This window comes from Bradyrhizobium sp. USDA 223, from assembly GCF_044909005.1.
Classification (GTDB): Bacteria; Pseudomonadota; Alphaproteobacteria; order Rhizobiales; family Xanthobacteraceae; genus Bradyrhizobium; species Bradyrhizobium yuanmingense.
In genome coordinates, this window is record NZ_JBIYDR010000001.1 from 3,628,388 (window position 1) to 3,743,730 (window position 115,343).

The 115,343-nt window shown below is 64.5% G+C and carries 100 protein-coding genes and 1 pseudogene (2 of these 101 running past the window's edge); 51 read left to right on the top strand and 50 right to left on the bottom strand.

Annotation, left to right across the window (positions count from 1 at the left end; genetic code table 11):
• Window positions 1–193, bottom strand: partial view of an alanine dehydrogenase gene (gene ald, locus ABIA40_RS16805; RefSeq protein ID WP_157282532.1) — the start only. The gene continues 923 nt to the left of window position 1, outside the view; 193 of the gene's 1,116 nt are visible here — the first part of the coding sequence; it begins with the start codon at window positions 191–193; its stop codon lies beyond the left edge, outside the window.
• Window positions 194–336: 143 nt separating this feature from the next.
• Here ald and ABIA40_RS16810 point away from each other — a divergent pair, with 143 nt between their 5' ends.
• The 6 genes from ABIA40_RS16810 (at window position 337) to ABIA40_RS16835 (ending at window position 7,703) form a co-directional block, all read left to right on the top strand.
• Entirely contained in the window at window positions 337–816 is a 480-nt protein-coding gene (locus tag ABIA40_RS16810; RefSeq protein ID WP_198399674.1) for an Lrp/AsnC family transcriptional regulator, read from the top strand.
• A 140-nt stretch (window positions 817–956) separates the two neighbouring features.
• Entirely contained in the window at window positions 957–1,442 is a 486-nt protein-coding gene (locus tag ABIA40_RS16815; RefSeq protein ID WP_404542253.1) for a (2Fe-2S)-binding protein, read from the top strand.
• Window positions 1,439–2,455, top strand: coding sequence for an FAD binding domain-containing protein (locus ABIA40_RS16820; protein ID WP_404542255.1), 1,017 nt, complete (start codon window positions 1,439–1,441; stop codon window positions 2,453–2,455). The genes ABIA40_RS16815 and ABIA40_RS16820 overlap by 4 nt, the downstream gene beginning before the upstream one ends.
• A gap of 7 nt (window positions 2,456–2,462) precedes the next feature.
• Window positions 2,463–4,667: a xanthine dehydrogenase family protein molybdopterin-binding subunit gene (locus tag ABIA40_RS16825; protein ID WP_404542257.1), complete on the top strand. Its 2,205-nt coding sequence runs from the start codon at window positions 2,463–2,465 to the stop codon at window positions 4,665–4,667.
• Window positions 4,668–4,763: 96 nt separating this feature from the next.
• Window positions 4,764–7,121: an Orn/Lys/Arg decarboxylase N-terminal domain-containing protein gene (locus ABIA40_RS16830; RefSeq protein WP_404542260.1), complete on the top strand. Its 2,358-nt coding sequence runs from the start codon at window positions 4,764–4,766 to the stop codon at window positions 7,119–7,121.
• Between the two features lie 6 nt (window positions 7,122–7,127).
• Window positions 7,128–7,703, top strand: a complete 576-nt coding sequence (locus ABIA40_RS16835; protein WP_271545147.1) for a GNAT family N-acetyltransferase — start codon at window positions 7,128–7,130, stop codon at window positions 7,701–7,703.
• Between the two features lie 3 nt (window positions 7,704–7,706).
• On the opposite strand, the gene ABIA40_RS16840 is transcribed toward ABIA40_RS16835, so the two are convergent.
• Entirely contained in the window at window positions 7,707–7,919 is a 213-nt protein-coding gene (locus tag ABIA40_RS16840) for a hypothetical protein (RefSeq protein ID WP_198399673.1), read from the bottom strand.
• 325 nt (window positions 7,920–8,244) lie between these two features.
• On the opposite strand from ABIA40_RS16840, the gene ABIA40_RS16845 reads away from it, so the two are divergent.
• Window positions 8,245–9,018 carry an ornithine cyclodeaminase family protein gene (locus tag ABIA40_RS16845; protein ID WP_404542264.1) on the top strand — a complete coding sequence of 258 codons (774 nt, stop codon included), beginning with the start codon at window positions 8,245–8,247 and terminating at the stop codon, window positions 9,016–9,018.
• Between the two features lie 37 nt (window positions 9,019–9,055).
• Here the strand turns inward: ABIA40_RS16845 and ABIA40_RS16850 are convergent, their stop codons facing one another.
• Together ABIA40_RS16850 and ABIA40_RS16855 are read right to left on the bottom strand one after the other, a co-directional pair.
• Window positions 9,056–9,496: a flagellar basal body rod protein FlgC gene (locus tag ABIA40_RS16850; protein WP_404542266.1), complete on the bottom strand. Its 441-nt coding sequence runs from the start codon at window positions 9,494–9,496 to the stop codon at window positions 9,056–9,058.
• 116 nt (window positions 9,497–9,612) lie between these two features.
• Window positions 9,613–10,662, bottom strand: a complete 1,050-nt coding sequence (locus ABIA40_RS16855) for a hydroxyacid dehydrogenase (RefSeq protein WP_404542268.1) — start codon at window positions 10,660–10,662, stop codon at window positions 9,613–9,615.
• A gap of 243 nt (window positions 10,663–10,905) precedes the next feature.
• Between ABIA40_RS16855 and ABIA40_RS16860 the strand changes: the two genes are divergently transcribed.
• The 3 genes from ABIA40_RS16860 (at window position 10,906) to ABIA40_RS16870 (ending at window position 12,524) form a co-directional block, all read left to right on the top strand.
• A complete protein-coding gene (locus ABIA40_RS16860; RefSeq protein WP_271545151.1) occupies window positions 10,906–11,457 on the top strand; it encodes a thiamine pyrophosphate-binding protein in 552 nt (183 codons plus the stop codon).
• Window positions 11,458–11,467: 10 nt separating this feature from the next.
• Window positions 11,468–12,076 carry a thiamine pyrophosphate-dependent enzyme gene (locus tag ABIA40_RS16865; protein ID WP_404542271.1) on the top strand — a complete coding sequence of 203 codons (609 nt, stop codon included), beginning with the start codon at window positions 11,468–11,470 and terminating at the stop codon, window positions 12,074–12,076.
• A gap of 76 nt (window positions 12,077–12,152) precedes the next feature.
• Window positions 12,153–12,524: a VanZ family protein gene (locus tag ABIA40_RS16870; protein ID WP_404542273.1), complete on the top strand. Its 372-nt coding sequence runs from the start codon at window positions 12,153–12,155 to the stop codon at window positions 12,522–12,524.
• A 40-nt stretch (window positions 12,525–12,564) separates the two neighbouring features.
• Here the strand turns inward: ABIA40_RS16870 and ABIA40_RS16875 are convergent, their stop codons facing one another.
• From ABIA40_RS16875 to ABIA40_RS16925, 11 genes are all read right to left on the bottom strand, one after another.
• A complete protein-coding gene (locus ABIA40_RS16875; protein WP_198399671.1) occupies window positions 12,565–12,948 on the bottom strand; it encodes a DUF1236 domain-containing protein in 384 nt (127 codons plus the stop codon).
• A gap of 112 nt (window positions 12,949–13,060) precedes the next feature.
• The gene (locus ABIA40_RS16880; RefSeq protein ID WP_157282519.1) at window positions 13,061–13,948 is read right to left on the bottom strand and encodes a 2-hydroxy-3-oxopropionate reductase; all 888 of its coding nucleotides are present in this window, start codon (window positions 13,946–13,948) and stop codon (window positions 13,061–13,063) included.
• A 247-nt stretch (window positions 13,949–14,195) separates the two neighbouring features.
• Window positions 14,196–14,981 (bottom strand): hydroxypyruvate isomerase, encoded by a 786-nt coding sequence (gene hyi / locus ABIA40_RS16885; RefSeq protein ID WP_271545154.1) that lies wholly within the window; start codon window positions 14,979–14,981, stop codon window positions 14,196–14,198.
• A gap of 13 nt (window positions 14,982–14,994) precedes the next feature.
• The gene (gene gcl, locus ABIA40_RS16890) at window positions 14,995–16,779 is read right to left on the bottom strand and encodes a glyoxylate carboligase (RefSeq protein WP_157282517.1); all 1,785 of its coding nucleotides are present in this window, start codon (window positions 16,777–16,779) and stop codon (window positions 14,995–14,997) included.
• Window positions 16,780–16,931: 152 nt separating this feature from the next.
• Complete coding sequence (locus tag ABIA40_RS16895) at window positions 16,932–18,734, bottom strand: adenine deaminase C-terminal domain-containing protein (protein ID WP_271545155.1); 1,803 nt, start codon at window positions 18,732–18,734, stop codon at window positions 16,932–16,934.
• An 84-nt stretch (window positions 18,735–18,818) separates the two neighbouring features.
• Window positions 18,819–19,613, bottom strand: coding sequence for an NYN domain-containing protein (locus ABIA40_RS16900; protein WP_271545156.1), 795 nt, complete (start codon window positions 19,611–19,613; stop codon window positions 18,819–18,821).
• 51 nt (window positions 19,614–19,664) lie between these two features.
• Complete coding sequence (locus tag ABIA40_RS16905) at window positions 19,665–21,164, bottom strand: tripartite tricarboxylate transporter permease (protein WP_271545157.1); 1,500 nt, start codon at window positions 21,162–21,164, stop codon at window positions 19,665–19,667.
• Window positions 21,164–21,649, bottom strand: a complete 486-nt coding sequence (locus ABIA40_RS16910; RefSeq protein ID WP_157282511.1) for a tripartite tricarboxylate transporter TctB family protein — start codon at window positions 21,647–21,649, stop codon at window positions 21,164–21,166. Before ABIA40_RS16910 ends, ABIA40_RS16905 begins: the two co-directional genes overlap by 1 nt.
• The gene (locus tag ABIA40_RS16915) at window positions 21,646–22,614 is read right to left on the bottom strand and encodes a Bug family tripartite tricarboxylate transporter substrate binding protein (protein WP_404542278.1); all 969 of its coding nucleotides are present in this window, start codon (window positions 22,612–22,614) and stop codon (window positions 21,646–21,648) included. The genes ABIA40_RS16910 and ABIA40_RS16915 overlap by 4 nt, the downstream gene beginning before the upstream one ends.
• A 103-nt stretch (window positions 22,615–22,717) precedes the next feature.
• On the bottom strand, window positions 22,718–23,560 hold the full coding sequence (locus ABIA40_RS16920) for an IclR family transcriptional regulator (protein ID WP_157282509.1): 843 nt from the start codon (window positions 23,558–23,560) through the stop codon (window positions 22,718–22,720).
• Between the two features lie 160 nt (window positions 23,561–23,720).
• Window positions 23,721–25,850: an acetate--CoA ligase family protein gene (locus ABIA40_RS16925; RefSeq protein WP_128262560.1), complete on the bottom strand. Its 2,130-nt coding sequence runs from the start codon at window positions 25,848–25,850 to the stop codon at window positions 23,721–23,723.
• A 351-nt stretch (window positions 25,851–26,201) separates the two neighbouring features.
• On the opposite strand from ABIA40_RS16925, the gene ABIA40_RS16930 reads away from it, so the two are divergent.
• The 3 genes from ABIA40_RS16930 to frc all read left to right on the top strand — a co-directional run bounded on the left by ABIA40_RS16930 (window position 26,202) and on the right by frc (window position 30,050).
• Entirely contained in the window at window positions 26,202–26,897 is a 696-nt protein-coding gene (locus ABIA40_RS16930; RefSeq protein WP_157282741.1) for a GntR family transcriptional regulator, read from the top strand.
• A 76-nt stretch (window positions 26,898–26,973) separates the two neighbouring features.
• On the top strand, window positions 26,974–28,707 hold the full coding sequence (gene oxc / locus ABIA40_RS16935; protein WP_404542281.1) for an oxalyl-CoA decarboxylase: 1,734 nt from the start codon (window positions 26,974–26,976) through the stop codon (window positions 28,705–28,707).
• Between the two features lie 65 nt (window positions 28,708–28,772).
• Window positions 28,773–30,050, top strand: a complete 1,278-nt coding sequence (gene frc / locus ABIA40_RS16940) for a formyl-CoA transferase (RefSeq protein ID WP_157282506.1) — start codon at window positions 28,773–28,775, stop codon at window positions 30,048–30,050.
• Window positions 30,051–30,459: 409 nt separating this feature from the next.
• On the opposite strand, the gene ABIA40_RS16945 is transcribed toward frc, so the two are convergent.
• The 8 genes from ABIA40_RS16945 to ABIA40_RS16980 form a co-directional block, all read right to left on the bottom strand.
• Window positions 30,460–31,023, bottom strand: a complete 564-nt coding sequence (locus tag ABIA40_RS16945) for a group 1 truncated hemoglobin (RefSeq protein WP_271545163.1) — start codon at window positions 31,021–31,023, stop codon at window positions 30,460–30,462.
• A gap of 265 nt (window positions 31,024–31,288) precedes the next feature.
• The gene (gene trpS, locus ABIA40_RS16950) at window positions 31,289–32,308 is read right to left on the bottom strand and encodes a tryptophan--tRNA ligase (protein ID WP_404542284.1); all 1,020 of its coding nucleotides are present in this window, start codon (window positions 32,306–32,308) and stop codon (window positions 31,289–31,291) included.
• Between the two features lie 462 nt (window positions 32,309–32,770).
• Window positions 32,771–33,127, bottom strand: coding sequence for a hypothetical protein (locus ABIA40_RS16955; RefSeq protein WP_404542286.1), 357 nt, complete (start codon window positions 33,125–33,127; stop codon window positions 32,771–32,773).
• A 183-nt stretch (window positions 33,128–33,310) separates the two neighbouring features.
• Window positions 33,311–33,475, bottom strand: coding sequence for a hypothetical protein (locus tag ABIA40_RS16960; RefSeq protein ID WP_271545166.1), 165 nt, complete (start codon window positions 33,473–33,475; stop codon window positions 33,311–33,313).
• A 50-nt stretch (window positions 33,476–33,525) separates the two neighbouring features.
• Window positions 33,526–33,741 (bottom strand): hypothetical protein, encoded by a 216-nt coding sequence (locus tag ABIA40_RS16965; RefSeq protein ID WP_404542288.1) that lies wholly within the window; start codon window positions 33,739–33,741, stop codon window positions 33,526–33,528.
• Between the two features lie 116 nt (window positions 33,742–33,857).
• Window positions 33,858–34,580, bottom strand: coding sequence for a GrlR family regulatory protein (locus tag ABIA40_RS16970; protein ID WP_404542289.1), 723 nt, complete (start codon window positions 34,578–34,580; stop codon window positions 33,858–33,860).
• Between the two features lie 223 nt (window positions 34,581–34,803).
• A complete protein-coding gene (locus ABIA40_RS16975) occupies window positions 34,804–35,634 on the bottom strand; it encodes an outer membrane protein (RefSeq protein WP_404542291.1) in 831 nt (276 codons plus the stop codon).
• Window positions 35,635–35,759: 125 nt separating this feature from the next.
• Window positions 35,760–39,059, bottom strand: coding sequence for an outer membrane protein (locus tag ABIA40_RS16980; protein ID WP_404542293.1), 3,300 nt, complete (start codon window positions 39,057–39,059; stop codon window positions 35,760–35,762).
• A gap of 383 nt (window positions 39,060–39,442) precedes the next feature.
• On the opposite strand from ABIA40_RS16980, the gene ABIA40_RS16985 reads away from it, so the two are divergent.
• Complete coding sequence (locus ABIA40_RS16985) at window positions 39,443–40,420, top strand: AraC family transcriptional regulator (RefSeq protein ID WP_404542295.1); 978 nt, start codon at window positions 39,443–39,445, stop codon at window positions 40,418–40,420.
• A 281-nt stretch (window positions 40,421–40,701) separates the two neighbouring features.
• Window positions 40,702–41,388, top strand: coding sequence for a hypothetical protein (locus ABIA40_RS16990; protein WP_404542298.1), 687 nt, complete (start codon window positions 40,702–40,704; stop codon window positions 41,386–41,388).
• Window positions 41,389–41,597: 209 nt separating this feature from the next.
• Here the strand turns inward: ABIA40_RS16990 and ABIA40_RS16995 are convergent, their stop codons facing one another.
• Complete coding sequence (locus tag ABIA40_RS16995) at window positions 41,598–41,843, bottom strand: hypothetical protein (RefSeq protein WP_404542300.1); 246 nt, start codon at window positions 41,841–41,843, stop codon at window positions 41,598–41,600.
• A gap of 456 nt (window positions 41,844–42,299) precedes the next feature.
• On the opposite strand from ABIA40_RS16995, the gene ABIA40_RS17000 reads away from it, so the two are divergent.
• Entirely contained in the window at window positions 42,300–42,743 is a 444-nt protein-coding gene (locus ABIA40_RS17000) for an SRPBCC family protein (protein ID WP_157282497.1), read from the top strand.
• 110 nt (window positions 42,744–42,853) lie between these two features.
• On the opposite strand, the gene ABIA40_RS17005 is transcribed toward ABIA40_RS17000, so the two are convergent.
• Window positions 42,854–44,212 carry an Hsp70 family protein gene (locus tag ABIA40_RS17005; protein ID WP_404542302.1) on the bottom strand — a complete coding sequence of 453 codons (1,359 nt, stop codon included), beginning with the start codon at window positions 44,210–44,212 and terminating at the stop codon, window positions 42,854–42,856.
• Between the two features lie 123 nt (window positions 44,213–44,335).
• Window positions 44,336–45,541, bottom strand: a complete 1,206-nt coding sequence (gene zigA, locus ABIA40_RS17010) for a zinc metallochaperone GTPase ZigA (RefSeq protein WP_404542305.1) — start codon at window positions 45,539–45,541, stop codon at window positions 44,336–44,338.
• A gap of 263 nt (window positions 45,542–45,804) precedes the next feature.
• Here zigA and ABIA40_RS17015 point away from each other — a divergent pair, with 263 nt between their 5' ends.
• The 15 genes from ABIA40_RS17015 (at window position 45,805) to ABIA40_RS17085 (ending at window position 63,328) form a co-directional block, all read left to right on the top strand.
• Window positions 45,805–45,942, top strand: a complete 138-nt coding sequence (locus ABIA40_RS17015) for a hypothetical protein (RefSeq protein ID WP_167361641.1) — start codon at window positions 45,805–45,807, stop codon at window positions 45,940–45,942.
• A 471-nt stretch (window positions 45,943–46,413) separates the two neighbouring features.
• The gene (locus ABIA40_RS17020) at window positions 46,414–47,418 is read left to right on the top strand and encodes a tripartite tricarboxylate transporter substrate binding protein (RefSeq protein WP_271545176.1); all 1,005 of its coding nucleotides are present in this window, start codon (window positions 46,414–46,416) and stop codon (window positions 47,416–47,418) included.
• A gap of 85 nt (window positions 47,419–47,503) precedes the next feature.
• Window positions 47,504–48,001 (top strand): tripartite tricarboxylate transporter TctB family protein, encoded by a 498-nt coding sequence (locus tag ABIA40_RS17025; protein WP_157282493.1) that lies wholly within the window; start codon window positions 47,504–47,506, stop codon window positions 47,999–48,001.
• Between the two features lie 43 nt (window positions 48,002–48,044).
• Window positions 48,045–49,544 (top strand): tripartite tricarboxylate transporter permease, encoded by a 1,500-nt coding sequence (locus ABIA40_RS17030; RefSeq protein ID WP_157282492.1) that lies wholly within the window; start codon window positions 48,045–48,047, stop codon window positions 49,542–49,544.
• A 410-nt stretch (window positions 49,545–49,954) separates the two neighbouring features.
• Window positions 49,955–51,247 carry an oxalate/formate MFS antiporter gene (gene oxlT / locus ABIA40_RS17035; protein ID WP_271545177.1) on the top strand — a complete coding sequence of 431 codons (1,293 nt, stop codon included), beginning with the start codon at window positions 49,955–49,957 and terminating at the stop codon, window positions 51,245–51,247.
• Window positions 51,248–51,495: 248 nt separating this feature from the next.
• Complete coding sequence (gene oxlT, locus ABIA40_RS17040) at window positions 51,496–52,815, top strand: oxalate/formate MFS antiporter (RefSeq protein WP_404546264.1); 1,320 nt, start codon at window positions 51,496–51,498, stop codon at window positions 52,813–52,815.
• A 172-nt stretch (window positions 52,816–52,987) separates the two neighbouring features.
• On the top strand, window positions 52,988–53,416 hold the full coding sequence (locus tag ABIA40_RS17045) for a CBS domain-containing protein (RefSeq protein WP_036005729.1): 429 nt from the start codon (window positions 52,988–52,990) through the stop codon (window positions 53,414–53,416).
• Window positions 53,417–53,598: 182 nt separating this feature from the next.
• Window positions 53,599–54,618 carry a 2-dehydropantoate 2-reductase gene (locus ABIA40_RS17050; protein WP_275509121.1) on the top strand — a complete coding sequence of 340 codons (1,020 nt, stop codon included), beginning with the start codon at window positions 53,599–53,601 and terminating at the stop codon, window positions 54,616–54,618.
• Window positions 54,618–55,400, top strand: coding sequence for a fumarylacetoacetate hydrolase family protein (locus tag ABIA40_RS17055; RefSeq protein ID WP_404542309.1), 783 nt, complete (start codon window positions 54,618–54,620; stop codon window positions 55,398–55,400). The genes ABIA40_RS17050 and ABIA40_RS17055 overlap by 1 nt, the downstream gene beginning before the upstream one ends.
• A gap of 566 nt (window positions 55,401–55,966) precedes the next feature.
• Window positions 55,967–56,164 carry a hypothetical protein gene (locus ABIA40_RS17060; RefSeq protein ID WP_404542311.1) on the top strand — a complete coding sequence of 66 codons (198 nt, stop codon included), beginning with the start codon at window positions 55,967–55,969 and terminating at the stop codon, window positions 56,162–56,164.
• Between the two features lie 52 nt (window positions 56,165–56,216).
• Window positions 56,217–56,879 (top strand): hypothetical protein, encoded by a 663-nt coding sequence (locus ABIA40_RS17065; protein ID WP_271545180.1) that lies wholly within the window; start codon window positions 56,217–56,219, stop codon window positions 56,877–56,879.
• A 311-nt stretch (window positions 56,880–57,190) separates the two neighbouring features.
• Window positions 57,191–58,186 (top strand): nitronate monooxygenase family protein, encoded by a 996-nt coding sequence (locus ABIA40_RS17070; RefSeq protein ID WP_157282488.1) that lies wholly within the window; start codon window positions 57,191–57,193, stop codon window positions 58,184–58,186.
• A 25-nt stretch (window positions 58,187–58,211) separates the two neighbouring features.
• Window positions 58,212–59,180 carry a zinc-binding dehydrogenase gene (locus tag ABIA40_RS17075; protein WP_157282487.1) on the top strand — a complete coding sequence of 323 codons (969 nt, stop codon included), beginning with the start codon at window positions 58,212–58,214 and terminating at the stop codon, window positions 59,178–59,180.
• A gap of 217 nt (window positions 59,181–59,397) precedes the next feature.
• Window positions 59,398–60,771 (top strand): cation-efflux pump, encoded by a 1,374-nt coding sequence (locus ABIA40_RS17080; protein ID WP_404542315.1) that lies wholly within the window; start codon window positions 59,398–59,400, stop codon window positions 60,769–60,771.
• A gap of 226 nt (window positions 60,772–60,997) precedes the next feature.
• Entirely contained in the window at window positions 60,998–63,328 is a 2,331-nt protein-coding gene (locus ABIA40_RS17085; RefSeq protein ID WP_404542317.1) for a PAS domain-containing sensor histidine kinase, read from the top strand.
• Between the two features lie 175 nt (window positions 63,329–63,503).
• Here ABIA40_RS17085 and ABIA40_RS17090 read toward each other — a convergent pair whose 3' ends face one another.
• Complete coding sequence (locus ABIA40_RS17090; RefSeq protein WP_275513359.1) at window positions 63,504–64,397, bottom strand: LysR family transcriptional regulator; 894 nt, start codon at window positions 64,395–64,397, stop codon at window positions 63,504–63,506.
• A 225-nt stretch (window positions 64,398–64,622) separates the two neighbouring features.
• Between ABIA40_RS17090 and ABIA40_RS17095 the strand changes: the two genes are divergently transcribed.
• Genes ABIA40_RS17095 through ABIA40_RS17115 form a run of 5 tightly spaced genes read left to right on the top strand, consistent with a single transcriptional unit; the run spans window position 64,623 to window position 70,591 of the window.
• Window positions 64,623–65,099, top strand: coding sequence for a formate dehydrogenase subunit gamma (locus ABIA40_RS17095; RefSeq protein ID WP_271545185.1), 477 nt, complete (start codon window positions 64,623–64,625; stop codon window positions 65,097–65,099).
• Complete coding sequence (locus tag ABIA40_RS17100) at window positions 65,096–66,652, top strand: formate dehydrogenase beta subunit (RefSeq protein WP_404542321.1); 1,557 nt, start codon at window positions 65,096–65,098, stop codon at window positions 66,650–66,652. The genes ABIA40_RS17095 and ABIA40_RS17100 overlap by 4 nt, the downstream gene beginning before the upstream one ends.
• Window positions 66,653–66,662: 10 nt before the next feature.
• Window positions 66,663–69,536, top strand: coding sequence for a formate dehydrogenase subunit alpha (gene fdhF, locus ABIA40_RS17105; RefSeq protein WP_404542323.1), 2,874 nt, complete (start codon window positions 66,663–66,665; stop codon window positions 69,534–69,536).
• Between the two features lie 4 nt (window positions 69,537–69,540).
• Window positions 69,541–70,368, top strand: coding sequence for a formate dehydrogenase accessory sulfurtransferase FdhD (gene fdhD, locus ABIA40_RS17110; RefSeq protein ID WP_404542325.1), 828 nt, complete (start codon window positions 69,541–69,543; stop codon window positions 70,366–70,368).
• The gene (locus ABIA40_RS17115) at window positions 70,358–70,591 is read left to right on the top strand and encodes a formate dehydrogenase subunit delta (RefSeq protein ID WP_271545188.1); all 234 of its coding nucleotides are present in this window, start codon (window positions 70,358–70,360) and stop codon (window positions 70,589–70,591) included. The genes fdhD and ABIA40_RS17115 overlap by 11 nt, the downstream gene beginning before the upstream one ends.
• On the opposite strand, the pseudogene ABIA40_RS17120 reads toward ABIA40_RS17115, so the two are convergent.
• The 14 genes and pseudogenes from ABIA40_RS17120 to ABIA40_RS17185 form a co-directional block, all read right to left on the bottom strand.
• Window positions 70,566–73,536: pseudogene (locus tag ABIA40_RS17120) on the bottom strand (bifunctional [glutamine synthetase] adenylyltransferase/[glutamine synthetase]-adenylyl-L-tyrosine phosphorylase). The gene ABIA40_RS17115 and the pseudogene ABIA40_RS17120 sit on opposite strands and share 26 nt — an antisense overlap.
• Window positions 73,533–74,993, bottom strand: a complete 1,461-nt coding sequence (locus ABIA40_RS17125) for an ATP-binding protein (protein WP_275509110.1) — start codon at window positions 74,991–74,993, stop codon at window positions 73,533–73,535. Before ABIA40_RS17125 ends, ABIA40_RS17120 begins: the two are co-directional and overlap by 4 nt.
• Window positions 74,977–75,657 carry a response regulator transcription factor gene (locus ABIA40_RS17130; RefSeq protein ID WP_036035209.1) on the bottom strand — a complete coding sequence of 227 codons (681 nt, stop codon included), beginning with the start codon at window positions 75,655–75,657 and terminating at the stop codon, window positions 74,977–74,979. The genes ABIA40_RS17125 and ABIA40_RS17130 overlap by 17 nt, the downstream gene beginning before the upstream one ends.
• Before the next feature lie 276 nt (window positions 75,658–75,933).
• The gene (locus ABIA40_RS17135) at window positions 75,934–77,514 is read right to left on the bottom strand and encodes a Do family serine endopeptidase (RefSeq protein WP_157282477.1); all 1,581 of its coding nucleotides are present in this window, start codon (window positions 77,512–77,514) and stop codon (window positions 75,934–75,936) included.
• 221 nt (window positions 77,515–77,735) lie between these two features.
• Window positions 77,736–79,079, bottom strand: coding sequence for a methyl-accepting chemotaxis protein (locus ABIA40_RS17140; RefSeq protein ID WP_404542330.1), 1,344 nt, complete (start codon window positions 79,077–79,079; stop codon window positions 77,736–77,738).
• A 112-nt stretch (window positions 79,080–79,191) separates the two neighbouring features.
• The gene (locus ABIA40_RS17145; protein ID WP_271545196.1) at window positions 79,192–79,674 is read right to left on the bottom strand and encodes a cytochrome c-type biogenesis protein; all 483 of its coding nucleotides are present in this window, start codon (window positions 79,672–79,674) and stop codon (window positions 79,192–79,194) included.
• 4 nt (window positions 79,675–79,678) lie between these two features.
• The gene (locus tag ABIA40_RS17150; protein WP_404542332.1) at window positions 79,679–81,661 is read right to left on the bottom strand and encodes a heme lyase CcmF/NrfE family subunit; all 1,983 of its coding nucleotides are present in this window, start codon (window positions 81,659–81,661) and stop codon (window positions 79,679–79,681) included.
• Window positions 81,658–82,182, bottom strand: a complete 525-nt coding sequence (gene ccmE / locus ABIA40_RS17155) for a cytochrome c maturation protein CcmE (protein WP_404542334.1) — start codon at window positions 82,180–82,182, stop codon at window positions 81,658–81,660. Before ccmE ends, ABIA40_RS17150 begins: the two co-directional genes overlap by 4 nt.
• 37 nt (window positions 82,183–82,219) lie before the next feature.
• Window positions 82,220–83,326 (bottom strand): c-type cytochrome biogenesis protein CcmI, encoded by a 1,107-nt coding sequence (ccmI, locus tag ABIA40_RS17160; RefSeq protein ID WP_404542337.1) that lies wholly within the window; start codon window positions 83,324–83,326, stop codon window positions 82,220–82,222.
• 132 nt (window positions 83,327–83,458) lie between these two features.
• Window positions 83,459–83,728, bottom strand: a complete 270-nt coding sequence (locus ABIA40_RS17165; RefSeq protein ID WP_157282472.1) for a hypothetical protein — start codon at window positions 83,726–83,728, stop codon at window positions 83,459–83,461.
• A gap of 98 nt (window positions 83,729–83,826) precedes the next feature.
• The gene (locus ABIA40_RS17170) at window positions 83,827–85,227 is read right to left on the bottom strand and encodes a hypothetical protein (RefSeq protein ID WP_275496473.1); all 1,401 of its coding nucleotides are present in this window, start codon (window positions 85,225–85,227) and stop codon (window positions 83,827–83,829) included.
• 161 nt (window positions 85,228–85,388) lie between these two features.
• Window positions 85,389–86,765 (bottom strand): sensor histidine kinase, encoded by a 1,377-nt coding sequence (locus ABIA40_RS17175; RefSeq protein WP_275509104.1) that lies wholly within the window; start codon window positions 86,763–86,765, stop codon window positions 85,389–85,391.
• Window positions 86,766–86,874: 109 nt separating this feature from the next.
• Window positions 86,875–87,549 carry a response regulator transcription factor gene (locus ABIA40_RS17180; RefSeq protein WP_036005801.1) on the bottom strand — a complete coding sequence of 225 codons (675 nt, stop codon included), beginning with the start codon at window positions 87,547–87,549 and terminating at the stop codon, window positions 86,875–86,877.
• Between the two features lie 256 nt (window positions 87,550–87,805).
• Window positions 87,806–87,961 (bottom strand): hypothetical protein, encoded by a 156-nt coding sequence (locus tag ABIA40_RS17185; RefSeq protein ID WP_167361642.1) that lies wholly within the window; start codon window positions 87,959–87,961, stop codon window positions 87,806–87,808.
• A gap of 229 nt (window positions 87,962–88,190) precedes the next feature.
• Between ABIA40_RS17185 and ABIA40_RS17190 the strand changes: the two genes are divergently transcribed.
• The 3 genes from ABIA40_RS17190 to ABIA40_RS17200 all read left to right on the top strand — a co-directional run bounded on the left by ABIA40_RS17190 (window position 88,191) and on the right by ABIA40_RS17200 (window position 89,911).
• On the top strand, window positions 88,191–89,192 hold the full coding sequence (locus ABIA40_RS17190) for a Ku protein (RefSeq protein WP_271545201.1): 1,002 nt from the start codon (window positions 88,191–88,193) through the stop codon (window positions 89,190–89,192).
• A gap of 59 nt (window positions 89,193–89,251) precedes the next feature.
• Window positions 89,252–89,488 (top strand): hypothetical protein, encoded by a 237-nt coding sequence (locus tag ABIA40_RS17195; protein WP_128262589.1) that lies wholly within the window; start codon window positions 89,252–89,254, stop codon window positions 89,486–89,488.
• 258 nt (window positions 89,489–89,746) lie between these two features.
• Window positions 89,747–89,911, top strand: coding sequence for a Flp family type IVb pilin (locus ABIA40_RS17200; RefSeq protein WP_036005811.1), 165 nt, complete (start codon window positions 89,747–89,749; stop codon window positions 89,909–89,911).
• An 803-nt stretch (window positions 89,912–90,714) separates the two neighbouring features.
• Here ABIA40_RS17200 and ABIA40_RS17205 read toward each other — a convergent pair.
• From ABIA40_RS17205 to ABIA40_RS17215, 3 genes are all read right to left on the bottom strand, one after another.
• Window positions 90,715–91,020: a putative quinol monooxygenase gene (locus ABIA40_RS17205; RefSeq protein WP_404542342.1), complete on the bottom strand. Its 306-nt coding sequence runs from the start codon at window positions 91,018–91,020 to the stop codon at window positions 90,715–90,717.
• 79 nt (window positions 91,021–91,099) lie between these two features.
• Window positions 91,100–91,789 carry a type 1 glutamine amidotransferase domain-containing protein gene (locus ABIA40_RS17210; protein WP_275496479.1) on the bottom strand — a complete coding sequence of 230 codons (690 nt, stop codon included), beginning with the start codon at window positions 91,787–91,789 and terminating at the stop codon, window positions 91,100–91,102.
• A gap of 266 nt (window positions 91,790–92,055) precedes the next feature.
• Window positions 92,056–92,991 carry a helix-turn-helix domain-containing protein gene (locus ABIA40_RS17215; protein ID WP_404542344.1) on the bottom strand — a complete coding sequence of 312 codons (936 nt, stop codon included), beginning with the start codon at window positions 92,989–92,991 and terminating at the stop codon, window positions 92,056–92,058.
• A 336-nt stretch (window positions 92,992–93,327) separates the two neighbouring features.
• Between ABIA40_RS17215 and ABIA40_RS17220 the strand changes: the two genes are divergently transcribed.
• The 8 genes from ABIA40_RS17220 to ABIA40_RS17255 all read left to right on the top strand — a co-directional run bounded on the left by ABIA40_RS17220 (window position 93,328) and on the right by ABIA40_RS17255 (window position 105,717).
• A complete protein-coding gene (locus ABIA40_RS17220) occupies window positions 93,328–94,083 on the top strand; it encodes an alpha/beta fold hydrolase (RefSeq protein ID WP_275496481.1) in 756 nt (251 codons plus the stop codon).
• 55 nt (window positions 94,084–94,138) lie between these two features.
• Window positions 94,139–95,152 carry an aldo/keto reductase gene (locus ABIA40_RS17225; RefSeq protein ID WP_404542346.1) on the top strand — a complete coding sequence of 338 codons (1,014 nt, stop codon included), beginning with the start codon at window positions 94,139–94,141 and terminating at the stop codon, window positions 95,150–95,152.
• 97 nt (window positions 95,153–95,249) lie between these two features.
• Complete coding sequence (locus ABIA40_RS17230; protein WP_404542347.1) at window positions 95,250–96,083, top strand: VOC family protein; 834 nt, start codon at window positions 95,250–95,252, stop codon at window positions 96,081–96,083.
• 77 nt (window positions 96,084–96,160) lie between these two features.
• Window positions 96,161–96,580, top strand: a complete 420-nt coding sequence (locus ABIA40_RS17235) for a putative quinol monooxygenase (protein WP_404542349.1) — start codon at window positions 96,161–96,163, stop codon at window positions 96,578–96,580.
• 133 nt (window positions 96,581–96,713) lie between these two features.
• Window positions 96,714–99,644: an ATP-binding protein gene (locus ABIA40_RS17240; protein WP_404542351.1), complete on the top strand. Its 2,931-nt coding sequence runs from the start codon at window positions 96,714–96,716 to the stop codon at window positions 99,642–99,644.
• Window positions 99,645–99,752: 108 nt separating this feature from the next.
• Window positions 99,753–101,387 (top strand): thiamine pyrophosphate-requiring protein, encoded by a 1,635-nt coding sequence (locus ABIA40_RS17245; protein ID WP_404542354.1) that lies wholly within the window; start codon window positions 99,753–99,755, stop codon window positions 101,385–101,387.
• Window positions 101,388–101,491: 104 nt separating this feature from the next.
• A complete protein-coding gene (locus tag ABIA40_RS17250; RefSeq protein ID WP_404542356.1) occupies window positions 101,492–103,984 on the top strand; it encodes a GAF domain-containing protein in 2,493 nt (830 codons plus the stop codon).
• A gap of 83 nt (window positions 103,985–104,067) precedes the next feature.
• Window positions 104,068–105,717, top strand: a complete 1,650-nt coding sequence (locus ABIA40_RS17255) for an alpha/beta hydrolase (RefSeq protein WP_404546266.1) — start codon at window positions 104,068–104,070, stop codon at window positions 105,715–105,717.
• A gap of 1 nt (window position 105,718) precedes the next feature.
• Here ABIA40_RS17255 and ABIA40_RS17260 read toward each other — a convergent pair whose 3' ends face one another.
• Together ABIA40_RS17260 and ABIA40_RS17265 are read right to left on the bottom strand one after the other, a co-directional pair.
• Entirely contained in the window at window positions 105,719–107,302 is a 1,584-nt protein-coding gene (locus ABIA40_RS17260) for an MDR family MFS transporter (protein WP_157282463.1), read from the bottom strand.
• Window positions 107,303–107,458: 156 nt separating this feature from the next.
• On the bottom strand, window positions 107,459–107,974 hold the full coding sequence (locus ABIA40_RS17265) for a YcgN family cysteine cluster protein (RefSeq protein WP_157282462.1): 516 nt from the start codon (window positions 107,972–107,974) through the stop codon (window positions 107,459–107,461).
• Between the two features lie 292 nt (window positions 107,975–108,266).
• Here ABIA40_RS17265 and ABIA40_RS17270 point away from each other — a divergent pair, with 292 nt between their 5' ends.
• The 4 genes from ABIA40_RS17270 (at window position 108,267) to ABIA40_RS17285 (ending at window position 112,732) form a co-directional block, all read left to right on the top strand.
• Window positions 108,267–110,555: a transglycosylase domain-containing protein gene (locus ABIA40_RS17270; protein WP_404542358.1), complete on the top strand. Its 2,289-nt coding sequence runs from the start codon at window positions 108,267–108,269 to the stop codon at window positions 110,553–110,555.
• 10 nt (window positions 110,556–110,565) lie between these two features.
• A complete protein-coding gene (locus ABIA40_RS17275; RefSeq protein ID WP_275509099.1) occupies window positions 110,566–111,144 on the top strand; it encodes a DUF1214 domain-containing protein in 579 nt (192 codons plus the stop codon).
• On the top strand, window positions 111,141–111,725 hold the full coding sequence (locus tag ABIA40_RS17280) for a DUF1254 domain-containing protein (RefSeq protein ID WP_275496491.1): 585 nt from the start codon (window positions 111,141–111,143) through the stop codon (window positions 111,723–111,725). The genes ABIA40_RS17275 and ABIA40_RS17280 overlap by 4 nt, the downstream gene beginning before the upstream one ends.
• 224 nt (window positions 111,726–111,949) lie before the next feature.
• Complete coding sequence (locus ABIA40_RS17285; RefSeq protein WP_404546268.1) at window positions 111,950–112,732, top strand: sulfite exporter TauE/SafE family protein; 783 nt, start codon at window positions 111,950–111,952, stop codon at window positions 112,730–112,732.
• Window positions 112,733–112,782: 50 nt separating this feature from the next.
• Here ABIA40_RS17285 and ABIA40_RS17290 read toward each other — a convergent pair whose 3' ends face one another.
• The 4 genes in view from ABIA40_RS17290 to ABIA40_RS17305 are tightly spaced (at most 49 nt apart) and all read right to left on the bottom strand, a layout consistent with a single transcriptional unit that may run on beyond the window.
• Window positions 112,783–113,541, bottom strand: a complete 759-nt coding sequence (locus ABIA40_RS17290) for an amino acid ABC transporter ATP-binding protein (protein WP_404542361.1) — start codon at window positions 113,539–113,541, stop codon at window positions 112,783–112,785.
• 36 nt (window positions 113,542–113,577) lie between these two features.
• The gene (locus ABIA40_RS17295; RefSeq protein ID WP_404542364.1) at window positions 113,578–114,273 is read right to left on the bottom strand and encodes an amino acid ABC transporter permease; all 696 of its coding nucleotides are present in this window, start codon (window positions 114,271–114,273) and stop codon (window positions 113,578–113,580) included.
• On the bottom strand, window positions 114,270–115,064 hold the full coding sequence (locus tag ABIA40_RS17300) for an amino acid ABC transporter permease (RefSeq protein ID WP_404542366.1): 795 nt from the start codon (window positions 115,062–115,064) through the stop codon (window positions 114,270–114,272). Before ABIA40_RS17300 ends, ABIA40_RS17295 begins: the two co-directional genes overlap by 4 nt.
• A 49-nt stretch (window positions 115,065–115,113) precedes the next feature.
• Window positions 115,114–115,343: the 3' portion of an amino acid ABC transporter substrate-binding protein gene (locus tag ABIA40_RS17305; RefSeq protein WP_404542368.1), read on the bottom strand. The gene runs 673 nt beyond the window's last position; 230 of the gene's 903 nt are visible here — the last part of the coding sequence; the start codon falls outside the window, past its right edge; its stop codon occupies window positions 115,114–115,116.

Here is a 115,343-nt window from a genome sequence, read left to right on the forward strand (position 1 = left end):
AGATCTCGCGAGCGGTCTCGGCGATGGACGCCCCTGCCCGCCGGTACACCTCGTCGGACGCACCGATGCCGCTGCCGGCGCCGCTCTCGACCGTCACCTGGTGCCCGGCGGCAACGTATTCGCGGACCGCACCTGGGGTGAGCCCGACGCGATATTCCTGCAGCTTGATCTCCTTGGGCACTCCGACGCGCATCTTGATCTCCCTCGCCAATGCTTTGATTCCATTGTTGATCGTAGCGAGAGGGTCGGTTTGGTTTCGTGCAAATATCCGCTACCTTGGCGGCGCCCGCGCCGGTTTCCGGCGCGAAATCGTCCTTTGACGCTGGAAACGAAACCTTGGCCCTCGACCGGAAAGACCTCGCCATCCTCGCGGAACTCACCACCAATGCGCGAGCCAGCCACACCGAGCTTGCCAACAAGATCGGCTTGTCGAGCACGGCGCTGGCGCGGCGGCAGAAGGCGCTGGAGGATGACGGCTACATCCAGGCCTACCAGGCCGCGCTCGACCTCGGCCAGTTCGGCCTCACCACCACGGTGCTGGTTCGCATCGCGCTGGAGAGCCAGAGCGACGAGGCACTGAAGGCGTTCGAGGCAGAGGTGACGAAATGTCCCTCCGTCGTGCGCTGCTTCCTGATGTCGGGGACGGACGACTACATCCTGATCGTGCTCGCCCGCGACATCCAGGATTTCGAGCGCATCCACCGCACCGAGCTGTCCCGCCTGCCGCGCGTCGCGCGGGTGCAATCGAGCTTCGCGCTGCGCGAGATCGTCAACCGCGCGGTACCGACTGTGGTGTTCAGCGAGACGAAGCGCTGATCTCGTAAATTCAATCGGGAGAACCGGTCGGGAACCAAGCAACCCGTCATCCGTTGGGCGCTATCGGCCAGCGGCGGCAACGCAGTCTCGCGTTATTTGCACAATTTGCCCGGCTCGGCCTTTCCGCAGGGAAATACACCATGGTCGACCTTACGATCCCCGAACGCATTCCGATCAACCTCGTCGTCAATGGCGAAAGGCGCGCGCTCGAGGTCGTGCCATGGACCACGCTACTGGATGCGCTGCGCGACCGTCTGGAGCTGACCGGCACCAAGAAAGGCTGCGATCACGGCCAATGCGGTGCCTGTACCGTGCTGATAGACGGAAGACGGGTCAATTCCTGTCTGACCCTGGCCGTCATGAGGGATGGCGCCGAGATCACGACTATCGAAGGCTTGGCCAGGGACGGCGCGCTGCATCCCCTGCAACAGGCCTTCATCGACCACGATGCCTTTCAGTGCGGTTATTGCACGCCGGGACAGATTTGCTCTGCCGCAGGCCTGTTGGCCGAAGGCCGTGCGCGCGATGCGGATGAGATCCGGGAGCTGATGAGCGGAAACCTCTGTCGCTGCGGTGCCTACCCCAACATCGTGGCTGCGATCGAGCAGGCAATGAGCCGGTCATGAACAACTTCCAATATTCCCGCGCAAGCGATGTTGCCGACGCCATCCGCCTGCTCGCCGCCGATCCCGGTGCGAAGTTGATCGCCGGCGGCACCAACCTCATCGATCTGATGAAGGAGAACGTCGAACGTCCCTCCCGGCTGATCGACATCTCTCGCCTGCCGCTCCGCGACGTCGAGGAGACAGCGGACGGCGGTCTGCGCATAGGCGCCTTGGTGCCGAACTCAGACCTCGCCTACCACCCGTTGATCGAGCAGCGCTATCCCCTCCTTGCCAGCGCCATCCTGGCCGGCGCCTCAGCGCAACTGCGCAACATGGCCTCGGTCGGCGGCAATCTGATGCAACGAACGCGCTGCCCCTATTTCTATGACACCACGACACCCTGCAACAAGCGAAGCCCCGGCGCGGGCTGCTCGGCCCTCGATGGCCTCAACCGCAACCATGCCATCCTCGGCACCAGCAACTCCTGCATTGCGACCAATCCGTCCGACATGAGCGTGGCGCTGGCCGCGCTCGGCGCGCTCGTGCATATCGCACGCCCCTCGGGGCAGCGCACCATCGCGCTGACGGATTTCCATCGGCTTCCCGAGGACAAGCCTCATCTCGATACCAATCTCGGCAGCGGCGAGATCATTATCGCCATCGAGCTGCCGCCGCACGGCTTTGCCCGGAACTACAGCTATCTGAAGATCCGCGACCGGCTGTCCTACGCCTTTGCTCTGGTCTCGGTCGCGGCCGCGCTCGAATTGGAGGGCAACGCGATCGGCGAAGCGCGCCTTGCGCTTGGTGGCGTGGCCCACAAGCCCTGGCGAAGCCTCGAGGCCGAAGCTGCATTGCGCGGTCAGGCGGCGACACCGGATCATTTCGGGCGCGCCGCCGACCTGCTGCTGCAGGGAGCGACGGCACGCCCCCACAACGGGTTCAAGATCGACCTGGCGCGCCGAGCCGTCGTGCGTGCGCTGATGCAGGCCGCAAGCGCCACGCCGCAATCACAAGCTCACAAAAAGATCGCATGAGGGCCCGATGAACGCCTATGTCGGAACACCAACGTCGCGCGTCGACGGCCGCGCCAAGGTCACCGGGGCCGCCAAATATGCGGGCGAGTTCGCAGCAGACGGTCTCCTTCACGGCTTCGTGGTCGAGGCCACCATCGCGCGCGGGCGCATCGCTCGTCTCGACACCAGCGAGGCGCTGAGGGTGAAGGGCGTGGTCGACGTGCTCACGCATGAACATCGCCCGCCCCTCGCCGACAAGGACGAAGCCTGGAAGGATGAGGTGGCACCGGAGAAGGGCTCGCCGTTCCGGCCACTTTATGATGGCCTGGTCAAGTTCAACGGCCAGCCGATCGCACTGGTCGTCGCGGAGGATTGGGAGACCGCCAAGTTCGCCGCAACCCGCGTTCGCATCGAATATGAGCAGGAGGCGTTTGCGACCGATCTCGAATCCGAACGCGGCAAGGCCGAAAAAGTGGATCAACCGCACAAGCCGCGTGGTGATGCCGCAGCAGCCCTGGCGCGCGCGGCCGTGCGCCACGAGGCGGATTACGTCATCCCGACCGAGCACCACAACCCGATGGAGCTCTTCGCGACGACGGCCGTCTGGAACGGCAGTGGCGGGCTCACGGTCTACGACAAGACGCAGGGCGTCCAGAACGTCCAGAAGTTTCTCTGCAGCATTTTCGGCAAGAAGCCGGACGACATCCGCGTGATCTCGCCCTATGTCGGCGGCGCGTTCGGCTCGGGCCTGCGACCGCAGCACCAGGTGGTGCTGGCAACCCTTGCCGCGCTCGCACTGAAGCGCTCCGTCCGCGTCGTGCTGACGCGGCAGCAGATGTATGGCCTGGGCTATCGTCCCATGACCATCGAGCGCGTTGCGCTCGGTGCAAAGCTGGACGGCACGCTCGATGCGATCACCCACGAAGCCGTTGCCGTGACCTCACGTTATGAGGATTTTTCGCGCAACGATACGGGCTGGGCCGAGCAGCTTTACAAGACCCCCAACAGCAACTTTTCACACAAATTGATCGAACTCGATGTTTCGACGCCCTGCGACATGCGCGCCCCCGGAGCCGCAACGGGCGTCTGCGCGCTCGAATGCGCCATGGACGAACTGGCCGTCGCGCTCAAGCTCGACCCGGTCGAGCTGCGCCTGAGGTGCTACTCGGATCGCGACCAGAGCCAAGGCCTGCCTTACACCAGCAAGCAGCTGCGCGAGTGCTACGCCCGCGGCGCAGAAGCTTTCGGCTGGAGCCGCCGCAATCCCGCACCTCGCTCGATGCGCGACGGCAGGGAACTCGTCGGCTGGGGCATGGCGACTGGGGTGTGGGAAGCGCTGCAGATGCCGGTCGCCGTCCGCATCGTGCTGACGGCCAACGGCCATGCCGAGGTCTCCTGCGCCGCGTCCGATATCGGCACCGGCACGTACACCATCGTGGCGCAGGTCGCGGCCGATGCCCTCGGGCTGCCGATCGAGAACGTCAGCGTCAAGCTTGCGGATTCGAGCCTGCCGCAGGCACCTGTGGAAGGTGGCTCATGGATGGCCGCCTCGAGCGCGCACGCCGTGCTTGGAGCAGCCGAGGAGATTCGCCGCGAGCTCGCGCGATATGCCAAGGCGATGCCTGCCTCGCCACTCGCCGCCGTCGATGCGCCGGACATCGTTCTCCTCGACGGCACGGTTGCCAAGGCCGCCGACCGCAATCGCGCCGTCTCGATTGCGGATGTCATGCGCCACAGCAAGCTCGAACGGATCGAGAAGGAGAAGCTGAACGAGTTCGCCGAGGATAAGTCCCACGCGCGCAACACGCATTCTGCGGTCTTTGCCGAGGTCAAGGTGGATGACGAGCTCGGCGTCATTCGCGTCACGCGGGTCGTGAGCGCGATCGCGGCCGGGCGCATCCTGAACACGAAGACGGGCCGCAGCCAGATCATGGGCGGCGTGGTCTGGGGGATCGGGATGGCGCTGCACGAGGAGACGGTGATGGATCACCGCTTCGGCCGCATCATGAACGCGAACATCGCCGAATACCACATTCCCGTGAACGCCGATGTCCACGACATCAACGTGATTTTCGTCGACGAGCCCGACGACCGCATCAACCTGTTGGGCATCAAGGGTCTCGGCGAAATCGGCATCGTCGGCGTCCCGGCCGCAATTGCGAACGCCGTCTATCACGCCACCGGCAAGCGCATCCGGCGCTTCCCGATCACGCTGGATAAGCTACTGGAGTGAAGCGGCAGGCCAACCTTGCCACAGCACTCGGGCATGTCATCCAGATGTCATCGAATGTGCAGAGAGCTGTATCTTCCTGCACATTCGGGACCCGCCATGGATTATTTCAAGCGCTTCAACTTCCTGTTCGCCGCACCTGTGTTCGACGCCGACGACCTCGAGGGCGTCCGCTTCAACCAGATCATCGAGGAGATCCAGCGCTCCGGCTTCGAGGTGGTCCGGGCCCGCAAGCTGGAGGATGCCGGGATGGCGGTGCAGACCGACGCCGCGATCGGCTGCATGGTGGTGGACTGGGGCAAGAAGGGCCTGGAGGGCAAGACCTCGGCGCTGATCAATCTGATGCGCCGCCGTGGCCTCGACTTCCCGATCATTCTCCTGATCCGCCGCAAGCGGTTCGAGGATTTGCCGGTCGAGGTGCTCGATTTCATCGACGGCTATGTCTTCCTGTCCGAGGAGACGCCAACCTTCATCGCCAAGAACCTGATCAGCCGTCTGAAGCAATATGCGGAGACGCTGAAAACGCCATTCTTCGGCGCGCTGGTCGACTATGCCGAGGAAGGCAACCAGCTCTGGACCTGCCCGGGCCACAATGGCGGCGTGTTCTACAATCGCAGCCCGATCGGGCGCGTGTTCGTCGAGCATCTCGGCGAATCCGTGTTCCGCGACGACCTCGACAATTCCGTGCTCGACCTCGGCGACCTCCTCACCCATGAGGGCCCCGCGCTGAGGGCGCAGAAGGAGGCCGCGCAAATCTTCGGCGCGGAAAAGACCTATTTCGTGCTCAACGGCACCTCGACCTCGAACAAGGTCGCGCTGGGCGCCCTCGTCACCGACGGCGATCTCGTGCTGTTCGACCGCAACAACCACAAGGCCGCCCATCACGGCGCGCTGATGATCAATGGCGGCATCCCGGTCTATGTGCCGACCGTTCGCAACGCCTGGGGGCTGATCGGCCCGATGCGCTGGGACAGGCTCGACGAGAAGGCCCTGCGCGAGGGGATCCGCAATCATCCGCTTGTCACGGACAGGGACGCCTGTCGCAAGGAACGGCCATTCCGCGTCGCCGTCGTCGAACAATGCACCTATGACGGCACGATTCACAGCGCCGAGATGATCCTGAAGCGCGTTGGCCATCTCTGCGACTACATCCTGTTCGACGAAGCTTGGGCCGGCTTCATGAAATTCCACCCCCTTTATGCCGGCCGCTTCGCCATGGGGCTGGCAAATCTTCCGCCCGACGCCCCCGGCATCATCGCGACGCAGTCGACCCACAAGCAGCTGGCAAGCTTCTCGCAGGCCTCGCAGATCCACATCAAGGACCGCCACATCCGCGGCCAGAAGCGCCGCGTCGAGCACCGCCGCTTCAACGAGAGCTTCATGCAGCACGCCTCGACCTCGCCGTTCTACCCGCTGTTCGCCTCGCTCGACGTCGGCGCGCAGATGATGAAGGGCCGCTCCGGCGAAGTGCTGTGGGACGACACGATCCGGCTCGGCATCGAGCTGCGCAAGAAGATCCGCGCGATGCGCCGGGAGTTCGAGGAGAAGGAGCAAAATCCGGATCGCCGCTGGTTCTTCGAGCCGTTCGTTCCCGATCGCATCGCCATTGCCGATGTCAGCCGCCCCGGCGCGGCGCACAATGTCGCCTGGGAGACCCTCTCGACCGACGAGCTCGCCACCAACCCCGCGCTGTGGCAGCTCTCCCCGGCTACCAACTGGCACGGCTTTCCCGATCTCGCGGAAGGCTTTGCCATGACCGATCCGAACAAGCTGACGCTGCTCACGCCCGGGTTCGATCGCGCGACCGGGGCCTATGCCGAGCACGGCATTCCCGCGCCGGTCGTCGCGCAATATCTCCGCGAGAACCGCATCGTCCCCGAGAAGAACGACCTCAACTCCCTGCTCTTCCTGCTCACGCCCGGCGTCGAGGCGAGCAAGGCGGGCACGCTGATCTCCGGCCTCGTCGCATTCAAGAGGCTGCACGACGACAATGCGCTGCTGGCCGATGTCATCCCCGAATTCTATCAAAGGCGGCAGGCGCGCTACGCAGGTGCGCGGCTGCGCGACCTCTGCGGCGAGATGCACCGTTTCTTCCGCACCGCCGACGTCAGCGCGCTCCAGGCCAGGCAGTTCATGCCCGAGCACATGCCCGAGATCGCGATGTCGCCGCGCGATGCCGCGCGCTATCTGTTCAAGAACGACGTCGACTACCTCCCGATCGAGGCGATCGCCGGCCGAATCGCGACCACGCCCTTCGTGGTCTACCCGCCCGGCATCGCCACCATCGTGCCCGGCGAGCGGCTGACGGAACGGGCCAAGCCCATGATCGATTATCTCAAGATGTTCGAGACCTGCTTCAACACATTTCCGGGCTTCGACGTCGAGATCCAGGGCGTCTACAAGGAGGTCGATGCGAATGGGCGCATCGGGCTCTACACTTATGTCGTGACCGAGTAGGTGCCGATGAACGAAGCAGCTGCGCGCGCGAGCGATGAACCCGTCCTGGTTCGGCCATCACGCGAAAGCGACGTCGAGGCGATGCTGTCGATCTACCGCCATCACGTCCGCAACGGCGTGCCGCGCGATGTCGAAGGAACCGGTGCGCCGGACCCGGACGATCTGCGCGACCGGCGCAAGAACCTGAAGCAGACCCGCCTGCCGCATCTGGTGGCGACCTGGCGCGGCGAGGTCGTCGGCTATGCCTATGCCGTGCTGTTCCGCAAAAGGCCCGCCTATCGATACACCGCCAAGCACTCGATCTACGTCCATCACGCCCATCTCGGCCGCGGGGTCGGACGGCTGTTGCTGCAGGAATTGATCGATGCCTGCGCGGCGGCCGGCTTTCGCCAGATGATCGGCTATATCGATGCCGATAACGCGCCCTCGCTGAAGCTGCACGAGCGGTTCGGCTTCGCGCGCGCCGGCCTGCTCAGCGGCGTTGCCTTCCGCCACGGCCGCTGGTCCGACACCGTCATGGTGCAACGCTCGCTCGGCGCGGGGACGACGACGCCCCCGCCCGTCACGGCACCCGGGCGTTAAGCCCTAGGATGGGTAGTCGGCCGGTCTGACGTGGATGCGGTCGGCATGCAGTGACCAGTGATGCAACGCCTGGTCCTTGCAGAACCTCGCTTTCGCCCGTTCCCTGGCCTCGTCCTCGTCGGCGGCGTCGATCTCGAGCGTGCCCTGGCAGACCTCGCGTTGCCGGCCGTATTCGCCGAGCACGTCCTTCATGAACCTGACGACATAAGTTGACATGGGACCTCCCTGCCTGCCCGCCGGCACTCTAGTCCCATTTAGGCCGGACGGGGAAAGGAGATTTTGACGCGGATCAAGGCTTGTCCAGTCCCGGCGGAAGATTCGTTGCGGAACCTGCCGCGCGGGTTTATGGGCAAATGCCGGTCGCCAATAAGGAACTTGCCTTGCACTTTGTCTCCGATACCGAAGTCACGAAAGCTCTGACCTTTCCGATCCTGATTACGGCCCTCGAAGAAGCGCATCGCCGGCCGAAGATGGAGGTGCTGGACGCCTTCCTTGGAGACGAGAGGGGGCAATCCGCAGCGCCGTCGATCCCGGCCGATACATGGCCAGCAAGATGTTCACCAGCTTTCCGGCCAATCTGGCCGAAGGCAGGATACCGGCGGTGCAGGCCGTGTGCGTGCTGTTCGACGGCACCAATGGGCGGCCGCTGGCGGCGATGGACGGGACCGAGATCACGCATTGGCGCACCGCAGCCGACTCCGCGTTGGCCACGAAGCTGCTCGCCCCGCCCAATCCCGAGACACTGCTCTGCGTCGGGGCCGGCGAGATGTCTGAATGGCTGATCCGGGGTCATCGAGCCGTGCGGCCGTCACTGGAGCCCGTGCTGATTTGGAATCGCAGTCCGGACCGGGGCGTGGATCTCGCTCAGCGCTTGGCGAAGGCCGGCATCAAGGCGGAAGCAATCACGGATCTCGACGCCGCGACGCGCGAGGCCGACGTCATTACCACCTGCACCCGCGCGCATCAGCCGCTGATCAAGGGCCGCAATCTGCGGCCGGGCACGCATCTGGACCTCGTCGGCGGCTACACACCGCAAACCCGGGAGGCTGATGACGAGGCGGCCAAGCGCTCCCGCGTCTTCGTGGACCGGCGGGAATCCGCCTTCCACGGCGTCGGCGACATCCTGCAGCCGATCGCGAGCGGCGCGATCAGCGAGGCGGACGTCCTCGGCGACCTCTACGACCTCGTCGGCGGCCTTGTGCAGGGGCGAACGTCACCGTCCGACATCACGTTCTTCAAGAACGCGGGCGGCGGCCATCTCGACCTCATGACCTGCGAGGCCGTGTTCCAGCAGCTCGGCGCCAAGCTGGGGTAGTGGCCCAGGCTGGCGAGACACGGCCGACCGTCAGCCCTCACGCCTTGATGTCGAGGAGCGTGTCTTGCGTTTCGGCGTAGGCCTGAATGACCTTCGCATTGGCAACGAAGCTGTACCTTGCGGTCACCAGCTGAGCGAATTCGCTAGCAAGATCGACATTCGGCGCTGCGACCAGACCGTCCTGGTTTGCGAAGGGAGCGCTTGGGTCGAAACGCGCGGTATAGCTCGGCGACACCGTCGATACGGTCGCGACCGTACCGCCTGGTGTCGAACCGCTCGACTGGGAGACCTGATCGACCCGCAAGGGCACGTAAGCTGCAGGAAACGTTGGAGCAATGCCCGCACCGGCCGATGCGCTCGACCCGCCTGACGCGGGTAGTGGGCCGGTCGTGCTGATGTTGGCGATATTACTCGCGGCCACGTTCACGCGCAAACTCGCCGCAGAAAGTCCGGATGTCGCAATCGAAGGTATGCTCATGCTCCCTGATCTACAGGAGAGGTCATACGCGTTCATTCACGCCATCAGTAAAATCCACCGCTCTCTGTTTTCATCCTGATAACCAAGGATCGGCGCGCGACTGGGCTTCGCGCGCCCTACCCCGGCGTCACGCCAAAAGCCTGCTTGAAGCGCTCGGCATAGCGCGGCCAGGCTTCGGGATTGATGATGCGCGGCGGGCGCTTGCCGTCGAGCACATCCAGCACCTGCTCGGCGGCGATCCGGCCCATGTTCTGACGCGCCTCGATGGTGACGCCTGCCGTGTGCGGGCTCGCCAGCACGTTGTCGAACTGGAGCAGCGGATGCTCCGGCGGCGGCGGCTCCTTGGACCAGACGTCGAGGCCGGCACCGGCGATTCGCTTGTCGCGCAGGGCCTGCAGCAGCGCGTCCTCGTCGTGGATGAATCCGCGTGCGGTGGTGATAAAATAGGCATGCGGCTGCATCAGCGCGAATTCGCGTGTGCTGATCAAGTTGCGGCTGCCCTTGTTGAGCGGGCATGAGATCGAGACGAAATCGGCGCGGCGCAACAGCTCGTCCAGCTCGACCTTCTCCCCGCCCCGCTCGGCCATCACCTCGGCCGACAAATACGGATCGTAGGCAAGCACTGTCATGCCGAGCAGGCCCTTGCACAAGGCGGCGATGCGCCGGCCGACATTGCCGAGGCCGATGATGCCGACGGTCTTGCCCTCGACCTCGTTGCCGACGAGATCGTTGCGGTTCACGTCGCGCGCGCGGCGCAGCCGGCGATCCGACTGGATGATGCGCTTGGACAGCGTCAGCATCATCGCCAGCGCATGCTCGGCGACCGAATGGGCGTTGCCGCCGGACTGGTTGACGACTACGACGCCTGCCTCCGTGCAGGCCTCGACGTCGACGGGATCGAAGCCGGCACCGTTGCTGGAGACCAGCAGCAAATTCGGCGTCCGCTTCAGGAAGGCGGCATCGACATGGAAATGCGGGGCGAGCTCATCGCGGGCGGCGCCGACCTGGTAGACGTGGGCAGCGCCGAGGAGCGGGCCATAGACATCCTCGGGGCTTCGGTTTTCGATGCGATCGACCCGCACGTCGGGCCGCGCCTTCAGGATGTCGATATAGATCGGATTGGCCAAATAATTGGAGTAGACGACGCGCTTGTTGTTGACAGACATCAGGACCCTTCCGGCTCGTTCGCGGGAGATCCGCACGGTCAGCGCGATGCGCGCCCTCCTATGCCCCCTCCTGTGTTCTGGTTGTCGCCGCTTATGCCATGGCGGTGCCGGCCACGGCAGGCCTGCTGGCGCAGATCAAGGTGACGGCACGGACATGTTGACAATCCCGCTGCCCGCGTCAAGTTCGGCAGACTGCCGCGACGGCCAGAACCAAGAAGCATGCGAGGCCCCAGGGAGAGCGCGATGGCGATTGCGGAACAGCAGACGCAGGGGAGCCGCGACGGAAGCTGGCACGGCATCGTCCTGCAAACCTTGAAGCGGAACGAGATCAGCCTGATCCCTTACGTGCCGGACCGCGTGCTGACGCCGCTGATCAAGAACCTGCACGCCGATCCTTTCTTCACCACTTTCGCGACCGCCCGCGAGGAAGAGGCCCTCGGCATCGTCGCCGGTGCCTGGATGGGCGGCCGGCGCGGCGCGGTGCTGATGCAGACCTCCGGCTTTGCGACGCTCGCAAACGTGCTGGCCTCGCTCGCAGTGCCCTACCAGATTCCGCTGATCATGTTCGTGTCCGAGCGCGGCACGCTCGGCGAATTCAACTACGGCCAGTCCCTGGTCTGCCGCACCATGCGACCGGTGCTGGATTCGCTGGCGCTGGAGCATCACACCATCACCCGGCTCGACGAGCTCGAATTCATCACCGACCGCTCGATCAAGCAGGCCGTCACCACGCAGGCGCCGGTGGCGTTGATCCTCAACCCGCTGCTGACGGGCGGCAAGGTCTTCGACAAGTGAGGCCGGCCAAATGAATCAAGAATTGAACACTGGCAACACCAAGGTGATGAACCGCTTCGACGTAACCTCGCGGTTGATCGCGAAGCTGAAGCACGAGGAAGCCGTGATCGGCGGCATCGGCAACACCAACTTCGATCTGTGGGCCGCCGGCCACCGCCCGCAGAACTTCTACATGCTGGGCAGCATGGGCCTCGCCTTCCCGATCGCGCTCGGCGTGGCGCTGGCGCAGCCCGACCGCCGCGTCTTCGCGCTCGAAGGCGACGGCTCGCTCCTGATGCAGCTCGGTGCGCTCTCGACGATTGCAGCCCTGAAGCCGAAGAACCTCACGATGATCGTGATGGACAACGGCATCTACCAAATCACCGGCGCGCAGCCGACGCCGGCAGCTGGTGTCGCCGACATCGTCGCCATCGCCGTCGGCTCTGGTCTCGCGAGCAGTGCGTGGGCCGCCGACGAGGAGGATTTCGAGCGGCTGGTCGACGACGCCATGGCTGCTTCCGAACCGAGCCTGATCGCGGTCAGGATCGACGACAAGCCCGGCGTGGGCACCACCCGGCGCGACCCCGTGCAGATCCGGGAACGCTTCATGCATGGCCTCGGCGTGCGCGATCCCCTTTAACATTTTGTCATTAACTACACGGCGATCTGATGCGAGCCTCGCGACAACCCGACCAAATTCGTGCTAAGCGACCCGGATGTTCATTCGTACCTTTGCCTGGCTGCTCGCCGCTGCCGTTACGTTCGCCACGCTCGGTCCTCCCGGCCTTCGCCCCCATTCCGACCTCGGTCAGGACGGCGAGCATGCGCTTGCCTTCGTCATGGTGGGATTGGCCTTCGGCCTCGCCTATCCACGGCGGCGCATACTGAGCGCAGCGGCCGCGGTCGTCCTGATCGGCGTTCTCGAGCTGATGCAATTTTGGGCACCCGGCCGTCACGCGCGGCTGGTGGATTTTCTGGTCGATGCTGCCACCGCGTGCCTCGGCTTTGCACTCGCCGCCGCGGCAGACCGGCTACTCTCGCGCTTTCGCACCAGCTCCGCCATGACAAGCGAAGGCCCCGCGGAGTGATGCTCCGCAGGGCCCTGCTCAGCACAAAGAATTGCGTCGATCAGTCGATGATCTTGATCACGCGGCGTGTGCGCGGCTCCACGATCACACGGCGATCGTTCACGACCGCATAGCGATATTCGGTGTAGTTCGGCACGGGCCGCAGCACCACGGTCGGAGGCAGCGGCTCGCCCACCACGACGCGCTCCTGGACCACGACGGAGTCGCTGCGAGGAATTCCGCCGAGGACCGCATTCGGAATTTCGAGACCGGCGCCGACGGCTGCACCCACGGTGCCGCCAACCATTGCACCGATCGGGCCGCCGATGTCGCCACCGGCACGCGCGCCGTCCCTGGCGCCCTGTTCGGTCGTCGACTGAGCAAAGGCTGCGCTCGACGCCAGCAGCGACGCTGCAGCCAACGTAATCGCAAGACGGGTTTTCATGTCCTGATGTCTCCAGTGATTGTCCTGCGCCTTCAACCCGCGGAGCCGGAGCATTGTTCCGGTTCCCCTGCGACGAAAGATGCATCACTGGACAGTGTTACCGCGTAACAGTTCAGGCCCTGGCGATCTCATGCCCCGCCATCAGTTCCAACGCCCGCACCATGGCGGAGTGATCCCAGGCCTTGCCGCCATGTGCGGTGCAGGACGAGAACAATTGCTGCGCCACGGCCGTGCTGGGCAGCGACAGGCCAAGTGCACGCGCGCCTTCGAGCGCGAGGTTGAGATCCTTCTGGTGCAGCTCGATGCGGAAGCCAGGATCGAAATTGCGCTTCACCATGCGCTCGCCATGCACCTCCAGAATGCGCGAGGAGGCGAAGCCGCCCATCAGCGCCTTGCGCACCAGCGCGGGATTCGCACCCGCCTTGGATGCGAACAACAGGGCCTCGCTCACGGCTTCGATGGTGAGTGCGACGATGATCTGATTGGCAACCTTTGTCGTCTGCCCGTCGCCGTTGCCGCCGACATGGGTGACGTTCTTGCCCATCTTGTCGAAGATCGGCTTCATGGTGCCAAAAGCCCGCTCCGGCCCGCCGACCATGATGGTGAGGCTCGCCGCCTTTGCGCCGACCTCCCCGCCCGAGACCGGCGCATCGAGATAATCAGCGCCGAGCGCCTCGATCTTCTTCGCAAACTCCTTCGTCGCCAGCGGCGAGATCGAGCTCATGTCGACGACGATCTTGCCCTTGGAGATGCCGCTGGCGACACCCTCCTTGCCGAACAGCACGGCCTCCACATGCGGCGTATCCGGCACCATGATGATGACCGCGTCCGCCTGCTCCGCGACCTCCCTGGCCGATGTGCAGGCGATGCCGCCCGCGGACATCAGCTCCGGCGCGATCGGAGCAACGTCATGCAGGAGAACGCGATGACCCGCGGCCAGGAGATGGCCGGCCATCGGCCGTCCCATGGTGCCGAGTCCGATGAAGCCGATGTTGGTCATTGTCGTCGTTTCCTCTGCAAGACATGTTGGTAAGTCTATCCACGTGCTCGGTGCACCTCTCCCGCTTGCGGGAGAGGTCGGCACGTCCGGGCGATGCGAAGCATCGTCCCGCGTGCCGGGTGAGGGTTCTCTCCACGTTGGGATTTGTTCCGCAAGGATCCCATCGCGGAGACACCCTCTCCCCAACCCTCTCCCGCAAGCGGGAGAGGGAGCGCACCGTCAGCGCGGCCGCATCTGGCCCTAGATCTCAGGTCTCAAACGTCTGCGCCGCGTGCCACGACAAGCCTTCCAGCGTCGTGGTGCGCGGCTTGTATTCGCAGCCGATCCAGCCGCGATAGCCGATCGCGTCGAGATGGCGGAACAGGAAGGGATAGTTGATCTCGCCGGTGCCGGGCTCATGGCGGCCGGGATTGTCGGCAAGCTGGATGTGGGCGATCTGAGGCAGATATTCCTGCATGGTGCGGGCGAGATCGCCCTCCATGATCTGCATGTGGTAGATGTCGTATTGGATGAAGAGGTTGTTCGACCTCACCTCGGAGATCAGCTGCACCGCCTGCTCGGTGCCGTTGAGGAAGAAACCGGGAATATCGAGCGTGTTGATGGGCTCGACTAATAGCTTGATGTTCTCTCGTGCCAGCGTCGAAGCTGCAAAACGCAGATTCCCGACCAGCGTCTCCCGAAGCTCGTGCGGATCGGCGTCGACAGGGGCGATGCCGACGAGGCAGTTGATCTGCTCGCAATCGAGCGCCCTGGCATAATCGATCGCGCGGAACACGCCGTCGCGGAATTCGGCGATGCGGTCGGGCATGATCGCAATGCCGCGCTCGCCCCCCGCCCAGTTGCCGGCGGGGAGATTGTGCAGCACCTGCGTCAGGCCATGCGCCTCGAGCTGCTCGCGCAGCTGCGCCTTGTCGAAATCATAGGGGAAGAGATATTCGACCCCGGCAAAGCCTGCCGCCTTCGCCGCCGCAAAGCGGTCGAGGAACGGCATCTCGTTGAAGAGCATGGTGAGGTTGGCGGCAAATTTCGGCATGGTGCCTCTTCCCCTATTCCGCCGGCTGCAGCACGCGCGTGGTCTCGACTTCGTCGAGCGGAAGGTCCAGCACCTCCTCGAACTCGACGATGTTGTCGATCTCCGTGCCCATCGCGATGTTGGTGACCCGTTCGAGGATGAACTCGACCACCACAGGCACGCGGTGCTTGGCCATCAATTCGCGGGCGGTCGCAAACGCTGCCTGCGTGTCCTTCGGGTCGGTGACGCGGATGGCCTTGCAGCCGAGGCCTTCGGCGACCGCGACGTGGTCGACGCCGTAGACGCCGATCTCGGGCGCGTTGATGTTCTCGAAGGAGAGCTGGACGTGATAGTCCATGTCGAAACCGCGCTGAGCCTGGCGTATCAGGCCGAGATAGGAATTGTTCACGACGACGTGGATGTAGGGCAGGTTGAACTGCGCGCCGACCGCGAGCTCCTCGATCAGGAACTGGAAGTCGTAGTCGCCGGAGAGCGCGACGATCTCGCGCTCCGGGCACGCCGCGCGCACGCCGAGCGCGGCCGGCAGCGTCCAGCCGAGCGGCCCCGCCTGCCCGGCATTGATCCAGTTGCGGGGCTTGTAGACGCCGAGGAACTGCGCGCCGGCGATCTGCGACAGGCCGATCACCGTGACATAGGTGGTGTCGCGGCCGAACGCCTTGTTCATTTCCTCGTAGACGCGTTGCGGCTTGATCGGGACGTTGTCGAAATGGCTCTTGCGCAGCATCGTCTTCTTGCGGTCGCGGCAGGCCGCAGGCCACGCCTGGCGCTCGCGGAGCCTGCCTGACCGCCGCCACTCCCTGGCGACGGCGACGAACAGTTCGAGCGCGGCCTTTGCGTCCGAGACGATGCCGAGATCGGGGTTGAACACGCGCCCGATCTGCGTCGGCTCGATGTCCACGTGAACGAATTTGCGGCCCTTGGTATAGGTCTCGACCGAGCCGGTGTGGCGGTTGGCCCAACGATTGCCGATGCCGAGCACGAAGTCGGATTCCAGCAGCGTGGCATTACCATAGCGGTGGCTGGTCTGGAGGCCCACCATGCCGGCCATCAGCACGTGATCATCGGGAATCGCGCCCCATCCCATCAGCGTCGGCACGACGGGCACGTTGGCGATTTCGGCGAATTCGACCAGCAGGTCCGAGGCGTCGGCGTTGATGATGCCGCCGCCCGCGACGATCAGCGGCCGCTCGGCGGCGTTGAGCATCTCCAGCGCCTTCTCGACCTGCTTGCGCGTCGCGGCGGGCTTGTAGACCGGCAGCGGCTCGTAAGTCTCGTCATCGAACTCGATCTCGGCGAGCTGTACGTCGAGGGGCATGTCGATCAGCACTGGCCCCGGCCTGCCTGAGCGCATCACATGAAAGGCCTGGCTGAACACCCGCGGCACCAGCGCCGGCTCACGCACGGTCACCGCCCACTTTGTGACGGGCTTTGCGATCGACTCGATGTCGACGGCCTGAAAATCCTCCTTGTAGAGCCGCGCCCGCGGCGCCTGCCCGGTGATGCAGAGGATCGGGATGGAATCGGCGATCGCGGAGTAAAGACCGGTGATCATGTCGGTGCCAGCCGGCCCGGAGGTGCCGATACAGACCCCGATATTGCCGGCCTTGGCGCGCGTATAGCCCTCGGCCATGTGCGAAGCGCCCTCGACATGGCGCGCCAGGATGTGGCGGATCGAGCTGCGCTTCTTCAGCGCCGAGTAAAGCGGATTGATTGCAGCGCCGGGAACACCGAAGGCGGTCGAAATGCCTTCCTTCTCCAGGATACGCACGGCCGCATCGACAGCTCGCATCTTCGCCATATCGGACCTCGCTCTAATTGCATCAGCGAGCGAGATCATCAGCTGCGCGGAAGCCGATCTCAACGAGACCGATTTTATTTTCCACGATGCGGCAACCACGAGAAAATCGTGGACGTCTCAATCGGTTAGATCAACAGATGCGTGAAAGCGCCTCACTCGAACAGTGGCGCCAACTGCATCTGCGGCACCAGCACGAGGCCCTTATCGGTGATGCGAATTTCCGGAATGACCGATAGCGGAATCAAATTGAAGCCCATGTACGGGATGGTGCAGCCGGCCTCGGCCCATTCCTTCTTCAGCGCCTTGACCTCTTCGGCCACCACCGTGACGCGCTTGTCGGAGAGGAGGCCGGCGATTGGCAGCGGAACCAGCGCCCTCACCTCGCCGTCGACGACGACGCAAACGCCACCCTGCCGCTCCTTGATGGCGGCGATGGCGACCTGCATGTCGCCCTCGTTGGTGCCGGCGACGATGAGATTATGGCTGTCGTGCCCGACGCTGGACGCGACCGCGCCGCGCTTCAGGCCGAAATCCTTCAAGAGGCCATGGGCGACGTTGCCCGCGGATTTGCCATGACGCTCGACCACCGCGACGAAGCAGAGGCCATAGCGCGCGAACAGCGAGGGCCAGTCCTTGGCCGGTTCGATCGCGACCTTGTCGTGGATCAGCGTGATGCCAGGCAGCGCGGTCTTGATCGCGTTCACGGTGCAGGCCTTGGCCGGCAATTCGGGCGTGAGCTTCATCGTCTTCGGCAGCTTGACGGTCGCATAGGCTACCGTGGGATATTGATAGCGCTGCGACAGCGCCTGATCGAGACGCGGCGTGATCTTGCCGTGCTCGACCACGAGCTCGCCGCCGTACCAGGTGCATTGCGGCTTGAGCTGATCGTCCATCAGCACGAGATCGGCGCGGCGGCCGCCGCCGAGCCCGCCGATATCGCCTTCCATTCCGAAGCGCGTCGCGCCATGCAGCGAGCCCATCGACCAGGCCTGCTCCGGCGACATCCCCGCCTTCACGGCTTCCCGCACCACCCAGTCGAGACCGAACAGCAGGAGATCGTCGGCGTCACGATCGTCCGTGCACACGGCGGTGCGCTTGTGCGAGGCCCCGAGCTCGGTGATCGTTCGGATTGCTTGCGGCAGCGAATGCCAGGGCGTGGTCGGCGGCCCGCCGCGCAAAAACACCCAGACGCCGGCATCGAGCAGATCATCGGCGATGTCGCGGTCGATCGCCTCATGGGTGTCGGTGACGCCGGATGCCGCATAGGCCGCGACGAATTCGCGGCCATAGACATGCCCGGACACGGGACGCCCCCGCTTCAAGGCTGCGGCGAGGATGGCATGGCTGCGCTCGTCGCCCATCGTGACAGGCACGAAATCCATCTTCTCGCCAAGCGCCACCGCTTCGGGCCAGCGGTCGAACAGGCCGGCTATCTTGTCCGGCGTGAGGTCGCCGCCTGCCGTCTCCAGTTCCGCCGAAGTCGCGGGGACGGTGCTCGGCACGGTCAAGAAGATAGAAAGCGGCGCCTCGCGCGCGTCCTCCAGCATCGCCTCGACACCGGCGACATCCATGACGTTGCCGATCTCGTGGCTGTCGCAGAAGATCGTCGTGGTGCCGTTGAGGAGCGCGGCCTCTGCATAGGCGCAGGCCGTCACCATCGAGGATTCGATGTGAATGTGCGGATCGACGAGGCCCGGCGCGATGATGCCGCCGGCCGCGTCATAAAGCGGAATATCGCTCCAGGCCTTCTTCGCTGTACCGGCCGGCTTCACCGCCGCGATGCGGCCGCCGGTGATCCAGACCTCGCGCCCCGGATGGATACGCTCGGAATAGGTCGAGAGCACGCGCGCCCCCGTGACGACGAGATCCGGCGCGACACGAACTGAAGCGACGTCGGCGAGGCGCCGCGTCATGCTGTGCAGCGGCGCGACGGTGAAGCGGGTGAGCTTGGTCATGGGAACCTCGCATGGCGTTACGGGCAAGCCATGGTTACGCCCCGCGCCACACCGGGCAAGCTCAAATATGGCGGCGCGTCCTGCTTACGTCTTAGGCGCAGCAGCGCTGGCTGGCCTTGCACGTCGACGCGGGTTCCGCGCTCTCGGCGCCGCCGCAGTGGCGGGTTTAACCCGAATCCGCATCGACCGGCCCTTCGGCTCGTCGATCTCGAACGAATTGGTTTTGCGCACCAGGTCGCTCAGCTTGCGGAAACCATACGTTCTCGGATCGAAATCGGAGGCGAGATTGGCGAGTTGCCGGCCGACCTCTCCGAGCGTCACCCAGCCGTCCTCGCTCTCCATCTGGGTGATGACCTTCTTGATCACGGGCACGGCGGCATCAGGCGGTTGAAGCGACGTCGGCCTTACGACGGCATCCTGATTGTTCACCGGCGCGGCAAGCAGATTCTCCGTATAGACGAATCTTCGGCAGGCCTGCCGGAAACTCTCCGGCGTCTTCTGCTCGCCGAAACCAAACACATCGATGCCCTGCTCTCGGATGCGTGCGGCAAGGCGCGTAAAGTCGCTGTCGGACGACACCAGGCAAAAGCCATCGAAGCGTCCGCTGTGAAGCAGGTCCATCGCATCGATGACAAGGGTGATGTCGGATGCATTCTTGCCGGTCGTGTAGGCGAACTGCTGCTGCGGAATGATGGCGTGTTTCGACAGAATGTCGGCCCAGCCCCTGGAACGGGCATTGGAGAAGTCGCCATAAATGCGGCGAACGCTGGCCTCGCCGATCTTGGCAATCTCCTCGAATAGCCCATCCGCGATTTTGGCGGAGGCATTGTCGGCATCGATCAGGACGGCCAGACGAGGCGAGCGAACTTCCGATGGCATGACAATTCCCCAGGGCAGACGCAGCATTAGAACATGTGTGCGTCAGAACGGCTAATCCTCGTTCGCCTTGAACCGGCCGAGCCCCCTCAAGACGAACGGCGCCACCAGTGCGATCAGCGCGACGCCGAGCAGCGTCGCCGAGATCGGGCTCTGCAGCAGCGTCATGGGATCGCCGAGGCTGATCGCAAGCGCGCGGCGGAGCTGGCTTTCGGCGATAGGACCGAGGATGAGGCCGACGACGACGGGCGCGATCGGGAAATCGAACCGACGCATCAGGAAGCCGAGCACGCCGAAACCGGCCAGCATCGACAATTCCACGACCGACGGCTTTGCCGCGATGGTGCCCATGGTCGCGAACACGAGGATGCCGGCATAGAGCCAGGGCTGCGGGATCGCGAGCAGCCGTACCCACAGGCCGACCAGCGGCAGGTTGAGCACCAGCAGCATCATGTTGGCGATGAACAGGCTGGCGATCAGGCCCCACACGAGGTCGGGCCGCTCGGCGAACAGCAGCGGGCCCGGATTGAGACCATATTGCTGGAAGCCCGCCAGCATCATCGCAGCCGTCGCCGAGGTCGGCAGGCCCAGCGTCAAGAGCGGCACCAGCGTGCCGGCGGCAGAGGCGTTGTTGGCAGCTTCGGGGCCGGCGACCCCTTCGATCGCGCCCTTGCCGAATTCTTCGGGATGCTTCGTCAGCCGCTTCTCAGTCGAATAAGACAGGAAGGTCGGGATCTCCGCGCCGCCGGCCGGCAGCGCACCGATCGGGAAGCCGAACATGGTCCCGCGCAGCCATGGCTTCCAAGACCGCTTCCAGTCCTCCTTGGTCATCCACAGCGAGCCGCGCACCGGCTCCAGCTTCTCCTCGGTGTGGTGGCGGCGCGATGCGACGTAGAGTGCCTCGCCCACCGCGAACAGGCCGACCGCGAGCGTTGTGACTTCAACGCCGTCGAGCAATTCAGGAACGCCGAACGCAAGCCGCGCCTGACCGGTCAACTTGTCGATGCCGACGAGACCGAGTGTCAGACCGATGAACAGGCTGGTCAGGCCGCGGACCGGGGAATCGCCGAAGGTCGCCGACACCGTGACGAAGGCGACGCACATCAGCGCAAAGTAATCCTCGGGGCCGAAGCGCACGGCGACATCGACCAGCCATGGCGCAAGGAAAGCCAAGCCAATGGTGGCGATGGTGCCGGCGACGAAGGAACCGATTGCGGAGGTCGCGAGCGCCGGCCCGCCGCGGCCGGCCTTGGCCATTTTGTTGCCTTCGAGCGCAGTCGCCATCGAGGCGCTCTCGCCGGGCGTGTTGATGAGGATCGCTGTGGTCGATCCGCCGTACATGCCGCCATAATAGATGCCGGCGAACATGATCAGCGAGCCGCCGGGGTCGAGCTTGTAGGTCACCGGCAGCAGCAGCGCGACCGTCAATGCCGGGCCGATGCCGGGCAGAACGCCCACGGCCGTGCCGAGGAACACGCCGATCAGCGCGTAAAGCAGGTTCATCGGCTGGACGGCGACCGCCATGCCGTGAGCCAGCGCGGCAAAGGTATCCATCACAGCAGTCGCTCCAGCGGGCCGGCAGGCAGGCTCAGCGTCAACAACCGGTCGAACGCGAGATAGATGAGGGTCGACATCACGAGGGCGATGATGGCGTCGATGAGGATGGCACGGCGTCCGAAGGCCGCCGAGGTCGTCACGAACAGGGCCGAGGTCGCCAGGATGAAGCCGCCGCCAAAGCCGATGATGGCGATCAGCAGCGCCAGACCGACGAGAATCAGAACCACAGGAACGGGATCGGCGCTCTCGCGTGCCGGCAAATTGCCGCGCAGCGCGTCGATGAAATTGCCGATCGCAAGCAGCGCAAGGCCGCAGGCGACCACGACCGGCATCGCCTCCGGTCCCATCCCGTACATCGCGGCGGATTGCAGGCCGCGCGCGTCCCAGACCAGCACGGCGGCGAGCACCGCAAGCGATGCCGCGATGACGAGGCCGGCGCGGTCGACACGCCGCGGCGGCTGGACGGGATCGCCCGAGGTCATGACTTGACCAAGCCGACCGATTTCAGCACGTCGGTGACCCGGGCCGTTTCTTTCTTCAGGAAGTCGGCAAAAGCGTCGCCGCCGAGATAGGCGTCCTCCCAGCCTTTTTGCTTGAGGATCTCCTTCCAGGCGTCAGACTTCGCCATCTTCTCGACCGCATCGTTCAAGGTCTTGCGCTGCTCCGGTGTGATGCCGGGAGGCGCGACCACCGAACGCCAATTGGCGATCACGAGGTCGATGCCCTGCTCCTTGAAGGTGGGGATGTCGCTTCCTGCGATGCGCTTCTCCGAGGTCACGCCGATCGCGCGCAGCTTGCCGGACTTGATCTGCCCTTCATATTCGCTCAGCCCCGAAATGCCCGCGGTGACCTTGCCACCGAGGATCGCCGCCAGCGACTCGCCGCCGCCGGAGAACGGGATGTAATTGATCTTCTTGGCGTCAGCACCGACGGCGCCGGCGAACAAGGCGGCCATGACATGGTCGACGCCGCCGGCCGAGCCGCCGGCGAAGGTGACCTTGGCGATATCGGCCTTCACCGCGGCAGCCAGATCCTGCGCATTCTTGAGTGGCGAATTCGCGGGAACCACGATCACCTGGATTTCCTCGGTGAGGCGCGCGATCGGGGTCACCTGCTCCAGCGTCACCGGCGACTTGTTCATGGCGAGCGCGCCGACCATGACGAAGCCGTTGACCATCATCTGGTTGCCGTCGCCCTTGGCGCCGTTGACGAATTGAGCGATGCCGACGCTGCCGCCGGCACCGGGAACGTTGGTGACCTGCACGCTGCGGGCGACTCCCGCAGCCACCAGCGCCTGCTGCATCGAGCGCGCGGTCTGGTCCCAGCCTCCGCCCGGAGCCGCGGGCGCCATCAGCTTGAGCTCGAGCTGCTGGGCAAAACCCGGATTGGCTGCCGCCAGCGTCAACGCGACGGCTGCGCCGACAAGGCGCGCGGGAAATCGGAACATGAGGGCATCTCCAGGCTCATGCGGACGTTTGCCGCATTGTGTCGTTTGGTCGCATATCAACCAAAACGGCCGATGCTGTCCAGTGAGATCCCCAAGAGTCCTTTTAGCGGGGCGCTGGGATCACCCCGCCAAGCGCGGCCGTCAATTCGGCCGCAACTTCCCGGACGATCTGCCCGATCTCCGGCAATCGTTCGTCGGTAACGCGGCTGGTCATGCCGGATACGGAGATCGCGGCAAGCGGTTCAGCCAGTGCGTTGTATACCACCGCGGCGACGCAGCGTAGCCCGATCTGCGCCTCCTCATCGTCAACAGCAAAGCCCTGTTTGCGGATTTTCTCGAGCTCCCTGAACAGGTCGCTCGGGCGCACGATCGACTTCTCGGTCAGGCGGGGCATGCCGTGATGGCGGATGACGGCGCCGACGTCCTCGTTTGAGTAGGTTGCGAGCACCGCTTTGCCGACGCCGGAGGTCACCATGGGGACGCGGCCACCGACCTTGGTCAGCGAGCGCATGATCTCGCGGCTCTCCATGCGGGTGAGCACGATGATGAATTCATCGTCGACCACGGCGAGATTGGCCGTCTCGCGGGTGAGATCGCGCAGCTTACGCAAATATGGAATTGCCTGTGCGGAGAAATTGCGTCGCCGCGCAAAGCTGGCGCCAACCGTGAAGCTGCGCACGCCGACGTGCCATTTGGATTCGCCACGGTCGAACTGCACGAAACGGCGGCTTTCGAGCGTTGCGAGCAGCCGGTGCACGGTGGACGCCGACAGGCCGGTGCGGATCGCGAGATCGCTCAGACGATAGCCTTCGTCGTCCTCGGCCAACGTCTCGATGATCGACAGCGCGCGGTCGACCGATTGCACGCCACCGTCGCGGCTCTCGTGATCGGCCTCCGAGGCCGATTTGGGCTCGAGCGATTTGCGCCGGATCACGTTCTTGCTCATCGCGACCTGACCGTTCTCCCTCGCCCCGCTTGCGGGGAGAGGGTCGGGGTGAGGGGAGTCTCCGCAAAGACGGTGAGAGACGGATTCGTGGAGAGTCCCCTCACCCGAATTGCTTCGCAATTCGGCCTCTCCCCGCAAGCGGGGAGAGGTGAACGCAAGCTCAGAGCAGCCCTGCCCCGCGCGCCCACTTGTACTTGGCGCCAAGCACCTCGACCGGCAGCTCGGTCGAATAGGCGTAAGCCGGGATGCCGTTCTGATAGAGATATTCGGCGGCCTCCTCAACCTCGACGTCGCCAGCGAGCGAGGCGACCATCGGCTTCACGAAGCCCTTGGCCTCCATCTCCTTCTTCACCTCGACCATGTTGCGGGCGAACACCATCGGCGGCGTGACGATGGTGTGCCAATAGCCGAGGATCAGCGCGTGGATGCGCTCATCCGACAGGCCGAGCTTCACGGTGTTGACGTAGGTGATCGGCGGCTCGCCGCCGGTGATATCCACGGGATTGCCGGCCGCTCCAAACGGCGGGATGAACTTGCGGAAGGCCGCATCGAGATCCGGCGGCATCGACATCAGCGACAGGCCGTTATCGACGCAGGAGTCCGACAGCAGCACGCCCGAGCCGCCGGCACCGGTGATGATGAGAACGTTCTCGCCCTTCGGCGTCGGCAGCACCGGTACGCCGCGGGCGAATTCGAGCAACTGGCGAAGTGAGCGGGCACGGATCACGCCGGACTGCTTGAACACGTCCTCATAGATGCGATCGTTGCCGGCGAGCGCGCCGGTGTGGGACGACGCCGCCTTCGCGCCGGCCGAGGTCCGGCCGGCCTTGAGCACCACCACCGGCTTCTTCTTGGACACGCGCTTTGCGGCTTCCGCGAAGGCGCGGCCGTCCTTGAGGTCTTCGCAGTGCTGGGCGATCAGATTGGTGTTCGGGTCCTGCTCGAAGAAGGCGAGCAGATCGTCCTCGTCGATATCGGACTTGTTGCCGAGGCCGACGATCGCCGAGACGCCCATCTTGGCCGAGCGCGAGAAGCCGATGATGGCCATGCCGATGCCGCCCGATTGCGACGACAGCGCCGCATGGCCCTTGACGTCATAGGCGGTGCAGAAGGTCGCGCAGAGGTTGGCGGGCGTATAATAGAAGCCGTAGATGTTCGGCCCCATCAGACGGATGTCGTACTTCTTGCCGACCTCGACGATCTCGGCCTGCAGCTCCGGCGCGCCAGCTTCAGCGAAGCCCGACGGAATCAGCACCGCGCCCGGGATCTTCTTCTCGCCGCATTCGGTCAGCGCGGCCGCGACGAATTTTGCGGGGATTGCGAACACGGCGACGTCGATCACACCCGGCACGTCCTTGACGCTCTTGTAGGCCTTGTAGCCGAGGATCTCGGCGGCCTTGGGATGGATCGGATAGATCTCGCCCTTGTAGCCGCCGTTGATGAGGTTCTTCATCACGGAATTGCCGATCTTGCCGTCCTCCGCGGAGGCGCCGACCACGGCGACCGCCTTCGGCTGCATGATGCGGTTCATCGCCGCGACGATCTCATCGGTCGGACGCGGCTTCGGCTTGGGCTTGTAGGCGAAGTCGACCACGATGCGGACGTCTGCGGCCGTGGCATCCTTCGGCGTCGCGAACACCGGGTTGAGGTCGAGCTCGACGATCTCAGGGAAATCGGTGACGAGCTGCGAGACCTTGACGATGACGTCGGCGAGCGCGTTGCGGTTCACCGGCTCGCCGCCGCGCACGCCTTTCAGGATCTCGTGCGCCTGGATGCCGTCGAGCATCGAGAGCGCGTCTTCCTTGGTCGCCGGCGCGAGGCGGAAGGTGATGTCCTTGAGCACCTCGACGAGCACGCCGCCGAGGCCGAAGGCGACCAGCTTGCCGAACGAGCCGTCGGTGATCGAGCCGACGATGACCTCGGTTCCGCCGGCCAGCATCTGCTGCACCTGCACACCTTCGATCTTGGCATCGGACTTATATTTCTTTGCGTTGCCGAGGATGGTCTCGTAGGCCTTCTCGGCCTCCTCGGCCGTCTTGAGGCCGACGATGACGCCGCCGGCTTCGGTTTTGTGGAGAATGTCCGGCGAGACGATCTTCATCACGACGGGGAAGCCCATGGACGAAGCCATCTTGCCGGCCTCGCCCGCCGACTTGGCCACGCCCTCCTTCGGCACCGGAATGCCGTAGGCGTCGCAGACCAGCTTGCCTTCCGGGGCCGTCAGGCTGGTGCGATTGTCCGCCTTGACCTGGTCAAGCACCTTGCGGACGGCATCTTTGGAATTGGACATGTGGCTTCTCCCTTGACCTCAGTTCGTTCTTTTCAAAGCGCGCGCGTGTTTGCGGCTGCCCATGATGCTTGCCATTCGCCGCGCTCTGTTCCATGCGGCGGTACGGAGTGGCATAAGCCTCAAGACTACTCCGCCGGCATGGATCAAAAATGGCTGGCGATGGCATTTGGTATGCCAGAAGCCAACTTGTCAAGCTGGTGCATGGCTTAGAAGGCCGCAAAAAATAGGCAGCTTGACATTCTGGCATGTGGTATGCCAAAAACTTTCCCGTTAATATTCCTGTAAAAGACGACTCCCCACTGGAGGAGATTCGTCGTGTCACTACGGAAACCAACCAAGGCGTTGCCGAACATGGCCGAGGCAGACATCGCAATCGTTCGTATTGCCCCGGAGAGCAGCTTCAAGAACAAGGCGTATGACGCCTTGAAGGAAGCCATCCTCAAGATGGACATCTACTCGACGCCCGAGCCGGTGATGCTCGACGAGCGCGCGCTGTCCGAACGGCTCGGCGTCAGCCGCACGCCGATCCGCGAAGCGATCGCGATGCTGGAGCAGGACGGTTTCGTGAAGACCGTTCCCCGCCGCGGCATCATGGTGGTGCGCAGGACCAAGAGCGAGATCGTCGACATGATCCGCGCCTGGGCGGCGCTGGAGAGCATGGCCGCCCGCCTCATCACCACCACCGCGCGCAAGAAGGACATCACGGCGCTGCGCGACTATTTCAAGGATTTCGGCAAGGACCGCCTGCCCGAGGATCACGTCGAGGAATATTCGCGCGCCAACATCGCCTTCCACCAGGCGCTGATCTCGCTGTCGGAATCCCCCGTGCTGGTCGATCTCACCAACGACCTCCTCTTGCACGTGCGTGGCTATCGCCAGCTGACCATCGGACGCAAGGACCGCACCGCCACGTCACTGCCCGAGCATCTCGGCATCATCGAAGCGCTGGAAGCGCGCGACACCGAGCTTGCCGAGAAGCGCGCCCGCGATCACACCCTCGGCCTTGCCGCTTACGTCGAAGCGCACGGCCAAGAACTGTTTACGTAACTGTTCACTTAAGCAACGTTCACCAGAAGGGCGAACAATTCGCCCCAACGACCTTGAGACCAGGGAGACAAGGCCCATGCTGAATACCGCGACCAAGTCCGAAGCACCGGGCACCGAGCAGGAACTGACGGATGGCTTCCATCTCGTCATCGACGCGCTCAAGCTGAACGGCATCAACACCATCTATAATGTGCCGGGCATCCCGATCACGGATTTGGGCCGCATGGCGCAGGCCGCGGGTATCCGCGTGATCTCCTTCCGCCACGAGCAGAACGCCGGCTACGCCGCCGGCATCGCTGGCTATCTCACCAAGAAGCCCGGCATCTGTCTCACGGTGTCGGCGCCCGGCTTCCTCAATGGTCTCACCGCCCTCGCCCATGCCACCACCAATTGCTACCCGATGATCCTCGTCTCCGGCTCTTCCGAGCGCGAGATCGTCGACCTCCAGCAGGGCGACTACGAGGAGATGGACCAGCTCGCGATCGCAAAGCCGCTGTGCAAGGCGGCCTATCGCGTGCTGCACGCCCAGGACATCGGCATCGGCTTCGCCCGCGCCATCCGCGCTGCGGTCTCAGGCCGTCCGGGCGGCGTCTATCTCGACCTGCCGGCCAAGCTGTTCGGCCAAGTCATGAACGCCGAGGCCGGCCAGAAGTCGCTGGTCAAGGTGATCGATGCTGCGCCCGCGCAGATCCCCTCGCCCGCATCCGTGAAGCGCGCGCTCGACGTGCTCAAGAGCGCCAAGCGCCCCCTCATCATCCTCGGCAAGGGCGCGGCCTACGCGCAGGCCGATGAGGAGATCAAGAGCTTCGTCGAGAAGAGCGGCGTTCCGTTCCTGCCCATGAGCATGGCCAAGGGCCTGCTGCCCGACACCCATCCGCAGTGCGCCGGCGCCGCCCGCTCGACGGTGCTGAAGGAGTCCGACGTCGTCATGCTGATCGGCGCGCGGCTGAACTGGCTGCTGTCGCACGGCAAGGGCAAGAGCTGGGGCGAGGCGCCGAAGAAGTTCATCCAGGTCGACATCGAGCCGAAGGAGATGGATTCCAACGTCGAGATCGTCGCGCCCGTCGTCGGCGACATCGGCTCGGTGGTCTCCGCCTTCAACCAGGCGATGGGCTCAGGCTGGACCGCGCCGCCCGCCGAATGGACCAAGGCCGTTTCGACCAAGCGCGAAGAGAACGTCGCCAAGATGGCGCCGAAGCTCATGAACAACAAATCGCCGATGGACTATCACGGCGCGCTCGGCGTCCTGAAGAACGTCATCAAGGACTATCCCGAGGCGATCCTCGTCAACGAAGGCGCCAACACGCTCGACCTCGCCCGCGGCGTCATCGACATGTACCGCCCGCGCAAGCGTCTCGACGTCGGCACCTGGGGCGTGATGGGCATCGGCATGGGCCAGGCGATCGCGGCCGCGCTCGAGACCGGCCATCCCGTGCTCGCTGTTGAAGGCGACTCGGCGTTCGGCTTCTCCGGCATGGAGGTCGAGACCATCTGCCGCTACAACCTTCCGATCTGCGTCGTCATCTTCAACAATGACGGCATCTATCGCGGCACCGACGTCAACGGCGCCAACTCCGATCCGGCGACCACCGTGTTCGTCAAGGGCGCGCGCTACGACAAGATGATAGAAGCCTTTGGCGGCGTCGGCGTCAACGCGACCTCGCCCGATGAACTGAAGCGCGCCGTCAACGAGGCGATGGCGTCCGGCAAGCCGACGCTCATCAACGCGGTGATCGATCCGGCCGCGGGCTCGGAGAGCGGCCGCATCGGCAACCTCAATCCGCAGAGCGTTCTGCAGAAGAAGAAGTAAGTCCACCCCTCAAACCCATTACGCCCTGCCGGGTGCAGGGGCAGACAGAGTACGGAGCAAACACGATGACCAAAGCGCTCGAGGGCGTTCGCATTCTCGACTTCACCCACGTCCAGTCAGGACCGACCTGCACGCAGCTGCTGGCATGGTTCGGTGCCGACGTGATCAAGGTGGAACGCCCGGGCGTGGGTGACATCACCCGCGGCCAGCTGCAGGACATCCCAAACGTGGACAGCCTGTATTTCACCATGCTCAACCACAACAAGCGCTCGATCACGCTCGACACCAAGAACCCCAAGGGCAAGGAAGTCCTCACCGAGCTGATCAAGAAGTGCGACGTGCTGGTGGAGAATTTCGGCCCCGGCGTGCTCGACCGCATGGGCTTTCCCTGGGAGAAGATCCAGGCGATCAACCCGAAGATGATCGTCGCCTCGATCAAGGGTTTTGGCCCTGGACCGTACGAAGACTGCAAGGTCTATGAGAACGTCGCCCAGTGCACCGGCGGCGCCGCATCCACCACCGGCTTCCGCGACGGCGTGCCGCTCGTCACCGGCGCGCAGATCGGCGACAGCGGCACCGGCCTGCATCTCGCGCTCGGTATCGTCACCGCGCTCTACCAGCGCACCCACACCGGCAAGGGCCAGCGCGTCACCGCCGCGATGCAGGACGGCGTGCTCAACCTCTGCCGCGTCAAGCTGCGCGACCAGCAGCGCCTCGCCCACGGCCCGCTCAAGGAATACAGCCAGTTCGGCGAAGGCGTGCCGTTCGGCGACGCCGTGCCGCGTGCCGGCAACGATTCAGGCGGCGGCCAGCCCGGCCGCATCCTGAAGTGCAAGGGCTGGGAGACCGATCCCAACGCCTACATCTACTTCATCACCCAGGCCCCGGTCTGGGAGAAGATCTGCGACGTGATCGGCGAGCCCACCTGGAAGACCGATCCGAACTACGCCAAGCCGGCCGCCCGCCTGCCGCGCCTGAACGAGATCTTCGCCCGCATCGAGCAGTGGACGATGACGAAGACAAAATTCGAGGCGATGGAGATCCTCAACAAGGACGACATCCCCTGCGGCCCGATCCTGTCGATGAAGGAGATCGCCGAAGACCAGTCGCTGCGCGCGACCGGCACCGTGGTCGAGGTCGACCACCCCACCCGCGGCAAGTACGTCTCGGTCGGCAACCCGATCAAGCTGTCGGATAGCCCGAGCGACGTGCAGCGCTCCCCGCTGCTCGGCGAGCACACCGACGAGATCCTGCGCTCGGTGCTCGGCTTCAGCGATCACCAGGTCGCCGAGATCCACAAGTCCGGCGCGCTCGACCCGCCGCAGAAGCAGGCCGCGGAGTAAGCGGGCCACATTTCACGAGACCAAGGGGCTGTCCGAAGGGGCGGCCCCTTTTGCTTGTGAAGGCTGCAATCGCAGGCTCAAGATCAAAACTGGAAAACAACCCCATGCACAGTAGCCATCCCATTGGTCCGCAACGATATTTCTGATTCGACGAAAAAATTCTGACCCGTCGGGCAAAACAGGGGTATTATGCCATCGTGGATATCATGCCGGGAGCGCACATCGGGCGCTCGCTGCTGCACATCGGACGGATCTCCGGCCGCAAAGATCTGGAGTCCAAGGGCGCTTATCGGACGTCAGCGCGAGGAACGTCAGCAATGGGCCCACAACCGGACGGATTGGCGGCGCGATCCAACGTGCCCGCCCAGCCGGAGCCAGTCGGTGCTAGCGAAGACCGGGAGATCACCCTTCAGCCGCGCTTGCCGACGGTCGCAGACCCGGCGGTAACCTCGTCCTTGTGCGCGGCAAACGCAGCCAGCACCTCGGCTTTCTCGCGCTTAGGGACCTTGGCAAAGTCGAGGCTCCGCCCGAGTTCCGCCGCGACCTCATCGAACTCTGCCGGAGATATTCTGAGATTGCGGTGCGCTTCCTCAAGTCCGAGCGGCGTCGCGCCAGGCTTGGTGGCCGCGAACTTAAGGGGCCCGCCCGAAACGTCGCAGACCCACAGCGTCCGCATGAACTTGAGGCCCGGCAACCTTGTCAGGTTCTTGGTGTGCCATTCTCGTAGTTGCGGATTCTTGGACTTCTGGCCCACGACGGGATTCTTCACGACAGCGTCGCTGAAGTGATCCACGACGGCCGCAATAGCAAAAACGCCGCCCAGCCGCTCATACAGACTCTTCTCAGGCGAGGTTTGCTGGGCCTGCGCGTATGCCTTATTCGCTCCCTGCAATACAGTCGTCGGGGCGGCGGTCAGCGCCATTCCTGCGACCATGCTTCGTCGTGTGATGGAAGTCGGAATAAATCGTACCATGGTCACCTCCTCTGGTGAGGCAACAGGATAATCCGTGGGGAGCACGCCGCCGGTCAGAATTCGTCACTTTGTCCCGGCATTAATTGTTAGGTCGATGGATTAAGATGGAAACGTCGGGGTTACACGCTAAGAATGATCCACCGCAATGGCGTGTGTGGCCGCTCGGGACGTCCTGCGGTGGGTCATGAACTGACCGTCGAGAGTCCCGGCAGCTTGGTCTGCAAGGGCTGAATCCGGACATGGCTTGGCTTGTCCTCCAATCCGATTAATTCAGGGCGAATAGACCAAGCGCAGCGCGAACATCGCGCAAAGTGGTTTCTGTTATCTCACGCGCTCGCGCGGTGCCGCGCTTGACGACTTGCAGCACATAGCCAGGATCACGAGCCAGTGCGCAGCGACGGTCTCGGATTGGCGCGAGAAGAGCCTGCAGCACGTCCTCCAGACGTCTCTTGACAACGCTGTCGCCCAAACCGCCGCGGATATAGCGTGCCTTCAAATCCTCAACCGTGAGGTGATCTTCGTCGAACGCATCCAAGTACGTAAACACCACGTTGCCTTGGACGCAACCGGGATCGGACGCCTTTAGATGGTTTGGATCAGTGAACATACGCCGTACGGCCTCACGTATCTCATCAGCCGTTGCTGATAGCTGAACCGTATTTCCCTGCGACTTGCTCATCTTGGCTTTGCCGTCGATGCCAGGAAGACGTGCGACGCGAGGAATAAGGGCGTGAGCTTCTGGCAACACGTCAACACCAGCTTGGCGATTGATGCGGCGAACAACCTCATTCGTTAGCTCAACCAATGGCGCTTGATCTTGTCCAACCGGGACAATCGTCGCTTTGAAACCGGTGATGTCTGCGGCCTGGGCAACGGGATAGCAGAGAAAGCCTGCAGGAATATCTCTGCCGAAACCTCGCGCCTGAATTTCGTCCTTGATGGTTGGGCTGCGCTCAAGCCGCGCCACCGTGACAAAGTTCATGTACAGCAGGGTCAAATCGGCCAATGCCGGAAGATGTGATTGAAGACAGATCGTGCTCTGGTCCGGGTCGATGCCGACAGCGAGGTAGTCTGTCGCGATCTCAAGGACATTGTCACGCACCCGACTGGGATTGCGCGCGTTGTCGGTGAGTGCCTGGGTATCCGCCAGCAGCAGGTACTGCCGGTGCGTTGTCTGTAAGGCGACGCGGTTCTTCAACGAACCGACATAGTGCCCTAGGTGCAACGGTCCGGTTGTTCTGTCGCCGGTCAAGATAACAGGGAGGGTAGCTGACGAATCTTGCATCGCGGTTCTCCAAATTAGGAGCCGCCGGTCAATCGGACTTTTGATGAAAGTAACCTCGCAAGCCGATGAACGGCGGCGACGGTTGGGTAATGACAAAGCCGTGCCGCTCCTAAGTGGAGCGCCACCACAAGTTCGCGAAAGTGATCACGACGACAGTCATGAGTACGATATTGACGAAACTACCAAGGAAAGCAAGTCGTCCTGATGTCTCATGGGCCAGAAGTGGACCTTTAGGGTGGCCCGCTCGACAGCCGCTGGACTCCGCTAAGGGCTGCTATCGAGGTCTACAACAAGGAGCGCTTGCATTCGGCGCTCGGCTACCAATCGCCTCTTGAGTTCGAAACCGCGTTCGCGCAAAACAAGGCACGATAACGCATCATGGCAACCGCACTGTCACTATAAAATATCGTGTCTCACTTCAGGGGTGCAGTCCAACACTGTCACACCGTACTTCGAAGACCCTCAGCGATCTCCCACCGCCAATTGTTCGCGAAAATACTTCACCACCGCCGCGTTGAGCTCGCGATGAAACCCTGCCCGGTCGAACCCTGCGGGCACGTCGGTGCAGATGCGCGGGACGGCTGCGGTGAGATCGGCCGAGCACGGAGCGAGGAACGCATAGTGACCGGCCGGCACGACGCGAACATCAGGCTTGCCCGGCAAGCCTTCCGCGACGCGGGCGTTGCCAGAGCCGTCACCGACTCCCGGCCCGCCGAACTGCGAGCGCCAGAACTGGAAAGGCACTTCGACGAGGGCGAGGTTCTCCCGCGTCAGGGTGGCCGGTGCAGGATCAACGATGACGGCGGCGCGAATGCGCACATCCCGTATCGGCCTTGTCGAGCAGGGACACCTTGCCGCCGCTGTCGGTGATGAGGCAAAGTGTCCGCACGAAGATAAGCGCTATCGCATTGACTGGTGCCGGCCCGCGCGCACGCCTCGTCCTTCGAGACGGCGCTCACGCGCCTCCTCAGGATGAGGCTCATCGGCGTCAGTGCTCGTTGGCTATCTCGACCAGCTCAATGCGCCGACACCGTGGTCGACAAAGATGATGCCGCATCGTCTCGGCATGGTGCGCAGCCAGTGCCGGATCGCCGCGAGCTTTGGCGGCGGCATCGCAGGCTCGCGAGGCGCAAGGACGTCAGCGACGAGCCAATACGCGACTTTCACTCGCCGTCACTCCTCTCGAGGGAGCTGATGCATTCCCTTCAGGCTGACGTTCACTGCTCTCCGGCTCCGCGGCGCTCCCCCTCAATGGCTTCCCGTTTCGAATTTCGGAAGTGATCTATGCCATAGGCGATCATCACTCCGACAAAGATGCCTAGGTTGGTCCAGTGGCCGAACAGCTTCTCCTCAATCCAGCCGACACCCCAGACTGCGATGAGCCCTAAGATCACCTTCAATAGAGTAGTACTCGTTTTTTCCTTTGAGAGCACTTCTCGCTTCCCTTGCAGGGCTCAGTGCTAAGCCTATTGAGGCCGATGGACCAACTCCGAGCGAAATCGATCTTCTAGCTTCGCCCGGCAGCTGCGCCCATCAGCTTTCGCGCCCCTTAAGCAGCGCAGATCAATTTCAGATCAGCTTCGAACCTGATGCTGCGCTTGCCCGCAAGTGCCGTGCCCTCGAGGAAACCGCCCTTCGCATCGCACGTCCCCGAAAAACCAACTCCAATTTCGTGTCCGCCAAATACCGGGTCTTCCCCTCGCGCTGGCGTATGCTCTTGATTGACCATCTGCCCTCTCCATCGACCGCTGGAGGAGGAATATGACCCCAGATAGTAGAAGAAAGCATCGCCACCCAAGATGCGGCCGTTGTTCAATAGCATCACCCCAGTCAGGCCGCCGGGGACGCCGTCCAAGATTTTCAGATGGATGGAGTACAATCCGTTGGAAATGCCACCTTCACCAATCATCCCGGGCGCCGGAAGATCGCTTTCATCCAGGGGTGTCATGATGGATCGAAAGACGGCGCCGGGCACCTGCGGGGAACTGCCCTCGAAGTGAAACGCCTTACCAACGGCTCTTCCAACGACTGAAATTGACGAGACGTCGGAACCGAGCAAAGACTGATGATCAGCACCAAAATTGTGTCGTCGGCTGGTCACTTCGACACGGATTGAGTCCCCTTCGACATGGTAATTCCCAATATGAGCAAACCCGGAATTACCGCCCAGCAACTTGCCCCGGCGCACATACGTGACGCTCCGTCCAACCGCTTGATTGATCGAAAATTCGCTTTTGAAGAGGCCGTCGAAAGTGCTTGATAACTCGTTCATCCGGCACCACCGATTGACTCGGACTCCTCTTTTGCTCAGCGGCTAGACTCGGAAGACCGAGAGTACCGTTCGATTATTTCGACATCGGATTCGATGACGCTCTCGCGATAGCCGAACAAGTTGACGTCTGAGTTCAGGGCAGAGCAGACTTGCTCTGCCCTGCCCGTGGTTCGCTACTAGGCGCGCCTGCGTTACCACCACTAGCACCACCAAATCCATTCAGTCAAAACCGATAGTTGATGCCGCCCTTGGCCGTATGAAGCTGAACCTCGGTATCCGTGAACGACGCGCCGGGGAATGCAAGCGCATTGCCGTTCGACTTTCCGAGATTGATGTAGATGTACTCGGCCTTGAACGTCCAGCGCGGGTCGAAAGCCCATTCAAGGCCGCCACCGGCGGAGAAGCCCACCTGGACCTCCGACGAGGACGCGCTTCGCGTCAGGGCCGGGAAGAAGCCGTTGAAATTGGCAATGTTCGGCGTGGCGAGATTTGAGGTGAAGATGCTGTTCTTGACGTGGCCCCAGGCGAAGCCACCGGTACCGTAGATCAGCAGGTTGTTCGCCGCGTATCCGAGACGTCCGCGGATGGTGCCGAAGACATCGATTTCCTGCTTGAGATTGAATACGCCGGTGAAGGCGCCATTGTCGCCGCCGATCGTGCCGGTGACGCTGAACGGGCGGCTCGCCGTCTCCCTGATGGCTGCGCCGCTGACATCCGCTTCCAGACCGTACACGAACGTGCCGGACTGCCAGTTATAGCCGATTTGGCCGCCGCCGAATCCGCCCTTGGGGCTCACATCCAGAGAGAACGGCCCCGTGCCACCCGTGACGACATAGCCGGGGACCGTCCCGGTTGCGAGCGCGCCCGGATCGAAGGTCGCGGTCGGATCGCTCCAGCCATAACCACCATGCACGCCGGCGTAAAAACCGGTCCAGCTGAATGCGACCGGCGCGGGCGGCGCCTTGGTGTAGGCCCTGCCAAGATCGGCCGCGGAGGCGGCGTGGGAGAGACACACAGCCGAGATCAGGAGAGCACCGGAGACAATGGATTTCATGACTTCCCTCAAATTTGCGCCGAGAGGCGGCGCACCCATGGAACGATTCAGTAGCGGCTTTTCGCCGGCCTATTTCATAGAGATGATCGCAACCACCATCTGCATGCGCGTTTGCCACCGTGCACCTAGTCGCAATAGCAGAAGCCATAGACCGCACCGATCTTCGCAATGTGAATATCTGCACTGGTCTTTCGCGACGTGGTTTCAGCGTTCGACCTGAGAATGGTCGTGGCACCCTGGATCTGCGTGCTCGAGCTGGTCCGTGTCTCGTTGCGGTCGATGTCGAAATGCATGTAGCGATATTCGCCGCGCAGTGACCATCGTTGAGTGAGCTTGAATTCGCCGCCCGCGCCAGCTGTATAGCCCGCCACCCACTTGCCGTTCGGCCCGTTGACGCCGCCGGGGTCGGGAAAGGTGAAATGACCCAGCGCCAGGCCGCCGAGACCGTAGAGCATCAGCTTCGGGGTCACGAGATAGCCGGCCCGGCCGATCACCCCGACGTTCGAACGCAGCTGCTCACTGGCTTGCATCGTGCTCGGATTGACCCTTGTGGTCACGACACCGTTGAGAACTTGACGGGTGTTGCTCGTTTGCTCGCCGGTCATCTTGAAGGCAACATCCGAGAACAGCGTGCCTTCGATCTGACCGCCGGCCACGATATTGCCGGCCCGCCAATTGTAGCCTGCGAACAGATCGACCATCGAGCCCGTCGTGTCACCGACGGCACTGCCACGGCTCGTCGTGTTGCTGACAAAATCCGTCGTCAGCACCGCGCCGTTGAAGTTCTGCTGGGCAGAGTCAGCAGTCGAAGCGAGGATTTGCCGCGCGCGGCCTGCGCCGGCGGCAAAATAGGCGCCGAGATAAGGGCCAGCCCAGTGATCGCTGGGGGCGCCGGGCAGCGCCGCCATGGCCGAGCGAGGTCCTCCTTCACCGAACCGGTAGACCATACCGATCCTTCCGGTGTGGAAGTCGGCATTGATCTGACGGTTGGTGCTGTCGACGGACGAAGAGGCGCTGGAGGATCCCGTCGATTGCGAGCTCGATGAGAAGCTGCTGGTCTCGTTACGGCTGAAGCCGTAATGCGTATAGCGATATTCGCCGCGCAGCGACCAGTTGCCTGCGAGCTTCACCTCACCGCCGGCGCCTAACGTATAGCCGGCCACCCACTTGCCGTTGGCGTCGCTGCGGCTGAAGTCGCCATCAGGGTAGGTGAAATGGCCCAGCGCCAGGCCACCGAGGCCGTAGAGCAGCACGTCCGGCGTCACCAGATAACCGGCCCGGCCGATCAGGCCGACGTTCGAACGCAACTGCTGCTGGATTTGGTTGCCGGCGGTTTGCAAACCTGTGGTTGTCGTGGTGACGACGCCATTCGTGGTATCGACGGAGGAGAATGAGTGAGGGCCGATGGTCTTGAACGTAACGTCGGAAAAGACCGAGCCTTCGATCTGACCTCCGGCCACGACATTGCCGGCGCGCCAATTGTAGCCCGCGAAAAGATCGACCATCGAGCCGGTCACGTCGCCGACGGGACGGCCGGCCGTCGATTGGGTGCCGGTGGACGTCGTGGTCCCGACGAAGGTGGAAGTGCTCGTGCTGCTGCTGGTGCCCGCGATGGTTTCCGCGGCACGTCCGGCACCGGCACCGAAATAGGCTCCGATATAGGGTCCCGCCCAGCCGTCGCTCCAGGCCGGGCCCGGCAGTGCCGCCACCGCCGACCGCGCTCCTGACGCGCCGAATTGGTAAACCAGTCCAACCTTGCCGACGTGGAAATCGGCATCGATATGCCGCCGGTTGACAGTGCTGTTGGTGGACGTGGTGGTGCCGCCACCCGATACGGACGTCTGCGAGTTGCCCCACGGTTCGTTGCGGTCATATCCGAAATGCATGTAGCGGTATTCGCCGCGCAGCGACCAGCTGTCCGTCAGCTTGACCTCGCCGCCGGCGCCCGCGACATAACCGGCCACCCATTTGCCGTTCTTGCCGCCGACCTGCGCTTCCGAATCGGGAAAACTGTCGGGATAGGTCAGGTGCCCCAGCGCCAGGCCGCCGAGGCCATACAGCAGCACATTCGGTGTCACCAGATAACCGGCCCGGCCGATCACGCCGACGTTCGAGCGCAATTGCTGCCGGTCCTCGATGCTGTTCGTCCCCGATCTTGTCGAGGTGACGACGCCGTTGTCGCTCGAAACCGAGCTGTATGCCTCGTTACCGACCGTCTTCGTGGTGACGTCGCTGAACAGGGTGCCTTCGATCTGCCCGCCGACCACGACATTGCCGGTTCGCCAATTGTAGCCCGCGAACAGATCGACCATCGAACCAGTCATGTCGCCGGCGAGATTGCCGAATCCTGATTGCGTGAACGCAGACGTCCCCCCGAGAGTGCTGACACTGCCTTCGTCGTCGATTCTCGTGGAGGTCTGCCTTGCGCGCCCGGCGCCGGCGCCGAAGTAAGCACCGATATAGGGGCCGGCCCAGCTGTCACCCCAGGCGCTTGCGAATGAAGACCCGCGTGCTGCCGGCGGTATCGCCGCCATTGCGGACAGCGGTCCGGGATCACCGAATTGGTAGACCAGACCGATCTTGGCCAGGTGGAAATCGGCATCTGTACGTGACGAAGAGGCTTCGCTGCTGGTCGACACAAAAGTGGTTGCGCCCGTCGCCGAGCTGGATGTTGCGCTGCTGGCTGCGCTCCGGTTGAAGCCAAAGTTCAGATACCGATACTCGCCGCGCAGCGACCAATTGCCGGTCAGCTTCAACTCGCCGCCGGCGCCGACCGTGTAGCCGGCCACCCATTTGTTGTTGTCACCGCCGAAAGGATCGGCGCCGTCGGCAAAGGTAAAGTGACCGAGCTCGAGGCCGCCGAGGCCATACAGCAGCAGATCCGGACGAGCGAGAAAACCGACCCGGCCGATCAGCCCGACCCGCGAGCGCAGCTGCTGGTTGCTCTGCACGATTGCCGTGCCGGCAGTCGTCGAGGTCACCGCCCCGAGCAGCACGTTGGTGCTGACGCTGTTGAGCGTCTGGTTGCCGAACGGCTTCATCGCGACATCGGAAAAGACCGTGCCTTCGACCTGCCCGCCCGCCACGATATTCCCGGCCTGCCAATTATATCCCGCGAACAGGTCGACCATCGAACCGGTCACGTCGCCCGAAAGATTGCTCGCAGTCGTTCCGACCAAGGTCGAGCTCGACGTCACCACGCCGGCGTTGGTCGAGACAGAACTGCTACCGAAACTGCCGGTCGAGGATTCCGTCACACGTCCGGCACCCGCGCCGAAATAAGCGCCGATATACGGCCCTGCCCAGCTATCGATCCAAGCCGGTCGGGGCGGCGCCTTGATCGGCAGGTCGGCGGCCAGAGCTCCTGCAGAAACCATGATCGAGGCGCCAGCCAATGAAGCGCCCGTCAGTGTCAGCTTTTTCACTCCAGCCCCCAATTCCAATTCCAAGGAAGCTGCTCCAAACTACAGGAGCGCCTCCGGTCGCAAGGCGTAGTGCACCACGCCTTTGCCGCCTTCGTTTCACGGCTAAGTTACTGACACGAAATAGCATAGGCTTCTTGTCCTGGCCTGCACCCGAGTTGGACGATCCCGCATCGTCTCGTCTTTTCGGACGCCCATGTTGCTCGGCGGACACATTTGCGGGGCTCAGCGCATGACGAAGTTGGACAACGGCGCCTGACTAGGACTGGGGCGAACAGCCAATCAGTTCCGGCAGAGCGTGCGGCGCTTTACCGCATCTGTAACGCTTGCGCCGCGACCAACTCTGCCGCGGTATCGCGCTACATCCACAGCTTTGCCGTGCAACGATGTCCAAGGTCGTATTCGCTTCGGATCAGCTTCCCGCGCATCTTGACGAACGTTCGCGCCAACGGCTGTGGCTCGACCTGTTCACCGATCATTTGTGCGCGGCGGACATTTCGTTCTTTCCCGATGCGCCGTTTTATTCGCGGTCCGAATTCCTGAAATTCGGCGATATCGCGGTCAGCCAGCTCGACTCCAATATTCAGACGGCAGTGCGTACCCAGCGTCACGTCGAAGCTGACAGCCGCGGCGACTACATCATCGGCACCATGCTCAACGGTACGAGTTCGCTGATCAGGCAGGAGGGCCGCGAAGCCATTCGCGGCGTCGGGCAGGCGATGCTTTATACCAACGCAGCGCCGATCGCGGCGCAGCACGACGGGCCGGTCGCTATTCGCTGCGTCACGGTGCCGCGCGCGCTGCTGGCCGAGCGGCTGCCGAATTTCGAGGACCTTGCCGTGAAGCCGTTGGCTGCATCGCCGGCCTTGCGTCACCTGGAGCGCTATCTCGCCATCGTCATCGACTCCGATATCGATGCCGACCTTGTGCTGAAGGAGAACATCAGTACGCATCTCATCGATCTGGTCGCGCTGGTCCTCGGCGCCCGCGGCGATTCAGCCGAACTTGCGACGCGCCGCGGGTTGCGTGCCGCGCGGCTGCAGGACGTGATCGCAGATATCAGGGGGCGTTTCGCTGATCCGTCGTTTTCGCCGAGCGAGCTTGCGCGCCATTTAGGGCTTTCGCCGCGTTACGTTCAGGAACTGCTCCAGGAGACCGGATCGAGCTTTACCGAACGTGTCACCGAGCTGCGGCTGCAGAAGGCACGGAAGATGCTGCTCGACTCGCGCTACAACCGATCGAAGATCAGCGATATCGCCTATGCCTGCGGCTTCAACGAGGTGTCCTACTTCAACCGCTGTTTCCGCCGCCGCTTCGGAACTTCGCCGAGGCATTATCGCCGCGATGTCGGCGAGCCGATGTGATCGGACGCGCAGTCAGGCGATCCGCTGGCTCGCGTTTACCTGCACCATGATAGCCTCCGATCGCGTCGTGGCTTCTGCTTGCCAAGCGGGACACCTTGCCGCCGCTGTCGGTGTTGAGGCAAAGTGTCCGCAAGAAAGTCAGGGCTATCGCATATGACTAGTGGCGGCCTGCGCGCACTCCGCCCTCATCCTGAGAGCCCGCCTAAAGCGGGCGTCTCGAAGGATGGCCGCAAGGAGAAGCTTTCAAATGCGATAGCCCCGCGCAAGGCAGGGAGGTCAGCATGTCACTGCTCGGCAAGGCCGCCGTTGCGATGTGGTGGAGCGTCCGCCCGGAGCAGCGCAGCGAGTTCGGCGACTGGCATTCGCACGAGCACTTTCCCGAGCGGATGAGCATTTCCGGCTTCCGGCGCGGGTCACGCTGGACCAGCACGACGGACGTCGACGGCTTCTTCGTGCTCTACGAGCTCGAGCACTACGACGTTCTCACGTCGAAGGGATATCTCGACCGGCTCAATGCGCCGACGCCGTGGTCGACGAAGATGATGCCACATCATCTCGGCATGGTGCGCAGCCAGTGCCGGATCGCCGCGAGCTTTGGCGGCGGCATCGCAGGCGCGCTCGCCACCATCAGGCTGTCGCCGCTCAACGGACGGGCCGCCGAGCTGCAGGCGCGCCTTCTCGATACGCTCGGCGCTCTCGCCTCCAAGCCGGGGCTGACGGGCGCCCACCTCCTCCTGACCGATACGCCCAAGACGAGTTCGCCAACCACTGAACAGCAAATCCGCGGCAATGACGGCGCCGCCGACTGGATCATTCTGGTGTCAGGTTACGATATCGATGCGGTCGACGCTGTCGTCGCCGGACAGCTCTCGCCGCCATCGCTTCAAAGCGCGGGCGCGCAGGGTGGTTCGACGCTCGGTCGTTACAGGTTGGCGTTCACAATGACACCGAATGACGTTGCGGCATAGAGCATGATCCGCAAAAGTGCGTAGCGGTTTTCCGAAAAGATCATGCTCTAACATAACCTAAAGCGCGATGACGATTCATCCTAATCGCATCGCGCTTTAGGCCGAACCAATCAACGAGCGCGCCGCTACCCCGCGAAGAACTTCTCCGCCGCGGTTTGAAATTTGCGCCCATCCTTGCGTCGTAGACCGAACAATGAGCGCTTCCTGAATCATTTGGGCGTCGAGCTCTTCTTGGAGGATTGTCCACCAGGGGTGCTGCTGCCTGAACCGTCCGTGGTGCCGGTCGACGACGTCCCGGTCGTCATGCCGCCTTTGGATTTGTCATTGTCCTTCGTGGTGTCGCTCGTTCCGCCCACCCCCGCTTGCCCGCCTCCCTGTTGCTGACTGGGTTGCGCCATTGCGGTGGATCCCATCATCGAGGCGATCACTGCGCCCAGCATGAGCTTCTTGATCATCTGACTGTCTCCTGTTCTGATCGCGAACAACACGTCGCAACGCTCCGTGTTCCTCATGTGCGCGGTTAAACCTGGACGGAGCTTCTGCGCTCGGCGGCCTCTGCGCAGGGGCAGGGTTCTCGCGTATGAGCAGTACAGCTTTGGACACGATAGTCTCCACATCGTCATGGCCGGGCTTGTCCCGGCCATCCACGCCTCGCCACGCAGCACAAAGAACGTGGATGCCCGGGACAAGCCCGGGCATGACGACCTCTAGTGAATCTGCAAATGCGATAGCCCTTTGCGCGGAGGGATGTGCATCCGGCCCGATTGGCGGCGGCCTCGCGAGGTTGACCGCCCCTGCGACAAATAATCTGCAGGACCCCCTGTCGGATCGGCGGCTTGCCCGTCGTCCTCGTGACATGAATGGGCCATAGAGGCCAGCTCGGGCCCATCAATCATCGAAGGATAACAACCATGCCCAATACTGTCCGCCTGCACCGCGTTCTCGCCACCAGCCCGGAGAAGGTCTATCGCGCCTTCCTGGAAGCCGACGCGATGGCGAAATGGCTTCCGCCGAACGGCTTTACCTGCACGGTGCATCATTTCGAGCCCAAGGTCGGCGGCACGTTCAAGATGTCGTTCCGGAACTTCACCACGGGCAACAGCCATTCGTTCGGCGGCGAATATCTCGAGCTCGTGCCGGGCGAACGTCTCCGCTATACCGACAGGTTCGACGACCCCAACCTGCCGGGCCTGATCGAGGTGACGGTGAACCTGAAGAAGGTCTCTGTTGGTACCGAGATCGACATCACGCAGGCCGGTATCCCCGACGTCATTCCACCGGAGGCGTGCTATCTCGGCTGGCAGGAATCGCTGCGCAATCTGGCCAAGCTCGTCGAGCCGGAGATCAACCAGTAGCGACAACATCACTATCGTAGGGTGGGCAAAGCGCAGCGTGCCCACCGATGCTCTCTCGAGCTTGCAGGATGGTGGGCACGGCGCTCCGCGCCTTTGCCCACCCTACGGCACTATTCGATTCGATTGACAGATCTCCCCACGTCGCCATTGCGAGGAGCAGGCCCCCCGCCTGCCGTCCAGCGGTCGGGATCCGGACTGTGCCCGATCAGCGCCAGGCCATAGGCGATCGACTCGAACTGGTCGCCGGACATCAGCCGCTCGTTGCCGAAGCGGTCGGCGAACAATTTTCGGACCGCAGGCACAAACGAGGTGCCGCCGGTCAGAAACACCTTCTCCACCTCGCGCGAGGCGATGCGGGCCTCGGCCAACACCTTGTCGACGGTGGCACCTAACCGGGCGATGTCGTCGGCAATCCAGGCTTCGAATTTCTTCCGCGTGATGGCCGCGCCGATCTCGACGCCGCCGCCCCTAAAGCGGAAGTCCACCTCGTCCTGCGCCGAGAGCGCCACCTTGGCGTCGGACACCGCGCGGTAAAGCGCAAAGCCGAGGTCGAGATCGACGATAGTGATGAAGTCCTCGAGCAGCTCGGGCTTCAGCGCGGTGCGCTGGAGCTCGCGGAGCTCGCGCAGATCGCCGTTGCTCTTCATCATCGCGAGCTGATGCCAGCGCGCCAGGTTCGTGTGGTGCCCGGTCGGGACCGGCAGCACCTTGTCGAACGAGCGAAAGCTGGAGCCCTTGCCGAGCCGCGGCGAGACGATGTGGTCGACGATGCGATAGTCGAAGGTGTCGCCGGCAACGCCGATACCAGCGTGGCCGAGCGGCTCGGCGCGAAGAACGCCGCCCGCACGCGAGAAACGCATCACGGAAAAGTCGCTGGTGCCGCCGCCGAAATCGGCTACCAGCACGGTGGCATCGCGCTCCAGCCTGCGCGCAAACGAGAACGCCGCGCCGACGGGCTCGTAGACATAGCGCGCGTGGCCGGCGCCCAAGCGCTCGAACGCGGCGCGGTAGCGCTGCATCGCCAGCGCCTCGTCGGGATTGCCGCCGGCAAAGCGGACCGGGCGGCCGACCGTGATGTTCGCCGCCTCGAAGCCGAACTTGTCCCCGCCGTGGCGCGCCAGCGTGCGCAGGAATGCCGCCAGGATGTCCTCGAATTTGTAGCGCTGCCGGAAGACTTGCGTGGTGCTGAAGCTGGAGCTCGCGGCGAAGGTCTTGAACGATTGCAGGAAGCGGTAGACGTGGCGTCCTTCGAGAAACTGCTCGATCGCCCATGGCCCGCCCTCGGCCTGGGCACCGGCGCCCGGCCGGTCCTCCCAGAAGCACAGGGCCGACACGTAGACGCTGTGGCGTTGCCCGCCATGGTCGAAGCGAATGGCCTCGACCCGACGGTCGTCCGCCGCCAGCGCAACGACCGTGTTGCTGGTGCCAAAATCGATGCCGATCGAGACGGCGGGCGAGGCGCTCGACATGAACCACTCTGAATGATGCTTGGAAAGGGGGCAGAGCACTAACGGCTTTGCCGTCCCCTTGCAAGACCTGGTCCGAGATGGTCAAGCCCGGACCTCACGCCGGGTGGCTGGCAGGCACGTCGATCAGTTGGACTGATCGCCTCGACGCCAGGCCGGAAACGGATCGGCGAGAGCGGACCATGCGGCGATGTCCATGGTGGACGTATCAGGGACAAGGCATGCGTCCAGCCTGCCACGGATCTCGGCTTCGTCCATGCCGGTGCCGATGAACACGATCTCCTGGCGACGATCGCCGTACAGCTTGTCCCAATACTGGCGGAGCCGCTTGCGCCAGGCCTCATCGTTCGGCCACCGCTCCTTTGGAACGCTCGCCCACCACAACCCCAGCGCTTCGGTCCTCACGATCGCTCCCGCCTGGCTGATCTCGCCGAGCCATTGCGGCCTCGTCGCCAGCCAGAAGTGACCCTTCGCCCGGATCACGCCTGGCCAGGATGCCTTGACGAACTTGTCGAACTTCGCCGGATCGAACGGCCGGCGGGCGCGGTAGACGAAGTTCTTCACGCCATATTCCTGCGTTTCAGGCACGTGGTCGGCGAAACCATAGAGCTCCTTGTACCAGAGCGGATGCTGCTGGGCCTTCTCGAAGTCGAACCGGCCGGTGTTGAGCACGCGGTCGAACGGCACGCGGCTGTGATTGGCCTCGATGATGTCGGCTTCGGGATTCAACGAGCGGATGATCTGCCGTGCCGCCTCGCGCTGTTGCGGCGAGGCATCGTCCACCTTGTTGAGGACGATCACGTCGGCGAACTCGATCTGCTCCACGAGGAGATCGACCAGCGTCCGCTTGTCGCCGTCCAGCGCCTCGCCGCGCTCGCCGAGGAACTCGGTCGAGGAATAGTCCTTCAGCAGGTTGGCGGCGTCGACCACCGTCACCATCGTGTCCAGGTGGGCGATGTCGGAGAGGCTTTCGCCCTCTTCCGAGCGGAAATCGAACGTCGCTGCGACCGGGAGCGGCTCCGAAATGCCCGTCGATTCGATCAGCAGATAATCGAAGCGCCCGCTTTCGGCGAGCGCACGTACTTCCCTCAGGAGATCGTCGCGCAGGGTGCAGCAGATGCAACCGTTGGTCATCTCCACCAGTTTCTCATCAGTCCGCGAGAGGTTGGCACCACCATCGCGGACCAGATCCGCATCGATGTTCACCTCGCTCATGTCGTTCACGATTACCGCCACTTTCAAGCCGTGCCGATTGTTCAGGACGTGATTCAGCAAAGTGGTCTTTCCAGCCCCGAGGAAGCCGGACAAGACGGTGACGGGGAGTTTGGGCATGGAGATCGAACAGCCTCTTGAGGGGAATGGGTCGAGGACGACGAGACACGGCATCTCACTATGTAATGTTATAACATTACATTCTTTATTCGACTGACCGTGTCAAGGCGCTCGGCCCGCCCAGGGGTTCACGGCCTATGCCGCAATGCGGAAGAAAGAATGCTGCTATGCAAACAAGACCATGGACGCTGGCATCTGGCATACATAGTGTGTTCCCAGAAATGAGGCAGCAAGACTGACTGTTCTCAAGAAAGGGATTTCCGATGTCCAAGACCGCTTCCGTCGCTCTCGCGCCCTCCTCCTCGCTGTTCGCCCGCCTGATGGCCGCGATCGACGGCCTGCTGCTGGCGAGTGCCGAAATCTCCAATCGCAACGGGGACTTGCCGCGTTTCGGCCTGTAAGCAGATCGTCGCTGCCTTCACCCCAAGGGGGGTGATGGCAGACAGCCAAAGACGCATTGTTTGACCAAATGGCCCCGCCTGTCGGGGCCATTTCTGTTTGGCAGCGCCCTCCCTCGCAGGCGAGCGGAACTGCGACGATTAGTCCGCCGAGGACAACCGACGATTCCGGTTGTTTGTCTACTGGCATTTCGCATACCATCCATTCAAACAAGAATGGTTGCACGATTCAAAAGTGTAAGGACGGGGAAGCGTAACGCAGGACGGAAGGCCGAGTGGCAAGTTTGCCGCGCCCTTGGCGAAGCCTTAGCCGAAAGATGCGGATGCCGCGCGTTATCCCTGCTCATACAGTTTCTATCGGGACTGCCATGGGTGCTAGACCGCAAGGGTAATCCCGGGGCATGTGACTCGGGATGGGCTGACGCAAGCCGACAAAGAGCGGCTGCGTTGAGGGTTCGACAGGGAGTGAACAAGATGAAGCCATTCGTTCTGAATGTCGCGTTGGCGGCAATGGTGATGTCGTGCGCGAGCAGCACCGCAAGCCGTGCCGCCTGGGAGCCGGTCCGTCCGGTCGAGTTCATCGTGCCCGCGGGCACCGGCGGCGGCGCCGACCAGATGGCGCGCACCATCCAGGGCATCGTCACCAAGCACAATCTGATGAAGCAGCCGCTGGTCGTCATCAACAAGGCCGGCGGCGCAGGCGGTGAAGGCTTCCTCGATGTGAAGACGTCGGCGAACAATCCGCACAAGATCATCATCACGCTGTCGAACCTGTTCACGACGCCGCTGGCGACGGGCATCCCCTTCAACTGGAAGGATTTGACTCCGGTCGCGATGCTGGCGCTCGACGAGTTCGTGCTCTGGGTCAATGCCGAGAAGCCGTACAATTCCGTCAAGGACTATGTCGAGGCCGCGAAGAAGGCGCCGAGCGGCACGTTCAAGATGGGCGGCACTGGATCCAAGCAGGAAGACCAGATCATCACGGTCGGCATCGAGAAGGCGATCGACGCCAAGTTCACCTACATTCCCTACAAGGGCGGCGGCGAAGTCGCGGTGCAGCTCGTCGGCAACCACGTCGATTCGACCGTCAACAACCCGATCGAGGCGGTCGCGCAATGGCGCGGCGGCAAGCTCCGTCCGCTCTGCGTGTTCGACGCCCAGCCGATGGCCTATGACGAGCCGATCGCCGACGGCAAGGCCTGGAAGGACATTCCGACCTGCAAGTCGCAGGGCCTTGCGATGGAATATCTCATGCTGCGCGGCATCTTCATGTCGCCCAAGGCCACGAAGGACCAGGTCGAATATTACATCGAGCTGTTCAAGAAGGTGCGCGCCACGCCGGAATGGCAGGAGTTCATGAAGAGCGGCGCCTTCAACACGACCTTCCTGACCGGCGCCGATTACGCCAAGTGGATCGAGGCGGAGGAGAAGCGGCACGAAAGCCTGATGAAGGAAGCCGGCTTCCTCGCATCGAATTGAGCCTGGCATCGATGACGGCCGAGGATGCTGCGCGTCCTCGCGCCGGCAGCGACTGCGAAAGACTGCATTTCCGCCTGGAGGCTTCATGACTGAACGATCCCGATCCGAATCCGGCCCCGCACACAAGACGCTGGAAATCGGCATGGCGCTGCTGATCGGCGTGTTCGGCCTCATCGTGATCTTCGGCAGCCTGAAGGCTGGCATCAACTGGGGTGCAGAAGGCCCGCGTGCGGGCTTCTTCCCCTTCTATATCGGCGCCGCCATCGTCGCCTCGAGCGCCATCAATCTGTGGAACGCGCAACGCGACGATGACGGCCGGCTGTTCGCGGAATGGGGTCAGCTTCGTCAGGTCATGAGCGTCGTCATTCCCACGGCAATCTACGTCGGCTCGATGCCGTTCGTCGGCCTCTATGTCGGCTCCATGGTGTTCATTGCCTGGTTCATGCGCTGGCTCGGCGGCTATCGCTGGCTGACGATTGCCGCGATTGCTATCGGCATGCCGGTCGTGACCTATCTGGTTTTCGAGCGCTGGTTCCTGGTGCCGCTTCCCAAGGGACCGATCGAGGAATGGCTCGGTCTGTGAAAGCTGCGCCGTCATCCCCGTTATTGCTGCAGGACATATCGACATGGAAGAGTTAGCCAATCTGTTTCACGGCTTCGCGGTCGCCCTGCAGCCCTACAACATCATGCTGATGGTGATCGGCATCACGCTCGGCGTCATCATCGGCGTGCTGCCGGGGTTAGGGGGGGCCAACGGCGTCGCGATCCTGCTTCCGCTGACCTTCAGCATGCCGCCGACATCGGCGATCATCATGCTGTCCTGCATCTATTGGGGCGCATTGTTCGGCGGCGCCATTACCTCGATCCTGTTCAACATTCCCGGCGAGCCATGGTCGGTGGCGACCACCTTCGACGGCTATCCGATGGCGCAGCAGGGCAAGCCCGGCGAAGCCCTGACGGCGGCCTTCACCTCCTCCTTCATCGGCGCGCTGTTTGCCGTCATCATGATCACGCTGGTCGCGCCGCTCGTCGCGGGCTTTGCGCTGCGATTTGGTCCGGCGGAGAAGTTCGCGGTGTATTTCCTCGCCTTCTGCTCCTTTGTCGGCCTCAGCAAGGAGCCGCCATTCAAGACCATCGCCGCAATGATGATAGGCTTTGCGCTCGCGGCGGTCGGCCTCGACTCGATCACCGGGCAATTGCGGCTGACCTTCGGTGTCACCGAATTGCTCAACGGATTCGACTTCCTGATTGCCGTGATCGGCCTGTTCGGCATCGGCGAAATCCTGCTGACCATGGAGGAAGGGCTCGCCTTCCGCGGCGGCAAGGCCAGCATCAACCTTCGTGTCGTGCTCCAGACCTGGCGCGAGCTGCCCGCCTATTGGATGACCTCGCTGCGGTCCTGCCTGATCGGCTGCTGGATGGGCGTCACGCCGGCCGGCGCAACGCCCGCCTCCTTCATGAGCTACGGCATCGCCAAGCGCCTGGCGCGACGCGGCAACAATTTCGGCAAGGGCGAGATCGAAGGCGTGATCGCGCCGGAGACGGCCGCACATGCCGCCGGCACCTCGGCGCTGCTGCCGATGCTGTCGCTCGGCGTGCCCGGCTCGCCGACCGCCGCCGTGCTGCTCGGCGGATTGCTGATCTGGGGCCTGCAGCCCGGGCCCATGTTGTTCGTCGAGCAGAAGGAATTCGTCTGGGGCCTGATCGCCTCGATGTATCTCGGCAATCTCGCCGGCCTCATCGTCGTGCTCACCTGCGTGCCGATCTTCGCCGCGATCCTGCGCGTGCCGTTCGGCATCATCGCGCCGCTGATCCTGGTGCTCTGCGCGATCGGCGCCTACTCGGTGCATAACAGCACTTTCGACGTGATGCTGATGCTGGTGTTCGGGGTGCTCGGCTATCTCCTCAAGAAGTGCAATTATCCGCTCGCGCCCCTGGTGCTCGCCATCGTGCTCGGCGACAAGGCTGAGGAAGCCTTCCGACAATCGCTGCTGGGCTCGCAAGGCTCGCTCGGGGTGTTCTTCTCCAACGGCCTCGTCAGCACCATCATGGCGCTCGGCTTGGTCGCCCTGTTCTGGTCCGCGATCCAGGAAGGCTACAGCCGGCTGCGCACGTCGATGGCGTGAGGCGGGATCTGCGCAATCCGCATCGCTACCGACGCCAAATTGCCGCACTCCAGACTTCTGGAATATAGAATTCCAGGGGGTGGCGCGTCGGTAGACGCCCCGCGCCTCTGCCCGCGAGCCAGCGCGCAGGTAGAGAAACCTCCGAGAGCGCAACTGCCAGCAGAGATCTCGGCCACACGCCCTGACAGAATAAATATCGTAAAATCAATACATTGCATGGGCAAAGCTCGAGCTGGCGCCGGCACTGGCAACAATTCGGGCTTTACAAGCCCGCGACCATGGCGCATGTGAACAAGCCTGCGCTATTTCGCCGCACTCTCCCCTCGATCGCTTGAATCTTGGCATATTGCATACCAGAGTGCGCGCCAGCGCATGCATAACAATGATGGGCGCGTTTGGGAGGGTTTTTGATGACGGACATGGTGCAGTCGGCAGCAGCGGCCCCGAGTGCCGCGCGCGTAAGCGATGCCTATCGCTGGGCGCAATTGGCGATCGGTGTGGCGGCGATGGTGATGATCGCCAACTACCAATATGGCTGGACGTTCTTCGTCCCCGACATCCAGAAGACGTTCGGCTGGGATCGCGCCTCGATCCAATGGGCCTTCACGCTCTTCGTGTTGTTCGAGACCTGGCTGGTGCCGGTTGAAGGATGGTTCGTCGACAAATACGGCCCGCGCATCGTAGTGCTGGTCGGCGGCGTGCTCTGCGCCATCGGCTGGGCGATCAACGCGCAGGCGACCTCGCTGAACGGCTACTATCTCGGCATGATCATCGCAGGCATCGGCGCCGGGGGCGTCTACGGCACCTGCGTCGGCAACGCGCTGAAATGGTTTCCGGACAAGCGCGGTCTTGCGGCCGGCATCACGGCGGCCGGCTTCGGGGCAGGCTCCGCGCTGACCGTGGCGCCGATCCAGGCCATGATCAAGGACAGCGGATTCCAGACCACCTTCCTCTATTTCGGCCTCGGACAAGGCATCATCATCTGCCTCCTCGCCTTCTTCCTGCTCGCGCCGAAAGCGGGTCAAGTGCCGAACGTGGTGGCGAATGCCAATATCATCCAGACCCGGCGCAACTATCAGCCGACCGAAGTGCTGCGCCAGCCGATCTTCTGGCTGATGTACTTCATGTTCGTGATCGTTGGCGCGGGTGGACTGATGGTCACCGCGAACCTGAAGCCGATCGCGGTTGACTGGAAGGTCGACAGCGTCCCGGTGACGCTGATGGCGGTGACGATGACGGCGGTGACCTTCGCGGCCACGATCGACCGCGTGCTCAACGGCCTGACGCGTCCGTTCTTCGGCTGGATCTCCGACATGATCGGCCGCGAGAACACGATGTTCATCGCCTTCGGCATGGAAGGGTTCGGCATCTGGATGCTCTACCTCTGGGGCCACGATCCGGTCTGGTTCGTGCTGCTCTCGGGCTTCGTGTTCTTCGCCTGGGGTGAGATCTACTCGCTATTCCCCTCGACCTGCACCGACACGTTCGGCACCAAGTTCGCGACCACCAATGCCGGCCTCCTCTACACCGCGAAGGGCACCGCCGCGCTGTTGGTGCCGATCGCCAACTACATGCAGCAGACATCGGGGACCTGGGACAGCGTGTTCATCATCGCGGCCGGCGCCAACATCCTGGCTTCGGTGCTGGCGATCGCGGTGCTCAAGCCCTGGCGCAAGATCGTGGTCGCGAAATCGACGATCTGACCGGCGGCACAATTCAGCAAGCACGACGCCCGGCCTCACGGCCGGGCGTTTTTCTTTGGCGATCGCCGCATCGTCTCGCCGGGGCGCGGGCGAGCCACCAAGAAGTGACAAGTTAGGGCTTGCAATCTGGAATATCGTATACCAATCTCCGCGCCACGCCTGCGACGATAAGCCACAATACTCGCGACATCAGGTCGTCTTGCGATCCTGTGTCACAGACAATCAGGCGGTTTGGGAGGTTCTCGACGATTTCCAGCCCGGGCGGCGCCGCCACCGCCGCGCCGCTTCGCTCCGGTTTCCGCTGGCTCCAGCTCGGCATGGGCATCGTCTGCATGGCGATGATCGCCAATCTGCAATATGGCTGGACGCTGTTCGTCGATCCGATCGATGCCGCCCACCACTGGGGGCGCACCGCGATCCAGCTCGCCTTCACCATCTTCGTCGTTACCGAGACCTGGCTGGTGCCGGTCGAGGCCTGGTTCGTCGACAAATACGGCCCGCGCATCGTCATCATGTTCGGCGGCGTGATGATCGCACTGTCCTGGATCCTCAACGCCTCCGCCGACAGCCTCACCGTGCTCTATGCGGCGGCGATCGTCGGCGGCATGGGCGCGGGTGCCGTGTACGGCACCTGCGTCGGCAACGCGCTGAAATGGTTTCCCGACCGCCGCGGCCTCGCGGCGGGCGCGACCGCCGCCGGCTTCGGCGCAGGGGCCGCGATCACCATCGTGCCGATCGCGAGCATGATCGCCTCGAGCGGCTATCAGCACGCCTTCCTCACCTTCGGCATCGCCCAGGGCCTCGTCGTGTTCGTGCTCGCCTTCTTCATCCAGCCGCCGCGCCTCTCCATTCCGCCGAAGAAGAAGCAGCTCAACCTGCCGCAGACCAGGATCGATTTCACCCCGCCGCAAGTGCTGCGCAGCCCAATTTTCTGGGCGATGTATCTCGTCTTCGTCATGGTCGCTTCCGGCGGGCTGATGACGGCGGCGCAGATCGCCCCGATCGCGCACGACTACGGGATTGCCGACACACCGGTGACGCTCGCCGGCTTTCAGATGGCGGCGCTGACCTTCGCGATCTCGCTCGACCGCATCTTCGACGGATTCGGGCGACCCTTCTTCGGCTGGGTCTCCGACACGATCGGCCGCGAGCCCACCATGTTCATCGCCTTCAGCACCGCCGCCTTGATGCTGCTGACGCTCTCGGCCTATGGCCGGGTGCCTGTCGTTTTCGTGCTGGCGACCGCGGTGTATTTCGGCGTGTTCGGCGAGATCTATTCGCTGTTCCCCGCAACCTGCGGCGACACCTTCGGTGCGAAGTTCGCAACCACCAACAACGGCATGCTCTACACTGCGAAGGGCACGGCTTCCCTGCTCGTCCCGCTCGCGAGCGTGATCTCGACCGCCTATGGCTGGAAGGCCGTGTTCGTGCTGGCGGTGGGACTGAACGCCATGGCGGCGCTGATGGCGCTGCTCGTGATCAAGCCGATGCGCCGCGCCTTCATCCACGGCCAGGAAGCCGAGCGCACGGACAAGGCGACCGGCACTGCCAAGACCGAGACGGCGTGAGCGGCTGAACCTTGCCGGCTTGCGAAGGGGCGCAGCGATGCGGCCCTTTCTTTTTGGCACGGCGATAATGTCAGTACGCCTGTCGCAAGATTTTTCGGATCCGCCAAATCCAGCGCTTGACGATTGGCATTATGTATACCACACTTCCTCACCACTCACCCAGGAGGATGCAATGCTGGTCGGAGACATTCTGCGCAAGAAGACGCCGCGCGTTGTCACGGTGCGTATGAACGAAACGGTGGGGATCGCGGCCAAGCTGATGCGCGCCAACAATATCAGCGCGCTGGTGGTCAAGGATGTGGTCCGCTCCGAGGGCAACACCGCGGTTGGCATGTTCACCGAGCGCGACGTGGTGCGCGCCGTCGCCGAGCACGGTGCGGGCGCCGTCAACGTCAAGGTCTCCCAGCTGGTCTCGGTGCAGCAGCTGGTGTCCTGCACCTCCACCGACACGATCGAGCACGTCCGGCATCTGATGAACCGTCATCATATCCGCCATCTGCCCGTGATCGACGATTACAGCCTCGTCTCCGTCATCAGCATGCGCGACATCGCCGCGGCGATGGACGAGGCGCTCAACGGCACGCCGCAAGCGGCGGCTTAAAAGCATGATCCGGAAAAGTGCGCAGCGGTTTTCCGACAAGATCAATGCTCAAACAATAGACTAAAGCGCAGCGCGCTTTAGAGCGGCAAAACTTCCCCCTGCGACTGCCGGCCCCGGCTCGGATCCTTCCGAGCCGGACCGGATCTTTCGTCCCAAAATCCGTCTCTGCTCGCGAGGATTTCATGAAGATCTGCATCTACGGCGCCGGCGCGATCGGCGGATACCTCGGGGTTCAGCTCGCGCGCGCGGGCGCTGACGTCAGCCTGATCGCACGCGGCGCGCACCTTGCCGCCATGCGCGAGCGCGGCCTGACACTGCTCGCGGGCGAGGAAAAGCACACCGTTCATCCGCGCTGCACCGATGACCCCACTGAACTCGGCGTGCAGGACTTCATCATCATCACGCTGAAGGCCCATTCGATCACCGGCGTAATCGAAAAGATGCAGCCGCTGCTCGGGCCTCACACCCGCATCGTCACCGCCGTCAACGGCATTCCCTACTGGTACTTCTACAAGCACGGCGGCCAATATGAGAACTCGACGCTGGAGAGCATCGATCCCGGCGGCCGGCAGTGGGGTGAGCTGGGGGCCGAGCGCGCCATCGGCTGCATCGTCTATCCCGCCACCGAGATCGAGGCGCCCGGCGTGATCCGCCACGTCTACGGCAACAACTTTCCGCTCGGCGAGCCCTCGGGCGAGATCACCTCCGACGTGCAGCGCCTCGCCGATCTCTTCGTCGCCGCCGGCCTGAAAGCTCCCGTGCTCGACCGCATCCGCGACGAGATCTGGCTGAAGCTCTGGGGCAATGTCTGCTTCAACCCGATCAGCGCGCTGACCCACGCCACGCTCGACGTGATCTGCACCGATCCCGCCACGCGCGCGCTGTCTCGCGCGATCATGGTGGAGACGCAAGCCATCGCCGAGAGCTTCGGCGTCAAGTTTCGCGTCGACGTCGAGCGCCGCATCGAGGGGGCGCGCAAGGTTGGCGCGCACAAGACCTCGATGCTGCAGGATCTCGAGCGCGGTCGCCCGATGGAGATCGATCCGCTCGTCACCGTGGTGCAGGAGATGGGCCGGCTCACCGGCATTGCCACGCCCGCGCTCGATTCGGTGCTGGCCATGGTGACGCAGCGCGCCCGCATCGCCGGCCTCTATGACGGCGTCTCGACACCGGCTGATCCGCGCGCACTGGCGGTGGCGTGATGACGAGCGTGACCAAATGGCTGCGCTTCCGCCATGCCGGAACGACGGGCTTCGGCACGCTGACGTCCTCCGGCATCACCGTGCACGAGGGCGACATGTTCGGTCGCAACGCCGCAACGGGCAAGATTTTGGCGCTCTCGGAGGTCGAGCTGCTTGCGCCCTGCGTGCCCAGCAAGATCGTCGCGCTCTGGAATAATTTCCACGCGCTCGCGGCCAAGCTGAACCAGCCCGAACCGCCGGAGCCGCTGTACCTGCTCAAGGCCACCACCAGCATCGCCACACCCGGCGCCGTGATCCGCCGCCCGTCCTATTACGACGGCAAGACCACCTATGAGGGCGAACTCGGCATTGTCATCGGCAGGACCTGCGCCCGTGTCTCGCCAGATGAGGCCGACGGCTGCATCTTCGGCTACACCTGCGTCAACGACATTACCGCCAACGACATCCTGACGCGCGACCCCACCTTCGCCCAATGGGCCCGCGCCAAGGGCATTGACGATTACGGTCCGTTCGGCCCTGTGATCGCGACCGGTCTCGATCCGGCAAAACTCACCGTGCGCACCATCCTCAACGGCGCTGAGCGGCAGAGCTACCCGATCTCGGACATGATCTTCAGCGCACAGGAGCTGGTGAGCAGGATCTCCCACGACATGACCCTCTTGCCCGGCGACCTCATCGCGGCCGGCACCTCGGTCGGCGTCGGCGTGATGAAGGAGCCCGTCAACACGGTGACCGTCGCGATCGACGGCATCGGCGAACTCACCAACGAGTTTCGGCTGTAGACTTTTTCGCCGCCGCAGAGCAGCAAAATTGATCTGGCGCAAATCGCGCCGTCGCGGCCAAGGCTACCCTCCCCGGCAAAAGATTGATTTCTGATGCAAGGGAGGACGCAATGACGAATGCCGGCAACGCACTGCTGTGGACCGTGCTGTACTTCGCTCTCTCGTTCGCCGCGATCTTCGTGGTCTGGTTCGCCGACAAGATCCGGTCGAACTTGCTCGGCAAGCGATAGCCCCAGGGCACGTTGCTTCGTCCTGGCGCTGGCGGCTGGCCTGGGTGCACGCGGGCCGGCACAGGGACGTGCGCGCCACCTCGCATCTTCCCGCAGCGCCTGGCGTTGACGAAATCCCGGTGCTGCGCTCTCCCGGCAAGCCAGCGGGCCCCTGTCGGCACCAAGGTTGGTCGCGCTCCGAAACATCCAGTCACATCACATCTTCGCGCGCCCGAGCAATGCCGCCAACATGTCCCGTGCGCGCCGCAACTTGGACGCATTCGGCCGCCCTTTTGGAAGGCGTGTCTGGGGGCACGGCATGACCGTGTTTGGACCAAACCTTCTAGGGGTATCGCTGTGAAGAAGATTGTATTTGCTCTGGGTGCCACGCTTGCTTTTGCGACGGCCGCGAACGCTGCGGATCTGCCGCGCCGGCAGCCGGTGCCAGCCTATCCGGGCGAGCAGGCGCCGATGGGCAAGATGCCGATCGGCAAGAGCCCGATTGGAAAGGCCCCGATCGGCAAGGCGCCGGGCCCGGTCGCCGCGCGCTACTGACGCGCGGCAAAGGACGCGCCACATTTGCGGCCCATGGTCGAGGGGGAATAGCGTGACGAACAAAGCTGGTCGATCGGGATCCTGCATCCTCGCGGGCTTCGCTCTTGCGGCTATGCTCTCATGCACAACGCCCTCGGCCTCGGCCCATGAGACCGACAAGCAGACCGACAGGCGCGTTGCCGATGCGAACGCGCTTGCTACGACCGACACCGCCTCGCGGCCTCAGCCGCAATCGACGCGGCGCTCGGTCGCGCGTGCGGAGAAAGGCCCCTATTACGTCGACTTCCGCGCCCGCACGGCTGCGAGCTGGGGCCATGCCTTCGTCTGGTACGGCAAGACCAGCGAGAAGGCCGTCGAGGTTGCGGGCCTGACACCGGCCGGCGATACGCTCGCTTACGTGCTCGGTCACATTACCTTTGTGCCATCCGAGACCGGCGCCAGCTATGGCGATCTCGATCCGGAATATCTGACCGCGAGCTATCGGGTCTACCTCAACGAAGCCGACGCCAAGCGCGTATTCGCCTACATCAAGGAGTTGCAGGCCAGCTCTCCGGTCTGGAATGCCGAGACCATAAACTGTACCGGCTTCATCGGCGACATCGCGGAGTTCATGGGATTGAAGGTCCCCCATCGCTGGCAGCGCCCGGAAAACTTCGTCAACAGCCTCAAGGAAATGAACGGCGGGCGCCAGATGGTGCGGTTGTCGACGAAGTAGCTCTTCGCCCCATACTCGGTGTCATTGCCCGCGGAGGCGGGCAATCCAGTATTCCAGAGACTGCGAGGGTAGAGCCGAGAGGTCGCGGCGTACCGGATACCCCGCCTTCGCGGGGTATGACGGCGGAGTTTGAGGAAAGAGCTTGCCCTCGTCAGGCAGCAGCGCACCCCAATTATCCGCCCCGCGGAATCTCCTCGCCTTCCGCATGGTCGCCCCGCCCGGCCGCGCAATAGACTTTTCCCACCCCCAGCGGCATCCTGCCGCCATCAACCGAGAACAAAGCGCCACGCGGGGCGCGGGGGAAACAGATCATGTTGCAGACACGGTTCACCAAGCTCGTCGGCGTCCAGCACCCGATCGTTCAGGGCGGCATGCAATGGGTCGGACGCGCCGAGCTGGTCGCAGCCGTCGCCAATGCCGGCGCGCTCGGCTTCATCACCGCGCTGACCCAGCCGACGCCGGAGGACCTGACCAAGGAGATCGCGCGCTGCCGCGACCTCACGGACAAGCCGTTCGGCGTCAACCTCACCATCCTGCCGGCGATCAAGCCGCCGCCCTATGCCGAATACCGCGCCGCGATCATCGAGAGCGGCATCAAGGTGGTCGAGACCGCCGGCAACAAGCCGCAGGAGCATGTCGACGAGTTCAGGAAGCACGGCGTCAAGGTCGTGCACAAATGCACCAGCGTCCGCCACGCGCTCTCGGCCGAACGCATGGGCGTCGACGCCATCTCGATCGACGGCTTCGAATGCGCCGGCCACCCCGGCGAGGACGACACGCCCGGCCTGATCCTGATTCCCGCCGCCGCCAACAAGATCAAGATCCCGATGATCGCCTCGGGCGGCTTTGCCGATGGCCGCGGCCTCGTCGCAGCGCTGGCGCTGGGAGCCGAGGGCATCAACATGGGCACCCGTTTCATGGCCACCAAGGAGAGTCCGATCCATCAGCTCATCAAGGAGAAGATCGTCGCCAATGACGAGCGCGAGACCGAGCTGATCTTCCGCACCATGCGCAACACCTCGCGCGTGGCCAAGAATGCCGTCTCGACCAAGGTCGTCGCGATGGAGAAGGAAGGCGCCAAGTTCGAGGACATCCGCGAGCTCGTCGCCGGTGCCCGCGGCAAGATGGTCTATGCCACCGGCAATTCCGACGAAGGCATCTGGTCGGCCGGCCAGGTGCAGGGCCTGATCCAGGACATCCCGAGCTGTGCCGAGCTCGTCTCCCGCATCGTGCGCGAGGCGGAGGCGATCATTCGCAGCCGGCTCGAGGGGATGATCGTTCAGCCACAACGCGAAGCGGCGGAATAATCACTGCAAGACGTGAGAGTATTGCATGAAAGCCTACGTCTACGGCCCTGAGGGCGCGAGGATTTCCGACGTCGCTCAACCAAAGCCCAAAGGCACGCAGGTGCTCGTCCGCGTCCGCGCCTGCGGCCTCAACCGCGCCGACACCGGCATGCGCAAGGGCCACGCCCATGGCGCGGCCGGCGGCGTCGGCACCGTGCTGGGCATGGAATGGGCCGGCGAGGTCGCCGAGCTCGGGCCCGATGCGAAGGGCGTGAAGATCGGCGACCGCATCATGGGATCGGGCGGCGCGGCGTTCGCCGAATATACGCTGGCCGATCACGGCCGGCTGCTCCACACGCCCTCGAACATGAATTTCGAGGAGGCCGCCACCCTCCCCGTCGCGCTCGCGACCATGCACAACGCCGTCGTCACGATCGGCGGGGTTCAGGCTGGCCAGAGCGTGCTGGTGCAGGGCGCGAGCTCCGGCGTCGGGCTGATGGCGATGCAGATCGCCCGGCTCAAGGGCGCGAAGCTGGTGATCGGCTCGTCCACCGACGCGTATCGCCGCGGCCGGCTGAAGGAGTATGGCGCCGACCTCGCCGTCGACAGCTCCGATCCGAAATGGGTCGACGAGGTGCTGAAGGCCACGAACGGCGAAGGCGTCGACCTCGTGGTCGACCAGGTCTCGGGCAAGGTCGCCAACCAGAACCTCGCCGCGACGAAGATCAAGGGCCGCATCGTCAATGTCGGCCGCCTCGGCGGCACCCACGCCGACTTCAATTTCGACCTGCACGCCGCCCGCCGCATCGACTATGTCGGCGTCACCTTCCGTACCCGTACCATCGAGGAGGTCCGCGAGATCTTTGCCGAGGTCCGCAGGGACATCTGGGGCGCGGTGGAATCGCGCAAGCTGCAACTGCCGATCGACAAGGTGTTCGCGTTCGACGACATCGACCAGGCGTTCGAGCACATGGAAGCGAACAAGCATTTGGGGAAGATCGTGGTGACGGTGTGAGGGCGGTGACCCGCGAAGAGTAACGGAGCTCCTGCTCCGCCCGTCATGGCCGGGCTTGTCCCGGCCATCCACGTCTTTTCCGCTCGGAACGAAGAACGTGGATGCCCGGGACAAGCCCGGGCATGACGGCGCTGATGGTCCCGCTCCTGCAACTCACTCGCGACTACTTCTGTGGATCATCGCTTGATGTCCCACACGGGGCTGCTAAATCCCCGCCATGACCTCCCAGCACGACAAAACCTCGGTCGCGGCCATCTCGATCTTCGCCAGCGGCGGCATGGCGGCGGCCAAGTTCGCGGTCGGGATCGCGATCGGCTCGCTGGCGCTGATCTCGGAAGCCCTGCATTCCTTGATCGACCTGGTTGCGACCATCATCACCTGGGCGGTGGTGCGGGTGTCCGACAAGCCTGCGGACGAGGAGCACCATTACGGCCACGGCAAGCTGGAAAGCATCTCCGCGCTCGGCGTCACCGCCCTGCTCTACGTGCTGGCCGGCGGCATCCTGGTCGAGGCCTATAGCCGGCTGCGCGAGGGAACCCCGCCGCCGACCATCTCGGCTGTGCCGTTCGTGGTGCTGGTGATCGATATCGCCGTCAATCTCTGGCGCGCCCGCGCCCTGCACCGTGCCGCGCGGGAGACCAGAAGCCAGGCCTTGGCGGCCGACGCGCTGCATTTCGCCTCGGACGTGATGGGCTCCTGCGCCGTGATCGTGGGCCTGATCCTGGCCGGGCTCGGCTTCTGGTGGGGCGACACCGCGGCGGCCGCAGCGGTTGCCGTGATGATCGCAGCGCTTGGCCTGCGCATGGCCGGCTCGACCGTGCAGACGCTGGTCGATCGCGCTCCCGAAGGCGCGCAGGAGAAGGCCAAAGCGGCGATCCGCAGCGTGCCCGGCGTGATCGACGTCGAACGCTTGCGCGTGCGCATGGTCGGAGCGACCACGTTCATCGACACCATCGCGAAGGTGCCGCGGACCTATCCGATCGACCGGGTCGAGGACATCAAGCGCAACGCGCAGGCCGCCGTCGCCAAGGCTTTCGGCGATGCAGACCTTACCTTCGCCGCAGTGCCCGTCGCGCGCGACAACGAGACCGTGCGCGACCGCATCATGGTGATCGCGCGCAATTCCGCCCTCGCCGTCCACCACGTCACGGTGCACGATCTCGGCGTCAAGCTGATCGTCAGCATCGACCTCGAGGTCGATGCCAACATGCAGCTCGAGGCCGCGCACGACATCGCCAACACGCTGGAGCGCAACATCCAGGAGGAGTTCGGCGAGGACGTCGAGGTCGACGTTCACATCGAGCCGCTGGAACCGGAACTTCCGTTCGGGGTCGATGCCACGCCGCACCGGGTGCGGACCATCGCCGCCGCGCTGACGGAATATGCCGCCGGCAGCGAGATCCACGACATCCACAATGTGCGGGTCCGCAACACCGACGCCGGCGAGATCGTCAACTTCCACTGCCGCGCAACACCGTCGATGAGCGTGATCAAGGTGCACGAGCATGTCGACGCGATCGAGCGTGCGTTGCGGCGCGCGTTCCCGAGCGTGAAGCGCGTCATCAGCCACGCCGAGCCGCCACGGGCGTGATGAAGAATGCGCGACGAGCCACACGTTCTCGTTTCGGACTCGTTGCACCCGTGCGTTTGCGGACACGCGATGTACAAACTGCGTGTTGGATAAGAATAATTTCGCGTTAACGATTCGTTGACTCTCGACAGCCCGCGAAAACTGGATTCAAATCGGTGTGATTCGGAAGTGACGTGGGGCTGCTTCCGGACTTCAGTTGCAAGCTGGTTTTCAGGGGGCCGAAGGCATGTCGCGTGCAGACGCCGCGAGCGCGTGCGTCCAATCCGATTCGATCAAGGGATTGGCGCAATCGATCGCGAAACCTGCCTATCACCGGCTCCTGATCGCGGAGCCAGCGCTTCGTCGCGCCGTGCCGACGCTCATCATCGCCTTCCTGATCACGATCTGCCTTGGTGCCTTCGTGCAGGTGGTCGATCAGACGCGCCAGAAGCGGCTGGTGATCCGCCACGACATATCGGCCCTCGCCGACCTGCTCGCCGAGCGCATCGATCGCCTCACCTCGGTTCGGCAGGAGCGGCTCAAGAACATCGAGAGCCTGCCGACGCTGCTGCCCGATCTCATTCCGTCCTGGGCCACGGCCTCGGGCCGCCACGTCATCGTCACCTCCGCCGGCATCGACCGCCGCATCCTTGCCCGCATCCCGGCCGACAGCGAGCCCTCGGGCAACGATCGCCTGCTGGATGCGATCACGACCGCGCAGCTGATCGCGGCGCCGCCACGCGATGCCAGCGTCTCCGACATGACGCTGCCGAGCGGCAACGCGGCGATGGCGACCTCGCGGCAGATCAAGTCACTGCCCGGCTTCGTCACCGTGATCCAGGAGCGCAACGAGCCGATCTGGGGCTCGGACGCCGCGCTTTCGGTGACGCTGTCGGCGACGACAGGCTTCGTCGTCCTGATCCTCGGCTTCGCCTTCCACTGGCAGTCGACCCGCGCCCGCGAAGGCGATCTCATCAACGACGCGGTGCGCGGCCGCATCGACACCGCGCTCAACCGCGGCCGCTGCGGGCTGTGGGACTGGGACCTGTCGCGCGGCCGGATCTTCTGGTCGCAGTCGATGTTCTCGATGCTCGGTCTCGACGGCCGTCACGAACTCCTCACCTTCGGCGAGGTCAACGCGCTGGTGAAGTCCGACGACATCGACCTGTTCGCGATCGCCGACCAGCTCATCTCCGAGAAGATCGACCACATCGACCAGACCTTCCGCATGCAGCATGTCGACGGCCACTGGATCTGGCTCCGCGTCCGCTGCGAGAAGACCCGCGGGGCGACCGATTCCAGCGTCCACCTGATCGGGATCGCCGTCGACATCACCGAGCAGAAGAGCCTCGCCGAAAAGACCGTGGAAGCCGACCTCCGCCTGCGCGACGCGATCGAGACCATTCCGGAGGCCTTCGTGCTGTGGGATGCGAGCGACCGCCTGGTGCTCTGCAACTCGCACTTCCAGCGCCTGCACAAGCTGCCCGACAGCGCCGTCATCCCCGGCACCTCCTACGAGACCGTGCTCGAAGTCGGCCGCATGCCGGAGGTGCGCACCCGCCACAACGAGACCGCGGCCCAGGGCCCGGGCGCGCGCACCTTCGAGGCGCAGCTCGATGACGGCAGCTGGCTGCACATCAGCGAGCGCCGCACCAAGGACGGCGGCTACGTCTCGGTCGGCACCGACATCACCCGCATCAAGGAGCACGAGCAGAAGCTGGTCGACAACGATCTGCGCCTGCGCGCCACCGTCATCGACCTCAAGCGCTCGCAGGCCGCGCTGGAGCGCCAGGCGGTCGAGCTCGCCGACCTCGCCGAAAAATACCAGCGCGAGAAGACCCGCGCCGAGGAAGCCAACCAGACCAAGTCGAAATTCCTCGCCAATATGAGCCACGAGCTGCGCACGCCGCTCAATGCCATCATCGGCTTCTCCGAGATCATGGGGTCGGGCATGTTCGGCGAGCTCGGCAGCGAGAAGTACCAGGAATATTGCCAGGACATCCTGACCAGCGGTCATTATCTGCTCGAGGTCATCAACGACATCCTCGACATGTCCAAGATCGAGGCCGGCCGCATGAAGCTCGACATGGAAGAGCTCGACCTCGCGCAGACGCTCGCCGAATCCTTGCGGGTCGTCACCGGCCGTGCGCAGGACAAGCACCTGACGCTGTATGCCGACATCGCAAAATCCATCTCGGTCGTCGCCGACCGCCGCGCCACCAAGCAGATCATCGTCAACCTGCTCTCCAACGCCGTGAAGTTCACGCCGGACGGCGGACGCGTCGTGGTGCGCAGCCGCCAGCTCGACGACAGGATCGTGCTGATGATCGCCGACACCGGCATCGGCATCGCGCCGCATTCGCTGGCGCGGCTCGGGCGCCCCTTCGAACAGGTCGAGAGCCAGCTCACCAAGACCTATCACGGCTCGGGCCTCGGCCTTGCCATCGCCCGCTCGCTGGCGCAGCTCCACGGCGGCTCGATGCGCCTGCGCTCGAAGATCGACGTCGGCACCGTGGTGCGCGTGACCCTGCCGCGGGATGCGGTGAAGGCGGGATCGGGGATATCGGCTGCGGCGTGACGCACGGCGGGAAGCTCGCTTGCGGCCATCCTGCGCGACGCCCGCCTCCGGCGGGCCCTCAGGATGAGGGCGGAATGCGGGGCAGCAGTTTCAACGAAACACCGATGCAACGGAGCCTCATCCTGAGGAGCCCGCGAAGCGGGCGTCTCGAAGGACGAGGCGCTTGCTCAGGCCCCTACAGCTGCAGCGTCGGCGCCACTTCGCGGGCGACATTGACCAAAGCTGCAATCAGCGGCGTCATGGGATCGCGCTGCGGGATCACCAGGCCGATGCTGTAATTGACTTCGGGGTCGACGATCGGGATCGAGCGGACGGTGTCGGACAGGCCGAGCGTCTCGGCGAGCTTGGCCGGCATCACGCTGGCCCAGCGCCCGGTCTTGACGTGCGTGAACAGCACCAGCAGCGAGTTCGACGTCAACGTCGGCGTCGCCTCCGCGCCGACCGATCGCAATGCGCGGTCGATGATGCGGCGGTTCTGCATGTCGGGGGTCAAGAGGCACAGCGGCACCTGCCCGACCTCGGTCCAGGTCACCGTCTCGCGGTCGCCGAACATCGCGTCCGGCGCGGTGAGCAGGCGATAGCTCTCGTTGTAGAGCGGGATGGTGCGCACCTTGCCGATCGGCTCGTTCTCGATATAGGTCAGCCCCGCATCGACCTCGAGATTTTCGAGCAGGCCCAGCACCTCGGACGAGGTGGTGGACTGGATGCGGAAGCGCACCTCCGGATGCTTCGCACGGAACGGCGTGGTCAGCGCGGCGACCATGCCGAGCACGGTCGGGACCGCCGCGATGCGGATCTCGCCGGAGAGCTGATGCTTCAGCCCGTTGATCTCGTCGCGCATCGCGCGGGCATCGCCCACGATCCGCCGCGCCCAGTCGAGCGCCCGCTCGCCTTCCGGCGTAAAACCCTGAAAGCGCGAGCCGCGTTGGACCAGCATCACGCCGAGAATTTCCTCGAGCTGCTTGAGCCCGGTCGACATCGTCGGTTGCGTCACGCCGCAGGCCTCGGCCGCGCGGCCGAAATGCCGCTCCTTCGCCAGCGCCAGCAATAGTTCAAGCTTGTCGATCAACCGGTCGTCCCCTCGGATTCCATCTTGGCATGCAAGTTAGCACGCCGGACCTGCACCAACACGTAAAAACCCGCAGCCGGTCCAACTTTCATTACCAATCCATATCGATCAATCGCGGTTGCAAATCGATCAGTATCCGCAATCGCAGCACGGGACAGCTTTATTGATCTGCGAATGATTCCAACTAGTTTGCGGCGAAGGAAACGCTCTGGTTGAGAACGAAGAATGACAGCGGTTTATGAGCCTTGGAACGAGACGCGCGGCGCCGAGATCATCGCCGAACATGCCGGGCAGGAAGGCGCGACGCTCGTCATCCTGCATGCGCTTCAAGAGGCGTTCGGCTACGTGCCGGAGGCGGCGATTCCCATGGTGGCGCAGGCGCTCAATTTGTCGCGCGCCGAAGTGCACGGCGTTTTCACCTTCTACCATGATTTCCGCCACAAGCCCGCCGGCCGCCATGTGCTGAAGCTGTGCCGCGCCGAGGCCTGCCAGGCTGCCGGCGGCGATACGCTGGCTGCGCGGGCCGAGGCGAAGCTTGGCGTGTCGTTCGGCAACACGACGCCCGACGAGCGCGTCACGCTGGAGCCGATCTACTGCCTCGGCCTGTGCGCGACCGCGCCATCCGCCATGCTCGACGGCCGCCTGATCGGCCGGCTCGACCAGAAACGCCTCGATGCGCTGGTTGCGGAGGCGCAGCGATGAGCATGCGTTTCTACGTCTCACGTGACGCCGGCGCGGTCGCCGTCGGTGCCGACGAGGTCGCCCTGGCGCTGGAGCAGGCCGCCGCCGGGCGCGGCGTTGCCATCGAGATCGTCAGGACCGGCTCGCGCGGAACGTACTGGCTGGAGCCGCTGGTCGAGGTCGCAACGCCGCAGGGACGCATCGCCTTCGGCCCGGTGGCGGAAGCAGATGTGCCCTCCCTGCTCGACGCACTCGCAAACAACACGCCGCATCTCTTGCGGTTAGGGGCCACCGACGAGATCCCCTGGCTGAAGCGCCAGACCCGCCTCACCTTCGCCCGTTGCGGCGTGATCGATCCGCGCTCACTCGACGACTACCGCGGCCATGGCGGCTACAAGGGCCTCGCGCGGGCTCTGTCGCTTGGCTCGGATGCGATCCTCACCGAAGTCACCGCATCGGGCCTGCGCGGCCGCGGCGGTGCCGGCTTCCCGACCGGGATCAAGTGGAAGACCGTCGCGCAGGCGAAGGCCGACCGCAAGTTCATCGTCTGCAACGCCGACGAGGGCGACAGCGGCACCTTTGCCGACCGCATGATCATGGAAGGCGATCCCTTCCTGGTGATCGAGGGCATGACCATCGCCGGCCTCACCGTCGGCGCGACCAAGGGCTACATCTACATCCGCAGCGAATATCCGCATGCCGTGGAAGCCATGAACGTCGCGATCCAGGCCGCGAAGCGCGGCGGCTATCTCGGCGACAAGATCGGCGGCTCCAAGCAAACCTTCGATCTCGAAGTCCGCGTCGGCGCTGGCGCCTATGTCTGCGGCGAGGAGACCTCGCTGCTGGAGAGCCTCGAAGGCCGCCGCGGCATCGTGCGCGCCAAGCCGCCGCTGCCGGCCCATCATGGCCTGTTCGGCAAGCCCACCGTCATCAACAACGTGCTGTCGTTTGCCGCGATCCCCTTCATCCTTGCCGAGGGGGCCAAGGCCTATGCGGATTTCGGCATGGGCCGCTCGCGCGGCACGATGCCGATCCAGCTCGCGGGCAACATCCGCTACGGTGGCCTGTTCGAGACCGCCTTCGGTGTGACGCTCGGCGAGCTCGTCGACGACATCGGTGGCGGCACCTTCACCGGCCGCCCGGTCCGCGCCGTGCAGGTCGGCGGGCCGTTAGGGGCCTATTTCCCCCGTGCGCTGTTCGACACGCCGTTCGACTATGAGGCCTTTGCCGCACGCGACGGCCTGATCGGCCATGGCGGCATCGTCGTGTTCGACGACAGCGTCGACATGCGCAGGCAGGCGCGCTTCGCCATGGAGTTCTGCGCCGTCGAATCCTGCGGCAAGTGCACGCCGTGCCGGATCGGCTCGACCCGTGGCGTCGAGACCATCGAGAAGATCATGCGCGGCGAGCGCGTCAATGAAAACATCGCGCTGGTCGAGGACCTCTGCAACACCATGAAATTTGGCTCGCTCTGCGCGCTCGGCGGCTTCACGCCCTACCCCGTGCTCAGCGCGTTGAAGCACTTCCGGGAGGATTTCGCACCCATCCCGACCACGCTGCAGGCCGCGGAATAGGAGAAGGACGATGTCTCTGATCGAAGAAGTCGACTACGGCACGCCGCGCTCCAAATCCACGACGATGGTGACGCTCACAATCGACGGCAGAGAGGTCAAGGTGCCCGAGGGCACCTCGATCATGCGCGCCGCGATGGACGCGGGCCACCAGATCCCGAAGCTCTGCGCAACCGACATGGTCGACGCGTTCGGCTCCTGCCGTCTCTGCCTCGTCGAGATCGAGGGTCGCGCCGGAACGCCGGCCTCCTGCACCACGCCAGTGATGAACGGTCTCGTCGTGCACACCCAGACCGAGCGGCTCAAAAGGCTGCGCAAGGGCGTGATGGAACTCTACATCTCCGACCATCCGCTCGACTGCCTCACCTGCGGCGCCAATGGCGACTGCGAGCTGCAGGACATGGCGGGCGCGGTGGGCTTGCGCGACGTGCGCTATGGTTATGAAGGCGAGAACCACGTCTTCGCCAAGAGCCACGGCTGCGACAACGACCATTGGATGCCCAAAGACGAGTCCAACCCGTACTTCACCTATGATCCCTCCAAGTGCATCGTCTGCTCGCGTTGCGTCCGCGCCTGCGAGGAGGTGCAAGGCACCTTCGCGCTGACCATCTCCGGACGCGGCTTCGACAGCCGCGTCTCGCCCGGCATGAGCGAGAGTTTCCTCGGCTCCGAATGTGTCTCCTGCGGCGCCTGCGTGCAGGCCTGCCCGACTGCAACGCTGACGGAAAAGTCTGTGATCGAGATCGGCCAGCCCGAGCATTCCGTGGTCACCACCTGCGCCTATTGCGGCGTCGGCTGTGCCTTCAAGGCGGAGATGCGCGGCGAGGAAGTGGTGCGCATGGTGCCCTACAAGGACGGCAAGGCCAATCGCGGCCATTCCTGCGTCAAGGGCCGCTTCGCCTGGGGCTACACCAACCACAAGGAGCGCATCCTCAAGCCCATGATCCGCGAGCGGATCGAGGATCCCTGGCGCGAGGTGTCGTGGGACGAAGCGTTCACGTTTGCCGCCACCAGGTTGCGCGGCATCCAGCAAAAATACGGCCGCGATGCCATCGGCGGCATCACCTCGTCGCGCTGCACCAATGAGGAGACCTATCTGGTGCAGAAGCTGATCCGCGCCGGTTTCGGCAACAACAATGTCGATACCTGCGCCCGCGTCTGCCACTCCCCCACCGGCTATGGCCTTGCCACCACCTTCGGCACCTCCGCCGGCACGCAGGATTTCGACTCGGTCGAGGACACCGACGTCGTCGTGATCATCGGCGCCAATCCGGCCTCCGCCCACCCGGTGTTCGCATCGCGGCTGAAGAAGCGGCTGCGCCAGGGCGCCAAGCTGATCGTGATCGACCCGCGCCGCACCGAGATGGTGGAATCGCCGCATGTGAAGGCGCTGCACCTGCCCCTGATGCCCGGCACCAACGTCGCCGTCATGACCGCGCTGGCGCATGTCATCGTCACGGAAGGGCTCGTCAACGAAGCCTTCGTGCGCGAGCGCTGCGACTGGAGCGAGTTCGAGGAATGGGCCGCCTTCGTCGCCCGGCCGAACAACAGCCCGGAAGCAACCGCCATTCTCACCGGCGTCGATCCCAAGGTGCTGCGCGAAGCGGCCCGCATCTATGCCACGGGCGGCAACGGCGCGATCTATTACGGCCTCGGCGTCACCGAGCACAGCCAGGGCTCGACCACCGTGATCGCGATCGCCAACCTTGCGATGGTCACAGGCAATATCGGCCGTCCCGGCGTTGGCGTGAACCCGCTGCGCGGCCAAAATAACGTTCAAGGCTCTTGCGACATGGGCTCGTTCCCGCACGAGCTGCCCGGCTACCGCCACATCTCCGGCGATGCCGTGCGCGACCAGTTCGAGGCGCTCTGGAATGTCAAGCTCAACCCCGAGCCGGGCCTTCGCATCCCCAACATGTTCGACGCCGCGGTCGAAGGCACCTTCATGGGCATCTACGTGCAGGGCGAGGACATCCTGCAGTCCGACCCCAATACCAGCCACGTGGTCGCGGCACTGTCGGCGATGGAATGCGTCATCGTCCACGACCTGTTCCTGAACGAGACCGCGAACTACGCCCACGTCTTCCTGCCCGGCTCGAGCTTCCTGGAGAAGGACGGCACCTTCACCAACGCCGAGCGCCGCATCCAGCGCGTCCGCAAGGTGATGACGCCGAAGAACGGCCTGGCCGACTGGGAGGTTACCATCGGCCTTGCCAAGGCGATGGGCTTCGACATGAAGTACGGCCACCCTTCCGAGATCATGGACGAGATCGCGGCACTGACGCCGTCCTTCGCCGGCGTCTCCTATGCCAAGCTCGATGAGCTCGGCTCGGTGCAGTGGCCCTGCAACGACAAGGCGCCGGAGGGCACGCCGGTGATGCATATCGATGGCTTCGTTCGCGGCAAGGGCAAGTTCGTCGTGACCGAATATGTCGCGACCGACGAGCGCACCGGCCCGCGCTATCCCCTGTTGCTGACCACGGGCCGCATCCTCAGCCAGTACAATGTCGGCGCGCAGACGCGGCGCACAGAAAACGTGGTCTGGCATGCCGAGGACCGGCTAGAGATCCACCCGCATGATGCCGAGCAGCGCGGCGTGCGCGACGGCGACTGGGTGCGGCTGAAGAGCCGCGCCGGCGAGACCACGCTACGCGCGGAGATCACCGATCGCGTTGCGCCCGGCGTCGTCTACACCACCTTCCACCATCCGGACACGCAGGCCAACGTCATCACGACCGATTATTCGGACTGGGCGACCAACTGCCCCGAATACAAGGTCACGGCGGTGCAGGTCTCGCCCTCGAACGGCCCGTCCGACTGGCAAAAGGCCTATGATGCGCAGGCGCGCCAATCCCGCCGCATCGTGCCGGCCGAAGCCGCGGAGTAAGCGCATGCACGTAGCAGTCCAGGCCATCGATCGCGACATCTGGCGCAACGGCGCGGCGTCGGAAGGAACACGGTTCGTCCCGGAGGAGACGCCGCTGGCGCTGACCTATAATGGCGGCACCTATGCCGTCATGATGGGGACGCCGCAGAATCTGGAAGATTTTGCGGTCGGCTTCAGCGTGAGCGAAGGCATCGTCAAGTCGGTCGACGACATCAAGTCGCTCGAAATGGTCCGCCTCGACGACGGCATCGAACTGCGCATGTGGCTCGCATCGGAAGATGCCGCGCGCATCAACCAGCGCCGTCGCCACATCGCAGGTCCCACCGGCTGCGGCATCTGCGGCGTCGAGTCCATCGCCGAAGCGGTGCGGCCCGCGGCGATCGTCCCGGACGGGCAGACCTTCACCCCCGAGCAGGTCATGGCGGCGATGCAGGCCATCGCGCCGCTGCAATCGATCAATCTGCAGACCCGCGCCGTTCATGCCGCTGCGTTCTGGTCCCCCACAGGCAACATCGTCGCGCTGCGCGAGGATGTCGGCCGCCACAATGCGCTCGACAAGCTCGCTGGCGCCCTGGCGCGCAGCCGCAACGAGCCGCGCAACGGCATGGTGCTGCTGACGAGCCGCGTCTCGGTCGAGATGGTACAGAAGACCGCCGCGATGGGCGCGCCGGTGATGGTCGCGGTGTCCGCGCCCACCGCCCTCGCGGTCCGCACGGCGGAAGCCGCCGGCATCACGCTGATCGCCATCGCGCGGCAGGACGGATTCGAGATATTTTCACATGGTAGCCGGATCGTCGCGCGCCATGCCACAGAGGTTGCCGATGTCGCCTGACCGCCTGATCTACATGGCCAACCAGATCGGCAAGTTCTTTGGCAGTCAGGGCCGTGACAAGGCCGTGCCTGGCATTGCCGAGCACATCAAGAAGTTCTGGGATCCCCGCATGAAGCGCGCGATCTTCGCCCATCTCGATGCGGGCGGTGCGGGCCTGGAGCCCGACGTGCGCGAGGCCATCACCGCGCTGAAGCAGGCTATGACCCTTCCAGCAGCGCCCTGAACACGCGCCGCACCTCGCTCTGCGTCTCCTTCACCCGCGCCTCCAGTGAGGAGAAATCCGGCGCGTCGCCGGCGCGCGCCATGACGCGCTGCAGGTCGGTGCCGGCGGTATCAGGCTTGAAGCGCTCGCTGACGCAGAGCCGCAGGATCTGCGTCAAGTCGTGATAGAGCCGCGCCGCGGCGCGCAGGATCTCCGTCTCCGATTGCGCGAGCACGCCGATCCTGCAGGCATTCTCCAGCACCTGCATGGTGCTGACGTCGAGAATCTCGGGCTTGTCATGCGCGTGCACGAGCTGGAGATATTGCGCGATGAAGTCGATATCGACCATGCCACCGGCTGCATGCTTGAGATCCCAGCAATCCGCCTCGCCCTTCTCCTGCGCGATCGCGCGCCGCATGTCGGCGACGTCGTTGGCGGTGATGGCAGGATCGCGGCGGCGGGTCAGGACATCGCGGATGACGCGCTCGATCCGTTCCCGGAATTCGGGCGAAGCCGAGACTACGCGCGCACGCGTCAGGGCCATGTGCTCCCAGGTCCAGGCTTCGTTCGCCTGGTAGTCCGCGAACGAGACGAGGCTCGAAGCCACCGGACCTGCGCGTCCCGAGGGCCGCAGCCGCATGTCGATCTCGTAGAGCACGCCGTAATTGGTGCGCGTCGTGAAGGCGCTGATCAGGCGCTGGGTGAAACGGGCGAAATAGTGTGCGCCGTGAAGCGATTTCACGCCGTCGGAGTCCGGATGGTCGCCGTCGAAATCATAGAGCAGGATCAGGTCGAGATCGGACGAGGCCGTCATCTCGCGGCTGCCGAGCCGGCCCATCGCGACGATCGCGGTCTGCTGCCCCTTGATCCGGCCGTGCTGGACGGCGAAGCGATCGGCGACGAGGCCGTGCACGGTGTGGACGATACCCTCCGCGACGTCGGCGAAGGCCGTGCTCGCCTGCTGCGCCGAGACGGTGCCGGAGAGGATGCGCGTGCCGATCAGGAACAGGCTCTCCTGCCCGAACAGGCGCAGGCGATCGAGGAACTCCTCGTATGAGCCGGCGTCCTGCACGGTGGTCGCGAGCCGCCCGGACAATTCCTGCCTGTCGGGCATGGCGCCGAAGAAGCGCGGATCGATCAGGCCGTCCATCAGCTGGGGCTGCCGCGCCAGCATGTCGCCGAGCCGGGGCGCGGCTCCCAGCACCAGCGCCACCAGCGCGACGAGATCGCGGTTCTGGCCGAGCAGCGTGATCAGCCGGCCGCCGCGCTGCAGCGCGCCGAGGAAATGATCGAACGAAACGACAGCGCGATCCGGCTCTTCGGCATGGGCAAGGCCGTCGATCAGGGCCGGCACAAACTCGACGAAGGCGCTTCGCGTCGCCTCAACGCGGAAGACGCGATAGTCGCCGGTGATCCAGTCGCGCACGGTCTGCGCGACCGCGGCGGGCTTCTTGAAGCCGAGCGTCGCGAGATGCTGCAGCAGGCGCGGATCATCGGGGCCCGCACCGTAGTCGAGCGCCGGCAGCCTCGCCGTGCCGGTGGGGTCATCGCCCTCGAACAGTTTTTCGTAATGGCCCTGCACGATCTGGAGCTGATGCAAGAGGTCCCGCGCAAAGGCCTCGCGATTCGGATAGCCGAAGAACCACGCAAAGCGCTCGACCGCTTGCTTGTCCTCCGGCAGCGTGTGGGTTTGCTCGTCGGCGATCATCTGCAGGCGATGCTCGACACGGCGCAGGAATTCGTAGGCGGTCGCCAGCTCGTCGCGCGCCGCCAGGGTGATCCAGTTGCTGGCGGCGAGCACGTCGAGCGCCCTCAGCGTCGACCGCACCCGCAATTCGGGATGGCGGCCGCCGGCGATCAATTGCTGGGTCTGCGCGAAAAACTCGATCTCGCGTATGCCGCCGCGCCCGACCTTGACGTTGTGGCCTTCGACCGCGACCTCGCTCTGGCCGCGATAGGTCTGCATCTGCCGCTTCATGTCGTGCACGTCGGCAAGTGCGGCAAAGTCGAGATGCTTGCGCCAGACGAACGGCGCGATTTCGGGCGAGCAATGCCTCGCCCGCTTTTGAATCGCCGCCACAGGTCCGCGCCTTGATCATCGCGGCGCGCTCCCACGTGCGCCCTTCCCGCTCGTAATAGTTCAGCGCGGCGTCCCGCGAGATCGCCACCTGCGTCGAGGACGGATCGGGCCGCAGCCGCAAATCGACGCGGAAGACGTAACCATCATAGGTGCGCTGCTGCAGGATGCGCGCCATGCCTTGCGTCACGCGGACGAAGAACGGCTGCGGCTCGATATCGGGCGCGAGGGTCGTCGCATCGGGATCGAAGAACACGATGAGATCGATATCGCTGGAATAGTTCAGCTCGCCCGCACCCATCTTGCCCATCGCGAGCACGATCAGCCCGCAGCCCTCTTCGGGTGCCTCGGGATTGGGCGGTGAGAGCTTGCCGCGTGCGGCTTCCTGCCGCAGCAGATATTGCAGTGCCGCCTGCACCGAGGACACCGCGACATCGGTCAGCGCCGCCGTCACCCGCATCACCGGCCAGACACCGCCGATATCGCACAGCGCGATCAGGAGCGCAGCCTCAGCCTTCATGCGGCGGAGCAGCCGCATCACCTCGGCCTCCTCCGAAGCCGCGAGCACCGCGCTGCGCGCCTCCGCGATCAGCGCCGTCAGATGCGCATCCGGATCGCATTCGAGCAGCCGGATCAGGCGCAAGGCATCGGCGCGCACCAGGTCGAACAGATAGGGCGAGAATTCCGCAATCCCGGTCAGGATCTCGCGGGCGAAGGGATGGCCGAGATGCGTTTCGAGACGGGCCGATTGTGCCGGCTCGAGCTCGGCCAGCCAGGTTTCGAAACGGGGTTCGTCGGTTGCGGAAGCGGCAATATGGGGAGCCTCCGCGAAGCGTGCGGCCAGCCTCTCACCATGCTTGTCCGCGTTTCCCGGCGCGGAGTGGTTCATGCCACCTTCTGTGGCACATCCGGTATTGGCGGAGCAACCCTGTCGCCGGCACCCGCGCGCGCCGGCAGCACCAGCGTGGCGACGAGGCCGGGATGGGCATCGCCCAAGCGCAATTCGCCGCCGTGCAACGTCGCCACCGCCGAGGCGAGGCTGAGGCCGAGGCCCGAGCCCGGCAGCGTGCGGCTGGCCTCCAGCCGCACGAATCGCTCGATGACGTGCTTGCGGTCGGCTTCGGGGATGCCGGGGCCGCGATCGGTGACGCTGAGCAGCACCAGGTCGCCGTCGCGCCTCGCCTCGATCGTGATTTGCCGCGCGTCCATGCTGACCACGGTTCCCGCCGGCTGTGCCGCGGGCTGGCCGTATTTGATCGCGTTCTCGACAAGATTGGCGAGCGCCTGGCTGATCAGCTCGCGATTGGCATGAACCGGCGTCGGCTCGCACTTGACCTTCAGGGTCATGCCGTCGTCCTCGGCGAGCGGCTCGTAGAGCTCGTGGATGCCCTCCGCGACCTCCGCGGCATCGAAGTCGTCCATGTTACCGCGCGCCTGTCCGGATTCCGCGCGCGCGATCATCAGAAGCGCGTTGAAGGTCCGGATCAGCCCGTCGGACTCCTCGATGGTCCGCTCCAGCGCGGCGCGATAATCCGCCTCGCAGCCCGATCTCGCCAGCGCCTCCTCGGCGCGATTGCGCAGCCGTGTCAGCGGCGTCTTGAGGTCGTGGGCGATGTTGTCGGAAACCTCCTTCAGCCCCGCCATCAGCGCCTCGATCCGCTCCAGCATGGCGTTAAGGTTCTCGGCGAGACGATCGATCTCGTCGCCGCTGCGCCCTACGGGCAGGCGCTCGCTGAGATCACCGGTCATGATCCGCTGCGCCGTGCCGGTCATCGCGTCGATGCGCCTCAGCACCCGTCGCGCGACGAAGATGCCGCCGCCGAGGCCGAGCACGACGACGATCAGGACCGAAAATTGCGCCGCCTTCGCGACGATGCCGAACAGGCGCCGCCGCTCGGCCAAGTCGCGGCCGATCAGAAGCCGGAAGCCGTTCTCCAATTCGGTGACGCGAACGAGCGCGCGATGATCGCGGTCATCGCTGTCCTCGATCCGCCGGTAGGCCGTCTCCGACCAGCCGCGCGTCGCCATCACGCCCGGCGCCAGCGAGCCGACATTGCCGGCGATCGCCTGGCCCGTCGGCGTGGTCACGAGATAGAGGTTGGCGCCCGGCCGCAGCGCCCGATACTCGATCGTGCGCACCAGGCGAACCATGCCGCCGCGGTCGTAGATCTCGTTGATCTCCGAGGTCTCGGCATTGACGGTCTGCGTAATCTCCTCGGTGATCAGCCGCCGCGTATTCCAGGCGAAATAGGCCAGCAGCGAGGCCGCGAACATCGCGAACAGCAGCAGATAGACCAGCGTCAGCCGGAACGCCGTGGTGCGGATGAGTTTACCGAATGCCGTCACGGATCATGTATCCGGCGCCGCGGATCGTGTGCAGCAGCGGGCGCTCGAAGCCCTTGTCGATCTTGGAGCGCAGCCGCGAGATGTGCACGTCGATGACGTTGGTCTGCGGATCGAAATGATAGTCCCAGACATTCTCCAGCAGCATGGTTCGCGTCACCACCTGGCCGGCGTGCTTCATGAGGTATTCGAGCAAGCGGAATTCGCGCGGCTGCAGCGTCAGCTCGTCCTTGCCGCGGGCGACGCGATGCGAGAGCCGGTCGAGCTCGAGATCGCCGACGCGATAAAGCGTCTCCTCGGCGGGACCGCCGCGGCGGCGCGACAGCACTTCGACGCGGGCCAGCAGCTCGGCGAAGGAATAGGGCTTCGGCAGATAGTCGTCGCCGCCCGCGCGCAGACCCTTGATGCGGTCATCGACCTGCCCGAGCGCGGAGAGAATCAGCACCGGCGTCGTATTGCCCTTGTCGCGCAATGCGCCGATCAGCGACAGGCCGTCGCGCTTGGGCAGCATGCGGTCGACCACCAGCACGTCGTATTCGCCGTTCTCGGCCATGGCGAGGCCTTCCTCGCCGTCGGCGGCGTGGTCGGCGATGTGTCCGACTTCGCGAAACGCCTTGGCCAGGTAGTCGGCAGATTCGCGGTCGTCTTCGATGATGAGGAGGCGCATCGTGCGTTCGGCGGCGGTCAAGGAGGTCAACCTTCTCTAAACATGGCGCGAGCGGCAACCGCATGCAAGCCGAGCAGGAGAGGCTCGACGCGGGAAAAAGGCGGGCGGTGAAGCTGGGGGGACCTCACCGCCCTAGGCCTTCCGACGGAGGGGGGCGTAATTCCACCGGAAGGTAGATGAGGGAAGCCAGCGTTGCGCTGCTTCCCCGAAGGGCACCGGCGGCGGGGGGCGACTGATGCCGGCGGTACCCTTCATCTCGTAGGCCTCCTGAAGGCCTCAGCCCTTGGCGATGGGCACCGCGACGAAGCGCGACTGGCCGCCGCTCTTCACGCGCATCAGGACGCTGTTCTTGTTGTCGGTCCGCGCCGCATTGATGGCGTCGCGGACTTCGCCGGCGGTCGCCACGCTCTTGCCGCCGACCTCGAGGATCACGTCACCTTCCTTGAAGCCGCGTTCGGCCGCCGCGCTCTTCGGATCGACCTCGGTGACCACGACGCCGTCCTTGCCGGCACCGGCCACGGAATTGGCGGGCGCAACGGTCATGCCGAGCTTCGGTACGTCCGTCCCCTTGCTGGCCCCCTTGCCGCTGTCCTTGTCCAAGTCGGCCTTGGCCTCGACCGTATTCGGCAACTGGCCGAGGGTGAGGTTGACGACCTTGTCCTGGCCCTTGTGCAGCACGTTGAGCTTCACGGACGCGCCGGGTGCCATACCGCCGATGGTGCGGGCGAGCTCGCGGGCATCCTTGACGGGTTCACCGTTCACCGCGGTGATCACGTCACCGGACTCGATGCCGGCCTTCGCCGCCGGACCGTTCGCCTGCGGCTCCGCCACCAGCGCGCCTTCGGCCTTCTTCATGCCGAGGCTGTCGGCGATGTCGGAGGTTACGGGCTGGATCTGTACGCCGATCCAGCCGCGGCTGACCGAGCCCTTGTCCTTGAGCTGCGCAACCACGCTCTTGACGGTGTTGGCCGGGATCGAGAACGCGATGCCGACGCTACCGCCGGAGGGCGAGTAGATCGCGGTGTTGACGCCCATCACCTCGCCGTTTGTGTCGAAGGCCGGACCGCCGGAATTACCCTTGTTCACGGGCGCGTCGATCTGGATGAAATCGTCATATGGGCCGTTGCCGATGTCGCGGCCGCTCGCCGAGACGATGCCCGCGGTCACGGTGCCGCCGAGACCGAAGGGATTGCCGACCGCGAGCACCCAGTCGCCGATCCGCGGTTTGCTGTCGGCGAGCTTGGCGAACGGGAAGTTTGTGCTGCCTTCGACCTTGATCAGCGCGAGGTCGGTGCGCTGGTCGGTGCCGATCACCTTGGCGGTGTAGGTCTTGCCGTCGTCGGTGGTGACCTCGACCTTGTCGGCACCATCGACCACGTGGTTGTTGGTCACGGCATAGCCGTCAGCCGAGATGAAGAAGCCGGAGCCCTGCCCCTGCACGACGCGGCCACGGCCGCCCTTCAGGCCGGGGGGCAAACCATCCGGACCACCGAAGCGGCGGAAGAAGCGCTCCATCGGCGAGCCCGGCTGGAACGGCGAGGAGGAATCGTCGCCGTCGTCATTGCTCGCGGTCTTCTCCTTCATGTTGACCTTGACCGAGATCACCGAAGGCTTCACGCGCTCGACGACGTCGGCGAATCCGACCGGACGCTCGACCTTGCGAACCTCGTTGTTGACCTGCGCATGCGCCGGGCTGGAGAACAGGTCGGCCGGCGAGGTCGACGGGCTGAAGCCATAGACGGCCGCGCCGAGACCGGCGACGACCGAAGCCATCAGCGCGAGCTTGCGCGCGGAAAACACCGACCGGCGCGGCTGCCGGTAGGACGGGAGGTTCGAAAGGTCGATACGATCGTTCATGCGGAAATCTCCAGAGCCCTGAATTCCTGTTGGTGCCGGATGCGGCACCTTGCGAACCTGAAGATGGGGACTCCCGCCTTACCGCGCGCTGGCGGCGGGGTTAAACTTTTGTAATGATGCCTCGAGGCGGATGCGGCAGTTCAGCACAGGCCAAAAATCGTGGCCTTACAGGAACTTAATCGAGTTCCCCCGACCAGACGGCAGGCGCGAATTCTGGCCCCTCAGCTCGCCCTGACACTGACGATGAACTCGTCGACTTCGCGCTTCAAGGTCTCGGCCTGCCGCGACAGATCGACGGCCGAATCCCTGGCTTCGGCCGCCATGTGGCCGGTCTCGGCCGAGGTGGAGGTAATCTGGACGATATGGTTGGAGACGTCGAGGGTTCCGCGCGCGGCATCCTGGGCGCTGCGCGTGATCTCCTGTGTGGCGTTGCGCTGCTGGGCGGTGTCGACCTCGATGCCCGACATGATCGACGAGATCTCCGACAGCGTCCTGGAAATGCCGTCGATCGCGCCGCGGGTCTCCGCGGTGATGCCTTGAATGCTGGCGACCTGCGAGGTGATCTCCTCCGTCGCCTTGCTGGTCTGATGCGCCAGGTTCTTCACTTCCGAGGCGACCACCGCAAACCCCTTGCCCGCTTCGCCGGCCCGTGCCGCCTCGATGGTGGCGTTGAGCGCCAGGAGATTGGTCTGCGATGCGATCGCCTGGACGAGCTGGACGACCTCGCCGATCTTTTCGGCGGCATCCGACAGCGTGTGAATGGTATCGCGGCTCTTCTCCGCCTGGCTTGCAGCGCCTTCGGCGCGCTGGGTCGCGTCCGTGACGCGGCGGCTGATCGTGCCGATCGAGTTCGTCATCGCCTCGGCGGACCCTGCAACCGTCTGCACGCTGGCGCTGGCCTGGCTCGCCGCGCTCGCGACCGCATTGGCCTTGGTGCTGGTGTCGTTGGCGGTCCGCGACAACGTCTCCGCGCTGGTCTTCAGATGCACGGCCGATGATGCCACGCTGGCGACGACACTGGCGACGAGATCGTTGAAGCGCTTGATCCTGTTATCGAGGAATTTCGACCGCTCGGCCTGATGCTGCGCTTCATGCAGCTGCTGCTCGGAGAGGCGGCGCCGCTCGATGCCGTTGGTCTTGAACACCTCCAGCGCACCGGCGAGCAGGCCGATCTCGTTGGTGCGGCCGAGCCCCGGAACTGATGTCTCGAACTTCTGGTCGGCGACCTCGCGCATGGCATGCACGATGGCCGCGAGGGGATTGAGGATGCCGTTGCGCACGGCGAACCAGGTCGTGAAGCAGATCGCGAAAGCGACAACGGCGATCACGCCGCAGGCGACCAGGAAATAAGAAAACGCGGTCTGCGCCTGCTGGTAGATCTGCATGGCATGGTCACGCGCCGGGCCGCTCAGCGCGGCGAAGTTCGAGGACAGGCTGGTGATCTCGTTGTTGAGATAGAGCACCGCGATGAAGCCGGTGCCGCCGCCGATCCCAAGCAGGAACAATAACGCAGCGACGACGGCGCCGACCAGGAAGCGGATCGTCAGATTGCTGTTCGCGAACATCGGGGGACTCAGGAGCTGGAATCAAATCTCGCGACAAGCTTCCAGACAAAGGTCAATTTAGCATGAACCACGCAGCCGTTGCCGCGCACTGCGTGGCACGACGTAGACGGCTTCAGGGCGATTTGGGTTCGTCCGACATCAAGGCCGCAAGCCGCGCCTTCTCCTCCGCCGTGAGCGGCGGAGGCGGTACGTCGGCACCCCTTCCCGAGCGGCGGCGGATCTGCAGCCACAGCGCCAGGCCGCCGCCGATCAGCAGCACCGGCCCGAGCAGCCACAGCAGCAGGGTCTGCAGCTCGAAGCGCGGTTTGAGCAACACGAACTCGCCGTAGCGCGCCACCAGGAAATCGAGCACCTGCGAATTGCTGTCGCCGGCCGCGATGCGCTCGCGCACCAGCAGCCTGAGATCGCGTGCCAGCGGCGCATCGGAATCGTCGATCGACTGATTCTGGCAAACCATGCAGCGAAGCTCGCGCGACAATTCGCGCGCGCGCGATTCCTTCACCGGATCCGGCATGATCTCGTCGGGCTGGACAGCGTGGGCCGCCGGCAACGCCAGCAGCAGCAAGGCGACGAAGGCGGCCATCATCCGGCGCATCGGATCATTCCGCGGGCTGGAGGCGCTGCTTGGCCCGCGCCGGCTTCGGCGCGCCGACCCGCAGGCGGCGGTCGGAGAGCGAGAGCACGCCGCCGAGCGCCATCAGCACCGGCCCCCACCAGATCAGGAGAACCAGCGGCTTGTGATAGATGCGCACGGCGATGGCGCCTTCGGCGGTGGCGTCGCCGAGCGAGACGTAGAGCTGGCTCGCGCCGCTGGTCAACAGCGCGGCCTCCGTCGTCGAGGAGCCGCGGGTGGTGAAGCTGCGCTTCGAAGGCGTCATCACCGTGATGGTCTTGCCGTCGCTGCTGACGTTGAATTCGGCAATCATCTCGCGGTAGTTCGGGCCCTGGCGTTGAAACAGCCCGTCGAGCTTCAGATCGTAGCCGGCGATATGGGCAGTCTCGTTCGGTTTCATGGTCGCGATGTATTCGCTGTTCCAGGTGGTCTCGCAGACGATCCCGATCAGCGCAACGCCGAGGCCGGCATGCGCGAACGCGGTGCCCCACGCCGAGCGCGGCAGGCCGCGCGCCCGGTGCAGCACCGTTGCGAACGGCAGGCGCACCAGGCCCGTCCGTTCGCCGAGGTCGGTGACCGCGCCGGCGATGACGAAGACGCCGAGCCCGATCGCGAGCGGCGCCAGCGCGCTGCCGCCCCGCACCCAGGCCCAGACGATGGCGACCACGACCAGCCCGGCAACCCCGGCCGCGAGCAGGCGCTGCATCACGCCGAGCAGGTCGCCGCGCTTCCACGCCAGCATCGGCCCGAACGGCACCGCGAGCAGAAGCAGCGCGAACAGCGGCGCGAAGCTCAGATTGTAGAAGGGGGCGCCGACCGACATCTTGAAATCGGCGAGCATTTCCATCGCGAGCGGATAGAGCGTGCCGAACAGCACCACGGCGCAGGCCACCGTGAGCAGCAGATTGTTAAGCACCAGCGCGCCCTCGCGCGAGATCGGTGCGAACAGGCCGCCCTGCTTCAGCGAGGTGGCGCGGCCCGCGAACAGCGACAGGCTGCCGCCGATGAACAGGCACAGGATCAAGAGGATGAATACGCCGCGGGTCGGATCGGTGGCGAAGGCGTGCACCGAGGTGATGACGCCCGAGCGCACCAGAAAGGTGCCGAGCAGCGACAGCGAGAAGGTCAGGATCGAGAGCAGGATAGTCCAGACCTTCAGCGCGTTGCGCTTCTCCATCACCAGCGCCGAATGCAAGAGCGCGGTGCCGGCAAGCCAAGGCATCAGCGAAGCGTTCTCCACCGGATCCCAGAACCACCAGCCGCCCCAGCCAAGCTCATAATAGGCCCAGTACGAGCCCATGGCGATGCCGAGGGTCAGGAAGATCCAGGCGACCAGCGTCCAGGGCCGCACCCAGCGCGCCCAGGCCGCATCGATCCGTCCCTCCATCAGGGCCGCGATCGCGAATGAGAACGAGATCGAGAAGCCGACATAGCCGAGATAGAGCATCGGCGGATGGACGGCGAGACCGATGTCCTGGAGCACGGGATTGAGATCGCGTCCCTCGATCGGCGGGCTGGCGATGCGCAGGAACGGGTTCGATGTCATCAGGATGAAGAGGTAGAACGCGCTGGCGACCCAGGCCTGCACAGCCAGCACATGCGCGCGCAGCGAGAGCGGCAGATTGTTGCCGAAGCTCGCGACCAAGCCGCCGAACAGCGCGAGGATCAACACCCACAGCAGCATCGAGCCTTCATGGTTCCCCCACACGCCCGTGATCTTGTAGAGCAGCGGCTTCATCGAGTGGGAATTCTCGTAGACGTTGGCGACGGAGAAATCCGAGTTCACGTGCAGCATCACCAGCGCCGTGAATGAGGCGCCGACGAACAGCAGCTGCGCCAGTGCGGTCGAGCGCGCCACGTTCATCAGGGCGGCGTCGCCAAGGCGCGCGCCGACCAGCGGCACGACGGACTGGATCAGTGCGAGGGCGAGCGCCAGCACCAGCGCGTAATGTCCTGATTCCGCGATCACCGCACCGCTCCCTGCGGATTGCCTTGCGCGGTCGTCGCCGCGGGTTTGGCGGCACCGGAGGCTTGGGTACCGGAGCCTTGGGCACCGTAATCGTCCTTCCAGTGCCCCTGCTTCTTCAGGGCATCGGCGACGTCCTTGGGCATGTAGGTCTCGTCGTGCTTGGCAAGGACGGTATCGGCCTTGAACACGCCGTTGGCATCGAGTGCGCCTTCCGCGACGACGCCCTGCCCTTCGCGAAATAGGTCGGGCAGAATGCCTTTGAAGGCGACCGGCAGCTTGGCGTTGCCGTCGGCGACCTCGAACGTCACCGCGAGATTGTCGCCGCGCTGGAGCGAGCCGGGCTGCACCAAGCCGCCGAGGCGAAACCGCTTGCCGGGCTCGACATGCTTCTCGGCGACCATGGTCGGGGTCGAGAAGAACACGATGGAGTCGCGTAGCGCGTTGAGCACCAGCGCGGCCGCGAGCGCGAGCACGGCGAGCGATCCGCCGATGATGGTCATACGTCGCTGCTTGCGCGTCATGGCGTATCCGTTCTCCGCATCTCTCGTCCCGAAATCATCATCCGCCGATCCCGAGAGTCTTCAGGCCTTCGTTGAGCTGGCGCAGCCGCTCGGCGTTGCTGGCAACCGCCTGCCGGGCATCGGCCGAAGCGCCCATTGCCTTGTCCCGCTCGCCCATCACCAGATAGGCGCGCACCAGACGCAGCCAGCCCTCGACATCGTCGCCGTTCTGCTTCAGCCGCGTCGCCAGACGGTCGACCATGCCGCGCACCATCGCGTTGCGATCGGTTTCGGCCATGTCCTTGGAGGCAGCAATCGTCTCGTCGGACAGCGCCGGCAGCGTGCCGCCCCCACCGACCCGCGCCAGCGAGGACTGCACCAGGGCACGCCACGGAGCATCCGCCGGCGCTTTCGCAAGCAGCGCACGCCAGATGTTGGTCGCGTCGTCCTTGCGGCCGTCCTGCTCGGCGGCAAGGCCCAGAAAGTAATTCGCCTTGGGATCGTCGGCGTTCAAGGCGTGCGCGCGCTCGAATTCGGCCTTGGCCTCGGCGGTCACCACGCCGCCGGCGGCAGCCGAGATCGCTTCGCCGAGATCGGACCTGCGCTCCGCGCTTTCGCCATTGTAGGTGAGCGAGTTGTGATAGGCGCGCACCGCGTCGTCGAAGCGGCCGAGCCGCTCCAGAACCGGCGCGAGCACGTGCCAGCCGCGCCCGTCCGTCGGATTCTTCTCCAGATGCTGCTCGACCTGCACGACGAGGTTCTCGAGCGACTGCGCCATGCCACCCCCGCGCTCCCGCTGCGCAAGGGGAAAGTCCTGCAGCCGGGGCGAGCCGAGCGGCATGTAGACGCCGGCCGCGATGAGCGGCAGTCCGGCAAGCGCCAGCACGGCCGCCGCACGGCGCCATTTGAGGTTCGACTTCGGCGCCGTTGCCGGCTCGCTGGCCGCCGCCGCGAGCAGCCTGCGGCTGACCTCGACGCGCGCAGCCTCGGCCTCCGGCGCCAAGATCAACCCTGCGACGAGATCACGCTCGATCTCGGCCAGCTGGTCCTTGTAGACCGCGACCTCGCTGCCCTGATCCTGCGCGCGGCTGGTGCGGCCAAGCGGCCAGAGCACGGCGAAAATCGCCGCGACCGTCATCAGCGCGAACACGAACCATAGCGTCATCTGGCAAGCTTCCGGCGGCGCCCGAACCGCGCCTGTAGGTGCCTTTACACCACGGCCGGAGGATGCGGCAATTGACAATTGTCAAGGCGGCGCTACCCGCAGGTCGTCCCGAAAAGGTGAAAATCCAACGGCTTAGCCGATCTCGAAGTCGATACTTTGCGCGGCCTGCTCGCCGTGCCCGTCGAAGGCCTTCAGGAAGTATGTTCCGGGCTTGATTGCATCCGGCAATCTGATGCGCAGCGCTCCGACCGGAACCCGAGATGCAACCCTGGTGGCGGTCTCAGGCAGCTGCCGATCGCTGGCCTTCTCGACCAGCACCACCTTGGCTCCAACCATCAGCCGTTGATACTTGGCAACGAGGACGCGGTTCTCAATTTCAATCGAGCTGATGACCGGTTTCATGCGTCTACAGATGGAAATTTCCAGACTTGCACTGCGAAAGTACGGTGCGCCATCGGCGTCGTCAACTTAAAATTGTGATCAGAAAAAATGCGCGCCGATCAGCCTGCGCGCGACGATTTGCGCTCGCCCGTGAGTGCATTTTCGGCGGCCCGGCTCATCAATGAGGCGTAATCGTCGCCGAACAGCACCTGGCAGAAGCGGATCGCGGCCTGCACCTGCTGCTGCCGATAGGTGCGGACCTTGTGATCGGCGGCACGCAGCGACTGCACCAGCTGCTCGGTCGACCGTTCCACATATTGCTGGAGATCGGAGAAGGTACGCAGCGTCACCTCGTTGATCGCAAGCTCGCTCGCATAGTTGCGGCACGTCGCGACGAAGTCGATCAGTGCCACCGTTTCCTCGACTTCGGTGCTGTCGATCCGCGCGCCCGGCGGAATGTCCTTTTCGGGGCGCTGGCGCAGGATGCGGCGGACGCGGCCGGGAACGCTGTCGATCTCGGACTGCAGCGCATTGGAGATGTCGGCCCGGATCGAGGTCAGTTGCTTGCCCCAGGCCGAATCGTTGCGCAGGTCGAGCTCGGTGCGCAGTCCGCGCACGCCGTCGTGCAGCGTCTTGAGGTTGCCGGCGACATGGTCGAAATGGCCGCGCTTGATGTCCATGCGCAGGACCGCGGCGACGCAGGACAGATCATGCAGGGCCATCGTGACGGCCATACCGTAGGGCGTCGCCGCGACGCGGATCTCGTCATCGGACGCCGCTATCTTGACCGCAAGGCGGATGATCTGCCAGGGCGCGGTCATCCGCTGCACGACGATCGACAAGGCGAAAGGCAGCATCTGCGGCGTCTGAAGCGCCGGAATGTTGAGCGCCGACGTCACCGAGGCGATCTGGGAATCCCCGAAGGCCCGCAAGGTGCGCGGCAGTTTCTCGTTCAATGTCGCAATGGCGTCCCGGACCTGGAGCACCGCACCGATCGAATAGAGATCCTCGATCACGTTGGGCGGTCCGACCCGGGCCAGCGCCCGGGACTTGTCGCCGCCGCCCGGCCCCGTCAGCTCGAAGATCGCATCCGCGGCCACGGCCTGAAGCTTCTGCGCCAGGGCTTCGACCTGCCCAGCACTGTCCGCCGGCATGCGCGCCAGCGCCGCCTCGAATTCGTTCACCTTGTCCGGTGCGCCGTCACGGCCAAGCCACTGCCAGATCGGCTGCAGCGAGGAGCGGCGAATCTGGCCGGCCCTGACAGGAGTGCCCGCTTCGACGAGGAACGGTTCCAACACCTGGAATAGGAGCCGCGACAGATCGTCCGTGCGCGGCGGCAAAGCCTCGTCGGCCTCGCTCTTGCGGACGATCTTGCGCAGCTGCTCGAGCACGAGGGTGGCCACCGCCGTGTCCTGGCCGCGCTCCAGCGCACGCTCGAACTCCCGCATCAGCAGTGCCTGCGACTGCGGCGGGAGCTGCGCGAGATATTCCCTCAGCCGCTCGATCGATGTCTGGCTCATGCGCCCGGGTAATGCACGGTAAAATGGCGGACATGGGATGGGTCCGGCGCGATCATAGGGGGTCCCCACTTAAGAAGCCGTTTAGGAAGCTGCCTCGAATGCCTCCCATGCTTCGCTCGAGGAGCCTCAGCCGCGCCGGAAATTGTCGTCGAAACAAGGGATTATAGTCCGGGAAGAACCAGCTCGGCGCGCAGACCCCCAGTCGGGGCGCTGCCGAGCGAAAGGCTGCCGCCATAGAGGGCCGCGAGGTCGGTCACGATCGACAGCCCCAGTCCCGACCCGGGCTTGGACTCGTCGAGGCGCTGGCCGCGCCGGGCGACCTGGGCGCGCTCGGCTTCCGACAGGCCGCGGCCATCGTCGTCGACGATGACCCGCAAACGCGGGCCGGCGCCGGCCCGCTGTGGCGGCTCGACGAGGACATCAATGAGGACGCGCGAGGCCGCCCATTTGCAGGCATTGTCGACGAGATTGCCGACCATCTCCTCAAGATCCTGCCGCTCGCCCCGGAACTTGGCGGATGGATCGGCCTTGGCCTCGACCGCGATGCCGCGGTCGCGATGGATCTTCTCCATGGTCCGCCGCAGTCCCTCGATGGCAGGCGCCACCTCCGTCACGGTCGCGACCACCGAGACCCGTGCCGCGATGCGGGCGCGCTCCAGATGATGGGCGACCTGGTCGCGCATCACATCCGCCTGCTCCATCACCTTCTCCGCGAACGGATCGGCGGCATGCGCGCTGGCTTCGTTGACGATGACCGAAAGCGGCGTCTTGATCGCATGAGCGAGATTGCCGACATGGGTGCGCGCTCGCTCGACGATCTCGCGATTGGCGTCGATCAGCGCGTTGGTCTCGCGCGCCAGCGGCGCGATCTCGACCGGGAATTCACCCTCGAGCCGTTCCGCCCGCCCGGAGCGGATGTCGGCGATCGCGTCCGAGATGCGCTTGAGCGGTGCAAGGCCGAAACGGACCTGGAACACGGTCGTCAGTAGCAGCACGATGCCGAGCGCCGTGAAGGTGCCGCCGAGATAGTAGTCGAAGCTGCGTGTCTCGTCGAAAATCTCGGTATCGTCCCCGGCGACGCTGACCAGAAATTTGCCGTCGGCACCGAGATCGACCGGCCGTTCCACCATGCGCAGATTCTGCCCTTCCGGCCCGTCGACATAGGCGAGGCGGATGCCGGCGGCGGTGAGCTCGGCACCCTGCTCTTCGAGCTTCGGTAGCTTCTTGTCCCAAAGCGAGCGCGAGGAGCGCACCTCCGGCTTTTCGGTGTCGGTCCGCGTGATCTGCCAGTACCAGCCGGACAGCGGCAGGTCGAACAGGGGCTCGCCAAGCGACTGGAACTGGCGGTCCGGCGGCTCGTCGGGCGTTGCGACCTCGGCGATGAGGGTGCGCAAATAGAGATTGAGCCGGCGGTCGAAGGCGCGCTCGGTGGCGTTCTTGTAGACCGACGACAGCACCACGCCTGTGATGGCCAGGATCACCACGAGCCAGGCGGTCGCCGACAGGAACAGTCGGTTCGCAAGCGAGCTAGCGGCCATCGGAATGATCCCGGGCGGCGCTGGATGGCAGGTGGTCGGACGTCATGACCGGACCAAGGGCCCTGTTCGGCCTCCCGTCAAGCCAAGATACTTCAAAGGCCGGAACGCCTCAGGCGCCCGGGGCCGGCGGCGGGGTCAGGAGATAGCCCAGACCGCGGACGGTCTGGATGATGTCGACGTCGAGCTTCTTGCGGATGCGGCCGACGAAGACCTCGATGGTGTTGGAGTCGCGGTCGAAATCCTGGTCGTAGAGATGCTCGACCAGCTCGGTGCGCGAGACCACCCGCCCGGAATGGTGCATCAAGTAGGCCAGAAGCCGATATTCGTGCGAGGTCATCTTGATGGGATTGCCCGACACGCTGACCCGGCCGGTTCGGGTGTCGAGCGTCACCGGGCCGCAGGTCAATTCGCTCTGGGCATGGCCGGTGGAGCGGCGCAGCAGGGCGCGGATGCGCGCCAGCACCTCCTCGAGGTGGAACGGCTTTGCGACGTAGTCGTCGGCGCCGGCATCGAAGCCCTGCACCTTGTCGCTCCAGCGGTCGCGTGCGGTGAGGATCAGGACCGGCATGGTGCGGCCGTTGCGGCGCCAGGCTTCCAGCACCGAGATGCCGTCCTTCTTCGGCAGGCCGATATCGAGCACCACGGCGTCATACGGCTCGTTGTCGCCGAGATAGTGCCCCTCCTCCCCGTCGAAAGCCCGATCGACGACATAGCCGGCGTCGGTCAGCGCCTTGGTGAGCTGGCGATTGAGATCGGGGTCGTCCTCAACAACGAGCAGGCGCACGCTTCTCTCCAAGGATAGGCTGCAAGAACAGGCGACATGAACACCGCCACAGATGAGCAATTCCGGCGTGAACTGAATATGAACGCAGGGAACCGGGCTACGTTACTTTTTGGTCATATACGGCCGGGCCATATACGACTTGGCGCGCGCAAATGCGACTGCGCCCACCATGCCGCCGGAGGAGCCGGCGGCATGGTGGGCGCAACGTGCCGCATCGCGCGGCGAGCCGGAAGGTGCCGGCGTGCTGATCCGGCCGTCAGGTCCGGAAGAACACGAACCAGACGACGGCGAGGATCAGGATCGCAAGCCCGGTCGAGATGGCGAGCAGCGCCGCCACCGAAGGTCCGGGCTCGCCCTGGCGCGCCTCGGTCGGAGTTTCAACGATCCGGTTCTGCTCTCGCCTGGTTGCCATGGTGACCTCGATCTGTGGCTGTCGCGTCGGATGGCCGCGACCTCCTCGGCGATGAATTGCCGGGGCAACGCGTCATCTCGGGCGATGTTCCGGTCCATGGGTCCGCCCGGCAAACACGGCGCAGGCGGCGATTAACGCCGTTGCAAGATTCCGCGCCGGCGGTTGCTATGATTCGCAACTGGGCGATGGTATCCTCAAAGCTTGTCCGCTGTTGCGTCTGGAGTAGCCCATGGCCCCCCGCGCCAATTGGAAGGGTTTTCTGCGTCTGTCGCTCGTGACCTGCCCGGTCGCGCTCTATCCGGCCACTTCGGATACGGAGAAGGTTTCGTTCAACCAGATCAACCGCAAGACCGGCCACCGCATCAAGTATCTCAAGGTCGATGCCGAGACCGGCGACGAGGTGACCTCCGAGGACATCGTCAAGGGCTACAAGGTCGACACCGACACTTATATCGAGGTCACCAAGGACGAGCTGGACGACATCGCGCTCGATTCCACCCACACGATCGAGATCGACGAGTTCGTGCCCAAGGCCGACATCGACAACCGCTATCTGATCCGCCCCTACTACCTCGTGCCGGACGGCAAGGTCGGCCACGACGCCTATGCGGTGATCCGCGAGACCATCCGCAGCATGGACAAGGTCGCGATCGGCCGCGTGGTGCTGACCAACCGCGAGCACATTATCGCGCTGGAGCCGCTCGAGAACGGGCTGATGGGCACGCTGCTGCGCTACCCTTACGAGGTCCGCAGCGAGAAGGAATATTTCGACGACATCCAGGACGTGAAGCTGACGAGGGACATGCTCGACCTCGCCAAGCACATCGTCGAGAAGAAGTCCGGCGCGTTCGAGCCCGAGCTGTTCGAGGATCATTACGAGACCGCTCTGATCGATCTCATCAACAAGAAGCGCAGCGGCATGCCGATCACCGCCAAGGCCGCACCGAAGACCGGCGGCAACGTCATCAGCTTGATGGACGCGCTGAAGAAGAGCATCGCGAACGAGAAGGACGCGGCGCCCGCGGCGAAGGTCGCCAGGGACACGGCCAAGGAGACCGCCAAGGACACCAAGGCCAAGAAGCCGAAGAAGCGCGTCGAGGGCCAGCGCGAGATGCTGCTGCCGATATCGGGCAAGGGCGGCAAGGAAGCTGCGGCGAGGGCTGCGACCACGCCGAAGAAGGCCGCCGACAAGCCGGTGCGCGCGCCGGCGCGGGCAAAGAAGGCCGGCTAACAGCACCACACCCCGCGATCACGCCGTGATGTCTTCCCTCGCCGACCGGCCGGCCTGACATGCCCTGGTCGACGACCTTCGACGATCCCGTCCGCGTGAGCAACAAGCGCAAGCTGCTCACGCTTCAAGAAGCCGCCGACTACATCATGGAGCTGCCCGAGGACGCCCAGCACGAAGCGCATTGGCAGACGGCGATCGAGACCTTGATCAATGCGGCCGAGACCGGCGGCGGCTGGGTGATGTTCGCCCGCATCGCGATGTTGCGGGCGCTGAATGCGGACGGCCGGCGCGGATGAGCGCGATCGAGACATCCTTGCCTATTCGTTAACGAACAGGCTCAACAATCGGTTAAGCGGCCAAGCCAATGGGGCAATGCACCGGGCTGTCGGTTTGACTTCATTTGAACGGATCGACGGAACCCTAATTTAATGAATGCCGTCGTACGAGCTAAGGTGCGATCGCCGCGTTTTGGCGCGCTCGAAGATTTGTTCGATCGATTTGCAAGTCCGATAACGACGCGACCATCCATCGGATCGGATGAACAGGAGTTGGCAATGCGTCTGCTTAGGTCCTTCCTTGCCGATGAGAATGGCGCAACCGCAATCGAGTACGGCCTGATCGCTGCTGGGATCGCTCTGGCAATCGTGACCATCGTCAACAGCACGGGCGCTGCGCTGCTCAACAACAAGTTCAACTCGGTCAGCACCGCGATGAAGTAACCGCCGGCCGAGCTGGCCCGCGTCCGCTAGACGGCGCTTTCACGGCCCACTCGGTGCTGATATTCTTCGGCGGAGCGGGCTCGACGGGCCATGCTGTCGATCGAGCAACCAGCGCTGCCGAGAGGATGCCGATGAGAAGCGTGATGCTCCTGGCTCTCAGCCTCGTGCTTGTCGCCGCCTGGTCGCACGACGGCGCGAGAGGCCAGACTTCGGTCGCGCCGCCGGTTTCGCTGGCTCCGCCCGATGCATCGCCGCCACGCCCGAGTGCCAGCAGGCCTGCGCCGGTGACGACAAACGGACCTCCGCCGGCGGCGTCCAGCAGAGAGCCTTCCGTGATTGGCGGGGCGCAACCGATGCGGAACCCAGCCGCCGACTACGATGGCTTCAGCGTCGGCACCGTCGATGACGTTGACACCCCGAGCCGCGTGACGCCACCTGTACGTTCACGCGCAGCGGGAGACGCCAGGTCCAATCCAGATGCAGACGGCCTCGATCAGGAAGATGGGGCGTTGAAGCGAAAACTGATGATCTGCAAGAACTGCAAATAGCAGGGCAATCGTATATGACTTGTCGCGGCGGCCTGCGCGCACGCCTCCTCCTTCGAGACGGCGCTTACGCGCCTCCTCAGGATGAGGCTAATCGGCATCAATGCTCGTTGAAATTGCTGCCGCGCACCCCGCCCTCATCCTGAGGAGCCCTCCTAACGTGGGCGTCTCGAAGGATGGCCGCGGGGAAAAACTCCCAAATGCGATAGTCCTGCTGCAAATAGGGATCCGGTGACTTCGAAGATTCGCTGACGCCGTTCACCTGTCCCCAACCTCGACCGCTTCCAAGACCACTGCCGTCCGATTAGCCAGCTCGGGAATTTTGGCGAGGTAAGCCTGGTAATGCGGCGAGGCTCGGTGAGCTTCGACGGCCGCAACGTCGCGGTACAGCTCGTCGAGTACGTAGCGATCTTCGTTCGATATGTCGCGCCAGACATCCCAACGCAGGTTGCCAGGCTCAGCCCTGGAATGCGGAGCCATACCGACAAGCAACGCGCTGAGTTCAGCGGACGTGCCCGGGCGAGCAACGAGGATAGCCGTAATCTTGGACGGCGATTGCGTCATGCGATAGCTCCTCATGCGAGGGTAAGCGCGGCTTCGGATGCCGAGCCCATCCCTCCCGAATTCCGTACACTGCGAACCCTCAGATTTTCGCGCCACTGCTCCTATCCTTGAGGGCGGCCAGCAGCTCTTTTCCCAGCGCTCCGGCGGAGGCAGGGTTCTGCCCCGTGATGAGCCGGCCATCGACGACGACGTGAGGTTGCCAGTTGGCCGCGGACGAGTACTCGGCACCCTCTGCCCTCAACGCATCCTCGAGCTCGTAGGGCACATCGTCGCGGGCGTAGTCGAACTCTTCCTTCTTCGAGAAGGAGGTGAGTTTCTTGCCGCGCACGAACGGAACGCCATCGCCAAGGTCAACGCCGAGCAGCGCGCACGGCCCGTGACAAACAGCAGCGACGATCTTGCCGGTGCTCCAGGCACGCACGACGGCACTCTGGACCGCTGCATTGCGCTGGATGTCCACCATCGGCCCAAGACCGCCGGGCACCAGGATGGCGTCGTAGTCGGCGGCGTCCACCTCGGACAATTTGCGGCTGTGATTCAAGCGGCGAAAGGCCTTGCTTGCGAGAAAATCCTTCTGAGCCGGATCTTTCTCGTCGTACGCATCGTAAGGCGTCCACCCCCCGGCCGGCGACGCGAACTCCACCGCGACCCCGGCCTTGTCGAGCACCTCGAAAGGATGCGCGACCTCGGCGAAGAAGAAACCGGTCTTGCGACTATGCGGACCGATCACAGCTGCATTGGTGACAATGAAAAGGACATGTTGGGTCATGGTTTTCTCCGTTCGATAACGCCGTTGCATTCAGGGGGCCAGAAACACCACGACTGGCCGAGGGATATTTTCGTTGTCGGGAAAGAGCGATCAGTTCGGACACGGCTGCCCGGTCGCTCCCCACATCGCCATGTCCTTGACGTGATCCTCGAAGCTGCCCGGTGGCGTGGAGCGGCCCGATCATGTCGATATGTCCTCTCGCCGACCTGGTCGCTGCAACAGCACTGCCCGATGCACCTTGGGCCGTATTTCCGAATCCTGCTGCGTCATGCGCAATCCCTGCGAAATGCCGTTTCGATGCAATCGGATTTCACCTCGGCCTGGCCGCAGCACAATTCGCGATACTGCCCCGGCGTGAGATTTGCGGCCTTGCGGAATACGCGCGTGAAATTGGCCTGCGAGCCGAAACCGAACTCCAGGGCGATCTCGACCAGGGACAAGCGATCACGCGCGAGCTCCTGTCGCGCGGAGTGGACGCGGCGATCGGTGACGTAACGGTGCGGCGACAGCCCGGTCGCTTCGCGAAACAGCCGGGAAAAATGATAGGGGCTGAGGCAGGCCTGGGCCGCCAGATCCTCGAGCCTGACATCGCTGCCGAGAGAAGCCTCGATATAGTCCAGCACGCGCTGCAGGCGCCGCGGGTCGAGCGCCGGCAACTTCTCGGGCGCGCGCCAACGGTCGATCGTGTAATTGCCCAGAAGATGCGCCGCGAGGGCGACCTGGATCCCCTCCACGAATAGCGCGTCGGTCGGCTGGCGCGGGCGATGGAGCAGATCGCGAAGCGGCGAGCAGATGTGGAAGAGCACCTGGTCCGCCAGACCGTGAGCGTAGGCGATCTCGACCTTTGCGGGATCGATGTCGAAATCCGCAAGTGCGCTGTGGCCCAGCAGCGCCGGCGGCAGATAGAGATGAAGACATTCCATCCGGTCCGAAAGCTCGAGATGGCTCTCCTGCGTCCCCACGGGCACGAGATAACTCATGCCCGGACGCGCGAGGCTTTTCTGGACTTCGCCGTTGCCGGCGCGGCACACCGTCCCGCCGCCCGACAGCAGCATGACGAGCTCGGTGCAGACGGGGACGGGCGTTGCCTGACGGCCCGCCTCGAACTTGCGATGCTCGATGCTCAGCCCCGGCCAATCGTTGGCCTCAGCGAGCTTCTCGCTGTTCTTGTACTTCTGATCTCCATGCGTCACGAGCGCCATTGCGACTTCCGCTTCGTTGCGGCGATCACCGGCCCCGTATCGCGCGAGCGATCATTCCATCCGGTGGTGAGTTGCAGCCCCGGTCACTGCCACGCCGATCGCGAATTACTCACAAGCCGCGCCAGCGAAGTCCAGAGGCGGCGCGGTTAAAAGAGGTAAAAGCCAGCCAAGGCAAAGGCTTGGAGCCAGGCGTGTTCGGCTCCGAAAGCTGATCTCGTCGCACCTCAGCAAGATGCGTGCGTCATCGCGCAGGAATCGGAAATATCGCAATGCGGTCGTGCGCTAGTGAAGGGCGCATCAACGGCAATGTCGCCGTGTCGAGGACAGGAGCCTGATATGAAGTCGCTTACCTCCGCGCTTGCCGCGTTGTCGATCGCAACCGCCGTCCCCGCGGCCGCGGCCGACAGGAATGTTTCGATTGTTCTCGTGCACGGCGCCTTCGTCGATGGCTCGGGCTGGAAGGACACCTACAGCATCCTCTCGGAGGCGGGCTATGAGGTGCTCGTCGTCCAGCAACCGACCATCACGCTTCGAGACGATGTCGCGGAGACCGAGCGCGTGATCGCCAAGGCGCGGCATCCGGTCATTCTCGTCGGGCATTCCTATGGTGGAATGGTCATCACGGAAGCCGGCGACAATCCGAAGGTTCGCAGCCTGGTCTATCTCGCGGCCTTTGCTCCCGACGCCGGAGAGTCCGTCAGCACGCTGGCGGAAGCCCCAGTGCCTCCCGGCGAGCACAAGGCTCCGCTGGTCACCGAGGGCAATTATCTGCTCGTCGACCGCGCAAAATTCCCCACCTCTTTCGCGGCCGACGTCGACGCGGCCACGACACGCTTCATGGGCGCGGCGCAGCTGCCCTGGGGATTGCAGGCGGTTCAGACCAAGGTCGATCGCGTGGCCTGGAAGACGAAGCCGACCTATTACATGGTGACGAGCGAGGATCACATGATCCCGCCGACGGCACAGCGCACCATGGCCAAGCGCTCGGGCGCGAAGGTGACGGAGATGAAGAGCAGCCACGCGGTGATGCTGTCGCATCCGCGCGAAGTCGCGGCGTTCATCAGAAGCGCAGATACGTCAGCGACCGACTGAGATCGGCCGCGCCGCACACCGACGGACTTTCCTGCCGCAGACAAGGACTCGCAACATGGCCCTCAAAGATGTTCTGCAGGGACAATTGGGTTTCGGTGCAGCGCCGCTCGGCAACATGTTCCGCGACATCCCGGAGCAGGAAGCCCTCGCGACGGTCAACGCAGCCTGGGACGATGGCATCCGCTATTTCGACACCGCGCCGTTCTACGGCGCGGGGCTTGCCGAGATCCGCATCGGCGCCGCGCTCGCCGGCCGCAAGCGGAGCGACTACGTGCTCAGCACCAAGGTGGGCCGCCTGATCCTGGACGAGATCGAGGATGTCGATGCCCGCGACTTCGGCGAGAAGGGCGGCGTCTTCAGACACGGACGCCCGAACCGGATCGTGAATGACTATTCACGGGACGGAACGTTGCGATCAATCGAGGACAGCCTGAAGCGGCTCGCGGTCTCCCACATCGACGTCGCTTTCGTGCACGACGTTGCGCAGGATTTCTACGGCGACGAGTGGCTCTCGGTGTTCGAAAGCGCCCGCAAGGGCGCCTTCAGAGCGCTCGACCGGCTGCGCGACGAGGGCGTGATCAAGGCGTGGGGACTCGGTGTCAACCGGGTCGAGCCGATCGAGCTGCTGCTCGCGCTGGACGAGCCGCGCCCCGATGGCTTCCTGCTCGCGGGCCGATACACGCTGCTCGACCATGCAAGGGCGCTGCAGCGGGTGATGCCCATGGTCGCCGAGCACGAGCTCGCGATCGTCGTCGGCGGCCCCTACAGTTCTGGTGCGCTCGTCGGCGGCCCGAACTTCGAGTATGCGCCGGCGCCTCCCGAAATCCTGAAGAAGGTGGCGCGGATCAAGGCGATCGCAGACCGCTATGGCATCCGCATGAAGGCGGCCGGCCTGCAGTTCGCGCTCGCCAATCCGGTGGTCGCCGCCGTCATTCCCGGTGCGAGCCGCCCGAGCCGCATCGCCGAGGATCGCGCTGCGCTCGAGGAGGCCATCCCCGCTGACTTCTGGCGCGAGCTCCGCTCCGAGGGGCTGGTCAGCCCCGCAGCTCCGCTTCCCGCCGCCGATTGAAAGCGCAGGGGCGCAGCAGATTCGCCGCCCCGGCCAAGCACTGCTCCAGCCGACAGGACAACGCAGACCAATCCACCGAATGATCAAGGAGAACGGCATGACAAATGCAACCGACCACCCCACCGGCATGGGTCGCCGCGCCTTGCTTCACACCGCCGGCGCCGCCGTCGTCACGGGCCTCGTCGCCGGTACGGCAGTCGACGCACGGGCCGCGACACAGGACGCCGAGCGCGACGAGGCGCCGCTCGGCGCGCGGCTCCAGGGCGTCCAGCATTTCGGGCTGACGGTCCAGAACATGGAGCGGGCCTACCAGTTCTACACGGAGGTGCTTGGCGGCACCGAGGTGTTCCGGCACGGCGACTTCCAGGGCGACGGGGTGCAGAACACGCTGCTGGCCGACCAGGAGATCGAGGCGAACGCACGCGGGGTCAATCCGCGAACCATTGGCGTGCCCGACTTGCGAAGCGGGGCACAACGGCTCGACGTCCGCTTCATCCAGTTCGACAACATGGTGCTCGAGCTGCTGCAATATCGCGAGGCTGATCAGCCCATGGGCGGCGCGAAGAGCTTCGCCGAACCGGTGGAGCACATGAGCCCTGCTTTCCCGCGCATGATGCACATCTGCTTCTATGTTCGCGACGATGTCGACTTCAACAAGTTCATTGCCGATCTCGAAGCGGAATCGGCGCGCCGCGGCATGACGCAGGTGAGAGCGAACCGCACCATCCGCGTCATGACGGAAGCGGATCGCAAGGCCGCGCCCCGCAACACCAACACGAACCGGGTGACCGCCGAACCTTCCAACGGCTGGGAGCTGATCTACTGCAAGGGACCGGAGGGCGAGCAGCTCGAATTCGTCAAGGCGCTCGGTCCGGTCAAGAAGCGCTTCAGCGAGGCCTTGGCAAAACGGCAACAGAAGATCGTGCGCTAGACGCTCGTGCGGCGGGGGTGGCTGTCGGCGCCCCAGCTGGTCACCCGGTGATACAATCACATGTCAAGGACTTCACCATGCAAGCTCTCGTCCGCAACTCGCTCGCCGCCCTGCTGATCGCCTCTACGGCGACACCGACGCTTCCGGCTCTGGCTCAGGAAGCGCCGCGCGTGCACTATCAGGAGATTCCGGAGGGTGCATATTCCGTGGTGGCCCAGGTGCGGGCCAAGCCTGGAAAAGAAGACATGCTGCGCGCCGCCACCTTGCCGCTGATCGACCTGGTCCGCAGCGATCCCAAGAACCTGATCTACTTCCTTCAGGAAGACCGCGCCAAGCCGGGCCACTTCATCTTTTACGAAGTGTTCGCCAGCCAGGCTGATTTCGACGCACACAACGCGATGCCTTATGTGAAGGATTGGTTCGCCAAGCTTCCGGAACTTGCCGACGGCGGCGTCGAAGTCATGCGTATGGCCATTCTTGGCAAGCCTAAAAAATAGCCGAACCGTCCCGCGCGAGAGTTTTGTCGCAATTGCCCTGCGGCAAATCGTACGAACTCGGAAGGGTTCTCTTCAAGAATATTGCAGTGCATGATAATACCAGTTGATCGGTACGATCGATTGGCAATGATCAATGCGGGCTGCCACGGAGACACGACAACGGGGCACAGGCCGGCGGGAGCTCACTTACTGCTTCGGCCCATTTCGACTGATCCCCAGCCGCCAGTTGCTCCTTCTCAACGGGCGCCCCGTCAAGCTGGGTGGACGCGCATTCGAGCTTTTGCAGCTGCTGGTGCAGCGCTGCGGCGAGCTGGTCAGCAAGACTGAGCTGATGGCGGCCGCCTGGCCGGGCACCTTCCTTCACGACAGCAATCTCAAGGTCAACATGTGGAGCTTGCGGCGTTCACTGGGAGATACCCAGATCGAGCCCGTCTACATCGCGACCGTCGCGCGCCGCGGATACAAGTTCATCGCGGAGGTGCAGATCAGCATGGGCGAGGTCGACGACGATCTTGCCCTCGCCGAACCGGTCCCCTCGTCCAGTCCGCCATTGCTGCGTGGCATCGTTGGTCGTGAATCGGAAATCGACGAAATCACGGGTCTGTTGACCAGCAACAGGCACGTGACCCTGGCCGGTGCAGGAGGAATCGGCAAGACGACGGTTGCCTTGGCTGTAGCCCAGGCATTTGCGCCACAGTGCCGCGACGGCGTGTGCTTCGTCGATCTCGCAACGATCTCCGACCCGACGCTGTTCGGCGCCGCGCTGCTGACGGCCCTGGGCATCAGGGGCAATCCGGACAACAGCCTGGCTGCGGCCATCGACTATTTGAGGCCGCGGCAGATGCTGGTCATTCTGGACAATTGCGAGCACGTCCTGCCAGCCACGACGATCTTCGCCGGTAGGTTCATGGCGGAGGCATCGCCGTCCAGGTTGCTTGCGACGAGCCGGGAACCGCTCGGCACCGCCACCGAGCATGTCGTCCGGCTCGGCTCCCTGGTCTCACCCAAACCCGGTCACGCCCTGACCGCCGATCAAGCCATCAGGTTTCCGGCAGTGCAGTTGTTCGTCAGCCGCGCCGCTGAATGGGCGGACTACCAATTCGTCGATGACGATTGCGAGGCCGTCGCCGCAATCTGCCACTCGCTCGACGGCCTCCCGCTGGCGATCGAATTGGCGGCAGCCCAGATCGGCAGGTTCAATCCTCGCCAATTGGTGGAGTTGCTCGACCAGAATCTGGGTTTTCGTGTTCCCGCCGCCGATGGTGCGCCGCCGCGCCATGAAACGCTGATGGCGACGATCGACTGGAGCTTCAGGCTGCTGTCGCAGCGTGAAGCCAGACTGTTCGGCCTGCTCTCGGTGTTCAGCGAAGCGTTCGAGGTCGAGGACGCGGTCTTCGTCGCCGAAGCGGCAGGGCTCACGCCGGTCGACGTCGTCACCGGCCTCGGCAGTCTCGTTGCCAAATCGCTTCTGAGCGCGCAGGCACATGGCGCAAGCCTCCGCTATCGCCTGCTCGACAGCACGTGCCGCTACGCGGGCGACCGGCGCCGGGCCGATCCTGCCTGCGACCAGGCGCTAGGCCGTCATGCGCAACGTGTCCTCACGCTGTTCGAACAGTCCGAAGAGGAGTGGAAATGGCGCGAACCGGCCGATTGGACCCAGCGTTACCTTGGCCGCATCGCCGACTTGCGCGCCGCTCTTTCATGGGCGTTCGGCGCGCACGGCGATCCAGTGCTCGGGATCAGGCTCACGGTTGCGGCGATCACCTTGTGGTCGGAAACGTCGATCCTGTCGGAAGCGCAGGCGCGGTTGGCGCATGCACTCGCATTAGCCAAGACCATCCCGTGCGACGATCTGTCGAAGACAAAACTCGCCTGCGCCCTTGGCTGGAGCCTGTTCTACGCCCGCAAGATGTCAAATGAGAACGAGATTGCCTGGCTCGATGCCATCCTCTTTGCAAAGCGGGCCGGCAACATCGAATATCAGCAGCGGGCGCTGGTCGGGTTTGGCTTCTACCTGTTGCAGATTGGCGAGGTCCCGCGCGCTACAACCTATCTTGAGGAAGCGACGGGGCTTGCCGACCGCGACCGCGACCTCACGGCAACGTCCGAAGCCGACCGCGCACTCGCCTGGGCGCGCGCTTTTGCCGGCGACTTGAACAAGAGCCGCCCGGTTCTCGACCGTCTCGCAGCGACCTACTCGCTGGCCGAGGGGCGTTCGCGCAAGGACGCAAACGAAGTCTACCGGTTCATCACCGTCCGCTTCAACCTGCCCTTCGTCGCGTGGATGCAAGGGCAAGCCGAATATGCGGCAAGGCTGGCGAGCGACGCCGTCGATGCCGCGGACCGCAGCGGCCATTGGGTGTCGCAGTCGAACGCATTCGGGCTCGCCGCACTTCCTGTCGCGCTGGAGACCGGCAATCTGGACGGGCTCGCGAGCTACACCGAGCGATTGCGTCGCAACCTTGAACGCGAGCGCATCTCACGCTGGGTTCCGGTCGAGCGCTATTTCTCCGCCTGCCTTCGCGAGCTGCGGGGCGATCCGCTCGCGGTAGAGGATATTCGAGCCGCAATCGACGAGCTGACAGAATGCCGGTTCTTGATGCGGATCGGCAGCTATCTCGCGGTCCTCGCTCGCGCCTATCTGACGCAAGGGCGGATCGCGGAAGCGCGCCAAGCCATCACCCGGGCGATCGAGCATCAGGAACGCCAGGGCGAGCGCTGGTGCCGGGCGGAGCTCCAGAGGGTTGACGCCGCGATCCTTCTCCACACCGGCGAGCCGCTGCGCGCCGAAAAGCGGCTCCAGCGGGCCCTCGCCGAAGCGCGCGCCATAGGCGCACTGACATTCCAGTTGCGGATCGCGACCGATCTCGCGGCACACTGGAGCACGACCGGCCGCAAATCCAAGGCTATCCGGCTGCTCTCGCCGATCTATGGCGAGTTCACTGAGGGCTTCGAGACGCCGGATCTGCTTGCGGCCAAGCGCCTGCTGGAGCGCCTGCGGCCGACCGCGCAAGGTCGCGGCGACCATCACGGGATGGCGCCGGTACACGCTCGCGACGCATAGCTGGCCTACCACCACGTTCGCCGCGCGCGCTTTACGCTCCCGGAAATTCCTGATCCTCTCCTCCCAACAAGCCGGATCAACCGGCCTTAGCCTGAGGAGAGAGACGCCATGAAGCTCGGCACCGCCATTGCGGAAATCATGAGGCGCGAGGGGATCGAGATCCTCTGCGGCTATCCGGTCAACCATCTGATCGAGCACGCGGCCAAGGCCGAGATCCGCCCGGTGATGGTGCGGCAGGAGCGCGTCGGCATCCACATGGCGGATGCGATCTCGCGGGTGACGTCGGGACGCAGCATCGGAGCCTTCTGCATGCAGCATGGGCCGGGCGCGGAGAATGCGATGGGCGGCGTGGCGCAGTGCTTCGGCGAATCCGTTCCCGTGCTGGTGCTGCCGATGGGCTATCAGCGCAGGCTGGCGCATATCGAGCCGAACTTCAATTCCAGCGAGGCGATGAAGCCGTTCGCGAAATCGTCCGAGCCGATCATCCTCGCGACCGAAATCGTCAACATCTTCCGCCGCGCCTTCACCAGGCTGAAGAACGGCCGCGGCGGGCCCGTCATCGTCGAGATCCCCTCGGACATGTGGAACGAGGAAGTGCCGGAGCCGCTGAACTACACGCCGGTCCTGCGCACCCGCTACGGCGCCGACCCCGTTCACGTCAAGGAAGCCGCCAGCCTGCTGGTGAACGCAAAACGGCCGGTGATCTATGCCGGCCAGGGCGTACACTATGCGCAGGCCTGGCCGCAGCTGAAACGGCTCGCCGAGCGATTGGCGATCCCCGTCACCACAAGCTTGGGCGGCAAATCATCGTTTCCGGAGACGCATCCGCTGTCGCTCGGCTCCGGCGGCCTCGCAGTGCCGCGCGCGGTGCCGAAGTTTCTGGCCGAGGCCGACGTCATCTTCGGCATCGGCTGCTCCTTCACCGAGACCAATTTCGGCATTGCAATGCCGAAGGGCAAGACCATCATTCATTCGACGCTCGATCCCAATCATCTTAACAAGGATGTGGAAGCGAACATCGGGCTGGTCGGCGATGCCGGCCTCGTGCTCGACGCGCTGCTGGAAGAGATCGGCAAGACCGTCACCGCGGATCGCGATGCATCCGCCGTCGCGGCCGAGATCGCAGCCTCACACAAGGAATGGCTGGCGAAATGGATGCCGAAGCTGACCAGCAACGACGCGCCGCTCAGCCCCTACCGCGTGCTGTGGGATCTCCAGCACACCGTGGACATCGAGAATACGATCATCACCCACGATGCGGGCAGCCCGCGCGACCAGCTCTCGCCGTTCTGGCGATCGGTCGAGCCCCTCACCTATCTCGGCTGGGGCAAAACCACGCAGCTTGGCTACGGCCTCGGTCTTGCGATGGGCGCCAAGCTGGCAAAGCCCGACAAGCTCTGCATCAACGTCTGGGGCGATGCTGCGATCGGCTTCACCGGCATGGATTTCGAGACCGCGGTGCGCGAGCGCATCCCGATCATGTCGATCCTGCTCAACAATTTCTCGATGGCGATCGAGCTGAAGGTGATGCCGATCTCGACCGAAAAATATCGCTCGACCGACATTTCCGGCGACTACGCCGCGATGGCCCGCGCCTTCGGCGGCTACGGCGAGCGGGTGACGCGGCCGGAAGACATCGTGCCCGCGATCAAGCGCGGCATCGCGAAGACGAGGGAAGGCGTGCCGGTGCTGCTGGAGTTCATCACAGCCAAGGAGACCGAGGTGTCGCGGCCCGGCACGTGAGCGGAGCCGGTGCGGGCACGGCTGCGAGCCGCTGGCTCCGGCCGCAGAAGTTGTGATAATCCGGCCCTGTGCCGCGCAGGCCGCGGCATCAAGCTGGACCGGGAATGACGACCGTTTTGCAGGAAATCGAGGAACTCGAGCGCCGATTGCGGTCGGCCGCCGCCGAGATTGCGCAGCTGCGGGCCGAGCTTGCGACGGCTCGGGATCGCCAGAGCGCCAGCGCCGAGATCCTGCGTACCATCGCGGCCTCGCCGTCCGATGCGCGGCCGGTCTTTACGGCGGTCGCCGCCAGCGCAAAGCGCCTGCTCGGCGGCTTCTCCGCGACCGTGCTTCAGTTCATCGGCGACGAGCTTCACCTCGTGGCATTCACGCCGACCAACCCGGAGGCGGACGCAGGGCTCAAGGCGTCGTTCCCGCGCAAGATCGCGGACTTCCCGACTTTTAGCCTCGTGCGCGACGGCCAGACGATCCAGTTTCCCGACAGCGAGGCAGCCGACGTCCCTGAACTGAACCGGGAGCTGGCGCGGCTGCGCGGCTTCCGCAGCGTGCTGTTCATGCCGCTGATGAACCGGGGCGTGCCGGTCGGCATGATCAGCGTCACACGCACGGTAACGGGTGCATTCGCGCCCGACCTCGTGGAGCTGCTGCAGACCTTCGCCGACCAGGCCGTGATCGCGATCGAGAACGCGCGCCTGTTCAACGAGACGAAGGAGGCGCTGGAACGCCAGACCGCGACGGCCGATATCCTGAAGGTGATGGCGGCCTCTCCGTCCGACGTGCAGCCGGTATTCGAGGCGATTGCCACCAACGCCAACCGGCTGATCGGCGGCTTCTCCACCGCGGTGCTACGTTATGTCGACGGCGCCGCGCACCTTGCGGCATTCACGCCGACGGATCCCGCGGGCGATCGCGTGCTCCAGGCCTCGTTCCCGGTGCCGTTCGCGCAGTTTCCGCCCTACCAGCTGGTGGCCAATGGTACCGCGGCGCAATTGCCCGACACCGAGCTCGAGCCGGCCGCGCGCGACATCGCGCGGGCCCGCGGCTATCGCAGCATGCTGTTCGCGCCGCTGATGAGCGAAGGCGAAGCCATCGGCATCATCATCGCGACGCGCCGCGCGATCGGCAACTTCGCCGAGCATCATGTGCGCCTGCTGCAGACCTTCGCCGACCAGGCCGTGATCGCGATCAAGAATGTCAGCCTGTTCAACGCGACCAAGGAAGCACTGGAACGTCAGACTGCGACTGCCGACATTCTCAAGGTGATCGCGGCTTCACCGTCCGATGTCACGCCGGTGTTCCAGGCCATTTCCGACAGCGCCAAGGCGCTGATCGGAGCGCACTCCTCCACCGTCACCCGCGTCGTCGACGGGATGCTGCAACTGGCCGCCTTCACGACCGACAATGAGGCCGGCAATGCGGATCTGCTGAGCTCGTTTCCGACGCCGCTGTCCTCGTCGGGCATTCACAGTCGGGTGGCGAGCAGCGGCGAGTATGCCTTCCGCAGCGACATGCAGAACGAGCCTGACCTTACCGAAGCCATGAAGGAGCTGGCGCGAACACGGGGCTATCGCAGCATCCTCGTGGTGCCGATGCTGCGCGATGGCCTTGCGATCGGCACGATCGCCGTCACGCGGCGGGAGCCCGGTCATTTCCCGGACAAGGCGATCAACCTGCTCAAAACTTTTGCCGACCAGGCCGTGATCGCGGTCGAGAACACGCGCCTGTTCAACGAAGTTGCGACCCGCACCAGCGAGCTCGCCAAATCGCTCGATGATCTCCGCGCCGCGCAGGACCGCCTGATCCAGACCGAGAAGCTGGCGTCGCTGGGACAGCTCACTGCCGGTATCGCGCACGAAATCAAGAACCCGCTCAACTTCGTCAACAATTTCGCCTCGTTGTCTGCCGAACTGACCGAGGAGCTGAACGAGGTGCTCGCGCCGGTCCCCCTCCCCGAGAACGTCCGCAGCGAGGTCGACGAGCTGACCGGGCTTCTGCAGGACAACCTCGGCAAGATCGTGCAGCACGGCCGCCGCGCCGATTCCATCGTCAAGAACATGCTGCTGCATTCGCGCGAAGGTGGCGGCGAGCATGGACTGAGCGACATCAATGCGCTGGTCGAAGAAAGCCTCAACCTCGCCTATCACGGGGCACGCGCCGAGAAGCCCGGCTTCCACGTGACGCTGAAGCGCGCGCTCGATCCCGCGGCCGGACGCGCCGAAGTATATCCGCAGGAAATCACCCGCGTACTCTTGAACCTGATCTCGAACGGCTTCCACGCGGTCATCAGGCGCAAGGCCGACGGTGCCGCCGGTTACGAGCCGACGGTGATCGCGGCGACGCGCGATCGCGGCGATAACGTCGAGATCGCGATCCGCGACAACGGCACCGGCATTGCCGACGATGTGAAGGAGAAGATGTTCAATCCGTTCTTCACCACCAAGCCAGCCGGCGAAGGCACCGGCCTCGGGCTGTCGATGACCCACGACATCGTCGTGAAGCAGCACGGCGGCAGGATCGACGTCGCGACCGAGCCGGGCAAGTTTACTGAATTCACGATCGTGCTGCCGCGCAAGAGTGGTCTGTCAGACAATAGCTGAGGTTGAATCGCGCGGTGGGTGCTTTCGGCAAACTGGCGTGGCTCATTCGGCGGCAATTGCTGTCGTTCTCCGGCGTCGGCCTCATGCTCGGTGCCCTGTTCTTCGCAGCCGCGCTGACGCCGACGCTGATCCCGCGGAGCTATCTCACGCAGGGCGCCATCGCCGGCGCCTGCTTCGGGATCGGCTATCTCGCCGGCAACGTCTGGCGCTGGCTGTGGCACTATCTGGAATTGCCCGAGCCGCCGGCGCGCCTGAGATCGACCGCAAACGCGCTGGTGGCGGCCGCCTGCCTGCTCGTCGTCATTGTTTTTCTGTGGCGGGCAGCCGGATGGCAGAACTCGATCCGCACCGTGATGAAGATGGCGCCAGTCGAGACCGCCCATCCGCTCAAGGTCTGCGCCATCGCCGTGATGACGTTCGTCGTGCTGCTGGTGCTGGCGCGGCTGTTCGCGCTTGCCGTGCGCCTCATCGCCGCGCGTGCGAGACGCGTCATTCCGCGGAGGATCGCGAACGTCATCGGCGTGCTCGCCGCGGGCCTGTTGTTCTGGTCGATCGCCAGCAATGTCCTGATCCGCACGGCGTTCAACGCGCTCGATTTGTCCTTTCGCGAAGTCGACGCCTTGCTTGAGCCCGAGCGGCCGCAGCCGACCGCGCCCGAACGAACGGGAAGTGCCGCCTCGCTGGTGAAGTGGACGCAGCTTGGACGCATGGGGCGCAGATTTATCGCCTCGGGGCCGACCGCAACTGAGATCAGCGCCGTTACAGGAAGGCCCGCGCGGGAGCCCGTGCGGGTCTATGTCGGCCTTGGCGGCGCCGAGACGGCGCAAGCGCGCGCCAAGCTTGCGCTCGACGAGCTCAAGCGGCAGCACGGGTTTGATCGCGACACACTCATCGTCGTTACGCCGACCGGAACCGGCTGGATCGACCCTGCCGCGATGGACACTGTCGAATATCTCCACCATGGCGACGTCGCCAGTGTCGCGATGCAGTATTCCTATCTCAACAGTCCGCTGACGCTGCTGTTTCAGCCCGAATCCGGTGCAGAAGCGGCGCGCGCCCTGTTTTCGGAAATTTACGGCTACTGGACGACGCTGCCGAAGAACCGGCGGCCGAAGCTGTACCTGCACGGACTGAGCCTCGGCGCGATGAACTCGGAAAAATCCGCAGAGCTGTTTGAGATGATCGGCGATCCGATTGCGGGCGCACTTTTGAGCGGCGCGCCGTTCGAAAGTCGCATCTGGCGCTCGATCACGGCAAACCGCAATCCGGGCACGCCGGCCTGGCTGCCGGAATTCCGCGACGGCCGCTTCGTGCGCTTCATGAACCAGAATGGACCGACGGTGCCGGCAGATGCGCCCTGGGGTCCGATGCGCATCGTCTATCTGCAATATGCGAGCGACGCGATCACGTTCTTCGCCTATCGCGACGCCTATCGGGCCCCTGACTGGATGACGGCGCCGCGCGGGCCGGATGTGTCACCGGAGCTGCGATGGTATCCAGTCGTGACGATGCTGCAGCTCGCCCTCGACATGGCAGTCGCGACCAATACCCCGATGGGCTTTGGCCATGTCTACGCGCCCGAACATTACGTCGATGCCTGGGTCGCCGTCACCGATGTCCATGATTGGTCCGCCGACGCGCTGGCGCAGCTCAAGACCCATCTTGCGGCGGCGGCGCGAAAGGCCGCCGAGGGCAATGTCGCAAACGAGCCTTACGCCGATCGAGGCGGCTAGCCTACTCGGCCATCTCCACTGGCTGCTTGGCCGAGGGTCCGGCCAGCGGCCGCTCCTCCATCGCGATCAGGCACAGCGCAGCAATCGTCATCAGCGCGGTGGCGGCGCCGAACACGTAGCGGAAGGCGTGCCGCATGTCGTCGGCGGGGATCGCGACGGCGCCCGCGGCGTGATGCTCGCCGGCGAGCGGGATGTCGGTGCCGAGCGCGATGAGCAGGATCGCGGCGAAGGCCGCCACCGTGAACGAGGACATCAGCGAGCGGAAGAAGTTCATCGCGCCGGTGATGGTGCCGACTTGCGGACGCGCCACCGAATTCTGCAGCGAGACCACGCACACCGGAAAAGTCGTGCCGAGTCCCAGCGCGAACGCGGCCATCAGCAGCAGCAGACCCCAGAGCGGCAAGGTGGTGACCGTGAGGGCGAGACCGCACAACGCGGCCCATGACGTGCCGATGATGGCGACGCGCTTGTAGTGTTTTGCGCGAGCCATGGTGCGGCCGGCGACGGCCGCGCCGACGGTCGAGACCGCCGCGAGCGGGATCAGCGCAAGCCCCGCCTCGCTGGCGGTGAGATGATAGACCTGCTCGTAATAGAGCGGCAGCTGCACGGTGAGGCCGGTGATCGCCCCGAGGCCGCAGCCTCCCGCGGTCAGTGCGAACGGCGCCACCGATCCCGTCAGCAAGGGCAGCGGCAGGAACGGCTCGTCGGCCCGCCGGGCATGCCATACGAAGGTCACCGCGAGCGCAACGGCACCACCCACCATCGCCAGCACCGTCGGCGACAGCCAGGGATAGCGCGTCCCGCCCCAGGTCAGCACCAGCATGAAGACGACGGCGGACGCCATCAGCAAGACGCCGCCGAGCCAGTCGACCTTGCGCTTGCGGTGGAACACCGGGATCTTCTTCATCTTCGGCAGCAGCAATGCGAGCGCTGCGGCCGCAAGCGGCAGGTTGATCCAGAAGATCATCGACCAGTGCAGATGCTCGGCGAACACGCCGCCGATGACCGGGCCGAGGATGCCGCCGACCATCCAGACGCTGGAGAAATAGGCCTGGTACTGCCCGCGCTCGCGCGGGCTCACCACGTCGGAGATCACGGTCTGCACCACCGGCATGATGCCGCCGCCGCCGAGGCCCTGAAGCCCGCGTGCCAGGATCAGCATCGGCATGTTCGGCGCGATCGCGCACAGCACCGAGCCCGCGACGAACAGGCTGAGCGAGATGATGATCATGACGCGGCGGCCGTAGATGTCGCTGAGCGTGCCGAACACCGGCGCGACCGCGGTCGAGGCGAGCAGATAGGCGGTGATCACCCAGGACAGATTGGAGACGTCCTGGAACTGGCGTCCGATGGTGGGCAGCGCCGTCGCCACGATGGTCTGGTCGAGCGCGGCCAGGAACATCGTCACCATCAGGCTGATGACGATGGTGCGGACCTCGTCGGAGCTCAGCGGTACCGGCGGGGCGATCGAGGGCGCGTCGTCGACGCTGATGACCTCGCTCGGCAGGCGGGACAGCTCTTCGGCAATGTCGTCGGGCAAGGCCTGGATGTCGGCAGAATCGCTCTGCCGGTCGAACTTGTTCATCTCGATCGGGCGTCGTGACGCGGTGCAACACCGCGAAGGATTCGTACTATGCAGCCCAATGTAGAGGGGAAATTTCTTCCCAGGCAGGCACCGCGACGCATGGGTGCATCCCGCCTTGAGGTCATCGCAAAGACGTGACCTCGGCGCGGCGGCGGATCAGTCCTTCGGACGTCGTTTCAAGCGCGCTCGCTTCGGCAAGGTCGCCGGCCATTGCACGATGTGGTCCTCGAGCTCCTCGTCCGGGACCTCCTCCTCGCTGCCCTCCACGCGGCCGCGCACGGAGACGCCGGCTTCGTGCACGGTGTTGGGGTCACCCGAAACCAGCGGATGCCACCAATAGAGGTCACGCCCTTCGGCGACGAGCTTGTAGCCGCAGCTCGGCGGCAGCCAGTTCAGGGTGCGGACATTGGCCGGGGTCAGGCGGACGCAGTCCGGAACCTTGTCGGAACGATTCGGATAGTCCTTGCAGGCACAGCTCGTCCCGTCGAGCAGCTTGCAGCCGATATGGGTGAAGTAGATCTGCCCGGTGTCCTCGTCTTCGAGCTTGTTCAGGCAGCAGCGGCCGCAGCCGTCGCACAGGCTTTCCCACTCGCGCTCCGACATCTGTTCCAACGTCTTGGTTTTCCAGAAGAATCCTTCCTGGCCTTGAGATCGTTTGGGAGCTGCGGTCATGCGCTTCAACAACAGTTCGAAAGAGCTACGGCAACGCCATCTAGGGCGCGCGGCGGCAATGGTGCAAGCGAGGCCCCTTTGAGGCCCGTAATGATCCGGGGTCAATTAGGCCTGTTGTTCAAAATAGCGAGCGTGGCCATTGGTTTATGAGCCCCGCTCGGCTAGAAGGAACAGCAAGTCCCTCGGATGCTGGCCGGGCGCCTTGGGTTTGCCGCAACATACCCGCAAGACGTCTCGATGCCGCCCCGGCCGGGTGCTTGAACGCTTTCGAAGCAAGCCGCAAGGGTTCTAGGTGCGCCAGATCATACCACCGCATTGGAAGCAGAGGATCCGGAATTTCTTCCTGGATCTCGATGCGCGCATCGACTCCTCGCTGTTCTCCTCGGCCAAGGGCATCCGCGAGCTCTACGAGCGCTACTCGACCTTCATGGACCGCTTCTATGTCGGGCGGTGGAAGCGCTGGGTGTTCATCGAGCCGTTCTCGGAGGCCGCAACCCTCGGGCTTGGCGGCCTCGTCGTGATGCTCGCCCTCGCCATTCCCGCCTTCCGCGAGACCGCGGACGAGGACTGGCTGAAGAAGTCCGACCTCGCGGTGAGCTTCCTCGACCGCTACGGCAACCCGATCGGCAGCCGCGGCATCAAGCACAACGATTCCATTCCGCTGGAAGACTTTCCAGACGTGCTGATCAAGGCGACGCTGGCGACCGAGGACCGCCGCTTCTACGAGCATTTCGGCATCGACATCGCCGGCACCGCGCGCGCGCTCGTCACCAACGCGCAAGCCGGCGGCGTCCGCCAGGGCGGCTCCTCGATCACCCAGCAGCTCGCCAAGAACCTGTTCCTGAGCAACGAGCGCACCATCGAGCGCAAGGTCAACGAGGCCTTCCTCGCGATCTGGCTGGAATGGCGCCTGACCAAGAACGAGATCCTCAAGCTCTATCTCGACCGCGCCTATATGGGCGGCGGCACCTTCGGCGTCGACGGCGCGGCGCATTTCTACTTCAACAAGTCGGCGCGCGACGTGACGCTGGCGGAAGCGGCGATGCTCGCCGGCCTGTTCAAGGCGCCGACCAAGTACGCCCCGCACATCAACCTGCCCGCCGCCCGCGCCCGCGCCAACGTCGTGCTGGACAACCTCGTCGATGCCGGCTTCATGACCGAAGGCCAGGTGTTCGGCGCCCGCCGCAACCCCGCCTTCGCGGTCGACCGCCGCGACGAGGCCTCGCCGAACTATTATCTCGACTATGCCTTCGACGAGATGCGCAAGCTGGTCGACACCTTCCCGAAGTCCTACACCGAGCGCGTCTTCGTGGTCCGCACCGCGATGGACGCCAACTTGCAGAAGGCGGCGGAGGCCGCTGTCGAGAACCAGCTTCGCCAGTTCGGCCGCGACTATCACGCAACGCAGGCGGCGACCGTCGTTGCCGACCTCGACGGCGGCGTCCGCGCCATGGTCGGCGGGCGCGACTACGGCGCCAGCCAGTTCAACCGCGCTACCGACGCCTATCGCCAGCCGGGTTCCTCGTTCAAACCCTACGTCTACGCCACGGCCCTCTTGAACGGCTACACGCCGAACTCGGTCGTGGTCGACGGTCCGGTCTGCATCGGCAATTGGTGCCCGCAGAACTATGGCCATTCCTATTCCGGCTCGGTGACGCTGACGCAGGCGATCACCCGCTCGATCAACGTCGTGCCGGTGAAGCTGTCGATCGAGATCGGCCGGAAGAACGAGCCCAAGACGCAGAACCCCGCCAAGGTCGGCCGCGCGAAGATCGTCGAGGTCGCGCGCCGCTTCGGTCTCAAGGCGCCGCTGCCCGACACGCCGTCGATGCCGATCGGCTCGGACGAAGTCACAGTGCTCGAGCACGCGGTCGCCTACGCGACCTTCCCGAACCGCGGCAAGGCGGTGACGCCGCATGCGGTGCTGGAGGTGCGCACCGGCGCCGGCGACCTGGTCTGGCGCTGGGACCGCGACGGACCGAAGCCGCGGCAGGCGATCCCCGCCTCCGTCGCCGCCGACATGTCCGGCATGATGAGCCACGTCGTCAGCGAAGGCACCGCGCGCCGCGCCGCGCTGGACGGCATTCCGACCGCGGGCAAGACCGGCACGACCAATGCCTATCGCGACGCCTGGTTCGTCGGCTTCACCGGCAATTTCACCTGCGCGGTGTGGTACGGCAACGACGATTATTCGCCGACCAACCGCATGACCGGCGGCTCGCTGCCGGCGCAGACCTGGCACGACATCATGCTCGTGGCGCATCAGGGCGTCGAGGTCCGGGAGATCCCCGGCATCGGCATGGGCCAGAAGCTGCCGCCGCAGCATGTGAGCAACGCGCAGGCCAACGCGGCGCCGAAAGTGCTCGAGACCAAGCCCGGTCCGCCGCCGGTGCTGACCAAGCGCGGCGCCGACATCCTGGTGCGGGTCGAGAAGCTGCTGGATGATGCGGCCAAGGCCGCGAACAAATCGACGGCGAATGACAGCAATCCGGCGAGGCCGTCCTCGTCGGCGAGCGCGCTCGCCTTCCCGCAGAATTATGCGGAAGACAACGCCAACACCTCCGCCCCGCGCAAGTACTGATCGAAAGCAAGTGCGGCTGATCCTGACCACATTGACGGCGCTTCTTCTCGCGACGGTCGTCGGCGTCGGCGCGACGTGGATGACCACGACGCGCGGCACCGAGATCGGCGCGCTGACCATCGGCCCCTGGACGGCACGGCCGCGCACCGGCACCGCCGACGTCGATCCCTATTCGCGCGCCACCATCGTCCGCAACGGCGAGCTGCCGATCGGCACCGGCGACGGGGTCGCCTTCACCGCAACCACCGACGACAGGAAGAAGGCGCTCGACGGCCGCTGCGACGTGGTCATCTCCGGCGTGACGCCGCCGGCGCGGTTCTGGACGCTGACGCTCTACGACCGCAAGGGCCATCTCGTCGCCAATTCGCTGCAGCGCTACGGCTTCACCAGCCAGGAGATCGTGCGCGCATCCGACGGCTCGTTCGAGATCCGGATCGCCTCGCGCTCGCGCGCCGGCAATTGGCTGCCGACCGGCGGCATCGAGCGCTACGCCTTGATGCTGCGTCTCTACGACACGCCGGTCGGCGTTGGGACGCGCACCCAGCGCGATGCGCCGATGCCGAGCATTACCACGGTGGGCTGCTCATGATCCGGCTCGTTTTCACCGTCGTCGCCGGCGTGGTGCTGGGCCTCGTGGTCCATCTCGTCAGCGTGCTGGCGCTGCCGCGGATTGCCACGCAGGATGCCTATTCGCGGCTGACGCCGATGACCAGGGTGAACGCCGTCACCCAGCTTCCCCTCGCCGATCCCAACAATTCGCCGATGCCGTTCATGGATCCGGCCTTCGCGCTGGCGATCTGTCGTTATGATCTCTCTGGCGGGCCGATCAAGCTCACCGTGCCGGTGAGCCAAGCCTACACCTCGGTGTCGTTCTACACCCGCAACGAGATCGCCTATTACGCCATCAACGACCGCTCCGCGGGCCGCAAGGTGATCGAGCTCGATCTGATGACGGAAGCGCAGCATAGCGAGCTGCCGGAGGACGAGGAGGTCACCGCGGCTGACCGCCTGATCATCGATTCCCCGACCACGACCGGTCTGATCCTGATGAAGGCGCTCGCCCCCGAGCCCGGCCTGATGCAGCAGGCGCAAGCCTCGCTTCAGGCCGCGACCTGCGCCCCGCAAACCGAGCCGCCGGCCAAGGCCGAGGCGCCGCGCGGCCGGCGGTGAGCGCGGCCGCCAAACAAAAAGTGCGAAAACAACCCCATGCACAGTAGCGGGGCGTTGAAATCGTTACGCTCTTCCGCCGACCGCAACGATACCGCCGGGGACCCGTGCTTACCTTTGACTCGTCGGGCAAAACAGGGGCATACTGGCATCATCGAGAGTTCGTCACACCCGCACGGAGCCGTCCGTCGCGGGTGTTGTCTTTCGCGCATCTTTGCGTCGTGTCCATGCGAAACAATCCTGCCGCGTTCGGCTCCGGCGCAATCATCGGCACTCTGGGCGGCTTGATCGGTCTCGGTGGTGCAGAATTCCGGCTGCCCCTGCTCATCGGCCTGTTCGGATTTCGCGGCCTCGAGGCCGTGATTCTGAACAAGGCGACGAGCCTGATCGTGGTGGCGAGCGCACTGCCGTTTCGTGCACACGCCGTTCCGTTCGCGGAGATACATGCCCATTGGCCGATCATCCTGAACCTGCTGGCGGGCAGCCTTTTCGGCGCCTATGCCGGAGCATCCTGGGCGACGCGCCTAAAGTCCGGGGCGCTCTACAAGATCATTGCCGTCCTGCTGCTCCTGATCGCCGGCATGCTTTTGTTCGCACATGGCAACGAGGCGGCAACCCCACCGGCGCTGACAGGCGTGAGCCTGATCGTCGCGGGCATAGCAGCGGGCTTTGCGATCGGGATCGTGGCATCGTTGCTCGGCGTCGCCGGAGGGGAATTCCTGATCCCCACCCTGATCCTGTTGTTCGGCGCGGACGTGAAGCTGGCGGGCAGCCTCTCACTCGCGGTGAGCCTGCCGACCATGCTGGTGGGATTTGCACGCTATAGTCGCGACCAGAGCTTTTCGGTGCTCCGCGCAAATTGGCAGTTCATGCTTGCGATGGCCATCGGGTCCATCACCGGCACATTCATCGGCGGCCTGCTTCTCGGCGTCGTCCCGAATTCGATTCTTCTGCCGGGATTGGCTGTGATCCTGGTCATTTCGGCCGTGAGAATCTGGCGACATGGGTAGGCTGGTTCCCGCGACGTGCCCTCGATCGGTTCGCAGATCGAGACGGATCGCTAAGGGATGATCTGGCAGAGGAAATCCCTCGCCCGCTCCGTGCTCGGTGCGCGGAAGAAGGTTTCGGGGTCGGCTTCCTCGACGATGCAGCCGCGATCCATGAACACCACCCTATCAGCGATCTCGCGGGCAAAGCCCATTTCGTGCGTGACGCAGACCATGGTCATACCGTCCTTCGCGAGCTCCACCATGGTGTCGAGCACTTCCTTGACCATCTCCGGGTCGAGCGCGGAGGTCGGCTCGTCGAACAGCATGACCTTCGGCTGCATGCACAGCGCCCGCGCGATGGCGACGCGCTGCTGCTGGCCGCCGGAGAGCTGCCCCGGATATTTGTTCGCCTGGTCGTGAATGCGCACCTTGCGCAACAGACCGATCGCTCGCTCATGCGCATCAGTGCGGGACAGGCCCCTCACCTTCATCGGCGCCAGCATGCAATTCTCGACGACCGAGAGGTGCGGAAACAGGTTGAAGCTCTGGAACACCATGCCGACCTCGCGACGAACGCCGTTGACGTCGGTCATGCGGTCCGACAGCTCGATGCCGTCGACGACGATGCGCCCCGCATCGTGCTTCTCGATGTGGTTGATGCAGCGGATCAGCGTCGACTTGCCCGAGCCGGAGGGGCCGCACAGCACGACCTTCTCGCCGACGGCAACAGTGAGATTGACGTCGTTCAGGGCCGTGAAATGGCCGAACCGCTTCACCAGATTTTCCACGGTGACGATGGACGCCCGATTCCTCGCAGCGAGCTCAAGCATTTTCCTCTCCAAAGATTGGGATGACCATGCGCAGCGCTAGCGGCGTAGTCCCGCGATCGCATACCGCTTGCGTAAGGAGGCCACGCATTGCGATGCCGCCGAGCTGATGGTGAGGTAGACCACCGCAATGACCAGATACATCTCGACCAGACGGCCGTTCAGCTGCGCGAGTTTCGAGGCTGCGCCAAGCAGATCGGTGAGCGAGAGCACGTAGACCAGCGAGGTGTCCTGGAACAGGATGATGGTCTGGCTCAGGATGATCGGGCTGGCCACGCGGAGCACCTGCGGCAGGATCACGGAGCGATAGGTATCGAAGGTCGAGAGTGCGAGCGCCTGACAGGCCTCGAACTGTCCCCGGTTCACGGCCCGCAATCCGACGCGGATGATTTCCGAATAGTAGGCTGCCTCGAACAGGCCGAAGGTGATGAACGCGGTCCAGGTGGCGCCGATCGGGACCGGCCGCCCGTTGCCGCCGAGATGGCCAAGCACGATCGGCACCAGGAAGAAGAACCAGAACAGAACCAGGATCAGCGGGATCGAGCGCATCAGGGCGACATAGCCCCGCACGAGCTTGCCGAGCACGGGCACTTCGAAGTGCTGCACCAGGGCGAGACAAGTGCCGAGGACCAGGCCGACCACGAAAGCAACGGCGGTCAGCGCCAGCGAAAACAGCAGGCCCGACCAGAGGTAAGGCCACGCCTGGAGGACAACGGAGAAATCGAGGCTGTTCATTTCACGATCTCCATCGCATCAGGCAGAGAGTCGATCGGTTGGGTGGCGCGCGTCGCGGCGGGCTTGACTGCATCGTCCGCAGGGCCCGTGCCCGGAATGCGCACGGCCCTGTCGATCAGCGCCATCCCCTGATAGGCGATGAGCGCCAGCGCGAGGTAGACAAGCGTTGCGGCGCCGAAAGCGGTGAAGGTCTGGAATGTCGCTTCGCTGATCTGGCGGGCCTGAGCCGTCAGCTCCATCAGTCCGATGGTGAGCGCGACCGAGGTGTTCTTGTAGATGCCCATCACCTCGCTGGTCAGGCTCGGGATGATCAGGCGCAGCGCCTGCGGAATGATGACATAGCGATAGGTCGGATACCCGCTGAGCCCGAGCGCGCTTGCCGCTTCGACCTGACCTTTCGGCAGGGCCTCGATCCCGGCACGCACCTGTTCGGCGATCCGGGCGGCGGTGTAGAGACCGAGGCACACCAGCGCCGGAAAGAACGATCCCCAGGGCAGCGGAATCTGCTTGATGGCGTTCCCGAGCGACACGGGAAGTATCTCCGGCAGGACGAAGTACCAGAGAAACATCTGCACCAGCACGGGAATGTTGCGGAAGATCTCCACATAGAGACGGGCAAGCGCAGCGACGGCCCGGTTTTGCACGGTGCGGCCGATGCCGACGACGACACCGACCGCGAAGGCGATCCACCAGCCGAAGAACGCCAGTGCCAAGGTCCAGCCGAGGCCCGACACGAGCCAGTCGATATAGCGCTGGCCGTCCGCGGTCTGTTCAAGAAGCACTGCAAACATGGCGAACCTCGGGGCTCGGTTTGCGGGACAGTCTCTGCCGACGTCGCGATCAATCGACGGCGTCGCTGGGATGCGCGATCCGTTCCGTGAGCTCGACCGTCAGCGGAAACGCCAGGTTCTCATTCTTGGGCGGAATTGGCCTGGTGAACCATTTGGCGTAGGTCTTTTCGAACTGGCCCGACGCCATCTGCTTCGACAAAACGTCGTCGACCAGCGCCTTGAAGCCGGTATCGCCCTTCGTGAACATCAGGCCATAATAGATCTTGGCGTAACCCTCGG

Bases quoted from the DNA above. Each gene is read 5' to 3' on its own strand.
- ABIA40_RS16815 (WP_404542253.1), top strand. From the start codon at position 957: ATGGTCGACCTTACGATCCCCGAACGCATTCCGATCAACCTCGTCGTC.
- ABIA40_RS16820 (WP_404542255.1), top strand. From the start codon at position 1,439: ATGAACAACTTCCAATATTCCCGCGCAAGCGATGTTGCCGACGCCATC.
- ABIA40_RS16825 (WP_404542257.1), top strand. From the start codon at position 2,463: ATGAACGCCTATGTCGGAACACCAACGTCGCGCGTCGACGGCCGCGCC.
- ABIA40_RS16830 (WP_404542260.1), top strand. From the start codon at position 4,764: ATGGATTATTTCAAGCGCTTCAACTTCCTGTTCGCCGCACCTGTGTTC.
- ABIA40_RS16835 (WP_271545147.1), top strand. From the start codon at position 7,128: ATGAACGAAGCAGCTGCGCGCGCGAGCGATGAACCCGTCCTGGTTCGG.
- ABIA40_RS16840 (WP_198399673.1), bottom strand. From the start codon at position 7,919: ATGTCAACTTATGTCGTCAGGTTCATGAAGGACGTGCTCGGCGAATAC.
- ABIA40_RS16845 (WP_404542264.1), top strand. From the start codon at position 8,245: ATGGCCAGCAAGATGTTCACCAGCTTTCCGGCCAATCTGGCCGAAGGC.
- ABIA40_RS16850 (WP_404542266.1), bottom strand. From the start codon at position 9,496: ATGAGCATACCTTCGATTGCGACATCCGGACTTTCTGCGGCGAGTTTG.
- ABIA40_RS16855 (WP_404542268.1), bottom strand. From the start codon at position 10,662: ATGTCTGTCAACAACAAGCGCGTCGTCTACTCCAATTATTTGGCCAAT.
- ABIA40_RS16860 (WP_271545151.1), top strand. From the start codon at position 10,906: ATGGCGATTGCGGAACAGCAGACGCAGGGGAGCCGCGACGGAAGCTGG.
- ABIA40_RS16865 (WP_404542271.1), top strand. From the start codon at position 11,468: ATGAATCAAGAATTGAACACTGGCAACACCAAGGTGATGAACCGCTTC.
- ABIA40_RS16870 (WP_404542273.1), top strand. From the start codon at position 12,153: ATGTTCATTCGTACCTTTGCCTGGCTGCTCGCCGCTGCCGTTACGTTC.
- ABIA40_RS16875 (WP_198399671.1), bottom strand. From the start codon at position 12,948: ATGAAAACCCGTCTTGCGATTACGTTGGCTGCAGCGTCGCTGCTGGCG.
- ABIA40_RS16880 (WP_157282519.1), bottom strand. From the start codon at position 13,948: ATGACCAACATCGGCTTCATCGGACTCGGCACCATGGGACGGCCGATG.
- hyi (WP_271545154.1), bottom strand. From the start codon at position 14,981: ATGCCGAAATTTGCCGCCAACCTCACCATGCTCTTCAACGAGATGCCG.
- gcl (WP_157282517.1), bottom strand. From the start codon at position 16,779: ATGGCGAAGATGCGAGCTGTCGATGCGGCCGTGCGTATCCTGGAGAAG.
- ABIA40_RS16895 (WP_271545155.1), bottom strand. From the start codon at position 18,734: ATGACCAAGCTCACCCGCTTCACCGTCGCGCCGCTGCACAGCATGACG.
- ABIA40_RS16900 (WP_271545156.1), bottom strand. From the start codon at position 19,613: ATGCCATCGGAAGTTCGCTCGCCTCGTCTGGCCGTCCTGATCGATGCC.
- ABIA40_RS16905 (WP_271545157.1), bottom strand. From the start codon at position 21,164: ATGGATACCTTTGCCGCGCTGGCTCACGGCATGGCGGTCGCCGTCCAG.
- ABIA40_RS16910 (WP_157282511.1), bottom strand. From the start codon at position 21,649: ATGACCTCGGGCGATCCCGTCCAGCCGCCGCGGCGTGTCGACCGCGCC.
- ABIA40_RS16915 (WP_404542278.1), bottom strand. From the start codon at position 22,614: ATGTTCCGATTTCCCGCGCGCCTTGTCGGCGCAGCCGTCGCGTTGACG.
- ABIA40_RS16920 (WP_157282509.1), bottom strand. From the start codon at position 23,560: ATGAGCAAGAACGTGATCCGGCGCAAATCGCTCGAGCCCAAATCGGCC.
- ABIA40_RS16925 (WP_128262560.1), bottom strand. From the start codon at position 25,850: ATGTCCAATTCCAAAGATGCCGTCCGCAAGGTGCTTGACCAGGTCAAG.
- ABIA40_RS16930 (WP_157282741.1), top strand. From the start codon at position 26,202: ATGGCCGAGGCAGACATCGCAATCGTTCGTATTGCCCCGGAGAGCAGC.
- oxc (WP_404542281.1), top strand. From the start codon at position 26,974: ATGCTGAATACCGCGACCAAGTCCGAAGCACCGGGCACCGAGCAGGAA.
- frc (WP_157282506.1), top strand. From the start codon at position 28,773: ATGACCAAAGCGCTCGAGGGCGTTCGCATTCTCGACTTCACCCACGTC.
- ABIA40_RS16945 (WP_271545163.1), bottom strand. From the start codon at position 31,023: ATGGTACGATTTATTCCGACTTCCATCACACGACGAAGCATGGTCGCA.
- trpS (WP_404542284.1), bottom strand. From the start codon at position 32,308: ATGCAAGATTCGTCAGCTACCCTCCCTGTTATCTTGACCGGCGACAGA.
- ABIA40_RS16970 (WP_404542289.1), bottom strand. From the start codon at position 34,580: ATGAACGAGTTATCAAGCACTTTCGACGGCCTCTTCAAAAGCGAATTT.
- ABIA40_RS16975 (WP_404542291.1), bottom strand. From the start codon at position 35,634: ATGAAATCCATTGTCTCCGGTGCTCTCCTGATCTCGGCTGTGTGTCTC.
- ABIA40_RS16985 (WP_404542295.1), top strand. From the start codon at position 39,443: ATGTCCAAGGTCGTATTCGCTTCGGATCAGCTTCCCGCGCATCTTGAC.
- ABIA40_RS16990 (WP_404542298.1), top strand. From the start codon at position 40,702: ATGTCACTGCTCGGCAAGGCCGCCGTTGCGATGTGGTGGAGCGTCCGC.
- ABIA40_RS16995 (WP_404542300.1), bottom strand. From the start codon at position 41,843: ATGATCAAGAAGCTCATGCTGGGCGCAGTGATCGCCTCGATGATGGGA.
- ABIA40_RS17000 (WP_157282497.1), top strand. From the start codon at position 42,300: ATGCCCAATACTGTCCGCCTGCACCGCGTTCTCGCCACCAGCCCGGAG.
- ABIA40_RS17005 (WP_404542302.1), bottom strand. From the start codon at position 44,212: ATGTCGAGCGCCTCGCCCGCCGTCTCGATCGGCATCGATTTTGGCACC.
- zigA (WP_404542305.1), bottom strand. From the start codon at position 45,541: ATGCCCAAACTCCCCGTCACCGTCTTGTCCGGCTTCCTCGGGGCTGGA.
- ABIA40_RS17015 (WP_167361641.1), top strand. From the start codon at position 45,805: ATGTCCAAGACCGCTTCCGTCGCTCTCGCGCCCTCCTCCTCGCTGTTC.
- ABIA40_RS17020 (WP_271545176.1), top strand. From the start codon at position 46,414: ATGAAGCCATTCGTTCTGAATGTCGCGTTGGCGGCAATGGTGATGTCG.
- ABIA40_RS17025 (WP_157282493.1), top strand. From the start codon at position 47,504: ATGACTGAACGATCCCGATCCGAATCCGGCCCCGCACACAAGACGCTG.
- ABIA40_RS17030 (WP_157282492.1), top strand. From the start codon at position 48,045: ATGGAAGAGTTAGCCAATCTGTTTCACGGCTTCGCGGTCGCCCTGCAG.
- oxlT (WP_271545177.1), top strand. From the start codon at position 49,955: ATGACGGACATGGTGCAGTCGGCAGCAGCGGCCCCGAGTGCCGCGCGC.
- ABIA40_RS17045 (WP_036005729.1), top strand. From the start codon at position 52,988: ATGCTGGTCGGAGACATTCTGCGCAAGAAGACGCCGCGCGTTGTCACG.
- ABIA40_RS17050 (WP_275509121.1), top strand. From the start codon at position 53,599: ATGAAGATCTGCATCTACGGCGCCGGCGCGATCGGCGGATACCTCGGG.
- ABIA40_RS17055 (WP_404542309.1), top strand. From the start codon at position 54,618: ATGACGAGCGTGACCAAATGGCTGCGCTTCCGCCATGCCGGAACGACG.
- ABIA40_RS17070 (WP_157282488.1), top strand. From the start codon at position 57,191: ATGTTGCAGACACGGTTCACCAAGCTCGTCGGCGTCCAGCACCCGATC.
- ABIA40_RS17075 (WP_157282487.1), top strand. From the start codon at position 58,212: ATGAAAGCCTACGTCTACGGCCCTGAGGGCGCGAGGATTTCCGACGTC.
- ABIA40_RS17080 (WP_404542315.1), top strand. From the start codon at position 59,398: ATGACCTCCCAGCACGACAAAACCTCGGTCGCGGCCATCTCGATCTTC.
- ABIA40_RS17085 (WP_404542317.1), top strand. From the start codon at position 60,998: ATGTCGCGTGCAGACGCCGCGAGCGCGTGCGTCCAATCCGATTCGATC.
- ABIA40_RS17095 (WP_271545185.1), top strand. From the start codon at position 64,623: ATGACAGCGGTTTATGAGCCTTGGAACGAGACGCGCGGCGCCGAGATC.
- ABIA40_RS17100 (WP_404542321.1), top strand. From the start codon at position 65,096: ATGAGCATGCGTTTCTACGTCTCACGTGACGCCGGCGCGGTCGCCGTC.
- fdhF (WP_404542323.1), top strand. From the start codon at position 66,663: ATGTCTCTGATCGAAGAAGTCGACTACGGCACGCCGCGCTCCAAATCC.
- fdhD (WP_404542325.1), top strand. From the start codon at position 69,541: ATGCACGTAGCAGTCCAGGCCATCGATCGCGACATCTGGCGCAACGGC.
- ABIA40_RS17115 (WP_271545188.1), top strand. From the start codon at position 70,358: ATGTCGCCTGACCGCCTGATCTACATGGCCAACCAGATCGGCAAGTTC.
- ABIA40_RS17130 (WP_036035209.1), bottom strand. From the start codon at position 75,657: ATGCGCCTCCTCATCATCGAAGACGACCGCGAATCTGCCGACTACCTG.
- ABIA40_RS17135 (WP_157282477.1), bottom strand. From the start codon at position 77,514: ATGAACGATCGTATCGACCTTTCGAACCTCCCGTCCTACCGGCAGCCG.
- ABIA40_RS17140 (WP_404542330.1), bottom strand. From the start codon at position 79,079: ATGTTCGCGAACAGCAATCTGACGATCCGCTTCCTGGTCGGCGCCGTC.
- ABIA40_RS17145 (WP_271545196.1), bottom strand. From the start codon at position 79,674: ATGCGCCGGATGATGGCCGCCTTCGTCGCCTTGCTGCTGCTGGCGTTG.
- ccmE (WP_404542334.1), bottom strand. From the start codon at position 82,182: ATGACGCGCAAGCAGCGACGTATGACCATCATCGGCGGATCGCTCGCC.
- ccmI (WP_404542337.1), bottom strand. From the start codon at position 83,326: ATGACGCTATGGTTCGTGTTCGCGCTGATGACGGTCGCGGCGATTTTC.
- ABIA40_RS17165 (WP_157282472.1), bottom strand. From the start codon at position 83,728: ATGAAACCGGTCATCAGCTCGATTGAAATTGAGAACCGCGTCCTCGTT.
- ABIA40_RS17170 (WP_275496473.1), bottom strand. From the start codon at position 85,227: ATGAGCCAGACATCGATCGAGCGGCTGAGGGAATATCTCGCGCAGCTC.
- ABIA40_RS17175 (WP_275509104.1), bottom strand. From the start codon at position 86,765: ATGGCCGCTAGCTCGCTTGCGAACCGACTGTTCCTGTCGGCGACCGCC.
- ABIA40_RS17185 (WP_167361642.1), bottom strand. From the start codon at position 87,961: ATGGCAACCAGGCGAGAGCAGAACCGGATCGTTGAAACTCCGACCGAG.
- ABIA40_RS17190 (WP_271545201.1), top strand. From the start codon at position 88,191: ATGGCCCCCCGCGCCAATTGGAAGGGTTTTCTGCGTCTGTCGCTCGTG.
- ABIA40_RS17195 (WP_128262589.1), top strand. From the start codon at position 89,252: ATGCCCTGGTCGACGACCTTCGACGATCCCGTCCGCGTGAGCAACAAG.
- ABIA40_RS17200 (WP_036005811.1), top strand. From the start codon at position 89,747: ATGCGTCTGCTTAGGTCCTTCCTTGCCGATGAGAATGGCGCAACCGCA.
- ABIA40_RS17205 (WP_404542342.1), bottom strand. From the start codon at position 91,020: ATGACGCAATCGCCGTCCAAGATTACGGCTATCCTCGTTGCTCGCCCG.
- ABIA40_RS17210 (WP_275496479.1), bottom strand. From the start codon at position 91,789: ATGACCCAACATGTCCTTTTCATTGTCACCAATGCAGCTGTGATCGGT.
- ABIA40_RS17215 (WP_404542344.1), bottom strand. From the start codon at position 92,991: ATGGCGCTCGTGACGCATGGAGATCAGAAGTACAAGAACAGCGAGAAG.
- ABIA40_RS17220 (WP_275496481.1), top strand. From the start codon at position 93,328: ATGAAGTCGCTTACCTCCGCGCTTGCCGCGTTGTCGATCGCAACCGCC.
- ABIA40_RS17225 (WP_404542346.1), top strand. From the start codon at position 94,139: ATGGCCCTCAAAGATGTTCTGCAGGGACAATTGGGTTTCGGTGCAGCG.
- ABIA40_RS17230 (WP_404542347.1), top strand. From the start codon at position 95,250: ATGACAAATGCAACCGACCACCCCACCGGCATGGGTCGCCGCGCCTTG.
- ABIA40_RS17235 (WP_404542349.1), top strand. From the start codon at position 96,161: ATGCAAGCTCTCGTCCGCAACTCGCTCGCCGCCCTGCTGATCGCCTCT.
- ABIA40_RS17240 (WP_404542351.1), top strand. From the start codon at position 96,714: ATGCGGGCTGCCACGGAGACACGACAACGGGGCACAGGCCGGCGGGAG.
- ABIA40_RS17245 (WP_404542354.1), top strand. From the start codon at position 99,753: ATGAAGCTCGGCACCGCCATTGCGGAAATCATGAGGCGCGAGGGGATC.
- ABIA40_RS17250 (WP_404542356.1), top strand. From the start codon at position 101,492: ATGACGACCGTTTTGCAGGAAATCGAGGAACTCGAGCGCCGATTGCGG.
- ABIA40_RS17255 (WP_404546266.1), top strand. From the start codon at position 104,068: ATGCTCGGTGCCCTGTTCTTCGCAGCCGCGCTGACGCCGACGCTGATC.
- ABIA40_RS17260 (WP_157282463.1), bottom strand. From the start codon at position 107,302: ATGAACAAGTTCGACCGGCAGAGCGATTCTGCCGACATCCAGGCCTTG.
- ABIA40_RS17265 (WP_157282462.1), bottom strand. From the start codon at position 107,974: ATGACCGCAGCTCCCAAACGATCTCAAGGCCAGGAAGGATTCTTCTGG.
- ABIA40_RS17280 (WP_275496491.1), top strand. From the start codon at position 111,141: ATGATCCGGCTCGTTTTCACCGTCGTCGCCGGCGTGGTGCTGGGCCTC.
- ABIA40_RS17285 (WP_404546268.1), top strand. From the start codon at position 111,950: ATGCGAAACAATCCTGCCGCGTTCGGCTCCGGCGCAATCATCGGCACT.
- ABIA40_RS17290 (WP_404542361.1), bottom strand. From the start codon at position 113,541: ATGCTTGAGCTCGCTGCGAGGAATCGGGCGTCCATCGTCACCGTGGAA.
- ABIA40_RS17295 (WP_404542364.1), bottom strand. From the start codon at position 114,273: ATGAACAGCCTCGATTTCTCCGTTGTCCTCCAGGCGTGGCCTTACCTC.
- ABIA40_RS17300 (WP_404542366.1), bottom strand. From the start codon at position 115,064: ATGTTTGCAGTGCTTCTTGAACAGACCGCGGACGGCCAGCGCTATATC.